General features: G+C 64.4%; 98 protein-coding genes and 1 tRNA gene (2 of these 99 only partly in view). 46 read left to right on the top strand and 53 right to left on the bottom strand.

Going from position 1 to position 115343, the window contains the following annotated elements:
• A protein-coding gene (locus A3AS_RS0131185) for a hypothetical protein (protein WP_026202549.1) crosses the window boundary here: on the bottom strand, positions 1 to 309 show its 5' portion. It extends 90 nt beyond the left edge of the window; 309 of the gene's 399 nt are visible here — the first part of the coding sequence; it begins with the start codon at positions 307 to 309; the stop codon falls past the left edge of the window.
• 294 nt (positions 310 to 603) lie between these two features.
• Complete coding sequence (locus tag A3AS_RS0131180) at positions 604 to 951, bottom strand: DUF3307 domain-containing protein (protein WP_049815038.1); 348 nt, start codon at positions 949 to 951, stop codon at positions 604 to 606.
• A gap of 404 nt (positions 952 to 1355) precedes the next feature.
• On the opposite strand from A3AS_RS0131180, the gene A3AS_RS0131175 reads away from it, so the two are divergent.
• The 4 genes from A3AS_RS0131175 to A3AS_RS0131160 all read left to right on the top strand — a co-directional run bounded on the left by A3AS_RS0131175 (position 1356) and on the right by A3AS_RS0131160 (position 5324).
• Positions 1356 to 2801 (top strand): TAXI family TRAP transporter solute-binding subunit, encoded by a 1446-nt coding sequence (locus A3AS_RS0131175; RefSeq protein ID WP_018321418.1) that lies wholly within the window; start codon positions 1356 to 1358, stop codon positions 2799 to 2801.
• A gap of 240 nt (positions 2802 to 3041) precedes the next feature.
• Complete coding sequence (locus A3AS_RS0131170; RefSeq protein WP_018321417.1) at positions 3042 to 3260, top strand: hypothetical protein; 219 nt, start codon at positions 3042 to 3044, stop codon at positions 3258 to 3260.
• A gap of 160 nt (positions 3261 to 3420) precedes the next feature.
• Entirely contained in the window at positions 3421 to 4527 is a 1107-nt protein-coding gene (locus A3AS_RS0131165) for a cyclic nucleotide-gated ion channel (RefSeq protein WP_018321416.1), read from the top strand.
• Between the two features lie 11 nt (positions 4528 to 4538).
• Entirely contained in the window at positions 4539 to 5324 is a 786-nt protein-coding gene (locus A3AS_RS0131160) for an enoyl-CoA hydratase/isomerase family protein (RefSeq protein ID WP_018321415.1), read from the top strand.
• A 207-nt stretch (positions 5325 to 5531) separates the two neighbouring features.
• Here A3AS_RS0131160 and A3AS_RS0131155 read toward each other — a convergent pair whose 3' ends face one another.
• A complete protein-coding gene (locus A3AS_RS0131155) occupies positions 5532 to 6176 on the bottom strand; it encodes a glutathione S-transferase family protein (protein WP_026202547.1) in 645 nt (214 codons plus the stop codon).
• Between the two features lie 87 nt (positions 6177 to 6263).
• Between A3AS_RS0131155 and A3AS_RS0131150 the strand changes: the two genes are divergently transcribed.
• Both A3AS_RS0131150 and A3AS_RS0131145 read left to right on the top strand, forming a co-directional pair.
• Positions 6264 to 7244, top strand: coding sequence for a YafY family protein (locus A3AS_RS0131150; protein ID WP_026202546.1), 981 nt, complete (start codon positions 6264 to 6266; stop codon positions 7242 to 7244).
• A 138-nt stretch (positions 7245 to 7382) separates the two neighbouring features.
• Entirely contained in the window at positions 7383 to 7631 is a 249-nt protein-coding gene (locus A3AS_RS0131145) for a hypothetical protein (protein WP_026202545.1), read from the top strand.
• Between the two features lie 55 nt (positions 7632 to 7686).
• Here A3AS_RS0131145 and A3AS_RS0131140 read toward each other — a convergent pair whose 3' ends face one another.
• The 3 genes from A3AS_RS0131140 to A3AS_RS0131130 form a co-directional block, all read right to left on the bottom strand.
• Positions 7687 to 8634: a fatty acid desaturase gene (locus tag A3AS_RS0131140; RefSeq protein ID WP_018321411.1), complete on the bottom strand. Its 948-nt coding sequence runs from the start codon at positions 8632 to 8634 to the stop codon at positions 7687 to 7689.
• A 16-nt stretch (positions 8635 to 8650) separates the two neighbouring features.
• The gene (locus A3AS_RS0131135) at positions 8651 to 9661 is read right to left on the bottom strand and encodes an alpha/beta fold hydrolase (protein ID WP_018321410.1); all 1011 of its coding nucleotides are present in this window, start codon (positions 9659 to 9661) and stop codon (positions 8651 to 8653) included.
• 156 nt (positions 9662 to 9817) lie between these two features.
• Positions 9818 to 10621 (bottom strand): hypothetical protein, encoded by an 804-nt coding sequence (locus tag A3AS_RS0131130; RefSeq protein WP_018321409.1) that lies wholly within the window; start codon positions 10619 to 10621, stop codon positions 9818 to 9820.
• 173 nt (positions 10622 to 10794) lie between these two features.
• On the opposite strand from A3AS_RS0131130, the gene A3AS_RS0131125 reads away from it, so the two are divergent.
• Together A3AS_RS0131125 and A3AS_RS0131120 are read left to right on the top strand one after the other, a co-directional pair.
• Positions 10795 to 11997, top strand: coding sequence for an MFS transporter (locus tag A3AS_RS0131125; RefSeq protein ID WP_018321408.1), 1203 nt, complete (start codon positions 10795 to 10797; stop codon positions 11995 to 11997).
• 427 nt (positions 11998 to 12424) lie between these two features.
• A complete protein-coding gene (locus A3AS_RS0131120) occupies positions 12425 to 13144 on the top strand; it encodes an AraC family transcriptional regulator (RefSeq protein ID WP_245283320.1) in 720 nt (239 codons plus the stop codon).
• A 37-nt stretch (positions 13145 to 13181) separates the two neighbouring features.
• On the opposite strand, the gene A3AS_RS0131115 is transcribed toward A3AS_RS0131120, so the two are convergent.
• Positions 13182 to 14792 (bottom strand): acyl-CoA synthetase, encoded by a 1611-nt coding sequence (locus A3AS_RS0131115; protein ID WP_018321406.1) that lies wholly within the window; start codon positions 14790 to 14792, stop codon positions 13182 to 13184.
• A gap of 116 nt (positions 14793 to 14908) precedes the next feature.
• Complete coding sequence (locus tag A3AS_RS0131110) at positions 14909 to 15676, bottom strand: FadR/GntR family transcriptional regulator (protein ID WP_049815037.1); 768 nt, start codon at positions 15674 to 15676, stop codon at positions 14909 to 14911.
• A 165-nt stretch (positions 15677 to 15841) separates the two neighbouring features.
• Here A3AS_RS0131110 and A3AS_RS0131105 point away from each other — a divergent pair, with 165 nt between their 5' ends.
• The 4 genes from A3AS_RS0131105 (at position 15842) to A3AS_RS0131090 (ending at position 22245) form a co-directional block, all read left to right on the top strand.
• A complete protein-coding gene (locus tag A3AS_RS0131105; RefSeq protein ID WP_018321404.1) occupies positions 15842 to 17047 on the top strand; it encodes an ABC transporter substrate-binding protein in 1206 nt (401 codons plus the stop codon).
• 247 nt (positions 17048 to 17294) lie between these two features.
• Positions 17295 to 18362 (top strand): HlyD family secretion protein, encoded by a 1068-nt coding sequence (locus tag A3AS_RS0131100; protein ID WP_026202543.1) that lies wholly within the window; start codon positions 17295 to 17297, stop codon positions 18360 to 18362.
• The gene (rbbA, locus tag A3AS_RS0131095; protein ID WP_026202542.1) at positions 18359 to 21130 is read left to right on the top strand and encodes a ribosome-associated ATPase/putative transporter RbbA; all 2772 of its coding nucleotides are present in this window, start codon (positions 18359 to 18361) and stop codon (positions 21128 to 21130) included. Before A3AS_RS0131100 ends, rbbA begins: the two co-directional genes overlap by 4 nt.
• 2 nt (positions 21131 to 21132) lie before the next feature.
• The gene (locus tag A3AS_RS0131090) at positions 21133 to 22245 is read left to right on the top strand and encodes an ABC transporter permease (protein WP_018321401.1); all 1113 of its coding nucleotides are present in this window, start codon (positions 21133 to 21135) and stop codon (positions 22243 to 22245) included.
• A 9-nt stretch (positions 22246 to 22254) separates the two neighbouring features.
• On the opposite strand, the gene A3AS_RS0131085 is transcribed toward A3AS_RS0131090, so the two are convergent.
• The 3 genes from A3AS_RS0131085 to A3AS_RS0131075 all read right to left on the bottom strand — a co-directional run bounded on the left by A3AS_RS0131085 (position 22255) and on the right by A3AS_RS0131075 (position 27351).
• Entirely contained in the window at positions 22255 to 22743 is a 489-nt protein-coding gene (locus A3AS_RS0131085) for a DUF2059 domain-containing protein (protein ID WP_018321400.1), read from the bottom strand.
• Positions 22744 to 22772: 29 nt separating this feature from the next.
• Positions 22773 to 23987, bottom strand: coding sequence for an OpgC domain-containing protein (locus A3AS_RS0131080; RefSeq protein WP_018321399.1), 1215 nt, complete (start codon positions 23985 to 23987; stop codon positions 22773 to 22775).
• Between the two features lie 307 nt (positions 23988 to 24294).
• Positions 24295 to 27351, bottom strand: a complete 3057-nt coding sequence (locus A3AS_RS0131075) for an AAA family ATPase (RefSeq protein WP_018321398.1) — start codon at positions 27349 to 27351, stop codon at positions 24295 to 24297.
• A 263-nt stretch (positions 27352 to 27614) separates the two neighbouring features.
• Between A3AS_RS0131075 and A3AS_RS0131070 the strand changes: the two genes are divergently transcribed.
• Positions 27615 to 28106 carry a hypothetical protein gene (locus tag A3AS_RS0131070; RefSeq protein ID WP_018321397.1) on the top strand — a complete coding sequence of 164 codons (492 nt, stop codon included), beginning with the start codon at positions 27615 to 27617 and terminating at the stop codon, positions 28104 to 28106.
• Positions 28107 to 28380: 274 nt separating this feature from the next.
• On the opposite strand, the gene A3AS_RS0131065 is transcribed toward A3AS_RS0131070, so the two are convergent.
• Together A3AS_RS0131065 and A3AS_RS49840 are read right to left on the bottom strand one after the other, a co-directional pair.
• On the bottom strand, positions 28381 to 29280 hold the full coding sequence (locus A3AS_RS0131065; protein ID WP_018321396.1) for an alpha/beta fold hydrolase: 900 nt from the start codon (positions 29278 to 29280) through the stop codon (positions 28381 to 28383).
• A 291-nt stretch (positions 29281 to 29571) separates the two neighbouring features.
• Complete coding sequence (locus tag A3AS_RS49840; protein WP_018321395.1) at positions 29572 to 32364, bottom strand: autotransporter outer membrane beta-barrel domain-containing protein; 2793 nt, start codon at positions 32362 to 32364, stop codon at positions 29572 to 29574.
• Between the two features lie 923 nt (positions 32365 to 33287).
• Between A3AS_RS49840 and A3AS_RS0131055 the strand changes: the two genes are divergently transcribed.
• Positions 33288 to 34238, top strand: a complete 951-nt coding sequence (locus tag A3AS_RS0131055; RefSeq protein WP_018321394.1) for an AraC family transcriptional regulator — start codon at positions 33288 to 33290, stop codon at positions 34236 to 34238.
• A gap of 130 nt (positions 34239 to 34368) precedes the next feature.
• Here A3AS_RS0131055 and A3AS_RS0131050 read toward each other — a convergent pair.
• Positions 34369 to 34445: transfer RNA gene (locus A3AS_RS0131050), tRNA-Met, on the bottom strand.
• A 367-nt stretch (positions 34446 to 34812) separates the two neighbouring features.
• On the opposite strand from A3AS_RS0131050, the gene A3AS_RS0131045 reads away from it, so the two are divergent.
• Positions 34813 to 36189 carry a coniferyl aldehyde dehydrogenase gene (locus A3AS_RS0131045; RefSeq protein ID WP_084674949.1) on the top strand — a complete coding sequence of 459 codons (1377 nt, stop codon included), beginning with the start codon at positions 34813 to 34815 and terminating at the stop codon, positions 36187 to 36189.
• 97 nt (positions 36190 to 36286) lie between these two features.
• Complete coding sequence (locus A3AS_RS0131040; RefSeq protein WP_018321392.1) at positions 36287 to 37873, top strand: GMC family oxidoreductase; 1587 nt, start codon at positions 36287 to 36289, stop codon at positions 37871 to 37873.
• 69 nt (positions 37874 to 37942) lie between these two features.
• Here the strand turns inward: A3AS_RS0131040 and A3AS_RS0131035 are convergent, their stop codons facing one another.
• The gene (locus A3AS_RS0131035; RefSeq protein WP_018321391.1) at positions 37943 to 38704 is read right to left on the bottom strand and encodes an SDR family oxidoreductase; all 762 of its coding nucleotides are present in this window, start codon (positions 38702 to 38704) and stop codon (positions 37943 to 37945) included.
• Between the two features lie 107 nt (positions 38705 to 38811).
• On the opposite strand from A3AS_RS0131035, the gene A3AS_RS0131030 reads away from it, so the two are divergent.
• Both A3AS_RS0131030 and A3AS_RS0131025 read left to right on the top strand, forming a co-directional pair.
• Entirely contained in the window at positions 38812 to 39324 is a 513-nt protein-coding gene (locus tag A3AS_RS0131030) for a CvpA family protein (protein WP_026202541.1), read from the top strand.
• 202 nt (positions 39325 to 39526) lie between these two features.
• Positions 39527 to 40309 carry an SDR family oxidoreductase gene (locus tag A3AS_RS0131025; protein ID WP_018321389.1) on the top strand — a complete coding sequence of 261 codons (783 nt, stop codon included), beginning with the start codon at positions 39527 to 39529 and terminating at the stop codon, positions 40307 to 40309.
• 150 nt (positions 40310 to 40459) lie between these two features.
• On the opposite strand, the gene A3AS_RS0131020 is transcribed toward A3AS_RS0131025, so the two are convergent.
• Entirely contained in the window at positions 40460 to 40936 is a 477-nt protein-coding gene (locus A3AS_RS0131020) for a DUF3775 domain-containing protein (RefSeq protein ID WP_026202540.1), read from the bottom strand.
• A 127-nt stretch (positions 40937 to 41063) separates the two neighbouring features.
• Here A3AS_RS0131020 and A3AS_RS0131015 point away from each other — a divergent pair, with 127 nt between their 5' ends.
• The 9 genes from A3AS_RS0131015 (at position 41064) to A3AS_RS0130975 (ending at position 50790) form a co-directional block, all read left to right on the top strand.
• On the top strand, positions 41064 to 41912 hold the full coding sequence (locus A3AS_RS0131015; RefSeq protein ID WP_018321388.1) for an MBL fold metallo-hydrolase: 849 nt from the start codon (positions 41064 to 41066) through the stop codon (positions 41910 to 41912).
• 241 nt (positions 41913 to 42153) lie between these two features.
• On the top strand, positions 42154 to 42996 hold the full coding sequence (locus tag A3AS_RS0131010; protein ID WP_018321387.1) for a fumarylacetoacetate hydrolase family protein: 843 nt from the start codon (positions 42154 to 42156) through the stop codon (positions 42994 to 42996).
• A gap of 185 nt (positions 42997 to 43181) precedes the next feature.
• Entirely contained in the window at positions 43182 to 43793 is a 612-nt protein-coding gene (locus A3AS_RS0131005) for a glutathione S-transferase family protein (protein WP_018321386.1), read from the top strand.
• 104 nt (positions 43794 to 43897) lie between these two features.
• On the top strand, positions 43898 to 44764 hold the full coding sequence (locus A3AS_RS0131000) for an MBL fold metallo-hydrolase (RefSeq protein ID WP_018321385.1): 867 nt from the start codon (positions 43898 to 43900) through the stop codon (positions 44762 to 44764).
• Positions 44765 to 44870: 106 nt separating this feature from the next.
• The gene (locus tag A3AS_RS0130995; RefSeq protein WP_026202539.1) at positions 44871 to 46025 is read left to right on the top strand and encodes an alpha/beta hydrolase; all 1155 of its coding nucleotides are present in this window, start codon (positions 44871 to 44873) and stop codon (positions 46023 to 46025) included.
• 62 nt (positions 46026 to 46087) lie between these two features.
• Positions 46088 to 47059, top strand: coding sequence for an iron exporter MbfA (mbfA, locus tag A3AS_RS0130990; protein WP_018321384.1), 972 nt, complete (start codon positions 46088 to 46090; stop codon positions 47057 to 47059).
• 119 nt (positions 47060 to 47178) lie between these two features.
• On the top strand, positions 47179 to 48651 hold the full coding sequence (locus tag A3AS_RS0130985) for an amidase (RefSeq protein WP_018321383.1): 1473 nt from the start codon (positions 47179 to 47181) through the stop codon (positions 48649 to 48651).
• Between the two features lie 189 nt (positions 48652 to 48840).
• Positions 48841 to 49194 (top strand): nuclear transport factor 2 family protein, encoded by a 354-nt coding sequence (locus A3AS_RS0130980; RefSeq protein ID WP_018321382.1) that lies wholly within the window; start codon positions 48841 to 48843, stop codon positions 49192 to 49194.
• Positions 49195 to 49539: 345 nt separating this feature from the next.
• On the top strand, positions 49540 to 50790 hold the full coding sequence (locus A3AS_RS0130975) for a hypothetical protein (protein WP_245283319.1): 1251 nt from the start codon (positions 49540 to 49542) through the stop codon (positions 50788 to 50790).
• A 34-nt stretch (positions 50791 to 50824) separates the two neighbouring features.
• Here A3AS_RS0130975 and A3AS_RS0130970 read toward each other — a convergent pair whose 3' ends face one another.
• Both A3AS_RS0130970 and A3AS_RS0130965 read right to left on the bottom strand, forming a co-directional pair.
• Positions 50825 to 51913 carry a Zn-dependent alcohol dehydrogenase gene (locus A3AS_RS0130970; protein WP_018321380.1) on the bottom strand — a complete coding sequence of 363 codons (1089 nt, stop codon included), beginning with the start codon at positions 51911 to 51913 and terminating at the stop codon, positions 50825 to 50827.
• Between the two features lie 45 nt (positions 51914 to 51958).
• On the bottom strand, positions 51959 to 53743 hold the full coding sequence (locus A3AS_RS0130965) for an acyl-CoA dehydrogenase family protein (protein WP_018321379.1): 1785 nt from the start codon (positions 53741 to 53743) through the stop codon (positions 51959 to 51961).
• Between A3AS_RS0130965 and A3AS_RS47775 the strand changes: the two genes are divergently transcribed.
• The 3 genes from A3AS_RS47775 (at position 53736) to A3AS_RS0130950 (ending at position 55623) form a co-directional block, all read left to right on the top strand.
• Positions 53736 to 53906 carry a hypothetical protein gene (locus tag A3AS_RS47775; RefSeq protein WP_157644434.1) on the top strand — a complete coding sequence of 57 codons (171 nt, stop codon included), beginning with the start codon at positions 53736 to 53738 and terminating at the stop codon, positions 53904 to 53906. The two genes, A3AS_RS0130965 and A3AS_RS47775, sit on opposite strands and share 8 nt — an antisense overlap.
• 69 nt (positions 53907 to 53975) lie before the next feature.
• Positions 53976 to 54677 (top strand): SDR family oxidoreductase, encoded by a 702-nt coding sequence (locus A3AS_RS0130955; RefSeq protein WP_018321377.1) that lies wholly within the window; start codon positions 53976 to 53978, stop codon positions 54675 to 54677.
• Between the two features lie 115 nt (positions 54678 to 54792).
• Positions 54793 to 55623, top strand: a complete 831-nt coding sequence (locus tag A3AS_RS0130950; RefSeq protein ID WP_018321376.1) for an enoyl-CoA hydratase — start codon at positions 54793 to 54795, stop codon at positions 55621 to 55623.
• Positions 55624 to 55860: 237 nt separating this feature from the next.
• Here the strand turns inward: A3AS_RS0130950 and A3AS_RS0130945 are convergent, their stop codons facing one another.
• Both A3AS_RS0130945 and A3AS_RS0130940 read right to left on the bottom strand, forming a co-directional pair.
• Positions 55861 to 56484, bottom strand: coding sequence for a GNAT family N-acetyltransferase (locus A3AS_RS0130945; RefSeq protein ID WP_018321375.1), 624 nt, complete (start codon positions 56482 to 56484; stop codon positions 55861 to 55863).
• Positions 56485 to 56551: 67 nt separating this feature from the next.
• Positions 56552 to 56755, bottom strand: a complete 204-nt coding sequence (locus A3AS_RS0130940) for a DUF1127 domain-containing protein (RefSeq protein WP_018321374.1) — start codon at positions 56753 to 56755, stop codon at positions 56552 to 56554.
• Positions 56756 to 56865: 110 nt separating this feature from the next.
• On the opposite strand from A3AS_RS0130940, the gene A3AS_RS0130935 reads away from it, so the two are divergent.
• Together A3AS_RS0130935 and A3AS_RS0130930 are read left to right on the top strand one after the other, a co-directional pair.
• Positions 56866 to 57765, top strand: coding sequence for a transcriptional regulator GcvA (locus A3AS_RS0130935; RefSeq protein ID WP_018321373.1), 900 nt, complete (start codon positions 56866 to 56868; stop codon positions 57763 to 57765).
• A gap of 142 nt (positions 57766 to 57907) precedes the next feature.
• The gene (locus A3AS_RS0130930) at positions 57908 to 59239 is read left to right on the top strand and encodes an MFS transporter (protein WP_018321372.1); all 1332 of its coding nucleotides are present in this window, start codon (positions 57908 to 57910) and stop codon (positions 59237 to 59239) included.
• 61 nt (positions 59240 to 59300) lie between these two features.
• On the opposite strand, the gene A3AS_RS0130925 is transcribed toward A3AS_RS0130930, so the two are convergent.
• From A3AS_RS0130925 to A3AS_RS0130915, 3 genes are read right to left on the bottom strand one after another with little or no spacing between them, the layout of a single operon-like run.
• Positions 59301 to 59714, bottom strand: a complete 414-nt coding sequence (locus A3AS_RS0130925) for a Rieske (2Fe-2S) protein (protein WP_018321371.1) — start codon at positions 59712 to 59714, stop codon at positions 59301 to 59303.
• Entirely contained in the window at positions 59714 to 60823 is a 1110-nt protein-coding gene (locus A3AS_RS0130920) for an amidohydrolase family protein (RefSeq protein ID WP_018321370.1), read from the bottom strand. The genes A3AS_RS0130925 and A3AS_RS0130920 overlap by 1 nt, the downstream gene beginning before the upstream one ends.
• Positions 60824 to 60848: 25 nt before the next feature.
• The gene (locus tag A3AS_RS0130915) at positions 60849 to 61907 is read right to left on the bottom strand and encodes an amidohydrolase family protein (RefSeq protein WP_018321369.1); all 1059 of its coding nucleotides are present in this window, start codon (positions 61905 to 61907) and stop codon (positions 60849 to 60851) included.
• A 145-nt stretch (positions 61908 to 62052) separates the two neighbouring features.
• On the opposite strand from A3AS_RS0130915, the gene A3AS_RS0130910 reads away from it, so the two are divergent.
• Positions 62053 to 62535 carry a CinA family protein gene (locus A3AS_RS0130910; protein WP_018321368.1) on the top strand — a complete coding sequence of 161 codons (483 nt, stop codon included), beginning with the start codon at positions 62053 to 62055 and terminating at the stop codon, positions 62533 to 62535.
• A gap of 161 nt (positions 62536 to 62696) precedes the next feature.
• On the opposite strand, the gene A3AS_RS0130905 is transcribed toward A3AS_RS0130910, so the two are convergent.
• From A3AS_RS0130905 to A3AS_RS0130845, 13 genes are all read right to left on the bottom strand, one after another.
• Positions 62697 to 62972: a DUF1488 family protein gene (locus A3AS_RS0130905; RefSeq protein WP_020508771.1), complete on the bottom strand. Its 276-nt coding sequence runs from the start codon at positions 62970 to 62972 to the stop codon at positions 62697 to 62699.
• A 133-nt stretch (positions 62973 to 63105) separates the two neighbouring features.
• Positions 63106 to 63720 carry a lipopolysaccharide assembly protein LapB gene (locus A3AS_RS0130900; RefSeq protein WP_018321366.1) on the bottom strand — a complete coding sequence of 205 codons (615 nt, stop codon included), beginning with the start codon at positions 63718 to 63720 and terminating at the stop codon, positions 63106 to 63108.
• 118 nt (positions 63721 to 63838) lie between these two features.
• Positions 63839 to 65308, bottom strand: a complete 1470-nt coding sequence (locus tag A3AS_RS0130895) for an AMP nucleosidase (protein ID WP_018321365.1) — start codon at positions 65306 to 65308, stop codon at positions 63839 to 63841.
• Positions 65309 to 65555: 247 nt separating this feature from the next.
• Entirely contained in the window at positions 65556 to 66890 is a 1335-nt protein-coding gene (locus tag A3AS_RS0130890; RefSeq protein WP_018321364.1) for an HlyD family type I secretion periplasmic adaptor subunit, read from the bottom strand.
• Positions 66887 to 68635, bottom strand: coding sequence for a type I secretion system permease/ATPase (locus A3AS_RS0130885; protein ID WP_018321363.1), 1749 nt, complete (start codon positions 68633 to 68635; stop codon positions 66887 to 66889). The genes A3AS_RS0130890 and A3AS_RS0130885 overlap by 4 nt, the downstream gene beginning before the upstream one ends.
• A 262-nt stretch (positions 68636 to 68897) precedes the next feature.
• Entirely contained in the window at positions 68898 to 69167 is a 270-nt protein-coding gene (locus tag A3AS_RS0130880) for a GlsB/YeaQ/YmgE family stress response membrane protein (RefSeq protein ID WP_018321362.1), read from the bottom strand.
• Between the two features lie 216 nt (positions 69168 to 69383).
• Entirely contained in the window at positions 69384 to 70361 is a 978-nt protein-coding gene (locus tag A3AS_RS0130875) for an ABC transporter ATP-binding protein (protein WP_018321361.1), read from the bottom strand.
• A complete protein-coding gene (locus A3AS_RS0130870) occupies positions 70358 to 71773 on the bottom strand; it encodes an Asp-tRNA(Asn)/Glu-tRNA(Gln) amidotransferase GatCAB subunit A (RefSeq protein ID WP_018321360.1) in 1416 nt (471 codons plus the stop codon). Before A3AS_RS0130870 ends, A3AS_RS0130875 begins: the two co-directional genes overlap by 4 nt.
• Positions 71770 to 71967: a hypothetical protein gene (locus A3AS_RS0130865; RefSeq protein WP_018321359.1), complete on the bottom strand. Its 198-nt coding sequence runs from the start codon at positions 71965 to 71967 to the stop codon at positions 71770 to 71772. Before A3AS_RS0130865 ends, A3AS_RS0130870 begins: the two co-directional genes overlap by 4 nt.
• Positions 71964 to 73025, bottom strand: a complete 1062-nt coding sequence (locus A3AS_RS0130860; protein WP_018321358.1) for an ABC transporter ATP-binding protein — start codon at positions 73023 to 73025, stop codon at positions 71964 to 71966. The genes A3AS_RS0130865 and A3AS_RS0130860 overlap by 4 nt, the downstream gene beginning before the upstream one ends.
• 3 nt (positions 73026 to 73028) lie before the next feature.
• Entirely contained in the window at positions 73029 to 73931 is a 903-nt protein-coding gene (locus A3AS_RS0130855; RefSeq protein WP_018321357.1) for an ABC transporter permease, read from the bottom strand.
• Between the two features lie 229 nt (positions 73932 to 74160).
• Positions 74161 to 75114 (bottom strand): ABC transporter permease, encoded by a 954-nt coding sequence (locus A3AS_RS0130850; protein WP_018321356.1) that lies wholly within the window; start codon positions 75112 to 75114, stop codon positions 74161 to 74163.
• Positions 75115 to 75361: 247 nt separating this feature from the next.
• Positions 75362 to 77020 carry an ABC transporter substrate-binding protein gene (locus tag A3AS_RS0130845; RefSeq protein ID WP_018321355.1) on the bottom strand — a complete coding sequence of 553 codons (1659 nt, stop codon included), beginning with the start codon at positions 77018 to 77020 and terminating at the stop codon, positions 75362 to 75364.
• 199 nt (positions 77021 to 77219) lie between these two features.
• Between A3AS_RS0130845 and A3AS_RS0130840 the strand changes: the two genes are divergently transcribed.
• The gene (locus tag A3AS_RS0130840; protein ID WP_026202538.1) at positions 77220 to 78815 is read left to right on the top strand and encodes an ABC transporter substrate-binding protein; all 1596 of its coding nucleotides are present in this window, start codon (positions 77220 to 77222) and stop codon (positions 78813 to 78815) included.
• Positions 78816 to 79129: 314 nt separating this feature from the next.
• Here A3AS_RS0130840 and A3AS_RS0130835 read toward each other — a convergent pair whose 3' ends face one another.
• A complete protein-coding gene (locus A3AS_RS0130835) occupies positions 79130 to 81361 on the bottom strand; it encodes a CHASE2 domain-containing protein (RefSeq protein ID WP_018321353.1) in 2232 nt (743 codons plus the stop codon).
• 77 nt (positions 81362 to 81438) lie between these two features.
• A complete protein-coding gene (locus A3AS_RS0130830) occupies positions 81439 to 86760 on the bottom strand; it encodes a VCBS domain-containing protein (RefSeq protein ID WP_018321352.1) in 5322 nt (1773 codons plus the stop codon).
• A gap of 621 nt (positions 86761 to 87381) precedes the next feature.
• On the opposite strand from A3AS_RS0130830, the gene A3AS_RS0130825 reads away from it, so the two are divergent.
• Positions 87382 to 88113 (top strand): transglutaminase-like cysteine peptidase, encoded by a 732-nt coding sequence (locus A3AS_RS0130825; protein WP_018321351.1) that lies wholly within the window; start codon positions 87382 to 87384, stop codon positions 88111 to 88113.
• 168 nt (positions 88114 to 88281) lie between these two features.
• Positions 88282 to 89394 carry a lysozyme inhibitor LprI family protein gene (locus A3AS_RS0130820; protein WP_018321350.1) on the top strand — a complete coding sequence of 371 codons (1113 nt, stop codon included), beginning with the start codon at positions 88282 to 88284 and terminating at the stop codon, positions 89392 to 89394.
• A 213-nt stretch (positions 89395 to 89607) separates the two neighbouring features.
• On the opposite strand, the gene A3AS_RS0130815 is transcribed toward A3AS_RS0130820, so the two are convergent.
• The 6 genes from A3AS_RS0130815 to A3AS_RS0130790 all read right to left on the bottom strand — a co-directional run bounded on the left by A3AS_RS0130815 (position 89608) and on the right by A3AS_RS0130790 (position 96422).
• A complete protein-coding gene (locus A3AS_RS0130815; RefSeq protein WP_018321349.1) occupies positions 89608 to 90807 on the bottom strand; it encodes an ABC transporter substrate-binding protein in 1200 nt (399 codons plus the stop codon).
• A 105-nt stretch (positions 90808 to 90912) separates the two neighbouring features.
• Positions 90913 to 92751 (bottom strand): long-chain fatty acid--CoA ligase, encoded by a 1839-nt coding sequence (locus tag A3AS_RS0130810; protein WP_018321348.1) that lies wholly within the window; start codon positions 92749 to 92751, stop codon positions 90913 to 90915.
• A 91-nt stretch (positions 92752 to 92842) separates the two neighbouring features.
• Entirely contained in the window at positions 92843 to 93631 is a 789-nt protein-coding gene (locus tag A3AS_RS0130805; protein ID WP_018321347.1) for an ABC transporter ATP-binding protein, read from the bottom strand.
• A gap of 3 nt (positions 93632 to 93634) precedes the next feature.
• Positions 93635 to 94393, bottom strand: a complete 759-nt coding sequence (locus A3AS_RS0130800; protein ID WP_018321346.1) for an ABC transporter ATP-binding protein — start codon at positions 94391 to 94393, stop codon at positions 93635 to 93637.
• Positions 94390 to 95541 (bottom strand): branched-chain amino acid ABC transporter permease, encoded by a 1152-nt coding sequence (locus A3AS_RS0130795; protein WP_018321345.1) that lies wholly within the window; start codon positions 95539 to 95541, stop codon positions 94390 to 94392. Before A3AS_RS0130795 ends, A3AS_RS0130800 begins: the two co-directional genes overlap by 4 nt.
• 5 nt (positions 95542 to 95546) lie before the next feature.
• A complete protein-coding gene (locus A3AS_RS0130790) occupies positions 95547 to 96422 on the bottom strand; it encodes a branched-chain amino acid ABC transporter permease (protein WP_018321344.1) in 876 nt (291 codons plus the stop codon).
• A 262-nt stretch (positions 96423 to 96684) separates the two neighbouring features.
• On the opposite strand from A3AS_RS0130790, the gene A3AS_RS0130785 reads away from it, so the two are divergent.
• From A3AS_RS0130785 to A3AS_RS0130755, 7 genes are all read left to right on the top strand, one after another.
• Positions 96685 to 97434 carry an ABC transporter ATP-binding protein gene (locus A3AS_RS0130785; protein ID WP_026202537.1) on the top strand — a complete coding sequence of 250 codons (750 nt, stop codon included), beginning with the start codon at positions 96685 to 96687 and terminating at the stop codon, positions 97432 to 97434.
• Positions 97431 to 98957: a hypothetical protein gene (locus tag A3AS_RS0130780; protein WP_018321342.1), complete on the top strand. Its 1527-nt coding sequence runs from the start codon at positions 97431 to 97433 to the stop codon at positions 98955 to 98957. The genes A3AS_RS0130785 and A3AS_RS0130780 overlap by 4 nt, the downstream gene beginning before the upstream one ends.
• An 83-nt stretch (positions 98958 to 99040) precedes the next feature.
• Entirely contained in the window at positions 99041 to 99295 is a 255-nt protein-coding gene (locus A3AS_RS0130775; RefSeq protein WP_018321341.1) for an AbrB/MazE/SpoVT family DNA-binding domain-containing protein, read from the top strand.
• A complete protein-coding gene (locus tag A3AS_RS0130770; RefSeq protein WP_018321340.1) occupies positions 99292 to 99696 on the top strand; it encodes a type II toxin-antitoxin system VapC family toxin in 405 nt (134 codons plus the stop codon). Before A3AS_RS0130775 ends, A3AS_RS0130770 begins: the two co-directional genes overlap by 4 nt.
• A gap of 59 nt (positions 99697 to 99755) precedes the next feature.
• Complete coding sequence (locus A3AS_RS0130765) at positions 99756 to 100568, top strand: MBL fold metallo-hydrolase (protein ID WP_026202536.1); 813 nt, start codon at positions 99756 to 99758, stop codon at positions 100566 to 100568.
• Positions 100569 to 100633: 65 nt separating this feature from the next.
• Complete coding sequence (locus A3AS_RS0130760; protein ID WP_026202535.1) at positions 100634 to 101155, top strand: hypothetical protein; 522 nt, start codon at positions 100634 to 100636, stop codon at positions 101153 to 101155.
• 274 nt (positions 101156 to 101429) lie between these two features.
• Complete coding sequence (locus A3AS_RS0130755) at positions 101430 to 102482, top strand: amidohydrolase (RefSeq protein ID WP_018321337.1); 1053 nt, start codon at positions 101430 to 101432, stop codon at positions 102480 to 102482.
• Positions 102483 to 102613: 131 nt separating this feature from the next.
• Here the strand turns inward: A3AS_RS0130755 and A3AS_RS0130750 are convergent, their stop codons facing one another.
• On the bottom strand, positions 102614 to 103069 hold the full coding sequence (locus tag A3AS_RS0130750) for a cupin domain-containing protein (protein WP_018321336.1): 456 nt from the start codon (positions 103067 to 103069) through the stop codon (positions 102614 to 102616).
• Between the two features lie 237 nt (positions 103070 to 103306).
• Here A3AS_RS0130750 and A3AS_RS0130745 point away from each other — a divergent pair, with 237 nt between their 5' ends.
• A complete protein-coding gene (locus tag A3AS_RS0130745; RefSeq protein WP_026202534.1) occupies positions 103307 to 103861 on the top strand; it encodes a hypothetical protein in 555 nt (184 codons plus the stop codon).
• Positions 103862 to 104036: 175 nt separating this feature from the next.
• Here A3AS_RS0130745 and A3AS_RS0130740 read toward each other — a convergent pair whose 3' ends face one another.
• The gene (locus A3AS_RS0130740) at positions 104037 to 105293 is read right to left on the bottom strand and encodes an aminopeptidase (RefSeq protein WP_018321335.1); all 1257 of its coding nucleotides are present in this window, start codon (positions 105291 to 105293) and stop codon (positions 104037 to 104039) included.
• A 112-nt stretch (positions 105294 to 105405) separates the two neighbouring features.
• A complete protein-coding gene (gene pcaB / locus A3AS_RS0130735) occupies positions 105406 to 106767 on the bottom strand; it encodes a 3-carboxy-cis,cis-muconate cycloisomerase (RefSeq protein WP_018321334.1) in 1362 nt (453 codons plus the stop codon).
• Between the two features lie 366 nt (positions 106768 to 107133).
• Between pcaB and A3AS_RS0130730 the strand changes: the two genes are divergently transcribed.
• Positions 107134 to 108705 carry a winged helix-turn-helix domain-containing protein gene (locus A3AS_RS0130730; protein WP_018321333.1) on the top strand — a complete coding sequence of 524 codons (1572 nt, stop codon included), beginning with the start codon at positions 107134 to 107136 and terminating at the stop codon, positions 108703 to 108705.
• Positions 108706 to 108754: 49 nt separating this feature from the next.
• On the opposite strand, the gene A3AS_RS0130725 is transcribed toward A3AS_RS0130730, so the two are convergent.
• The 4 genes from A3AS_RS0130725 to A3AS_RS0130710 form a co-directional block, all read right to left on the bottom strand.
• On the bottom strand, positions 108755 to 109465 hold the full coding sequence (locus tag A3AS_RS0130725; RefSeq protein WP_018321332.1) for a hypothetical protein: 711 nt from the start codon (positions 109463 to 109465) through the stop codon (positions 108755 to 108757).
• Between the two features lie 86 nt (positions 109466 to 109551).
• The gene (locus tag A3AS_RS0130720) at positions 109552 to 110268 is read right to left on the bottom strand and encodes a hypothetical protein (protein WP_018321331.1); all 717 of its coding nucleotides are present in this window, start codon (positions 110266 to 110268) and stop codon (positions 109552 to 109554) included.
• Positions 110269 to 110400: 132 nt separating this feature from the next.
• Positions 110401 to 110649 (bottom strand): hypothetical protein, encoded by a 249-nt coding sequence (locus A3AS_RS0130715; protein WP_018321330.1) that lies wholly within the window; start codon positions 110647 to 110649, stop codon positions 110401 to 110403.
• A 142-nt stretch (positions 110650 to 110791) separates the two neighbouring features.
• Positions 110792 to 111757, bottom strand: coding sequence for a nitronate monooxygenase family protein (locus tag A3AS_RS0130710; protein ID WP_026202533.1), 966 nt, complete (start codon positions 111755 to 111757; stop codon positions 110792 to 110794).
• 123 nt (positions 111758 to 111880) lie between these two features.
• Between A3AS_RS0130710 and A3AS_RS0130705 the strand changes: the two genes are divergently transcribed.
• Complete coding sequence (locus tag A3AS_RS0130705) at positions 111881 to 113443, top strand: AMP-binding protein (protein ID WP_018321328.1); 1563 nt, start codon at positions 111881 to 111883, stop codon at positions 113441 to 113443.
• 331 nt (positions 113444 to 113774) lie between these two features.
• On the opposite strand, the gene A3AS_RS0130695 is transcribed toward A3AS_RS0130705, so the two are convergent.
• Both A3AS_RS0130695 and A3AS_RS0130690 read right to left on the bottom strand, forming a co-directional pair.
• Entirely contained in the window at positions 113775 to 114554 is a 780-nt protein-coding gene (locus A3AS_RS0130695; RefSeq protein WP_018321326.1) for a thioesterase family protein, read from the bottom strand.
• 210 nt (positions 114555 to 114764) lie between these two features.
• A protein-coding gene (locus A3AS_RS0130690) for a nitronate monooxygenase family protein (protein ID WP_018321325.1) crosses the window boundary here: on the bottom strand, positions 114765 to 115343 show its 3' portion. It continues 390 nt past the right edge of the window; the window shows 579 of its 969 coding nt (coding positions 391-969); its start codon lies beyond the right edge, outside the window — the gene reads right to left on this strand; its stop codon occupies positions 114765 to 114767.

The following is a 115343-nucleotide window of genomic DNA, read 5'->3' as shown; positions in this document are numbered from 1 at the left end:
CTTGCGTCCGCCCGACAGCGACGGCGAGGATTTCGCCGTGCCTTCGCGCGACAGCGCATAGAGCGTCGAGCCGACGCGACCGCCGTTCTCGATCAGGTCGCGCTCGTTGCAGCTCGCTGCGATCGCGACCGCCAGCGAGTGCAGATGGCTGCGGCGATAGCAGAACAGCGCCAGCCTGGCGCGCGCGTCAGGGGAAACACTCTCAACCAGCCTCGGCAGGCCACTCTCGCTGGCGCGATACATCTCGCCAAGGAGCTCGTCGCGAACCGGGCAGAAATCGCTTTCAAAAGTATCGCGGCTTGAAAACATTGCAGTTCTCCCTCGTGTGCGGAAGATGCAGCGCAATTCTCTAATGAAAGGTTAACCACGCTGCCCGGTAGTCACCCGGGGTGCTTGCGCGCTCGCGGCGAATCGGAAGGTGGCGGTGGGACCGGGAATTACCGCGCTGGCTGGAGAACGGGCGGCAGCGGCGTCATGGCCGGGCTTGTCCCGGCCATCCACGAACGGCCAAGACGCAGGAAGAACGTGGATGCCCGGGACAAGCCCGGGCATGACGACCTTTAGTGCCGATGAAGGCTTGCCCACTCAGAGGGCCGTCAGCCCTCAGTTCGCCGCCATGAAGATGGACAGACCGAAGCCGGTGAGATGGTGCAGCGCCTGGTCGACGCCGATCAGGGTCCAGAACCAGGGATGTGCAAGGTCGACGCCGAAATTGGCCGAGACGAACCCCTTGGCGCGGTCGATGGTGATGTGGATCACGAAGTCGATGAAGGCGACGAACCAGAATTTCGGCGCGACGATCATTATCAACGGTAGCGCAACCGCAAGGTGAATCAGGCAATGCACCAGCAGCGGCAGGGCCCAGCCGTGCTTCTGGTCCTTGCCGTGCGCCATCCAGGCGGTCTGAAGAACGAAATCGGCGATGATGTGCTTGAAGGTGAGCAGCAGCATCCAGCCAATGAGCGCTTCGACCGGAACCGCCGATGACATGGATGGAAACGACAAAGCCGACGCCCTCATTGAGGTGACAAGAAAAATTGGAGCGTTCAGCGCAACTTCTTCTTGGACCGGTCAAATCGCCGGGACCTTCGATTTATGACATCTCCCGCGGCGGAATGCAGCCGGGGGGAACCGGAAAATCGCCAAGTGTGGCTAACTGGTGATAGGATGACCTTTCGCCGCGGCCACGTCGAGTAAGGTTACCCTCGGCTCGAAATTTGCTTTCCGGTCCCGGCGCGTTATCATTGTCCGTTCAGAATATCGTTCTTTTTTCAGATGTTTAGGAATTGCAGGGCGCCCGCCGCGATCACGTCCGCGAGCCGCCCATGACCCGGGAATAAGGCCAGAGTGCTGCCATGAGTACTGAAGGCCCCACCACATCCCCGATCGAGCCGCCGCCGCGGCGCCCGAAGGTGATCAAGACCAATCAGCAACAGGTCTTCCTCTACGTCGTGCTGACCCTGCTGCTGTCGCTCGCCACCGTCTGGGGCGGCCGTGCCATGCTGCACAATTCGGAGACGCTGACCTTTGCCGTCGGCGCTCCCAACAGCGACGAGGCGCTGTTCGCGGCCAAGCTTGCTGCCGTTCTGAAGACCAACGCCTCGCGCTTCCGGATCAAGATCGTCAACAACGCAGACAATGCCAAGGCGCTCGCGCAGTTCGACCGCAAGCAGGCCGATCTGGCCGTGCTGCGCACCGACGCCAAGGTGCCACTGCGGGCGCGCACGCTCGCGATCCTCGAGCACGATCTCGTGCTTCTGCTCGGTCCCGGCAACAAGAAGATCAAGTCGATCGCCGAGCTGAAGAAAAAGAAGGTCGCCGTTCTCGCCGAGAACGAATCCTCCCTCGCCTTCGTCCGCAGCATCCTCGATATCCCCGACGGTCCGGACGCGGCCAAGATCCAGATGGCGCCGCAGGGCACGACGCTCGACAAGCTGTTCGCGCCGTCAAACGGCTTTGGCGCGGTGATCGCCATCGTTCATGCCTCCAGGGCAGTGCGCGACAAGGCCTATGAGCAGGTCGCGAAGCGCGGCGGCTTCACGCTCAACGCGATCGACGAGGCCAAGGCGCTGGCGCGCAAGCTCCCGGGCATTTCCAGCGAGACGCTGACGGCGGGCACGCTGTCGACGTCGCCGCAAATTCCCGATGACGATCTCGACACGGTCGGGCTCGAATGGCTGCTGGTCGCGCAATCCAGGATGTCGCCATCCACGGCGGGCGAGCTGGCGCGCACCATCTACGAGAACAAGTCCGCGCTCGGGCTCGACAACGGCTTTGCCAGCAGGATCGAGCCGGCCTCCGTCGAGAAGGACGCCTTTGTGATGGCGCACCAGGGGGCGGCCGATTACATCAATGACGACACCAAGTCGTTCATGGATAAGTACAGCGACTTGATGTATCTGGGCGCCGCCGCGCTCAGCGTCATCGGCTCGATCTTCGCGGCGATCTACGCCAAGATCACCCGGATCGCGCCGGAGAAGGCCAGCGAGCTCTCCACCGCCATCCTCGACATCGGCGAGCGGATCGAGCACGCCCACTCTCTGGATCAGCTCGAATGTCTCCAGGACGAACTGGAGGGCATTTTACGCGGGGCGGTCATCGGGCTCAGAGACGGCACGATCAGCACCGACGGCCTCGACACCTTCAAGCTCGGCTACGAATTCGTCCGCGACGAGATCGGCATGCGTCGCGACTATCTGAAACGCCATGCCGGCGAAACCGAGAAGACGGTGCAGGACGGCGGCCCTGCCCAGCACGACGACAGCAATGTCGTGGTGGTGAAGACCGCCCAGACTGCCTGACGGCCGCCCGATTGGGCCGCCCATCAATCTCTTGTCCCGGACAAGCCGCAATGTCGAAGGCGTTGCGGCGCCGAGCCGGGACCCAGGAACCGCAGCTTGCGCTGCTGGATGGGCCCCGGCTCTGCAGCGCATCACTCGGTGCTGCGCTGCGGGGCACAAGAGGGAGATCGTGACGGCCGGCCGTCTGGAACCCAGCCCACCTGCAACCGTTGGTTCGCGACTACAACCGGAGACCGCAGCATGCGTGCACTCCTCATCATCCTCCTTCTGGGAATGCTGGCGGCGGCCGGCTACTTCGCCTATTCCGCAATGGCGGTCGAAGGTGAGCCGATCCCGACGGAAGGCTATGTGGCGCTGGCACTGGGCGCAGGGTTTTCCGTCATTGTCGGCGTCGGGTTGATGGTGCTGCTGTTCTTCAGCAGCCGCCGTGGCTACGACGAGCCGCCGCATTTCAGGTAAGGCATTCCGCCAACGATGGCGGCACGGACCGGCCGCCCGGCGCAGCAGCGCCGATCACGCCGCCTGCCTGTCGTTGACGGCCCCCGCCCAGGCGGGCACTTTGACGCCGGCGTCCCGCCGGGACCCGAAGACTTGTCTCAAGACCGAGCCGCCTGCCCGCATGTCCAAGCCGCTGATTTCCGCTCTGGCCCAGTTCGCGGCCGCCACGGCCGGCCGCAACATGACCAAGGCGGCCTATGTGGCTGTGACCGTCGGCGTGCTCAGCATGGTGTTGCTGTCGGACAAGCGCGCCCAGGAAGCGCATGGCTGGATCAACACCCTGCTCTGGACCTGCCTCGCCTATTTCGTGTTCGAATGGCTGGTGCGGCTGCGCCACATGACGCAGCAGGGGCGGCTCTCGCTGTACATGTCCTCCTCCGCCGGGCTGGTCGACGCGATCGGGGCGCTGGCGGTGCCGGTCGCGCTTCTCCTCGGTGCCGAGCCGAAGACGGCCTGGCTGCTCAGCGTGCTCTGGGTGTTGAAGGTGGTCCCCGGCATCCCCGGCCTTCGGCAGCTTCGCCGCGTGCTGGTGCTGGAATCGGGCCCGCTGCTCAGCGTGCTCGTGATCTTCCTGATGGTGGTCTTCCTCGCCTCCGTCGCCGAATATTTCCTGGAGCGGGACGTGCAGCCGCAGACTTTTGGCAGCGTCCCCGCTGCGCTGTGGTGGGCCGTCGTCACACTCACGACCACCGGCTACGGCGACGTCGTGCCGGTTACGCCGCTCGGCCGCATCGTGGCGGCCGCGGTGATGATCTCCGGCCTCGGCGTGTTCGGCCTCTGGACCGGTATTTTGGCGACCGGATTTGCCGCCGAGACGCGGCGCGACAATTTCCTCAAGACCTGGGAATCCGTCAGCAAGGTACCGTTCTTCGCGGCGCTCGGCCCCGCCGCGATTGCCGACGTCACCCACATGCTGCGGACCATGGAGCTGCCGGCGCGCACCATGATCATCCGCAAGGGCGCGCAGGGTGACTGCATGTATTTCATCGCCGCCGGCGAGGTCGAGGTCGAGCTGCCCGGCAAGAAGGTGCAGCTCGGCGAAGGCGCCTTCTTCGGCGAGATGGCGCTGCTCGGCAACAACATGCGCGGCGCCAACGTCTCGACCACGAAAGTGTCGCGGCTTCTGGTGCTCGACCTCGTCGACTTCCGCGTGCTGATGGCACGACATCCAGATCTCGCCGAGACCATTGACGCCGAGGCGAAACGGCGCGCACTCGAAAACAGATAAAAGGAGACAAGATGTCGGACATCACCGACGCAGCCACCGGCCCCGTGCTCGAACGCGACGGCGCCCGCGCCACCATCCGCCTCAATCGGCCGAAGCATCTCAACCGGCTCCAGGCCGAGGACCTCGACGAGCTCGTCAGACTGTTCAATCTGGTCGAAGCCGATCCAGCCATCCGTGTGCTGGTGCTGACCGGCACCGGACGCGCCTTCTCGGCAGGCTATGACCTCAATTCGGTCGCCGAGCGCGCCGTCAGCGCCAACGAGCAGCAGAGCGCGGGCTCTGCATTTGAGCTGGTCGTCAACCGGCTGGAGGATCTGGGCGTGCCGACGATCTGCCGGCTCAACGGCGGCGTCTATGGCGGCTCGACCGACCTCGCGCTCGCCTGCGATTTCCGCATCGGCGTCGACACCGCCGAGATGTTCATGCCGGCAGCGCGGCTCGGGCTGCATTATTACAGGAGCGGCATCAAACGCTACGTCACCCGGCTTGGCGTCGACAACGCGAAGAAGCTGTTCCTGACGGCGCAGAAGATCAGCGCGCCGGAGATGCTGCGCATCGGCTATCTCACCGCGATGGTACCGGTGGAATTCCTCGACGAGGAGGTCGACAAGCTCGCCGGAATCCTCGCCGGCAACGCGCCGCAGGCGATGCGCGGCATGAAGCGCGCGATCAACGAATTCGCCCGCGGCGAGCTCGATGACCGCGCCGCCGACCAGCGCCACCGCGACAGCATGCGCGGCGACGAGATCAAGGAAGGCATCAAGGCGTTCGCGGAGAAGCGAGCGCCGAGGTTTTGAGGGGATTGGTCGGGAGTACGAGCGCGCGGCAAGCGCAACTGTCGTCCCGGACAAGCGAAGCGCAGATCCGGGAGCCATAACCACAGGGAGTGGTTATGGAGCAAAGCTGATCACTCCGGGGTCTTCGCAAAATATCTCCCTGTGGTTATGGGTCCCGGGTTCGCGCTACGCGCGCCCCGGGACGACAGTGGAGATTGAGGCGCCTGCTCAGCCTCCAACCGCCTTCGCATGCAGCGCCGCCATCTCGTCGTCCGCCGCATTGATGCGCTGGAACGCAGGCCGCGCGGTCATGCGCTCGGCATAGCGGACGAAGACGTCCTTCTTCGGCACGATGCCGAACATCATGGTCCAGCTGAACGCCACGCCCCACAACACATCGGCAGCCGTCATCCGCTCGCCAAGCAAATAGGGCCCCTTCGACAGCTGCGCTTCGAGCGCACCTAACATGGTGTCGTAGTCGGCATAGGGCGACTGCGTGATCGGCGCCGGCTCGCGCTGCATGAACTTGTCGATCAGCGCCGGCTCGAAAGATGAGCCGTAATAGGCGATCCAGCGCAGATAAGGACCGCGCAGCGGATCGTTCAGCGCGGGCGTCAGACCGGCCTGCGGGAAGAGATCGGCGAGATGGATGGTGATTGCGACCTGCTCGGTCACCAGGGCATCGCCGTGGCGGATCGCCGGGACCTTGCCGAGCGGATTGATGGCGAGATAAGCGGGCTGACGCTGCTCGCCGGCCTTCATGTTGAGGACGTGCAGATCGTAGGGGGCACCCAGCTCCTCCAGCAGCACCCGCGTGCCGGTGGCACGGCTTTGCGGCGAGTAATACAGCGTGATGCGGTTCGGATCGGTCATGGCAGGTCTCCATCGGGCCAGCGGGCGGTGGCGCAGCTTGTAGCGGGCCATACCTGACATCCTGTGTCAGGTATGGTTTAAGCAATCATGCGCGCGAGCCGAATGTTGTCGATCCTCACCACCCTCCAGGCCAGGGGGCAAGTCACCGCGCCCGAACTCGCGGAGGCCTGCGAGGTCTCGGTCCGCACGATCTATCGCGACATCGACGCGCTCGCGGCATCAGGCGTTCCGGTTTACGCCGACCGTGGCGCGGAGGGCGGCTATCGGCTGCTCGACGGCTATCGCGTGCGGCTGAACGGCCTGTCGCAGAGCGAGGCCGAGACGCTGTTCCTGGCGGGCTTGCCGGGCCCGGCGGCGGCGCTCGGGCTGGATGCGGCAATGATCGCCGCGCAGAACAAGCTGATGGCGGCGCTGCCCGTCCATCTGCGCCGGGACGCCAGCCGGATGCAGGAACGCTTTCATCTGGACGCGCCGGGCTGGTTCGGCGAGGCCGAAGAGCCGAAGCATCTGCGCACGATTGCCGGCGCGGTGCTGCGCGGGACACTGATCAAGATCCGCTACCAGAGCTGGCGCGCGGAAAAGCAGCGTCGCCTCGCGCCGCTAGGTCTCGTGCTGAAGGGCGGGAGCTGGTATTTCGCCGGCCAGGTCGACGCCAGCGTGCGCACCTATCGCGTCGCGCGCGTGCTCGACTGCACGGCGCTCGACGACGGCTTCGATCGGCCAGCCGATTTCGATCTTGCCGCCTATTGGCAGGCCGCGACGCTGCGTCTCGAGGCGGAGATGCATCCCAATGTCGCGATCGTCCGGTTGTCGCCGTTCGGCGTCAAGCTGCTCGATGCGCTGAGCCAGCCCTACATCAAAGCGCGTACGGAGATTGAAGAGGCCAGCGATGCAGACGGCTGGCGCATTGCGCGCGTGCCTGTCGGCAAGACGTCCTGGCACGCCGCGGCCGAATTGTTGCGGCTCGGCCCCGAGGCCGAGGTGCTGGAGCCCGCCGACCTCCGCGACAAGATGGCGGAGCTGACGCAAGGGATGGCCGCGCGCTATCGCGCGGCGCGGAAAACATAATGCCGGCATATTTCGCCGCAGCCCACGAAACACTCCTGAAACACGATTCTCCTCCTCCCGGGTGAACGCATTCGCGTCTCGGCCCGACCGAGATGCAGGGACACAACAACGGCCTTAGCGCCACACTGGAGAATGAAGATGTTTCGTAAGCTTGCTCTCGGTCTGATCGCCGCCGGTTCGCTCGGCGTTGCCGCTCTCGCGCCCACCGCCGCCTCGGCTGGCGGTTTCCACCATCACCATTGGGGTCATGGCTGGGGTCCGGGCTGGGGCTTCGGCGGCGTCTACGTCAACACCGGCGTCAGCAACTGCTACCAGGAGCGCCTCGTTCAGACCCGTCACGGCATGCGCGTCCGCATCGTGAATGTCTGTGCCTACGGGATCTACTGATATCCCGCCTTGGACAAAGCTCCGGTCGCGCCGCGACCGGAGCTTTTGCGTTGAGTTAGCCGGCCTGCCGCTGCCGGCGAAACCAGGCCCAGGTCTCGCGCGCCGTCTGGATGTAGCCGCGGCCGCGATAAACGATCTCACCGTCGACGATCTCGTTCAGCTTCGGTAGCGCGTGAAACGGTATCGAGGGATAGGCGTGGTGCTCGACATGGTAGGGCATGTTCCACGCGAACCATTTGACCACCGCAGCGGTATAGGTGGTGCGGGTGTTCTGAAAAGCGCTGCGGGTGCGCTCGCAGCCGGTATGCTCGGCATAGAGATAGGGCCGCAGGAAGAACTGCCCGATGACGAGCGGGACGAGCCAGACCCAGAGCAGCAGCGCTGACGAGAACCACAGCGAGAGCGCGAGCAGCAGGACATAGACCGCGACATAGGCACGCGCCTCTCTCACGATGACGGGGCGTTTGTTTTCGGGGATCCAGGGCACGGTGACCTTTCCGGTGACCGCATGGCCAAGCATCAGCCGGAGACGACCGGCGACCTGGAGCAGGCCGCTATAGGCGAGCGCGAGCTGCGTGTCGGATGTCGGTTTCAAGCCGACGATCAGCTCGGGATCCTTGTCCGGATCCTGGGTGTAGCGGTGATGGTCCCAGTGAAACAGGCAGTAATATTCGTAAGGCAATCCGATGAGGAAGGCCGAGAGATAACCGACGACGAGGTTGAGGCTGCGGCTTTTGAACGCGGTCTTGTGCGCGGTCTCGTGCACCGCCATGAACAGGAAGGCGACGACATAGCCCTGCACCGCCATCAGCGGCAGCGCCCAGAGCACGCCCCACGTCGACGAGATCTTCCAGATCAGCGCGCCCACCAGCATGATCACGCCGTAATGGCCAAGGCTCTGCGCCGCGCCTCTGAGATTGGAGCGGACCGACAATTCGCGCAGCATGGCCGGCGTCAGCGGCTTCAGGCGGTGGCCGGACTCTGAAACGGTCGCGTCGGTCATGATCAAAATGCCTGCCTTACTTGCCGAGAAGCGCCGCGACCTCGGCCTTTAGAAAAGCCTGGTCGCGCGGATTGCCAACGGGATTGCCGGCGCGATGGCCATGCAGCGACGGGATCGGATGCAGCACGGCCGATTTCGCGTTGGCCAGCCGGCCGAGCTCATCCTCGTTGTCGCGGACGTCGAAATAGCGGTCGGTCGCGCCCGGCATCAGCAGCATGTGCGCCTTGATCGCCGCCAGTGCGCGATTGAGATCGCCGCCGAATGCCTCACAGCGGCTGATGTCGCCCCGCTGCCAGATGCCGACCTGCGCCAAGAGATCATTGGCGTCGCGCCGGGCGAACGTCGCGTCCCAGACGCGGACGAGATAATCTTCCAGCGAGGTGAAGCCGGCCTCGCGCCAGAGCTCGTCACGATAGAAGCCGTGCGACATCGCCCAGCCGGCATAGACCCGCCCCATGGCGCGATAGCCGGCGACGGGTTTCTCGGCGAAGCGGCCGTCACGGAAGGCGGGATCGGCGGTCAGCGCGGCTTTCACGCTCTCCAGGAAGACATGGTTATAGGGCGCGCAGCGGGCACTGCCGCAGACCACGGCTGCACGCTCGACCATATCAGGGTGCAGCGCCGCCCAGTGATAGGCCTGCATGCCGCCCATCGACCACCCATAGACGAGGGCCAGCTTTGAAATGCCGAAGCGCTCGGCGAGCAGCCGATGCTGGACCGCAATCGCATCGTGATAGGTCACCGCGGGGAACGGCGCTGCGCTATTCGACGGCGAGGACGACAGGCCGTTGCCCAGGAGGTTCGGGATGATGATGAAGTAGCGCGTGGGATCGAGCACGCCGTCGGGCCCGATCAGCCACTCGGTGTCAAAATGCTGCGCGCTGAACGAGGTCGGATAGAGGATGACGTTGTCCTTTGCAGCGCTCAGCGTGCCATAGGTCTTGTAGGCAAGCTTCAGCGAAGGAAAAACGGTCCCGGACTGGAGGACAACGTCGCCAGCCTCGAAGATCTCGTAGTGCGCCGTCATGAACCGAACTCCGTTTACGCGGCCGCACAGCGCCGCAGCTTCCACGATGCATCGATCATGCCGGGCTCGCAGCTGCGTCATGGCAGCAGATTTTATAACTGTACTTATAGTACAGTTATTTGAGGCCGGCAAGATAAATCAGATCCGCTCGCCGGCTCAGCCGATGGCCGCGATGTAGCGCTCCACCGACGCCGCGAAGGCGGCCTTGGCGCCGCCAGCGATGTTGCGGCCCCACCAGGCGCCATAGATGCGATCGAAGGCAAGCGGCTCGACAGCGGCCGCGATCCGCCGCACCGCGGCGGCGTTGAGCGGCATGTAGTTGGGGTAGGAATACATGAAGCTGACGAAGCGGCGGTCCATCGTCACCTGGGCGATGTCACCGGTGAGCAGCGCGCCCCTGCCCTCGGCACCGCGTTGCCAATGCAGCATGGTGGCGCCGGCGAAATGACCGCCGGTGCGTAGCAGCAGCACATCGTCTGAGATGCGGTGGCTCTCGCCGGTCCAGTGCACGATCGAGGGATGCGGCCGCGTGACGAAAGCGCGATCGTCGGCATGCAGATAGACCGGCACGCCGCCAAAGGTATCGCTCCAGTCGGCGACCGCGCCGTAGTAATGCGGATGCGAGATCGCGATCGCCTTCAGTCCGCCGAGCGCTGCGACGTATTCGATGGCCTCATCGGTTGCGAGCGGAATGCAATCCCACATCACGCAGCCGTCGCCCTGAGGCACCAGCAGCGCGCGCTGTCCGATGGCGAAGCTCGGCTCCAGGGCGATCCCGGTGAGGCCAAGATCGTCGCGTCCCACCAGTCGGTGCCCCCGCGCGAGCTCCTCGCGCGTGAGAAAGGTCTGCCCTTTCCAGTTCACGAACTGCCGCTCGTCCTCGCAGATCACGCAGGAGGCGGGCGGATTTCCGCCGTTCGGGAATTGCGCACCGCAGGTTTCGCAGGTCCAGAGAGGCATGACCAGAGCTCCGTGGGAAGATCGCAGGATGACATTGCGACCGCGCTTTCGGCAAGATCGATGAGCGCAAGGACAGACTGGAACCAACGCGGCGAGCGCCCGTTACGTTCAGATCCACGCCGGAAGGAGTGGTCAAGAGGATCGCGACACACGAAGAGCATGTTTGGGTATCGATGACATCGCGTCCTCCCTCCTCGTCCCGTATCTGGCCTCTGTTCGCGCTCAACTTCTTCATGGCCGACATGCAGTCGGGCATTGGGCCGTTCGTCGGGGTCTTCCTCCAGGAGCGCGGCTGGGCGACCGGGCTGATCGGCACCGCGATGACGATCGGCAATGTCGCGGGCATGCTGGTCACGACTCCGATCGGCGGCTTCATCGATTCCAGCCGCAACAAACGGCTATGGGTCGTCATTCCCGGCATCTGCGTCGTTCTCGCCTCCGCGATCATCCTGATCTCGCAGAACTTCTGGGCGGTGACGTTCTCGCAAGTGGCGCAATCGCTGGCGAGTGCCGCCATCGTACCGGCGGTAACGGGCATCACGCTCGGCATCGCCAAGCAGAAGGGATTCAACGCGCTGAACGGCCGCAACCAGGCGTTCAACCACGCCGGCAACATGGTCGGCGCGGCATTGTCTGGCTATCTCGGCTACAGGTTCGGCTATGTCGCCGTGTTCGTGCTGGCGGCCGTGTTCGGCGCCATCGCGATCGCCTGTGTGATGATGATCCCCGCCAAGGCGATCGACGACCGTGCCGCACGCGGCAGCAAGGAAGACGACTCCAAGGCTCCGCCGGATGCGATGACGATGCTGCTCAAGCACAAGCCGCTGCTCGTGTTGGCACTTGCGCTCGCCCTTTTCCATCTCGGCAATGCCGCCATCGTTCCGCTCTACGGACTTGCGGCGGTGGCCGAGGGACAGGCCAACGGCCCGAGCTTCGTCGCGACCACCGTGGTGATCGCGCAAGGCGTCATGGTCGTGACCTCGCTGATCGCGATGAAGGCCGCGAGCAAGCGTAATTACTGGCCGGTGATCCTGGTGTCCTTCATGTTCCTGCCGATCCGCGGCGTGCTGGCCTTCTTCGTCACGGGATGGTGGGGCGTCGTACCGATGCAGGTGCTCGACGGTATCGGCACCGGCCTGCAGACGGTTGCCGTTCCCGGCATGGTCGCGCGCGCGCTGAACGGCAGTGGTCGCATCAATCTCGGCCAGGGTGCCGTGATTACGGTGCAGGGCATCGGCGCCAGCCTCAGTCCGGCGCTCGGCGGCTGGATCGCGCAATGGATTGGCTACGGGCCAACCTTCCTGCTGCTCGGCTGCTTCGGCCTCGCCTCAATGGTGCTGTGGCTGGCATTCGGGGCGGCGGTGAAGAAATACTGAGGCTCACCGCCACCCGAACGCCACGGCGCAAAGTGCCTTTTGCACTCCACGCACATGGGGCCTGCGGCACCTGGTCGCGGTCTCTGCGCGCCATCGCGAGTGGCTTATCACGCAATCCGGCGCTTTTGCCGTTGCGGCACACCGGCCTGACGATACAACCTGCCGTAAACCGCCAACAAACCTGCCCTTCCGATCGATGATCCAGCCACAACTCTCATTCGATGGCGACCCGAATGGCCCGGCCTATGAAAGATGGCGCGAGCAGTTTTGCCGTCAGGTGGCTAACGTCGATTTCGTGCCGGTCGGCGATGGGCGTGTCCACCGGACCATAGCGCCGGCAATTCTTCCTCGTGTCAGGCTCTCAGCCTCTTTCGGCACGCCAATGTCTTTCGTGTCATTGGGCACGAACGACGAATTGATCATTACGATGTCGCCCAATTCGGCGCTGTCCGGGGCCATGGGAAGGCGCCCGCTGGACATCGCCGCGGGCGACGTCACCATCGGCGACCCCTCGATCAAGGGCGCATGCATCACCCAGATCGAGCACGGCAATTTCCAGACCGCACTGCTGCCCCGCAAGGCGCTGCTGCGCGCGTGCCCGAATGCCGAGGATTTGATTGCACGCTCAATCCCCGGCGCCAATCCGATCACATCGATGTTCCTGCGCTATTATGATCTCGCGCATGAGTATGCCGACAAGCTCGGCCCCGCCGAGCTGGACGCGGTCTCGCAGCACCTGTTCGATCTTTCGGTGCTGATGATCGGAGCGCGCGGCGATGTCGCCGAGCAGGCTCGCATGCGCGGCCTGGCGGCAGCGCGTCTCGAAACCCTCAAGTCCGACATCCTGGCGCAGCTCGACAGCCCTGCACTGTCGCTCACCCTGCTTTCAGCCGCGCACCGGGTCAGCCCGCGCACGATTCAGCTGCTGTTCGAGCAGTCAGGCATCACCTATAGCGGCTTCGTGCTGGAGCAGCGTTTGCTGCGCGCCGAACGCCTGCTGCGAAATCCCACCATGCGCATGCGCAAGATCATCGAGATCGCGCATCTCGCGGGCTTCCACGACGTATCCTACTTCCATCGCGCATTCCGCCGCCGCTTCGGGCAGACGCCCGACGACGTCAGGAAGCTGGCCGGCGGCGCCGGCTAGCGAACTCGATCACGACGCAGCCAATAGCCGACCGGCCTTACGCGCCAAAATTCTTCTGGATCGCCTTGTCGAGCGTCTCGCCGCCGACGAAGCGCTGGCGCAGCTCGCGCTTGAGCAGCTTGCCGCTCGGATTCTTCGGCAAGGCATCCACGAAGATGACGCGCTTGGGCACCTTGAAATGCGCCATCTGGCCGGCGCAGTGCTTGATGACGGTGTCCTCGTCTAGCTTTTCGCCGCTCTTGACCACGACGATGGCGGTGACCGCCTCGATCCAGCGCGGATCGGGCAGGCCGACCACGGCGACCTCGGAAACCGCCGGGATACGATACACCATCTCCTCGACCTCGCGGCTGGCGACATTCTCGCCGCCGGTCTTGATCATGTCCTTGACGCGGTCGACCACGGTGATGTGGCCTTCTTCATCGACGGTGGCGAGGTCGCCGGAGTGAAACCAGCCGCCGGCAAACGCTGCCGCAGTCTTCACGGGATCGTTGTAATAGCCGGACAACAGATGCGGCGAACGGTGCACGATCTCCCCGACCTCGCCGACCTCAACGTCTTCCATTGATGTGTTGACGACGCGCGTCTCGACATTGAGCACCGGCTTGCCTGCCGAGCCTGCCTTGCGCAGCTGGTCCTCCGGCCGCAGCACGGTCGCGAGCGGCGCGATCTCGGTCTGGCCGTAGAAGTTCCAGAATTTTACGGCGGGCAGGCGGCGCTGAAGCTCGAGCAAAACTTCCACAGGCATGATCGAGGCGCCGTAATAGCCCTTCTCCAGGGACGACAGGTCCGACTTGTCGAAATTCGGCGAGCGCAGCATCGCGATCCAGATCGTCGGCGGCGCGAAGAACGAGGTGATCTTGTGGGCCTGGATCAGGGCCAGGATGTTGTCGGCCGTCGGCTTGCCCGTGATGACGCCGGAGGCACCGAGATAGACTTGTGGCCCGAGGAACACGTCCAACTGGGCGCAGTGATACAGCGGCAGCGCGTGCAGGAACTTGTCGTCCACGCTCATGCCGCCGTCGATGATACAGCTGACATACTGCCACATCACGGCTTCGTGGGTCAGCATCGCACCCTTGGGCAGCGATTCGGTGCCTGAGGTGTAGACGATCTGCGCGAGATCGCGGCTATCGACCGAGGCATCCAGGAACGAGCCCTCGGAATGAAGCAGGTCGTCGAAGGTGGTGAGGCCCGCCGGCGCCGACGCGGGATCCTCGCCCGGCAGCCAGATCATTTTTTCGACCGCACAGTCTTTCGCGCTGGCGGCCTTCGCCGGCTCGACGAAATCGGGACCGGTCGCGAGCAACTTTGCGCCGGAGCTTTTCAGGATGAAATTGATCTCGTCCGGATTGAGCATGAAGTTGATCGGCACCAGAACCGCGCCAATCCGCGCCACTGCGAAGCGCAGCGCGGCGAAGGCGTGCGAATTGCGCGACAGCACCGCGAGGCGGTCGCCCTTCTTCACGCCGAGCCCGAGCAGACCGCGGCCGAGCCGGTTGCAGATCGCGTCCATCTCGGCAAAGGTCCAGCTCACATCCCCGCAGCTCACCGCGAGCTTGTTCGGATCGCGACCTGCCGAGCGGCGCAGGAGATCGCCGATGGAATGTTCGCGTGCCTTCGCGATGGTGGCTGCGGTCTCGCTCATGTGTCCCTCCGGGTGATGTCTTTGTTTGTTGGATTTCTTGTCTGAGGTCTTGCGTCTTCTCTTTTGCGCATGATCTTGCCGGAAAACCGCTTCACACTTTTCCGGATCATGCGGCGCTATCTTCGCCGGGCCGCCTGCGCGTGCTCCATGTACATGTGCTCGACCGAGCGATCGAGCGAAGCAATCTTCTCGAAGCCGCGGCGCCAGTCCTGCAAATGCCGGCGCGTCCAAAGCACGCCGGCCTCGCGGTCGCGGTCGCGGATCGCGTCGATGAGATGGCGGTGCGCCGCGACGAGACGCGGACCGCCTTCGGCGACACCGGTCACGATCATCTCGGTGGTCGGATAGAACAATTGCGCCGCGGGCTCGCGCGCGAGCTGGAGCACGCGGTTCTGCGAGGCTTTTGCGACCAGCACGTGGAATTCGGCATCGCATTCGGCCAGCATCGCGGGATCGCCGACCACGGCCTCGCTGCGCAGCAGATTGGCGTCGAGCTCGGCGAGGTTCTCGTCCGTCGCGCGCTCCACGGCGCCCTCGATGCTGGCGACCTCCAGCGTCATCGAGGCCTCATAGAGCTCGCGGAAGGTGACCTCATGCAGCACCAGCGCGCGGCTGAGACGGCTTGCGAGCTTGCTGTAGCGCGGCAGGCAGGCGTGCAGGCGGCGCGAGGAATCGCGCCGGATCAGCCCGCCCTCCTCCAGCACACGAATGCCTTCGCGAATGGTCGAGCGATTGACGCCGAACTGGCGGACCAGGTCGTGCTCGGTGCCGATGGGATCGCCGGGCTTGATTCGGCCATTGACGATCTCGCGTTCGATGGCGTCGGCGACCTTCTGATAGGCCGGCGCGACATCGATCGGTCGGAACAGCGGCGCGATGGGCAAACCGGCCTCCAATGGCGATTGTCGGACAAACTATAGGCGCTGACGTCAGGTGCGTCAAACTACATCATTCATAACATCCGCGGAGGAAATTGACTCCGCCGGAACCCGGCTCTAGCTTTGTCGGACAAAGGGACAGAATAGCCCCGCTCAAGAGGAAACGTATCCATGAGACCCATCGCAGCACTCGTGTCTGCGGCCGGCTTGCTGTCGGCTGCCCTGATCACCCCTGCCTCGGCCCAGCAGGCGCCGCTCAAGATCGGCGTGCTCTCCGACTTCTCCTCCGTCTATTCCGACATCGGCGGCATGGGGAATGTCGAGGCGACCAAAATGGCGATCGAGGATTTCGGCGGTCAGATGTTCGGCAAGCCGATCGACATGATCTCGGCCGACGTGCTCAACAAGCCCGACGTCGCCTCCACCATCGCCCGCAAATGGTGGGAGACCGAAGGCGTCGACATGATCATCGACCTGCCGACCTCGGCGACCGCACTCGCGGTGATGGAGTTGTCGAAGCAGTATGAGAGGATCATGATCGTGACGGATGCGGCCAGCTCCGACATCACGGGAAAATCCTGCTCGCCCTACACCGCGCACTGGACCTACGACACCTATGCCAACGCGCACACCGTCGGCAGCGCCATCGTCAAGAACGGCGGCGACACCTGGTTCTTCCTCACCGCCGACTACGTATTCGGCCATTCGGTCGAGCGCGACACCGGCGATGTCGTGAAGGCCGCGGGCGGCAAGGTGCTGGGCAGCGTCAAGCATCCGCTCAACACCGCCGATTTCTCCTCGTTCCTGCTCCAGGCCCAGGCTTCCAAGGCCAAGATCATCGGGCTCGCCAATGGCGGCGGCGACACCATCAACGCGATCAAGCAGGCCGGCGAGTTCGGCATCGTCGCCGGCGGACAGAACCTGGCCGCGATCGTGATGTTCATCTCCGACGTGCACAGCCTGGGCTTGAAGCTCGCGCAAGGCCTGATCATCACCGAGGCCTATTACTGGGATCTCAACGACAAGACCCGTGCCTTCGGCAAGCGCTTCCTCGAGCGCGTCAAGCGCATGCCGACGATGAACCAGGCGGCGACCTACAGCGCGACGCTGCATTACCTCAAGGCGGTGCAGGCCGCCGGCACCAGGGACACCAAGACGGTGATGGCGAAGATGCGCGAGCTGCCGGTGAAGGACGCCTTCACGGACAATGGCGTGCTGCGCGAGGACGGCCGCATGGTGCACAGCATGTATCTGTTCCAGGTGAAGAAGCCGGAGGAATCGAAGGGGCCGTGGGATTACTACAAGCTGCTCGCCGAGGTGCCCGCCGATCAGGCGTTTCGGCCCCTGAAGGATGGCGGTTGCCCGCTGGTGAAGTGAAGCGGCCTGGATCGCGGATGGTCATCTGTTCAGCAAGCCTCGCTCGTCCGCTTGGGCAATCTGTGCGGACGAGCGGCGACGATGGCGCGCCGCCCAAACATGAGGCACGGGTGCAGCGCGCCGCCGTCTGATCTGCATCAAGTTGCGATGCAAAATTCGCTGCAATGTTGGGCTCGCCCTTCCGCGCCTTCGGCGGCCGGGCGTTCGTGTCTCAACAGTGGGCGCCGCCTCACGGCGTTTTGAACAGATGAACTTTACCCCGGGTCGCGTCATCGCCGCGATCGCTGTGCTCGTTGCTGGCGGCGGCTATTACTATTGGCAGCACCGCGATACCAACACACTGCCGGCAGGCTTCGCCCGCGGCAACGGCCGCATCGAGGCGGTCGAGATCGACATCGCGACCAAGACGCCGGGCCGGATTCGCGAGATCGTGGTCAACGAAGGTGACTTCGTGCGCGCGGGCCAGGTTCTGGCGCGCATGGACACCGAGCAATTGCAGGCCCAGCGCCGCCAGGCCGACGCGCAGCTCAAGCGCGCGACGATCAATGTCGAGACCGCGAAGAGCCTGGTGAACCAGCGTGAAGCCGAACGCAGGGCCGCCGAGGCCGTGGTCGACCAGCGCATCGCTCAGCTCGACACCACGAGCCGCAAGCTCGATCGTTCCGAGCAACTGATCAGAACCAGTGCGGTATCGCAGCAGGTGCTGGACGACGACCGTTCCGCCAACGCCACGGCCAAGGCGGCGCTCGCCGCGTCCCACGCTCAGGTCGCCGCATCCGAGGCCGCGATCAGCTCCGCCCGTGCCATGGTGATCGATGCCGGCGCCTCGGTCGACGCCGCGAAGGCCGCGATCGAAAGCATCAATGCCGACCTCAACGACAGCGTGCTGAAGGCGCCGCGCGACGGCCGCGTGCAGTATCGCGTGTCGCAGCCCGGCGAAGTGCTCGCCGCCGGCGGCCGCGTCCTCAACATGGTCGATCTCGGCGACGTCTACATGACGTTCTTCCTGCCGACGGCCGATGCCGGGCGCGTCGCGATGGGCGCCGAGGTTCGCCTCGTGCTCGACGCCATCCCGCAATACGTGATCCCTGCCAAGGCCACCTTCGTCGCCGACGTCGCACAGTTCACGCCCAAGACCGTCGAGACCGAGGAGGAACGCCAGAAGCTGATGTTCCGCATCAAGGCGCATATCGCGCCGGAGCTGCTGCGCCAGCACATCGAGCATGTGAAGACCGGCCTGCCCGGCATGGCGTATGTGCAGCTCGATCCGGCCGCGCAATGGCCCGGCAATCTCAACATCAAGCTGACGAGATGAGCACGACGGCCGCAGCCGAGCTGCCTGCCGGGCGCGGCAGCGTGGTGCATCTGGAAGGCGTGGGCTTGAGCTACGGCAAGACTCGCGCGCTGGATGCGATCACGCTCGACCTGCCGTCCGGCTGCATGGTCGGACTGATCGGCCCCGACGGCGTCGGCAAATCGAGCCTGCTCTCGCTGATCGCCGGGGCCCGCGCGATCCAGCAGGGGCGCATCAACGTCCTCGGCGGCGATATGGCGAGTTCGCGCCATCGCCGCAACGTGTGCCCCGACATCGCCTACATGCCGCAGGGCCTCGGTAAGAATCTGTATCCGACGCTGTCGGTGTTCGAGAACATCGACTTCTTCGGCCGCCTGTTCGGACACGACAAGGCCGAGCGGCACCGGCGGATCGCCGGCCTGCTGCGCGACACCGGGCTCACGGCTTTCGCCGACCGGCCGGCGGCAAAACTCTCCGGCGGCATGAAGCAGAAGGTCGGCCTGTGCTGCGCCCTGATCCACGATCCCGAGCTCTTGATCCTGGACGAGCCGACCACCGGCGTCGATCCGCTGTCGCGCCGCCAGTTCTGGGAATTAATCAGCTCGATCCGCGACAGCCGGCCCGGCATGAGCGTGATCGTATCGACCGCCTACATGGAAGAGGCCGCGCAGTTCGATGTCCTGATCGCGATGAATGCCGGCCGCGTGCTGGCGACCGGAACGCCTGCCGAGCTTAAGCGGCAGACCGGAGCGGATACGCTCGATGACGCCTTCATTCGTCTTTTGCCTGAGGCGGATCGCAGCAACTACACCAATGTCGTCATCCCGCCGCGCGCCGAGGACCAGGACGAGATCGCGATCGAGGCCGACCACCTGACCCGACGGTTCAACGGCTTCGTCGCCGTCGACGACGTCAGCTTCCGCATCAGGAAGGGCGAGATCTTCGGCTTCCTCGGCTCGAACGGGTGCGGCAAGACCACGACCATGAAGATGCTCACCGGTCTCCTGCCCGTAAGCGAAGGCACCGCGCGGCTGTTCGGCAAGACCATCGATGCCGGCGACATGTCGGTGCGGCGGCGCATCGGCTACATGTCGCAGGGCTTCTCGCTCTATTCGGAGCTCACGGTCGCGCAAAATCTCGACCTGCATGCGCGGCTGTTCGAGCTGCCGGCGGACACCGTCGCCCCGCGCATCAAAGAGATGATCGGCCGGTTCGACCTCGCCGACGTCGCCGACGCCCTGCCCGATGCGTTGCCGCTCGGGCTGCGGCAGCGATTGTCGCTGGCGGTGGCCATGATCCATGCGCCCGACATCCTCATCCTCGACGAGCCGACCTCCGGCGTGGACCCGGTCGCCCGCGACCGCTTCTGGCAGATCCTCGCCGAGCTCTCCCGCAAGGACAACGTCACCATCTTCGTCTCGACCCATTTCATGAACGAGGCCGAGCGCTGCGACCGGGTCTCGCTGATGCATGCGGGCAAGGTGCTGACGTCGGACACCCCCGCCGCGATCGTGGCCGCGCGCGGCACCGCGACGCTGGAGCAGGCCTTCATCGCCTGCCTGGAGGAGGCGATCGCGGATACGGCGGAGCCGGCCGGCCAGCCTGCGATCGCATCGCCCCTACCGGCCGCGACAGCGGAACCGCCGCGCAAGCGCGGTGCGACGTTCACTCCGACGCGCATGCTCGCCTATTCCCGGCGCGAGGCACTCGAACTGCGGCGCGACCCGATCCGCGCCACGCTCGCAATCCTCGGCAGCGTGCTGTTGCTGTTCGTGCTGGGCTATGGCATCAGCATGGACGTCGAGAACCTGACCTTCGCCGTGCTCGACCGCGACGACAGCGCGATCAGCCGCGACTACAGCCTCCAGATCGCGGGCTCGCGCTATTTTACCGAAAAATCCCCTATCACCGATTACGCCGATCTCGACCGCCGCATGCGCGCCGGCGAGATCGGGCTCGCCATCGAGCTGCCGGCGGGCTTCGGCCGCGACGTCAGCCGCGGCCGCCATGTCGAGATCGGCGCCTGGGTCGACGGCGCCAATCCGACCAGGGCCGAAACGCTGCGCTCCTATGCCCAGGCGATCCACGCCACCTGGCTCGCGCAGAAGGGCCGCGAGCTCTATGGCGAGGCGGCAATCGCCGGCTCCTATCAGCTCCAGCTGCGCTATCGCTACAATCCCGATGTCATCAGCGTCGTCGCCATGGCGCCGGGCATTATTCCGCTGCTGCTGGTGATGATCCCGGCGGTGCTCGCGGCGCTCGCGGTCGTGCGCGAGAAGGAGCTCGGCTCGATCGTCAATTTCTACGTGACGCCGGTGACGCGGCTGGAATTCCTGCTCGGCACGCAGCTGCCCTATGTCGTGCTGGCGTTCGGAAACTTCCTCCTCCTGGTTGGCTTTGCCCTCGTCGTCTTCCGCGTGCCCTTCACTGGGAGCTTTCCGACCTACGCGCTCGCCGCGCTGCTTTACGTCACGGCGACGACCGGCATGGGGCTGGTGATCTCGGCCTTCATGAACAGCCAGATCGCGGCCCTGTTCGGCACGGTGCTGATCACGCTGATTCCGGCCATCCAGTATTCCGGGCTGATCGACCCGGTGTCGTCGCTGCAGGGGGCCGGCGCGCTGATTGGACGGCTCTATCCCGCCACCTATTTCGTCACGATCTCGCGCGGCACCTTCTCCAAGGGCCTGGCGTTCGACACCCTCCACAACGATCTCCTGGCGCTCGCAGTCATGGTGCCCGTCCTGGTGATCGCCGGCGCGATGCTGCTGAAGAAACAGGCCCGCTGACCATGCGCTTCGACAACGTATTCCAGCTCGGCATCAAGGAATTGCGCGGCCTGGTGCGTGACCCCACGCTGCTCGTGCTCATCGTCTATTCCTTCACGCTGGCGGTTTATGCCGGCGCAAAGGCGCTGCCGGAAACGTTGAACCGCGCCGCGATCGCGGTCGTCGACGAGGACCATTCGCCGATCTCGACCCGCATCGAGATGGCGTTCACCGCGCCCTATTTCTCCGCGCCGCGCCTGATCTCGCAATATGAGATGGACCGGAGGATGGACGCCGGCCTCGACACTTTCGCACTCGACATCCCGCCCGACTTCCAACGCGACCTGCTGGCGCGCAAATCGCCCACGATCCAGCTCAACGTCGATGCGACACGCATCTCGCAGGCGTTCAACGGCGGCGGCTATGTCGAGCAGATCGTCAGCGCGGAAGTCGCGGAGTTTTTGGCGCATACGCGCGATGCCCAGGCCGCGCCGATCGAGCTGGCGCTGCGGGCGCGGTTCAATCCGGAGCTGAAGAAATCCTGGTTCGGCGCCATCGACCACGTGATCACCTCGATCACGATGCTCTCGATCATCCTGACGGGTGCGGCGCTGATCCGCGAGCGCGAGCACGGCACCATCGAGCACCTCCTGGTGATGCCGGTCACGCCGCTGGAGATCATGGTGAGCAAGGTCTGGTCGATGGGGGCCGTGGTGCTGGTCGCCTCTGGGCTGTCGATCGCCTTCGTCGTCAAGGGATGGCTGGAGGTGACGATCGACGGCTCGCTGGCGCTGTTCCTCGTCGGCGCCGCGCTGCAGCTGTTTGCCACCACCAGCATGGGCATCTTCCTCGCCACCGTCGCCGGCTCGATGCCGCAGTTCGGGCTGCTGCTGATCATGATCCTGCTGCCGCTGCAGACCCTGTCGGGCAGCATGACGCCGCGGGAGAGCATGCCGCAATTCGTCCAGGACATCATGCTGGCCGCGCCCAACACGCATTTCGTGATGCTCGCCCAGGCGATCCTGTTCCGCGGCGCGGGCCTGGAGGCGGTGTGGCCGCAGCTGGTCGCGCTCGCCGTGATCGGCGGCATCTTCTTCCTGATCGCGCTGCGGCGGTTCCGCGCATTCCTGGCTTAGCGCGCGGCTCTACAGCTTGTGCCCCTTCTGGCGCAGCGCCTCGATCAGGCGCTGCTTCAGTTCGTCGGCGGCCTTCTGGCTGACGTCCTGGCCGATTTGCGCACTCGCCTGCGCCAGCGCATCCGACTTCTCCAAAAACTTCTTCCCGGCCGGCTGGGCATAGAACGCCTCGATCTGGCGCAGCTCGTCCACCGTGAAGCTCTGGGCATAGAACGCCGCGATCTGCTCGACCATGGACGCTACGAACGGAGCATAGATCTCTGAGCCGGGTGCCGTCACCGCATCGTAGTCGCGCTCGATCTCCGGCCTGTCCTGCGCAACCACGGGCCGAAGCTTGAGCAGGAGCTGCGGCAGCAATGCGCGGTACTGATCGGCGATCTTCAAGGTGACGACGAGCTTGCGTGCCGCGCTCATCGCCTCCGGCGACGGCGCCTGTGCCGATGCACCGCAGGCGAGAAACAGGAGAGTGCCGGCGATCGTCAACAAACGTTTGGACATTGGGCTCTCCCGGAAATGCGGACGATGCTTCAGCGGCTCGCGGGAGCCGCGCCGGCGGTCGCCGCCTGCGCGCTCTCGACCATCTCCGGCTCCTCGACCTCCGTCACCTTCACGAACAGGTTCGGCACGCGCTCGGCGCGGTTGAGCAGCCAGGCCGCGCCGACCATGATGACGATGCCGACGATGGAGACGGCGAACTGCTCCCAGACGCCCTTGGTGTATTGCGTCAGGATCCAGTGCGCCGAGAACGACAGGAACACACCGAGACAGAAGATCGGCAGCGAGTGCTGGCCGCAGAGGATCACGGGGCGCAGCCAGACCCCATGCAGCGCGCGCCATTTGCGCGAGAGGAAGTGGGTCACCCAGATTGCCAATGCCAGGAAATGCGTGAAGCGCAGCATGTCGAGGTCGGTCTTGTCGATCGGGTAGATCGCCTTGATCATCCATTTCGGGATCAGCGCCTCGAGCGCGGGGACGTGCCAGGTCATCACGATCAGCAGCGCGAACACCAGCCAGGCCGCGGCCAGACCCATCGCCGCCCTCGACCACACCCATCTGGCGACCTTGTCGATCTGGCCGACGCCGCACCAGGCCGCGAACACGAACATCAACTGCCAGCAGAACGGATTGAAGTACCAGGTCGTGCCGGGCGGGTAGGAGGCGATGTTCCAGTTGAACCAGCGCGCCAGCACGTAGAGCACGACCGAGGCGGCGAGCGTCAGGTTCGGCCGGCGCACCAGGCACCAGACGATGAAAGGTGAGGCGAGCACCAGCGTGATGTAGAGCGGCAGCACGTCGAGATTGACCGGCTTGTATTTCAGCACGATCGCCTGCCCGATCAGCTCGTCCGGATGCGCCAGGAAGTTGAACACGTTGAACTCATGCTGGTACATCGGATTGTCGAAGCGGCGCGCGGTGCGGGCGATCTGCGCGGTGAACAGCAGGAACAGCATGATGTGCGCGACATACAGCTCGGCCGCACGCCGCCACAGCCGCTTCATCGCGGCGAGAAACCAGCCCCCGGCGACGATCGGGCCGTAGATCCAGCCGACCAGATAGCCGGAGATGAAGACGAAGAATTCGGCCGCATCGCTGAAGCCGTAATTGCGCAGCGTCAGCCAGGCCACGACGTCGTGCGGGATGTGATCGAGGAAGATCATCCACAAGCCGATGCCGCGGAAGAGATCGAGCCTGAGGTCGCGCTCGACCGGCGCCAACAAAGCTGACTGGTCCCGTGTGATCATGGCCCCGCCTCATCCGGTAGGCGTCGCGCCATGGCGGCGCCGGCAAAATGCGATGCTAAAAAATCGAGATCAAAAGTCACCTGGCCCTGCGGCTAGTCACCAACGGTAGCCCACCTTGGCGTTGGTGCAAGGGGCTCGTCACTGCGGTGAGCGGGGCTGCCTCTCGCAGCCGTCTGGAGGCGGCGCCCGACCAATTATGTCGAAAACAACCCCATGCACAGTAGCTAACCCTTTGTGCTGCCTACGAGATTCGTTCGGCATTTTGGGCCGGCGGTTTGGTGAGGCGCAGATCTTGCCGGGCGCGGCGTCAGATCAGCTCGCTGCCCTGGGCGAGCACCTCGGTCAGCATCGCCTCGGCCTTGCGCTGGAGCGGCCCCGCGCCGCTTTCGGAGGCGATCGCGATGGCGGCACGCAGCGCGGTAAGGATGGCCGCCCTGCTCTCGGTACTCGAGGCGGGCGTCACAACGGCTTCGCCGAACAGGGCCTCGGCCTCGAGGCCCGAAAACCCCTGCTGGCGGGCGGTGTTGCGCGCCTCGCGCAGCATGTTCTGCGAGGCCCTGACATCGCCGAGGCGGCAGGTCGCGAGCGCAAGGTAGATCGAGCTGCGCAGCACCGCCGAGGTGTAGCCGACCGCCTTGGCCTCCTCGCGCGCCTCGGTCAGCATGCCGCGCGCCCGGTCGAACAGCCCCTGCTCCAGATAGGCCATGCCGAGGTGGCAGGCGAGCACCGGCACGAACAGGCGGATGCCGTGCTTCTGCGCCAGCACAAACCCGTCTTCGAGAATGGCGGCGGCCGTCGCCGGGTCGCCCCGGCCGAGCATCAGGCAGCCGCCGCTATAGGCGGCGGCGACGCGGTCGTAGGGACGTCCGGTCTCCTCCGCGATCGCAGCCGCCTGTTGCTGAAGCTGCTCGGCGGTGTCGAGCTCGCCCATGACGGTGTGGGTGATGCCGTTCATCATGCAGCAGAGGAGGAGCAAGGATCGTGGAGTCGTGCCGATCGGGGCACTCGATGCCGAGCCCACGAGACCGGCACGTGCCGCGGCCAGCATCTTCTCGGCGCTATGATAGCGGCCGCAGAGAAAATAGGCCTGCCCAAGACCATATTGTGCGAGATTACGCCAGCCGGGATTGCCTGAGCTTTCCGCCAGACGCACGACCTCTTCCCCGATCGCGACAGCTTCGACCGGCGTTCCGTAGAAGTTCTGCGCGCCTGCTCTCACGGTCATGGCCGCGATCTTGCGCCCGATGTCGTCGATTGCATCGGCGCGCCGTTCGGCTTCGCGTCCCAGATCCAGGGCTTCGGCGACGCGCCCCGATCCGGCAAAGGCCAAGCGCGCCTCCATCCGGAGATCGATGGCATCTGCTTCTCGCGCTTGCGTCACCGGGGTCTTGTCGAGAGACCCCATCGCGATCTCGAAATAGTCGACCGCGTCGGCATAGGCTGAGCGCACCAGACATTTTCGAGCGGCGCTTCTGCCATGGTGAAACGCCTTCTGCCAATCCTTCGCCCTCGTCGCGTGATAGCAGAGCGCGTCCGGCCCGTCGTTCGATGCCTCGTCGTCCTCGAGCGCTGCGAGGATGCTGGCATGGATGCTTTCGCGCACCTTTTCGACCATGGAATCGTAGGTCACCTGCCGGACCATCTCGTGCCGAAATTCGAGCGAGTCCTCCAACTCGCTATCGATCCTGACGAGCAGTTCGGCCCGGTCGAGCGCGGTGAGGCAATCCTGCAGCACGCCTTCCGGCAAGGCCGCGATCTTCCGAAGCAGGGCCTGGTTTGTCCGGGGACCAAACGCCGCGGCGATCTGCAGGAGCGACCGTTCCTGTCGTGACACGCGATCGAGCCGCGCCGCGATCACACCTTGAATGCTGGTGGGAATGCCGAGCTCTTCCACGGGACGCGCAAGAGACAGGTCGCCCCACTGACCGAGGAGCAAGCCGCTATCCTTCAGACTGCGGCAGACTTCCTCGATGAACAGCGGGACGTTGGCGGTGTGGGAGATGATCCGGTTCTTCAGGTCCGCGTTGGTGGTGGCGGGGCCGAGCATTTCCGCGAGCATGGCCAGGCCCGAATCGTCGTCTAGGGGCCGCATGGCCACGATCTCTGCGTGACAGCGCGCAATCCACACCGGCATCCCGTTGGGCCGCGTGGTCAGCAGCACGAGCAAATCGGGACATTGCAGCGCGGAGAGAGTGGCCACGACCGTATCGCTGGCCCGATCGATCCAATGCAGGTCTTCGATCAGAAGGATCGTGCGCTGACGACGGGCGATGCTCTCGACGATCGCGCAGCTCGCATCTGAGATCGCGCGCCCGCGCGCGTGCGGCTCCAGTTCGTCCCATTGCGGATCGGAGATCGGCAGGTCCAGGACCGCGTCGATGGCTCGCTGCTGCACGGCCGGCAAGGCCCCTCTGGGATCATCCGCCCTGACCTGATCCCTTGCGGCCAAGTCGAAGATCGACAGCAACAATCGCTTGAGGGCGCTGTACGGCGCGCCCTGGAGATTCGGGCTGCACTCGGCATCGATCAGCCGCCAGCCACTGGCGCGAAGATCCTGCGCGAACTCGTGCGCAAGCCGCGACTTTCCGATGCCGGCGTCACCCATGAGCAGAACGGTCTGGCGGCTGGCGCTGACCCTTTCGGCCGCACGCCACAGCAAGGCCCGCTCCGTCGTGCGGTCGACAAATCGGGAAACACTGCGCGCACGCCGGACCCGCCAGCTCGAAAGATCGCTCGCGCCCATGACCCGGTACACAGGCATCGGCTCGCCGAAACCGCGGAGCTTCTTGCGACCCAGGAATTCGAAGCGGACATGCCCGTCCGCCAGCTTCTGACAGGCCTCAGAGACGTAGACCTGGTTCGCCTCGGCCGCCGCTTCCAGCCGCGCGGCCAGATGCTGGGCGGCCCCGCCGATCTCATAAACCTTGGAAAATTCGCTGGCGACCATGTAGGCAACCACATGGCCCGAGTGGAGCCCGACCCGGACCTGAAGGCCGGGATCGCCCAGGCTGCCAACACGCCGGACGAGCTCGATGGCCGCGTGGCAGGCGAGCGGCGCGTGGTTGTCGTCGGCGATCGGGGCACCGAACACCGCGGCCAGCCCGTCCCCGAGCTCCTTGCTGACGATGCCGCCAAACTGGCGCACCGCGCCTCTCATCGCCGCGAGAGCCGGTTCAAGGCGCGACACCGCCGCCTCCGGCTCCAGCTCGGCAACAAGTCCAGTGGAATCGACGACGTCGGCGCGCAAAATGGTCACGAACCGCCGTTCGCTGTCGGGCTCAGCGCGCTCGCGGACCGCCGCTCCGCATTTGGAGCACCAGCTATCGCCCGGACCGACCGCCGACTGACACGCGAAGCAATGCATTCCAGCGCCTTCAAACGACTGCCTCAGCAGTCTTCGCTACCCGCGCCCGCGAGACCTTCAGCTTACATTACCAATAGAGGACTACATGGCAATTAGGCTTGCGGGATACGCGACCTTACCGGATGGTAGCTCGCTGGACGAAGTGCAGTCGTGGATGGTAGCGTACCTGCACACAACAAATTGTGCGATCGGCCGCCGCGTGACGCGAAGTTGCGGCCAGACGCTACGGTTTTTGACAAACAGACATATCGAGGAAAGAGGCGATGGCGGGACTGGTATATAGCGGCAAGGCATTTCGAGACTTGATGAACGCCAATTACTATCCCCTGGCGAACATGAAGAAGAGCGTCGCCAAGCTCAAGGCATCCGATGACATCGACCTGCCGACCCTGGAATACGGCCAGTACCATTTGATCTTGAACCCGCCGTCGATATGGCCGCAGGGCAGCGCCAAGTACTGGCACAAGGAGAAGGGCCGGGCTCGGGTCGACCTGAGCACCCAGCCGAACACGGTCCCGCTCTCCAAGGACGAGCCCGGCGTCATCCCGCTGACACGATGTGACCTGCTCGATGCCTGCGTGCGGAAATGCTTCAACTCGGAGCCGCCGATCCCGATGAAGACGAAGATCATCAGCCACGCGGCAAGCGATGCCTATGCCCATCGGCACGAGATCCGGTTGGAGTGGGAATACAAGAAGGGCTCGGACAAGCCGACGCTGCTGAATCTGACGATGGTCTGTCCGCACAGGTCTTGATCTGCAGACGCAACCGGCTTCGATCGTCGCCCGCGCACTTGAGGTGCGCGGGCGTTTTGTTTGCCAGGGCCGCGCGCGGGTCGCCGCCTCAAGGGGAGCGACCGTGCCGGTTTAAGAGGAGCGGCCGATGCCCGTTGGACTCTTGGAGGTCGAAGGCACCATCAAGGTCGGCCAGTTCTGGCCGGAGGGGCGGTCGCATGCCGACAGCACCAAGATCGTGGTGGGCATCGCGCCGGATGCGAGCGAGCCATCTTCGCAGGTTGCGGACGCGCAACTAGCTATCGCTCCCGAAGAACCGATTCAGCTCAAGGGCCGTCTGCTGCGGAATATCCTCCGGAAAGAAATGTCCTCCATCGAGCGGCTTTCCTTGCACGTCATCGGCCCAGGTCCGCCATAGCCCCAAGGGGCCGCCCTCGCTCGCATACCAGGAATTCAACGGGCCGCGGCGGCTCCAGAGGATCAGGACAGGGCAATCAATCCGGCGGCCGGAATTGCGATCCGCCAGATCGTGCTCATGATCGATCGTCGCCGCCGCGCGATATTCCTCGCAGATCGCGTGAACATGCGCCTCATCGCGCAACGCCTCGACATAGGACGTCCGGACGGCCTGACTGAAACTGTCTGCTCGCGACCCCCAGCCATGGAGCGCATTGTCGATGACGGCATCGGGGGCTGCGTACAATAGCCGCTCAGGGAGAGGTTCAGGCTGCGCGAGCAACGACCAGGGCCAATAGCCGACCGCCAGTTCTTTGTCGGCACGCTCCCAGGCATCGGCGATCGGAACGACGTCGAGGACGGCGAGCCGCTCCACGCGGTTGCCATGGTCGAGCGCGAGCCGGTAAGCGACACGGCCACCGCGATCATGGCCCGCAACCGAAAAGCGGTCGAAGCCAAGCCTTGCCATGACGGACACCATGTCCTTTGCCATCGCCCGTTTCGAATATGGCGCGTGGTCCGGGCTGGAGGGCGGACAAGCGCTGCGACCATATCCGCGAAGATCGGCGCAAACGACCGTGAAGTCTTGCGCGAGCAACGGCGCAACGTCTCGCCACATCAGATGCGTCTGGGGAAATCCGTGCAGCAGGAGAATCGCCGGTCCCGAACCGGCCCGACGGATGAAAATCCGCGCTTCCTCCGCCTGAACATCGGCGGCCTCGAAATCCTCGAACTTCATTGGACCAGCCCTTCCGAATGACAGACAGCCGGAAAGCAAGTGCCTGATGGGCCCGGCGACAAAGATGACGCGCGGATCGAGACCGTGTTCCTTCAATCATGCAGTGCTGTTGCGCGCGGCACGCACGCCAATGGAGCGGCGGCCCGTCATGTCCCTGTCCGAACCAGCACCAAAGAATCGCGGCTTCGCGCGGTCGTCCCCCAAACAAAAATGGCCCGCGTGATGCGGGCCCTTTTCATATTGGATCCGGTAAAATCCGCGGTGGCGCCCTTTGCTTCCTGAACGCTCGCATCACCAGGAGTACCGCAGCGCCACTGTGCCGGCGTAGAGGTCCGAGCGCTTGGCAAATTCACCATCGAACTTGGCAAGCAGTTTCCAGTTCTGGTTCAGATACCAATCCGCACCAATCGAGGCGAGGCCGGAGTCGTGCGGGATCGGCGCGCCGAACACCGTGAAATTCGAGAGCGGCAACGCCTGAAACGCCGCATTGAGCGAAGGCGTGTCGACGAAATCGTGTGCCCAGGCCAGCCGCGCGCGCACGATCAGCGGCGTGCCACCGAGCAATGTCGGATGATCAAAACGGGCCCCGAGCTCGGTGCGAACATCGGCGGCTTGTTTGGCTGTATAGGTCAGGCCGAAGCCCAGATTATTCACGTCGGTCTCGCTGTAGGCGCCGGAGCGAAATGCCTGCGCCTGCGCCGCCGCATAGGGCGTGATCCCGAAGTTGGGCGTCACGGCAAGACGGTAACCTCCTTCGATGCGTGCGCCGATGCTCTGGCCGGTGAAGGTCGCACGCAGATTGCCGCCGAGCGCGGTTCGGTCGGTCGTGAACCAGTGATTGGCAAAGGCGATCGACTCGGCGATGTAGGCCGGGCCGATCACGGTCCTTGCATAAGCGCCGATTTGCGCGGACTCGCTGCGGCCGCTGCCGAGACTGTTCGACAATCCCCAATTGGTGCCGCCGCCGGCCGCGGCCAGGCCGATCACCGTCGAGGGCGAGAGGCGATAATCGATACCGCCGGCGAAACCGTAGGTGCTGAGGCGGGTGTCGGTCGAGCCGATCACGGGATCGCCGCTGGTCTTGCCGCTGCCGCCGAACGCCGCATTCCACAGGCTCCAGCGCTGCTCGAAGCTTGCAGGTGGCGGCGCCTTGAACATCGATGCGTAGGCCTGCGCCAATTCCGGCGGCAGATTGGCCTGCTCCTCCGGCGCAAAGCCGGTGACACCACCGCCCGTGACGGCGCCGAAATGGCCGTCGACAAAGGGATTGAGCATCAAATTGAGAAACTGGTCCATGAAGCGGAAGGAGGCGCGCTGCGCCCCTGTCGCCGCTTCGCCATCAAGGACCGTGAACGCGGCGCGCGCCTGCGCGGCGGAAAGACCCACAAGGGCGTTGAAGAGCGGCCCGCTGAAGCCATTGGCGTTGCCAGCGGCGTTCAGCGCGGACGCGACGTTGAACTGGTTGACCGTCTGCGTCACCGTCGTGAAGTCCACAGTGCCGCCTGCGCCGTTGCCGGTAATGTTCAGGTAGACGTGCGTCGCATCGTACGACAGCGATTCCTGCAGGAAGGCTGACGTCGATGACGCGGAGAGCGAGGCAAACGTGCCGCTGATGGCGCTGGCCGTGATGATGGCGTGCTGGCCGAGCGGACTGCCCGAACCGCCGGAGATCGTCGCCGACACGGTTGCGCCGGACACCGTCGCAACGCCGGTTGCGGTGATGGAATCGTTGGCTGCGCCACTGAGGCGGATGGTGTAGGCCGAACCTGGCGCCAGGAACGTCGGACCGTTGACGTTCAGCGTTGCGCCAACCGTCGAGCCGGGCAGCGCCGGCATCAGCGAACCAGCCTGCAATTGGATTCCGCCGGTGATGGTGCCGCCCGGACTGATGGCATTGGAGCCACCGGTCAGCTGGATCGCAAATTGCCTGACGGTTCCGCCGCCATCGAGACCGCCGCCGATCGTGCCGCTGTTGCTGATTGTGAGGCCGGAGCCAATGACGCCGGCACCGCCGGCACCTTTATTGGGACCGAATGAGGCACCGCCATCGCCGCCGGAAATCTGGCCGGAATTGACAAGCCTCGCTCCGGACGCCGCGAATTGCACCCCGGCCCCGCCTTGCCCCCCGGCTATCAACCCAATGCTTGCACCTCCCGCGCCGCCGGCGACAGATCCTGCGTTGTTGAGAAACGAGTTGGCTCCGCCAAACAGAACACCTGTACCGCCGGCGCCACCCATGGCCGCGTCGCCTACGTTCGACGTGATGGATTGGAGCAAACCACTTATCGTATGCGCGGCACTGCCGCCGGTTCCGCCGCCACCACCGCTTCCGGCCTGCACTGCGCCGAGATTGGTGAAGCTGACACCCGAACCGATAAACACTGCACCGGCACCGCCGATGCCTCCTTTGCCACCGTTCCCGCCGGTTGAGACAACCGTGGCGAATTCGCCCGATGCAGTGGCGTTGGCGGCACCGCCGTGACCTCCAGCGCCGCCGTTGCCGCCGGTTGACGTTGCTGCGTTGATCACGGTCACGTTCGAGCCCGTGACTTCAAGCCCTGCACCGCCGTTGCCTCCGGTGCCGCCGGTCCCACCAATCGCCGTCGCGCTTGCAGCACCGTCGACCGCGTTGCCAGTTGCTTTTGCGATACCCTGGCCGCCAGCCCCGCCCGCACCACCCGCGCCGCCGATGCTGTTGGCATTGAAGGTAAACGACCCGACTTGCAAATTTCCGACGCCGCCATTGCTGCCGTTGCCGCCGTTGCCTCCAGTTCCGGTCGCATTCGCAGTTGCTCCCGAACCGGTCGCCGTAACATCAGCGTTGCCCTCGCCCCCTATTCCGCCCGCGCCTCCAGCGCCGCCGACGCTGCTGGTGCTGAACGATCCGCCTTGCAGGTTGCCCACACCGCCGTCGCCGCCGTTTCCGCCACCGCCGCCGCCGACGATGATAGTCACAACATCGCCGGCACCGTTGGACGTCGTGAAGGCCTCCGTGGCGGCGCCTGCACCGCCTGCACCACCTGAACCGCCTGTGCCGAGGCCGAAGCCACCGCCCCCGCCACCGCCGCCGCCGGCTCCGCCCAAGGTGGTCGTACCAGACCCCGCTCCGACGCTGACGCCAGCCGCATCGCCACCGGCCCCGCCGTACCCGCCACCGCGCCGTTAAAGCCGCCGCCACCGCCGCCACCAAGGACCCCCGGGGCTCCATCTGGAGAGCCGGCCGTGCCCCCCGCACCGCCGCCGCCTACCGATGCTCCGCCCCGGTTACCGCCATTGCCGCCACCACCCGCACCTCCGCCTCCCCCGCTGCCCCATAGGCCGAGGAAGCCAGTAGCGGTGTTCGTCGTCCCATCAGCTCCAGCCGCACCAGAATCACCGATGCCCCCCGCGCCGCCTGCAACCGGCCCGGACGCACCGCCGGTACCGCCGTCGGCGCGTGCCGCCGTCGTGAGGCCGCTTGCCAGAATCAAGCCGAGGGCCGCGCTGGTCAGCAATGCGTTTCGCCTGCGATCGAACAACGTGCTGAACTTCATGACCCCTCCAAGGGAAACGCTTTGGCGTCCCATTCCCTGCTGTCAGCGCGGCGCGCTGCGCTGCCGACAAACCCGTAACCAGCGGCGCGCTCGGCGTTGAATCGAGCGCTCGGGACAATCTGGCATGGTTGGCGCGGGAGGGCTGTCGTCGAGGCGCAACAACGCTTTCCGCGCGCTTGATCTAAGGCGCGACGGGCTTTGCAAATTGCGAGTCGGCGAGGAACGGGCGGCGCCGTTTCAACAGCATTGCAACGCATGAGACGAGGTTGTCCACGCTTGTGCACGCGCGTCGCATGAGGAGTCGGGCGTTCGGCGCGATGGCTGGTCGTTGATCTATTGCGAACTCGCTCTTTTCTTTTTGCGAACACTTCCCCGCGCCAGCGCCGAAAAAAGCAGCATAACACCGTCGCTATGCACGTTGCCGTACTTAAGCCGAATGGTTACGGTTGCCGAAACTTCCCGGTGCCAATCGCCATGCATGTCGATGACATTGACCCAAAGCCGACGCGGTTTACGACGGACGAGCTTCCCGAACGTGACAGGCTGACCCGCTGGCGGGAGGAGTTCGGCAGGACCATCGTCAGTGTCGATATTGCGCCGTTGGCGCCGGAGGTCCCGTTCCGCGCCGAGGCCATGTTGCAGCGATTGCCGGGCGTGCGAATGGCGCTGTGCGACGGCACAGCGGCGGCGCTCGAGCGGACGCGCGCGCAGGCGGCGGCCAGTGACGACTCCGTCGGAATGATCGTCAATCTCGGTGCGTCGGCACTGGCGTTTCAGCGTGGTACCGAGGTGACGCTGAACCTCGGCGACGCGGTGCTCGTACGTCCGGACGAGCCCGGCCGACTGTGCGGAACAACTCACCTCGCGCTGCTCTTTCCGCGAACGCCGCTCGCCGAGCGCCTGCATGATGTCAGCAGCGTGTTCATGAAGCCGGTGTCCGGCCGCCAGCAGGCGCTGCAGCTGTTTCTGCGCTACCTCCGGATGATCCAGGCCGATATGGAGCCGACCGAGCCTGCCTTGCAGCAGGTGATCGTCAATCACATCCACGACCTTGCCGCGCTCGCCATTGGCGCGAACCGCGGCACGCTCGAGCAAGGCAAGTGCGCCGTTGCCGCGGCGCGACTTGCATCGGCCATCGAGCATATCGGCAAGCACTTCGCCGATCCCGCGCTTTCGGTCGCAAGCGTCGCGCGCCAACTTTCGCCGCGCTACCTGCAGGAATTGCTCGAGCAGTCCGGCGCATCATTCGTCGCGCGCGTCAACGAGCTGCGGTTGAAGCGCGCCTTCGCGCTGCTCACACGGTTTCCGAACCGGCCCATCGCCGAGATCGCCGCGCAAGTCGGATTCTCCAGCGTATCGCATTTCAACCGCCTGTTCCGGCTGCGGTTCGGCGACAGTCCGAGCGGAGTGCGCAGCCGGGACTAAAGCGCGATGAGCCTGGAATGAATCGTCATTGCGCTGACGGCCCGAGACAGTTCGACGATCCGTCGCCCAAAACAAAAATGGCCCGCTTAACGCGGGCCATTTTCGTATCGGATCCGGTAAAATCCGAATTTGGTTGCGGGGATAGGATTTGAACCTATGACCTTCAGGTTATGAGCCTGACGAGCTACCGGGCTGCTCCACCCCGCGTTAAACACTTGCTTTGCCTTCAGTTGGATCCCGGGGACGGTCGGTTAAGGCCTGCGCTGTTCGCGTGGCTTTTCTCGTCCGTCCCAAAGGCTTCCTTGGAAGGCAACCCGGGGCAAAGCCCGTCGGGTGCGGGGCGTATGTATCAAGGCGAGCTGCCTTTGGAAAGGGCTGCGGGAACGTTTTTTTCGACTTTATGACAGGGGAAGCGACCGATTTTGGCTGCGTTCCCTGTGCTCTTGCCAGAAGTTCCACAAAGGGCCAGCTTGCGGCAACAAGATTAAGGCTGAAACGCCGGTGAGGGAGGATCGCCGTGGACAAATCCCTGACGAGCGCCCCGGTCGGAGCGCTGGAGGAGGCCTTCCACAACATGGTCGTGCCGTCGCGGGACCAGCCGCCGGCCGGCCTTGCCGAGCGGCTTGACCGGCTGGCGCGGCTGCGCGCCGTGATCGCCGACAATGAGGAGCGCTTCCGGCAGGCGATCTCGGCCGATTTCGGCCACCGCTCGGCGGTCGAGACCACCATCGCCGAGACGATGCTGCTGTTCTCCGAGATCCGGCACGCCACAAAGTACCTCAAGAGCTGGATGGCGCCGCAGCGCGTCGCGACCGCGCTGCAATTCCTGCCCGCGCGCAACCGGCTGATGCCGCAGCCGCTCGGCGTCGTCGGCATCATCGCGCCCTGGAATTATCCGCTCCAGCTCACGCTCGCGCCCGCGATCGGCGCGCTAGCCGCCGGCAACCGCGTCCTGATCAAGCCGAGCGAGCTCACGCCGCACTTCGCAGGCCTGCTGAAGGAGACGGTCGCCGCGCGATTCGATGCGACCGAGCTGCTCGTCACCGGCATCGAGGGCGAGATCGCAGAGGCGTTTGCGCGCCTGCCGTTCGATCACCTCGTGTTCACCGGCTCGACCCGGGTCGGGCGGCTGGTCGCGGAGGCCGCGGGGCGTAACCTGACGCCGGTTACCCTCGAGCTCGGCGGCAAGTCGCCTGCGATCATCGACGCCTCGGCCGACCTCGATGAAGCGGCCGAGCGCATCGCCTACGGCAAGTTGCTCAATGCCGGGCAGACCTGCATCGCGCCGGACTATGTGCTGGTGCCGGAGCGCTCGTTGCAGGCCTTCGCCGAGAACGTGCGCGCCCAGATGCGGCGGATGTTCGGCACCGATCCCTCAAACAAGGACTACACCTCGATCATCTCGGACCGGCATTATGCCCGGCTCGAAGGCCTCGTCGCGGACGCGGCGCAGCGCGGCGCCAAAATCCTGCAGCCGGCGAAGGCGGACGATCCAAACTGGAAGGCGCATCGCAAATTCCCGCCGACGCTGATCGTCGGGGCGACCGACGCGATGGCGGCGATGCAGGAGGAGATTTTTGGGCCGGTGCTCCCGATTCTCGGCTATCGCGATCCCACTGACGCCATCGCCTTCATCAACCATCGCGATCGGCCGCTGGCGCTGTACTGGTTCGGCAAGGACGGCACCGCGCGCGACGAGGTGCTGGCCCGCACCATCTCCGGCGGCGTCACCATCAACGACTGCCTGTTTCACTTCACGCAAATCAACCAGCCGATGGGCGGCGTCGGCGCATCCGGCACCGGCGCCTATCACGGCGAATGGGGCTTTCGCACGTTCAGCAAGTTGAAGCCGGTATTCTATCGCTCCAAGTTCAACCGCCTCGCCGATCTCTATCCGCCCTATGGCGGCAAGATCGCGCGGTTGGAGAAGTTGATGCGGTTCATGTCGTAGGGGGCAGTCGTTCCGGGGCGCGAAGCGAACCCGGAACCTCGAGATTCCGGGTTCGATGCTCCGCATCGCCCCGGAATGACAATGACGGGGGAAACAAGTGACCGATACATTCGATTTCGTCGTCGTGGGCGCGGGCTCCGGCGGCTGCACAATTGCGGGGCGGCTGTCGGAGGATGCGGCGACGTCCGTGGCGTTGCTCGATGCGGGCGGGACGAACGACAATTGGCGCATCACCACACCGTTTGGGATTGCTCTGCCCTACAAAACGGCCAACTGGGCTTTCGATACCGTGCCGCAGAAGGGACTGAACGGCCGCATCGGCTATCAGCCGCGCGGCAAGGGCCTCGGCGGCTCCTCGGCGATCAACGCCATGGTCTACATTCGCGGCCACAAATGGGACTACGACCACTGGGCTTCGCTCGGCAATGCCGGCTGGTCGTATGCGGACGTGCTGCCCTATTTCAAGCGCTCGGAGAACAATTCCGATTTCGACGGCGAGTATCACGGCAAGGGCGGCCCACTGCATGTCAACCGGCTCCGCTCGAACAATCCGATCCATGATGTCTTCCATCAGGCCGCACGCGAGGCGCAGTTCCGCATTCGCGAGGACTTCAATGGTGAGGATCACGAAGGGCTCGGCAGCTATCAGGTGACGCAGCACAATGGCGAACGCTGGAGCGCGGCGCGCGCCTATGTGCATCCCCACATCGGCAAGCGCACAAATCTGCGCGTCGAGACGGGGGCACACGCCACGAAAATCCTGTTCGAAGGAGGGCGTGCAGTCGGCATCGAATATGTGCAGGGCAAGCAGACCAAGCAGCTGCGTGCGCGCCGCGAGGTGATCCTTGCCGGCGGCGCCTTCCAGTCACCACAATTGCTGATGCTGTCGGGCATCGGCGATGGCGATGCGCTTCGAACGCACGGCATTGGCGTGCTCCATCATCTGCCCGGCGTCGGGCGCAATCTGCAGGACCACCCGGATTTCGTGTTCGTCTACGCCTCCGACTATCCGCACTTCGTTCATGCCTCGCTCGGCCGGTTGCCGTCCCTGCTCCGTGCCATCCAGCGCTATCGCCGTGAACGGCGCGGCCTGATGACCACCAATTTCGCCGAGTGCGGCGGCTTTTTGAAAACCCGGCCTGACCTCGATGTACCGGACATCCAACTTCACTTCGTCATCGCGATGCTCGACGACCACGGCCGCAAGAAGCACAAGGAGGCGGGCTTCTCGTGCCATGTCTGCCTGCTGCGGCCGAAGAGCCGCGGCAGCGTGTCGCTGAAGAGCGCCGATCCGCTCGCAGCGCCCATGATCGATCCGAATTTTTTGGGCGAAGCGGAGGATCTCGAGACGATGGTCGCGGGCTTCAAGACCACGCGGCGGCTGATGGAGACGCCGGCGCTGCGCGCGCTGCAGAAGAAGGACATGTTCACGTCCGAGGTGAGAACCGACGACGACATCCGCAACATTTTGCGCAATCGCGTCGATACCGTCTATCACCCCGTCGGCACTTGCAAGATGGGGACGGATGCGATGGCCGTGGTCGATCCGGCACTGAAGGTGCACGGCGTCGAGGCCTTGCGCGTTGTCGACGCCTCGATCATGCCGACGCTGATCGGCGGCAACACCAACGCGCCGACCATCATGATCGGGGAGAAGGCGGCGGATATGATCCGGGCGGGTTAGTCGGCCGCTGCGGTTATGTATCCCGGATCTGCGCGCTTGAGGCGCGCTTGTCCGGGACGCCAGTGAGACTTAGTTCAACAGGAAACCACCGTCGACGGTAATCACACTCCCCGTCATGTACCGCGACGCCTGTGACGCCAGCAGCAGAATCGCGCCGTCGAGATCGGACTCGGCGCCGACACGGCGCTGCGGGATGCGCTTGGCCAGGCGCTCGCCTGCGGGGGTCGACCAGAAGGCGTGGTTCATCTCGGTGTCGATATAGCCGGGCGCGAGCGCGTTGATGCGGATGTTCTGGCCGGCGAGCTCCAGCGCCATCGCCTTGGTGGCCTGGATGATGCCGGCCTTGGAGATCGCGTAAGGCGACACCGCCTTCAGGACGCCGGTGCCGAGCACGGAGGCGATGTTGACGATGTTGCCTGACTGCTTGCGCGCGATCATGCGCCGCGCGACTTCCGTCGCGAGGAAATAGGCGCCCTTGAGATTTGCACCGATCACTGCGTCCCAATCCGCTTCGGTCTGCTCGGTGGCGAGCTTCTCGATGGCGATGCCGGCATTGTTGATCAGCACCGTGACGGGACCGAGCGCAGCCTCTGCCGCATCGACGGCCCGCGCGATCGAGGCGGTGTCGGTGACGTCGAGCGCGACCGCGGCGGCGCGGCCGCCCTTGCCGCGGATTTCCTCCTCCAGGCTCTTCAGCTTGTCGGCCTGACGCGCCGCGAGCGCGATGGCCGCCCCGTGAGCGGCGAGCACCCGGGCAAATTGCCGCCCCAGCCCCTGGCTCGCGCCCGTGACGAGGATGGTTTCTTTACTGACGTCGAATAGGCCTGACATTGGCGTAACCCTCGAGCTTTTGGAGCCATCAATACAGACGATTTTAGCGATCTGAAACCGGAATGATCGGTCCGGCGTTCATTCGTTCCATTGAGGTAGGTTTGCTCATGAACAATTTCGATCTCGCCGTCTATGCCGCGCTCGCCATCGCGGCCGGCTTCGGCTTCAGGACCGGCCTGCTCCGCAGCGCCATGACCATCCTCGCCTATCTCCTCGCTGCGCCGATCGCGGTCGCGCTGATGCCGCTGATCGCGCCGCAAATCGCCGGCAATCCGAATGCGCCTCTGCTGCAGAACTGGATCTGGCTGTTCGGCATCTTCGTGGTGGTCGGCATGCTGTTCGGCTATATCGGCCGCCTGGTGCTGAACGACACCATCCGCGACGCCGGTATCGGCGACCGGCTCGGCGGCGCCGCGCTCGGCGCCATCAGGGTCGGTCTCGTCGCCACCACGCTGGTCCTGGTGTTCGACCAGATCGTGCCGGCCAACAAACAGCCGCCGTTTCTCGCCGGCTCGCATCTGCGGCCGCTGTTCTCGACGGCGGGTCAGATGGGCTTCAAATCGCTGCCCCCGGAAGCGAGCTCCGCGATCGACCGCCTCAAGCAGGAGCGGCGCATCTGACGCGCGAGAAGATCGCGCCTTTGTTGTTTGGGTATGATCTTTTCGGAAAATCGATACGCACTTTTCCGGATCATGCCTGCGCATTTGCATCGCCGCGCGGACGCGCCATGCATTTTGATGCGAGCCCATGCCTTATCAGCGGCACCGATGTTGGCTAGAATAGCGCCATCCAAAACCTGCCTGACATTACGGGAGTGAAACAGTGGATCTTGGGATCAAAGGTCGCCGCGCCATCGTCTGCGCATCCAGCAAGGGTCTCGGGCGCGCCTGCGCCATCTCGCTGGCTGATGCCGGCGTTGACGTCACGCTGACCGCGCGCGGCGCGGAAGCTTTGAAGAAAACGGCGGACGAGATCCGAAAAGCCTATCCTGATGTGAAGGTCACCGAGATCGTCGGCGACATCACGACGCCGGCTGGGCGCGAAGCCGTGCTGAAGGCCTGCCCCGAGCCCGACATCCTGATCAACAATGCCGGCGGCCCACCGCCCGGTGATTTCCGCAACTGGACCCGCGACGACTGGATCAAGGCGATCGACGCCAACATGCTGACGCCGATCGAGCTGATCAAGGCGACCGTGGACGGCATGATGGCGCGCAAGTTCGGCCGCATCGTCAACATCACCTCGGCCGCGGTGAAGGCGCCGATCGACATCCTCGGCCTCTCCAACGGCGCGCGCGCCGGCCTCACCGGCTTCATCGCCGGCCTGTCGCGCAAGACCGTGATCAACAACGTCACCATCAACGGCCTGCTGCCCGGCCCGTTCGAGACGGATCGCCTGACCGGCACCGCAAAGGCCGAGGCCGACAAGCGCGGCGTCTCGGCCGAGCAGATCCTGACCGAGCGCGCCAAGCTCAACCCCGCCGGCCGCTTCGGCCAGCCCGACGAATTCGGCTATGCCTGCGCCTTCCTGTGCGGCGCCAAGGCCGGCTTCATTACGGGGCAGAACATCCTCCTGGATGGCGGCGCGTTTCCGGGGACGTTGTAACCCATCATCGCATCCGCAACGGCGCATTCCACGAAAGATCGTCATGCCCGGGCTTGTCCCGGGCATCCACGTTCTTTGTTCGGCAAAGTAAGACGTGGATGGCCGGGTCAAGCCCGGCCATGACGATGTGGAGGCGTCAGAGCCCGATCATCACCGCTGCTTCGTCGGCTCGTCTTCGTCCTGCTGGCTCGGACCAGACGAGTCGGCCGTCGTGCGCTCGTCGGTCCAGTCGATGCCGAATTCGTCGAGACCATCGGCGAGCAGATCGCCCAGCATCGGCTCGCCAAGCAGATAATGCACGGTTTCGCGGCGCGGGCTGCGATATTCGGTGCGCGCCTCCACCGCGCGGGCGCGCAAATCGTCCCACTCGTCGATCGTGCCGTCACCGCGACCGAGCCATGTCAGCGCGACGAGATCGAGCTGCTCGTCCTCGTTCAGGGCGATCATGAAGCTTCCGAGTTCTTGGACGACAGGATCGGAGCCGTCATCCTCGAGAACATCGAGCGCGTCGTCATCGCTCGCGTTCGAGCCGGAATCCGGATCGGAATCGCCTTCCTTGACGTCGAATTCACGCGCCTTCTCGATGATGAAGGCGACCTTCTCCGCGGAAATCGCAAGCTCTGGCATGGCTTCCTCTTCGGCTTTTTCCTGGGGTTCCCGCGATAACGCCGCACCGCGTCAGATGATCCATTGCGCTTGATGGCGGAAACGGCGCATCTTTCGGCATCAAGGCAAGAACATGGGAAGGCGCCGGATGCAGTGGAAGGTCGGCCAAGTCAAAATCACCAAGATTGTGGAGCTGGAGACGGTCGGCTCGACCCGCTTCATCTTGCCGCTCGCGAGCAACGCAGAGGTTCAGAAGCTTCCCTGGCTGATCCCGCATTTTGCCACCGAAGAGGGCCGGCTGAAAATGTCGATCCATTCGCTGGTGGTGGAGACGCCTTCGCGCCGCATCGTTGTCGATACGGGCCTCGGCAACGACAAGCAGGGCCGCAATGTTCCGACCTGGAACAACCGCACCACGCCGTTCCTGGCGACGATGATGGCGGCGGGCTTTGCTCCCGACAGCATCGACACGGTGCTATGCACGCATCTTCATGTCGATCATGTCGGATGGAATACGCGCCTGGTCGACGGCCGATGGGTGCCGACATTTGCCAAGGCACGCTACGTCTTCGGCAAGACCGAATACGAGCATTGGCTGGAACATTCGACCGAGCCGGACAAGCGGGCCGTGTTCGAGGATTCCGTGAAGCCGATCGTCGATGCCGGCCGGGCCGATCTGATCCCGAGCGATCACCAGCTGTGCGAGGAGATCAGCATGATCCCGACCCCCGGCCACAGTCCCGGCCATATGAGCATTCTCATCCGATCGGATGGCGAACAGGGTCTGCTCACGGGTGACGTCGCCCATCACCCTTGCCAGATGGCACATCTCGACTGGTCCTCGACCGCCGATTCCGACCAGAGCCAATCCGCAAAGACACGGCGCGAATTGTTCGGCCGCTTTGCCGACACGCCGACGCTGGTGATCGGCGGGCACTTTTCGGCCGGGCATATCAGGCGGGATGGAGAGGCATTCAGGTTTTTGGCGCTAGCCTAAGTCTCGTGCCCCGGATGCTGCGCAGCACGAAGTGATGCGCTGCTAAGCCCGGGCCCATGTATCTGGGTCCCGGCTCTGCGTCGCGTCATTTCATGCCGCGCCGCGTCCGGGACACAAGAGCGCCGTCCGCCCATCGAATCCAGAGGGCTGCAATGCGCTCCGCTCTGGGCGGTTGAATTTCCCGCCGCCCTGTTCCATGAAGCTGTTTAACCGATCGGTCCATTCCTAGGGAGAAACGAGAATGAAGCTTGTTCGTTATGGCGAAAAGGGTGCGGAAAAGCCCGGCCTGATCGACAAATCCGGCCAGTTGCGCGACTTGTCGGCGCATCTGAAGGACCTCACCGGCGAGGCCTATTCGCCCGAGAGCCTGAAGAAGCTGGCAGGCCTCGACCCCGCCTCGCTCCCGGCGGTCTCCGGCAAGCCGCGGTTCGGCGCGCCCGTCACCGGCATCTCGAAATTCGTCGCGATCGGCCTCAACTACTCCGACCATGCCAAGGAGACCGGCGCCGATATCCCGAGCGAGCCGATCATCTTCATGAAGGCAAACACATCGCTGTCCGGCCCGAACGATGCGGTCGAAAAGCCGCGCGGCTCGACCAAGCTCGACTGGGAGGTCGAGATCGCCGCGATCATCGGCACCCGTGCGAAATATGTCTCGGAAGCCGACGCGCTGAACCACGTCGCCGGCTACTGCGTCTGCAACGACGTCTCCGAGCGCGCCTTCCAGATCGAGCGCCTCGGACAGTGGACCAAGGGCAAGTCGCACGACACGTTCGGCCCGCTCGGTCCGTGGCTCGCAACCAAGGACGAGATCAAGGACGTTCAGAACCTGTCGATGTGGCTGGATGTCAACGGCCAGCGCCGCCAGACCGGCTCGACCAAGACCATGATCTTCTCCATGGCCAAGTGCATCTCCTATGTCTCGCAGTTCATGACGCTGCTGCCCGGCGACGTCATCACGACCGGCACCCCGCCCGGCGTCGGCCTCGGCATGAAGCCGCCGACCTTCCTCAATGTCGGCGACGTCGTCAGCCTCGGCATCGAGGGTCTCGGCGAGCAGAGGCAGGAGATTATCGCGGCGTAAGCCGCCGCCCTCATCCTGAGGAGCGCGCAACGCGCGCGTCTCGAAGGATGCGCCACAAGCACGGTTGCCCGGCGTTCGCGCGCCGGGCAACGAGAGAGCGTCCCTCGTTGTCCACCTTCGAGACGCGCGCCAAGAGGCGCGCTCCTCAGGGTGAGGACTGTGTGCCTGGATAGAGGTTATTTCCAATGAAGCTCACCTTCTCCCCCGCCTCGCCCTTCGCCCGCAAGGTGCGCATCGCTGCGATCGAGCTCGGGCTGATCGACAAGATCGAGCTCGTGCCCGCAAGCGTCGCACCGGGCACGGCCAATGAGGACTATTCGAAGATCACGCCGCTGAAGAAGCTGCCGGTGCTGATCACCAATGATGGCGACGTCATCCTGGATTCCTACGTCATCGTCGAATATCTCAACGAGATAGCCGGCGGCAGCCTGATCCCGGATTATGGCCCGCGGCGCTGGAAGGCCAAGACCAATCACTCGCTGATCAACGGCATGCTCGATTCCATGCTGCTGTGCCGCTACGAGAAGATGGTGCGGCCGCAGGGCATGCAATGGCAGGCGTGGTCGGACGACCATTGGAACCGCGCCTGGACCGGCATGGCGCGCTTCGAGAACATGCCCGAAGTCCTCAATGGTCCCTTCGACATCTCGCAGATCGGCCTCGTTTGCGTGCTCGGCTATGCCGATTTCCGCTTCGCCGATTGCGGCTGGCGCAAGGCCTATCCGAAGCTCGACGCCTTCCACCAGAAGATGCTGGAGCGGCCCTCCGTGAAGATCTCGGTGCCGCCGGCCAGCTAAAGCGCGATGATCGTCATCGCGCTTTAGCTTGATTGTCTGGGCATGATCCTGTCGGAAAACCGCTGCACACTTTTCCGGAATCATGCTGTACAACCGGAGTTCTCATGAGCCTGAAGTTCTCGGTCGGCGATCTCACCATCCATCGCGTCATCGAGCAGGAAACCTCGTTCGTCCCGGCGCTGGAGATGCTGCCGGGATTGACGGCGGAGATGCTGGCCGAGAACCGGGCATGGATGCGCGAGAACAAGGCGCTGGATGACCAGGACGTGCTGCTGCTGTGCTTTCAGTCCTATGTGGTGAAGACGCCCCATCACACCATCCTGGTCGACAGCTGCATCGGCAACGACAAGCCGCGGCCTCGGCCGAAATGGAACATGAAGACCGACGACACCTATCTGCGCGGGCTGGGCGCCGCCGGATTTGCGGTCGAGGACATCGACTTCGTGATGTGCACGCATCTGCACGTCGATCACGTCGGCTGGAACACGCGGCTGGAGAACGGCCGCTGGGTGCCGACCTTCCCCAAGGCACGCTACGTCTTCGCCAGGCAGGAATACGACCACTGGTTCGCGGAGAATGCGAAGACGGAGATTCCGCCCTTCGCCGACAGCGTGCTGCCGGTGGTCGAGGCTAACAGGCACGAGCTCGTCGGCAACGATCATGAGATCGGCGATCACGTCCGCATCCTGCCGACGCCGGGCCATACGCCGGGTCATATCGCCATCACGATGGGCCGCGGCAAGGACGATGCCGTGTTCTCCGGCGATCTCATGCACTCGCCGCTGCAGACGCTTTATCCGGAGCTGTCGATCAAGTTCGACGTCGATCCGGTCGCGGCAGCGAAAACGCGCCGCAGCTTCCTGGAACGCTATTGCGACACCGACACGCTGTGCTGCACCGCGCATTTCCCCTCGCCCTCGGTGGGGAAGATCCGGCGCAAGGGCAGTGCATTCGTGTGCGCGGCTGTATAGCGAGATGCCGTAGGGTGGGCAAAGGCGCGCGCTGTGCCAACCACTCTTTATGGTGGGCACGCTCCGCTTTGCCCACCCTACGATTCCACCCGAGTGGAGAGACACGATGACTGCACTCCCCGACATCCTCCTGCCCGCCGGAATCCGCTCGCGTTATGTCGACGGCATCAACGGCTTGCGCATGCATGTGCTGGAGGCCGGATTCGAGACCAAGGGACGGCCATGCGTCCTCTTGCTGCACGGTTTTCCCGAGCTCGCCTTCTCCTGGCGCAAGGTGATGCCGACGCTGGCTGCGGCCGGCTATCACGTGATCGCGCCGGACCAGCGCGGCTATGGCCGCACCACGGGATGGCGCGCGGAATACGACGGCGATCTCGCGCCCTTCTCGCTCTTCAACCTGGTGCGCGATGCGCTCGCTCTGGTGTCGGCGTTCGGTTACAAGCAGGTCGATGTGGTCGGGCACGATTTCGGCAGCCCGGTCGCATCCTGGTGCGCGCTGATAAGGCCTGATGTGTTTCGTTCGGTGACGATGATGAGCGCGCCGTTCGGCGGGCCGCCGCCCCTGCCCTTCAATACGGTCGACACACCGGCAAAGCCGCCCGCCGAAGACCCCGTGCATCGCGAGCTCGCCGCGCTGCCGCGGCCGCGCAAGCACTATCAATGGTACTATTCGACGCGCGAGGCGAACGCCGACATGCACCGGGCGCCGCAAGGCATCCATGATTTCCTGCGCGCCTATTATCATCACAAGAGCGCGGACTGGACCGACAACAAGCCGTATCCGCTGTCATCGTGGTCGGCGAACGAGCTGGCAAAGCTGCCGACCTACTATGTGATGGACCTGAACCAGACCATGGCCGAGACGGTGGCGAAGGAAATGCCCTCACCCGCCGCGATCGCCGCCAACCAATGGCTGCCGGACAGCGACCTCGCCTATTACAGCGCCGAATATGGCCGCACCGGATTCCAGGGCGGGCTGCAATGGTATCGCTACGGCACGTCGGGCATGCTCAACAGCGAGATGCAGCTGTTTGCAGGACGCAGCATCGACGTGCCCTCATGCTTCATCTCGGGCAAGCAGGATTGGGGCACTTATCAGCGTCCGGGCGTGTTCGAGGCGATGCAGGGGCGCGGCTGCACAAGGATGCTCGGCTGCCATCTCGTCGACGGCGCCGGCCATTGGGTGCAGCAGGAGCAGCCCGCCGCGGTGAGCCGGCTGCTGCTGGACTTCCTGGCCAAGGCCCGGCAAGGCCTGATTTGACCCGGGAACCCAGGCCCCTTATATAGTTTAGAATAATTCTAAACTGCTGATACAGGGCCACCGTGAAGAATTTTGCCGATCTGACCGAGCGCGAGGTGCTCGCGGTCGCGATCTCCTCCGAGGAGGAGGACAGCCGCATCTACATGACCTTCGCCGAGGACCTCCGCGAGCGTTACCCGGACACGGCAAAAATCTTCGAGGAGATGGCCGAGGAAGAGCGCGGCCACCGGCACATGTTGCTGGAATTATACGAGCAGCGCTTCGGCAAGCATCTGCCGCCGATCCGGCGCGAGGACGTCAAGGGATTCCTGCGTCGCCGCCCGGTCTGGCTGACCAAGAACCTGTCGCTCGACGCCATCCGCAGGGAAGTCGAGACCATGGAGATGCAGGCGGAGCGCTTCTACGTGAAGGCCGCCGAACAGGCCCAGGACGTCGGCGTGCGCCGCCTGCTCGGCGATCTCGCCGAAGCCGAGAAAGGTCACGAGGAGACCGCCGCAAAGCTGACGGGCGAGATCCTGAATTCCGACGTCCGCGCCGAGGAGGATCGCACCAACCGCCGCATGTTCGTGCTGCAATATGTGCAGCCGGGCCTCGCCGGATTGATGGACGGCTCGGTCTCGACGCTGGCGCCGCTGTTCGCGGCGGCCTTCGCCACCCACCAGAACTGGCAAACGTTTCTTGTGGGCCTCGCCGCATCGATCGGCGCCGGCATCAGCATGGGCTTTGCCGAGGCGCTGTCCGACGACGGATCGCTCACGGGGCGCGGCTCGCCCTGGCTGCGCGGCATCACCTGCGGCGCGATGACGACGCTCGGCGGGCTCGGCCATACCGCGCCCTATCTGGTGCCGGATCATTGGGCCAATGCGTTCTGGATCGCAACCGCGGTCGCCTGCGTCGTCGTGTTCTTCGAATTGTGGGCGATCGCCTTCATTCGCTCGCGCTATATGGACACGCCGTTCCTCCAGGCCGTGTTCCAGATCGTGCTCGGCGGCGCGATCGTGCTCGCGGTCGGCGTGTTGATCGGGGCGGCGTAAGCCCCAACCCTCGCTGTCATGCCCCCGGCTTAACCGGGCATCAATCGCGATCAAACGGCGGTTGCAGCATTCGGGCAAACTGCGCATCATCCTCCGACAACAAGAGCAGGAGAAGCGCCGTGGCCAGATCGGAATGGAGTTTCAAGAGCGCGGTCGAGCTGTCGGCCGCATTGACCGCAAAGAAGGTCTCCGCGGTCGAGCTTACACAGGATGCCATCGACCGCATCGAGCGTCACGACGGCAAGGTCAATGCGATCTGCGTGCGGGATTTTGATCGCGCCCGCAGTGCGGCACGCGAGGCGGATGTGGCGCTGGCGCGCGGCGAGAAAAAACCGCTGCTCGGAATTCCGGTGACGGTGAAAGAATCCTTCAACATCGCGGGCCTGCCCACAACTTGGGGCTGGACGCCGCAAAAGGATTTCAAGCCAACGGAGGACGCGCTGTCGATCTCCCGGGTGAAGAACGCCGGCGGCGTCATTCTCGGCAAGACCAATGTTCCCGTGGGCCTGGGGGACTGGCAGAGCTACAACGACATCTACGGCACGACGAACAATCCATACGATCTCGGCCGCACGCCCGGCGGCTCATCAGGCGGCTCGTCGGCAGCGCTTGCGGCCGGCTACGGACCGCTCTCGCTCGGATCCGACATCGGCGGCTCGCTGCGCGTGCCGGCATTCCATTGCGGCGTCTATGCGCACAAGCCGACATACAATCTCTGTCCCACGCGCGGCCATACGCCGCCGCCATTTCCTGCGGTCCCGATGGAACGCGATATGGCGGTGATCGGCCCGATGGCCCGGAGTGCAGCCGATCTGACGCTGCTGCTGGACGTGATGGCCGGTCCCGATCCGGTCGACCTCGGCATCGGATACAAGCTGGCGCTGCCGGACGCACGCCACGACAGGCTGAAGGATTTCCGCCTGCTCGTGATCGACAGCCATCCGTTGCTGCCTGCGAATGCCGACATTCGCGGCGCGATCGAGACGCTGGCCGGGCGATTGACGGCCGCCGGCGCGACCGTCGCGCGCGAAAGCCCGCTGTTTCCGGACTTCCGGGAGGCCTCGCGTCTCTACATGCGTATGCTGATGAGCTTCCTGGGCGCGTTCTTCCCTCCCGACGTTCTCGCCGGCGCGCGGGCCGGCGCGGCGCAACTCTCGCCGGACGACAAGAGCCTTGCGGCCGAGCGGCTGCGCGGCATGACCTCGAGCCATCAGGCCTGGGTGTTCGACGAAGGCGCGCGCGCCGGTCTGCGCGCGCAGTGGCGGCAATTGTTCAGGTCATTCGATGCGGTGATCTGTCCGATCATGCCGACCCCCGCCTATCCGCATGATCATTCGCCGGAGCAGGAGAAGCGCCGGATCAATATCGACGGCAAGGACCATGTCTATCCGGACCAGCTTGCCTGGCCCGGCATCGCCACGCTGACGGGCTTGCCGGCCACGGCCGTTCCGCTCGGCCTGTCGAAGGATGGTCTGCCGGTCGGCGTCCAGATCATCGGCCCCTTCCTCGAAGACCGCACGCCGCTCAGGCTCGCTGAACTGATTGAGTGTGAGTTCGGCGGGTTCCAGCCGCCGCCATTATTCAATGACTAGTTCTTTCCGTCATTGCGAGCGAAGCGAAGCAATTCAGGATTTTTCGAGGCGACAGTCCGGATTGCTCCGTCGCCCGCGCAAAATTGCTTCGCAAATTTTGTCGCGGGCTCCTCGCGATGACGGAGGACGACAACGTCGCGATTTTGGGCTCGCGCGTCGGGCGCCCCGGATTGACGGAAAGGAAGCACCATGAGCCAGGACCTCGACCAACTGACCGCCCTCAACCGTGACTATGTTGCCTCCGTGCAGAACTGCGACGTCAAGCGTTTCGACGAAATCCTGGCGGCGGAGTTTTATTGCTCCAATCCCGACAAGACGCTGGTCGATCGTGCCGCCTTCCTGGAGCAGACAGCGCGGCCGATCACGATCCGGAACTTGAAAGAGCGCGACGTCATCATCCGCATCATGGGTGACTTTGCAATCATCCACGCCGCGACGAGCTACACCACGGCGGATGGCCAGCAGGCGACGGGGCGCTACACCGATTGCTGGGCGAAGCAAAATGGCAAGTGGCTCGCGGTGTCGGCACACGTGTCGCGATGAGGGGCCACGCTGCCGTTCTCCCTCGGGCCGCGGGATTCGACGACTGCCATAAAGCAATCGCTAACCAAACAATCTTTTCCCGAGCAATGGGCAAACCGCTCATCTGAGATTTATCCAGCTGGCAATCGTTCGCCCGTCAAAATTGCAGGCGACGAGAGGTCCCCTTGGGGCATCGATCTCGAGCATGTCGGGAGGACACGCTGCGAATCCGGCGAGAGTGATTGCGTGACAAACGATACAATTGAGGTAGGTGCGCTTCGCGACCCCTATCATCGCGTCAATCCAGACGAGACGCTGCCCGAAAGATGGCGGATTCCGATCGCCATAGCGATCGGGTGCGGGCTCGTGGGCCTTGTGCTCCGTTACCTCGCGCGGGAACACGCGACCGCTGACGCCGCCGAGTACATCACCTGGTATAGCTTTGCGCGAGATCACGGCATTGGCGGGCTGGCCGAGGCTTTCACCAACTACACGCCGTTTTACAGCTACCTGCTGCTGATCGCCACGCAGTTCGATTGGCTAGGCCAGCCGCTTTCTCTCGTGAAGATGATCTCGGCCATATTCGAGTTCGGCTGCGCGATCGTCGTGGCCCAGATGGTCTGGCGCGTGACAAGCGTGCCATTGCGCGCGTCCCTGGCCTTCTGCGCGGTGTGGCTTGCGCCGACAGTGCTCTTCAATGGCGCAATGTGGGGACAGGCCGATTCGATCTGGACCTTCTTCGCGCTGATTTCCGTGGCGATGTTCATGCGGGACCGAAACGGCGTTGTGCCGTTCGCAGTGGCCTGCTCGGTGAAAGCCCAAGGCGTCTTCCTGGGGCCGTTCGTGCTGGGAATGATCCTGCGCCGCAGGATCCACCTGGCATGGCTTGCCGCTATTCCGGCAGCCTATGCGATCCTCGCCATTCCGGTTCTCATCGCCGGCAGGTCCCTGGTCTCCGTATTCGGGATCTATCTCGGCCAAGCCAACACATTTCATCACCTGACCATGAATGCAGCGAATATCTGGGTGTTCGCGGGAGGAACGCCGTACACGGTCGGCGTCGCCGCCGGCCTCGTGCTCGCGGCGGCGAGCGGGCTTGCCCTATCGATCTTCATCGCACAGTCCAGGCGGACGGGGCCGGAGTTCATTCTGCTCGTCGCGTGCGTATCGCTCATCCTCATGCCGTATTTGCTTCCGAAGATGCACGAGCGCTATTTCTACGGGTTCGAGCTTGCGGCGATCGCCCTGGCCTGCCTCAATCTGCGCTATCTGCCGTTCGCGGTGATTGCCCAAGTCGATGGCGTGCTATCCTACCTCGCATTCGAGAGCGAGATCGTCATGGGCCTGTTGCCGGCGGCGCTCTGCAACACCCTTCTCGTGTTCTACCTCGTGCTCGATCTCCGCCACGGCGAACGTGGATTTCGCCTTCCGAGGTTTGCCTGGCTTGGCTTCACCGCGTCGACTGCGGGATTGTTCTCCTATCTGCTGTTCGCGGGTCCCGGCTTGAACGTATCCCTCGCGTATATGCTCGTCGCGGGTCTCGCCACGGCCATGACGCTGCTGCTCGTCAAGGAGACACGTTGCGCCTCGGCCGATGGGCCGGCCGCGTCGCGTTGACTTCAATTTTCGGGCGACGACGACGTCCGTCGTGCTAGCTGTCGAACACGATCACGCTGCGCAGCGTCTTGCCGGCTTTCATGTTGGCAAAACCCTCGTTGATCTCGGACAGCTTCAATTTCGCCGAGATCCAGTCCTCCAGATGCAGCCGTCCGCGCAGGTAGAAGTCAACCAGGCGCGGCATGTCGACGCGAAAATGGTTCGACCCCATCGAGGAGCCCTGGATCCGGCGCTCGCGCAGGAAATCAAAACCGTGCAGTTCGATCTTCTGGCCGAACGGGATCATGCCGACGATAGTGGCGGTGCCGCCGGAAGCGAGCATGCCGAACGCCTGCTCCGCGGTCTCCTTGCGGCCGAGCACCTCGAAGGAATGATGCACGCCGCCATTGGTGAGATCGCGCACCTGCTTCACGACGTCGCCGTCGGCGGGATTGATGATATCGGTCGCACCCAGCTTGGTCGCCAGCTGGAGCTTGGCCGGATTGGTGTCGATGGCGATGATGCGGCCGGCGCCGGCGATCTGCGCGCCGTTGATCGCGGCCATGCCGACGCCGCCGCAACCGATCACCGCCACGGTCTCGCCGGCCGTCACCTTCGCGGTATTCACCACCGCGCCATAACCGGTGATGACGCCGCAGCCGATCAGCGCGGCGAGATCGAGCGGCATTTCTTTACGGATTTTGACGATCGCGTTCTCGTGCACCAGCATCTGTTCGGCAAAGGACGAGAGATTGAGGAACTGGTGCAGCTTCTCAGTCTTGGACCACTGCATCCGGTTTGAGGCCCCCGGCAGCAACTTCACGGTGGTGTCGGTGCAGAGGACGGTGCGGCCCGTGGTGCAGTTGTCGCAGGTGCCGCAGAACACCGACAGGCAAGTGACGACGTGGTCACCCGGCTTGACGTAAGTGACATCGGAGCCGACCTGCTCGACGACGCCAGCGGACTCGTGGCCGAGCACCGCGGGCAGCGGATGCGGATAGAGCCCTTCCATGAAATGCAGGTCGGAGTGACAGAGCCCGGCGACCGTGGTGCGGATCAAGACCTCGCGCGGGCCCGGCTTCGGCAGGCTGACGTCCTCGATGACGAGCGGCTGGTTGACTTCATAGAGGACGGCGGCCTTCATCGAGCTCTCCCTGTCGCGTTTCTTGGTTTGATCGTGGCGTGCAGCCTACGCTGCCAGAACCAGTTCGCCAACCTCGCTCATGCCGGCTGAGCTGTCGCCGAGCAGCAGCGCAGCGATCCTGGCTCGCGTCGCATTTTCCGTCAGCCGGAACGGATCGCTTGGCGCCACCCGATGATCGATCACCAGCCGCGACAACAGCAACCGGCGCGCATCGCCGCGCATCTCGTGGATACGATGTGCCTCCCAGGCGAGCGCGACCGCGCTGGCGACATGATAGAGCAGGCTCGTTGCACGACGCGCATCCGCTTCGTTCTCGGATTTCCCCGCGACCTCTCGCGCAAAACCCACCGCACGATCGACGAGGCCACGTAGATTGTCGCGCCAGGCCTGCGGCACGGATGCACTGTCATCGAGCCGCGCATGCAGATCGGCCACCAGCGCGGATTCCGCGCCATGGCGACCGACTGCGCGCCGGAGCGCATCAATCGCGACGATGTTGCCGGTGCCTTCCCAGACCGAGCCGAGATGCGCATCGCGCAGCAGACGCGGCGTCGCGAATTCCTCGATATAGCCGATGCCGCCGCGCATCTCGAGCGCATCGCCGCAGACCTTGCGCGCATCGCGCGTGGCGCGGAACTTCAGCGTCGGGGTGAGTATCCGCAATAGCGCCGCCGCATCCTGGCTGCCGGCCTCGGCGCGGTCGAGCGCGTCCGCAGTGAGGAAGCTCATCGACAGCGCCTGCTCGACCGGCAGCATGATCTTCAGCATCTGCCGTCGGCCGAGCGGCAGGTCGATGATGCGATTTCCGAACACGACCCGATTTGTCGCAACCGTCATCGCGTCGTGATAGGCGCGGCGCATCAGCGCGGTGGATTTGACGCCATTGGAGAGCCGCGACGAATTCACCATCTCGGCCATCTGCACGAAGCCGCGGTCGAGCTTGCCGACCGCATAGGCGATCGCGCCTTCCAGCTTGATCTCTCCCGAGGCCATCGAGCGTGTGCCGAGCTTGTCCTTCAGACGCACGATCCGGTAGTGGTTCTGCGAGCCGTCGTCGAGGAAGCGCGGCATCAGGAACAGGCCGACGCCGCGCGTGCCGGGGCCGGCGCCTTCGGGCCGTGCCAGCAGCATCACCACCTTGGCGTCCGCATTCGAGCAGAACCATTTCTCGCCAGTGAGGCGCCAATGGTCGCCCTCCTGCACCGCGCGCGTGGTCAGCGTGCCGACGTCGGAGCCGCCCTCCTTCTCGGTCATGAACTGGCCGCCTTGCGTTAGCTTGCTCATGTCGGTCTGGGTCAGGCCGTCCAGATATTTCGCCTTCAGCGCCTCGCTGCCGAAATTCGCCAGCAGCTTTGCGCAGCCGTCGGTGACGTTGATCGGGCAGCCCATGCCGAACTCGGTCTGATTGAACAGGAAGGTGAAGGCGTGTTTGGCCACCACGGGATATTTGTCCGGCCAGCCCATGATGCCCTTGCGGATCGAGAGCGCATGGATGCCGAACTCGCCGAACGCCGCGTTCTCCAATTCGCGATAGGCCGGGTGATATTCGATCCACTGCACGTCGCGGCCGAACTTGTCGCGCTGGTGCAGCACCGGTGTATGACGGTCGGCGAGCCGCGCGCAGTCGTCGAGCCGGCCGCCGGCGAGTTCGCCGAGACGATCGAGATGCGGCTCGATATGGCGGAACAGATTTTCCGGGAGATGGATGCGGAGCAGGTCGGTCAGCGCGGGATCGGCGCGGTAGAAGTTCATCCCCGTGGTGTCGGGCGCCAGCAGTCCGGATGATGCGGCCACGACATTCTTCGGCTGCGCTGGGGCCGGCTTGGGCATGATCGTCCTCTTGGTTTCCGTCGTGCGGACATTTTGCGCTGATTTGGCGCTTGCCGCTTGGGATGATGTCGATCATGCTCCAGCGGCGGATGCGGATAAAGCCGCAAATCGTCAGGGCGGCATGATCGCCGCGAGGGAGCAAACTCGCCCTGCGGAATTGTGAACGTCCCGGCTGGTTGTCCGCGCGGACCATGCATAGATCAACGGCTTCCCGTCTGCGAGAGATCACGCCATGGAACATCCGAAATACAAGATCGCCCTCATCGTCGGTGCCGGCGAAGGCCTGAGCGCTTCGCTGGCGCGCTTGCTGGCTGCGCAAGGCATTCGCGTCGCGCTGGCGGCGCGCAAGATCGAGAAGCTGGGCGCGCTCTGTAGCGAGACCGGCGCGAAGGCCTATGCCTGCAACGCGACCGAGCCCGATGAGGTCGAGCGGTTGTTTGGCCTGGTCGAGCGCGAGATCGGCACGCCCGACCTCGTGGTCTACAATGCCAGCGGCCGCACCCGCGGGCCGTTCGTCGACCTCGTACCTGCCGACGTCGCCAACGCGATCGCGGTCAGCGCCTATGGCGGTTTTCTGGTTGCGCAACAGGCTGCAAAACGCATGCTGCCGAACAAGCACGGCGCGATCCTGTTCACCGGCGCCTCCGCCAGCGTCAAGGGCTATGCGCAGTCGGCCTCGTTCGCGATGGGCAAGTTTGCGCTACGCGGCCTCGCGCAGAGCCTCGCGCGCGAATTGTCGCCGCAAGGCATTCATGTCGCGCATTTCGTGATCGACGGCGGCATCCGTAGCGCGGCGCGGACGGAAGCCGAAGACAAGCCGGATTCGATGCTCGATCCCGACGCGATCGCGCAGAGCTATTGGAACGTGTTGCAGCAGCCGCGCAGCGCCTGGAGCTGGGAGCTCGAGCTGCGGCCCTGGGTGGAGAAGTTCTGAGGCGAGATGCCGTAGGGTGGGCAAAGGCGCGACGCGCCGTGCCCACCATCTCGGACGCGAAAAGCAATGGTGGGCACGCTTCGCTTTGCCCACCCTACGAGAGCGGGGAGGAATAATGAGCAGCGAAACCACCATCGACACCGGCACCAACGAGCTCCTCTGCGTCATCCGCGACCGCGTCGCTGTCATCACGCTGAACCGGCCGGACGCGCGCAATTCGCTGTCGGATACGCTGACACCGGCGCTGCGCACGATGATCCGCAGCTGCGGCGAGAACCCCGGCGTCGGCGCGCTGCTGATCACCGGCGCGGGCGAAGCGTTCTGCGCCGGCGGCAACGTCAAGGGCATGGGCGCCCATCGCGACAAGGCAAAACTCGAGATGCCGCTGGAAGATCGCATCGCCGATCTGCAGGAACGGCAACGGCTGCTCACCGGCGCGCTGGTATCGGTGCGCAAGCCGACCATCGCCGCCCTGCCCGGGCCCGCCGTCGGCGCCGGACTCGCCATCGCCATGGCCTGTGATATCCGCATCGCCGCGCAATCGGCCTTCGTCGCCACCGGCTACGCCCGCATCGCGCTAAGCGGTGACTACGGCATCGCCTGGCTGCTCACCCGCCTCGTCGGCACCGCACGGGCGCGCGAGCTGATGTTCACCGGCGACCGTGTCGATGCCGCGCGCGCCGAGGCCATCGGCCTCGTCAACCGCGTCGTGCCCGATGACAAATTGCAAGCCGAGGCCTTCGCGCTGGCCAAATCGCTCGCCGAAGGCCCGCGCCTCGCGCTGCGCTACATGAAGGATAATCTCGACGAAGCCGTGCTGTTCGACTTCGAAACCGCGCGCGACCACGAAGCCGAACGGCTGATCCGCTTGACCACGACCGCCGATCACAAGGAGGCGGTGCAGGCGTTCATCGAGAAGCGGAAAGCGGTGTTCACGGGAAAGTAGCAGCGTTCGAAGATCTATGACCGTCACCCTGAGGTGGCCGCTTCTTCAGCGGCCCTCGAAGGGCGACGGCCCGACTGTTGCTGCGCGAAGTCCGACACCGGGGATGCAGAGGGGCCGCTCATCCTTCGAGGCTCCCCGCGCGTCGCGTTGCGCCGCGCGTCTCGCACCTCAGGATGACGGATCTGCAAGCAAAAAAACGCCCGGCTCTGGCTATGCCAGGCCGGGCTTGCAGTGTTGTCAAACCGAGGCTGAGGGGCTTTCGGCCTGACGGGAAAGGGCAGCGAGGCGCCAGCTCGCGCAGGGAATATCCTTTGCCGCGACACTGATCTCCTTGTCGAAGCGCACCAGCTTCCAATCATCAGGGTGGTTGACGAAGGCGAAACCGGATTTGCGGGCGAGCGAGACCATGGCCTCGTTGGAGCGTAGCGTGTCGCCAAAGATGTGCTCGGCGCCAAGCGCGGCCGCGCGGCATTCGAGATTCTTCAAAAGCGCTGTGGCGATGCCGTGGCCCTGCCAGCGATCATGAACCGACAGGCCGAATTCGAGCGTCGCGGTTTCGGCCTGCAGCGCATAGCGCGCCTCGGCGACGATGGTCTCGAAGCCGTCGACCATCATGGTCGCGACCACGGTGAAACGTTCGCGCTCGCCGATCTGAAGGAAGTCGTGCAGCAGTCCGTTCGGCAGCTCGCTGATCGCGCCGAAGAAACGGTTGTAGCGGGAGCGGGTCGAGAGCGAGCGGAAATAGTGCTGAAGCTCGTCGGTATCGCGCGGCTCGACGAAGCGGACATTGAGCGCCTCGCCCTGCCGGGTGCGCAGCGTGTCCGAATATTGCTTCAAATCTTCCAGGCGAAGAGCGGTCATGACACATGCTCGGGACAAAAGGGACCGCCGGCGCCCCACAGTCAGGCGGCGCCGGCCTGGCGGCCAATCAGGCCCGCCAGAAGGGTTTGTCGGCCTCGTAGGCGATGTCACTCCAGGACAACCCGACGTCCTGAAGGTCGCGCGCGGTCCATTGGGTGAGTTCGCGCCTGTTACGGTAGCGCTCGTGCCAGACGTGGAGGGTCTCGCCGATCTGCTGGACCAGGCCGGGCGCATGATGATTTGTCATCGAATTGTCAGTCAAAGTAGACATTTTCAGCTCCTGGAGCTAAGTTGAGCGCTAATATCTGCTTCCTGGTGCAGTGCGACAAACGACAATTTGTACCTTTTCGCATGAATTAACGTCATGTATCCTGCTGCCAAATGACTGCCAGATTGCCGTCCCTGAACGGATTGCGGGCGTTTGAGGCCGCCGCGCGCCATCTCAGCTTCACGCTGGCGGCGGCCGAGTTGAACGTGACGCAGACCGCGATCAGCCATCAGATCCGAAGGCTCGAGGAGGAGCTCGGCATCCGCCTGTTCATCCGGCAGAACCGTGCGCTGGCCCTGACCCCGGAGGCGCGCGATTACCTGCCCGGCGTTCGCGCCGCCTTCAACGACCTCCGGCTTGCGACCGACCGGTTGCTGCGCAAGGACGACGACAAGGTGCTGACGGTCTCGACGCTGGCCTCGCTCGCCGCAAAATGGCTGTTGCCGCGGCTGACGGATTTCCAGGAGCAGCATCCCGGCATCGACGTTCGTATCACCACCTCGACCAGCTTCGTCGACTTCCAACGCGACAATGTCGATGCCGCGATCCGCTACGGCCGCGGCCAATGGCCGGGCCTGCGCGCCGACTGGCTGATGGCGGATGAGCTGTTTCCGGTGTGCAGTCCGTCGCTATTGCGTGGCGACAAGCCACTGCGCCGGCCCGAAGACTTGGGAAACCATCCGCTGCTGCACACCTCAAGCGCCAACAGCGACGATTGGCGGCTTTGGCTGACCGCGGCAGGCCTGCCGGCCGACATCGCGCGGCACCCCGGTATCACCTTCGACATGATCTTCATGACCATCCAGGCCGCGATCGACGGCATTGGCGTCGCGATGGGACGGACCTCCTACGTCCAGGACGACATCGCCAAGGGCCGCCTCGTGGTGCCCTTCAAGATCGCGCTGCCGGCCGACGCCGGCTTCTACCTGGTCGCGCCCGAGGGGCGCCGCGAAGCACCGAAGCTGACCGCATTCCGCCAATGGCTGATTGCTGCAACGCAAAATAAGGCCTGAAAAATCAGCAGCTTCCTCCGCAAAACGGATTGACTCGCCCAGCCTCGCGCGGGAAGAGGCGTGGCAGATTGTCGCAGTCTCTGTCGCCTTGCCGTGGGATGATTTCCCGGTCCGGCCAGACCTTTCCAAGGGGAGCAACGCCATGGCTGGACCAGCCGCATCGACCAATCCACCCGCGATCAAATCGCGCATCGGCGCCATCCTGCGCGCCACGTCAGGCAATTTTCTCGAGCAGTTCGACTTCTTCCTGTTCGGCTTCTATGCCGCCGCGATCGGCAAGGCGTTCTTCCCCTCCTCTGATGAGACCGCATCGCTGCTCAACACCTTCGGCGTGTTCTGGCTCGGCGCGTTGATGCGGCCGGTCGGCGCGATCGTGCTCGGCGCTTACATCGACCGCATCGGCCGCCGCCAGGGCCTGATCGTCACGCTCGCCATCATGGCCTTCGGCACCGTCGTCATCGCATTCTGCCCGAGCTATGCGACCATCGGCATCGCCGCGCCCATCATCGTGCTGGTCGGACGTCTGCTGCAGGGCTTCTCCGCCGGCGTCGAGCTCGGCGGCGTGTCGGTCTATCTCTCGGAGATCTCCACCCCGGGCAATCGAGGTTTCTACACCTCCTTCCAGTCGTCGAGCCAGCAGGTCGCGATCTTCGTCGCCTCGATCCTCGGCTACATCCTTTCGGAGGTGATGCCGGCCGACACCGTCGCCGCCTGGGGCTGGCGCATTCCCTTCTTCGTGGGCTGCCTGATCATCCCCCTGATCTTTGTCCTGCGGCGGACGCTGGAGGAGACGCCTGCCTTCCTCGCCATGAAAAAGCATCCGACGGCCAGCGAGGTGTTCGCCTCCGCGCTCGCCAACTGGCGCATCGTCATCCTCGGCATGATGATCGCGATCCTGACCACGACGACATTTTACTTCGTCACCGTCTACACGCCGACCTTCGGCAAGACCGTGCTGAAGCTGTCGACGCAGGACGCATTGCTGGTCACGTTGCTCGTCGCCGTGACCAACTTCTTCTGGAACCCGGTCGGCGGCGCGCTGTCCGACCGGATCGGCCGCAAGCCGGTGCTGATCGCGATCGCCTGCATGTCGCTCGTCACCGCCTACCCGGCGCTGCACTGGCTGGTGACGGCGCCGAGCTTCGGCAAGCTGCTCGCGGTCGAGATGATGTTCTCGTTCTATTTCGGCGTCTACAGCGGCACCATGCTGGGCGCGCTGGTCGAGATCGTGCCGGCGCATGTGCGCACCACCTGCTTCTCGCTCGCCTTCGCGCTCGCCGCCGCCCTGTTCGGCACCTTCACGCCGTTCGCCTCGACCTTGCTGATCGAGCATACCGGCGACAAGGCCTCGCCGGGCTTCTGGCTGATGCTCGCTGCACTGCTCGGCATCATCGCGGCCTCGACCGTGTACCGCGGCGGCGGCAAGGCGGTGCCGACATATGATGCGGTGGCCGAGCCTGTGGCGGGGCGTTGATGGTCGCTTCGATCATCGCCGCCTCTTACCCTCCCCCTCCAGGGGAGGGTAAAGAGATGGGCTACAGCTCCACCACCACGTAATCGCTCTCGACTTTCACCGGGATCGTCTCGGCCACATATGGCCCCTTCACCACGCTCGCGCCCGGCTCGACATGCGCCGGATAGGCCTTCACGCGGAAGCGGCGGGGATCGCAATAGGACTGACCGGTGCGGATGTCGAACTCCCAGCCGTGCCAGGGGCAGCGGATGATCTCGCCGAGCCTGGTGTATTCGATTTCGCCGGGCTCCTTCGACTGCGCAAGACCGATCAGCGGGCCCTCGCACAGCGCCGCGCCCTGATGCGGGCAACGGTTCATCAGGCCGAAATATTCACCCTTGATGTTGAAGACCGCAATCGGCCGCCCGTCGATCTCCAGAAATTTTCGCGTCCCCGGCGGCAGTTCATCGACCGGCGCGATCACATGCCGCGCCATCAACCGATCCCGTACAGCGCGCGCGCATTGCCGAGATAGAACGCCTCGCGATTGGCCTCGCTGACGCCTGGAGGCAAGACGCGGGAGGGCTCGTCATAGTCCCAATGCGGATAGTCAGTGGCGAACAACAGGCGATCCCAGCCGATCCAGTTGATGACGTCGAACAGATCCTCGCGGCTTTCAGGATCCTCCATCGGCTGCGTGGTCCACCACACCTGCTCGCGAATATATTCCGACGGCGGCCGCTTCACATGCGGCACCTCGCTGCGCAGGCGCTGCCAGGTCTTGTCGAGCCGCCAGGCCAGCGACGGCGCCCAGCCGAAGCCAGCCTCGATCATCACCATCTTCAGTTTCGGGAAGCGCTCGAACACGCCTTCCAAAACAAGACTGGCCAGCGCCGATTGCTGGCATTGCGAGTGCCCCACCATCTCCTCGATGTAATAGGACGGCCAGCCGGACGGCGTAATCGGATTGCCGCCGAAGCCGAAGGCGTGGACGCCGACGGGAAGGCCGGCTTCCTCCGCGGCCTGGTAGATCGGCCAGTAACGGCGCTGGCCGAGCGGCTCGACATTGCGGCTGAGCAGCAGCACCTGCACGAAGTTCTTGTCGCCGGCGCGCTCGCGGATTTCGGCGGCGGCCGACAGCCCGTCCTCATTGCCGACGACGATCGAGGCTTTGAGCCGCTTGTCCTTGCTGGTCCATTTGTCGATCTGCCAGTCGTTGATCGCCGAACACAAAGCGGCCGAGAGTTCGTGATTGCGGATGCCCTGCCCGGTATTGAGTGGATTGAGCACGCCCAGCTGCACGTTGTTGGGATCGAGCAGCTGCTTCTGCATGAAGGACAGCGAGGAGCCCTGCGGGCCGCCTTCGGGCGGATAGGCATCGCGGCGCGAGGCGTTGGGCTGGGCCTTCGGATAGGGCGGGCCTTCCATCATGCCCTGATAGGCATGGACGCCGTAGACTTCGAGATGATGCTGCCAACGTTTGGCGAGATAGGGATAAAGCTCGGTGCGGGTGGCGCGTGCTGGATGGATGTCGCAGTCCGCGATCGCGGTTTTGACGGTCAGTGGGGAAGCGGCTTCTTGGCTCTCGCGGAATTGGATATTCATCGCCTTGCCTCCTTTGGCAGCGGGCTCATTTCAGGCGGGGATAGGTCGCATGTGGATTTTCGATCATGATCTTGCGCACGAGATCGGGGGTGAGACCTTCGGGCAGCGCGTCCTGGCCGTCGAACTGCCAGTGCGGATAGTCCGTGGAGAATAGGACCAATTCGTCGGACTGCATATGATCAAACAGGCGAATTAATGTCGCCTCGTCTGGCGGCGCATCAAATGGCTGTAAGGAGAAACGGATGTTGCTGCGCACAATATCCAGCGGCGCGCGGTCGACCCAAGGCGTCTCCATCCGCACCCCGCGCCAGAACTTGTGCAGGCGCCAGAGATAGGGAGAGATCCAGGAGACGCCAGATTCCAGCATCACCATTTTCAGGCACGGATATTTGGCGAACACGCCCTCGACGATCAGACTGGTGAGCTGGGTCTGGAACGCCTGGGCCTGCCCCACATAATCCTCGATGTGGTAGGAACCCCATCCCACGGCGGTCGGCGGATTGTGATAGGCGGAACCCGCGTGAATGCCGACGGGTAGTTCCAGCCGTTCCGCGGCTTGATAGATCGGCCACAGCGCGCGCTTGCCGAGCGGCGTGTCGCCCATCACAAGCATCAGCACCTGGACGAAGCGCTTGTCCTGCGCGCAGCGCTCGATTTCGGCTACGGCCTTCTCGACGCTTTGCGTCGGGATCACGATCGAGCCGCGCAGCCTCTTGTCGCGATCGAGCCACTCGTGCGCCAACCAGTCGTTCAGCGCACGGCAGAAGGCGGCCTGCAAATCTTCCGAAAACACCATCTGCACGCCGTAGAGCGGATTGCAGATGGCATGCTCGAGCTTAAAAGCATCGAGCACATGGCGCTGCATGTCCTCCAGGCTTTCGCCGGGTTTTCCGCTTTCGGGGCGCCAGTCTGGCCGCGCCGTAATCGGTGAACTCTGAGGATAGGATTGCGAGATAAGGTCGACCATGCCGCGCGTCGTCACCTGATCGCGCCAATAGTCGTTCAGGTACGGCAGCAGGCTGGTCAGATGCGGCACGGCCGGATGCACGTCGCAATCCACCCCGCCGGCGATCAGGGACGCCATGACGTCTCCCTTCTCACGTTCCCTCGCATGTCTCTTCTTGTACCCGCCATTCAAGCAGGCCTGCCCGTCGCCCGCAACTCAGCCAAGCGTCCTGTCATATGCTAGGAAGGCTGAGCTCGGTTGCGAAGGAATGAGGGGTTGCGGAATGAAAGAGCTCGTCGGCATTGCGGAACAGGTCGCAGCCAAACTGATCGCGCGCAAACAGACCATTGCTGTCGCGGAATCTTCGACCGGCGGCTTAATCGCGGCCAGCCTGCTCGCGGTGCCCGGCGCGTCCGCCTATTTCCTCGGCGGCGCGGTCGTCTACACCCGCGATGCCCGGCGCGTGCTGATGGATATTTCGGACGAAGGCATGAAGGGCTTTCGCTCCTCGTCGGAGCCCTATGCGCAACTGCTGGCGGAGCAGATGCGAACGCGCTTTGGCAGCGACTGGGGCCTGTCCGAGACCGGCGCAGCCGGCCCCACCGGCAACCGCTACGGCGACGCCGCCGGACATAGCTGCATGGCGGTGAGCGGACCTGTGGCGGAGGTCATGACGCTGGAGACCGGCAACAACGACCGGCTCGGCAACATGCAAATGTTCGCGGCGACGGCGCTGAAACTGTTGTTGAGGAAATTGGAGCAGTGAGCTGCTTCTCGAATGAGTAAGAATAGTCTCGCCGCAAATACCGCTGTCATGCCCCGCGGAAGCGGGGCATCCAGTACGCCGCGGCCCATCGATTTAATCACAACTGTCTCGGAGTACTGGATCGCCCGCCTGCGCGGGCGATGACACCGGAGTATGTGGCATCACCGCCCCAAATGCCTCATGAAGATCCGCACCACATATCCCTGGAATCGCGGTGCTTCGTCGTAGAGATCTGACGCGATCCGCTCGATGGTCTCGCGCAACGACAAGAACTGCGCCTGCCGCGCGCTGCTTTCGGTGCCCTGCATGCCCGCGAGCTCGTCCATCGCGGCGTCGCTGATCTGGCACTGCACGACCTCGTCGCCGCTCAGCATGGTAAAGCGAAAGGCCAGCCGTTCGAGGTCATGGCCGATGATCTTGTCGCGCGTCAGCGGCATCCAATTGTCCCGTTCGCGCCCCCGAACGGGACAATGCTGAAAATCTGACGCCTTGTCACTATCCTCGCCGAAGGACGTGGCGGTCATCCGACGCCCATCAGCAGCGGCTCGACGAACCAGCTGCTCTCCAGCTTCAGTAGACGAGCGCCGTGCCGGTCGGCCTGTCGAGCGCCGCGGCCAGCGACCGATACTCCTCGCAACCGGTCCCGCAGATGGAGGCAATCCGGCTCAAATGATAGAGCGCCTGCTCGCGATTGCCCCGCTCGAGCTGCCACAGCCCGTAATATTGCCACGTCAGCACGTGGTTCGGATCGGCCTTCAATGCGCGCTCATACCAGACCTGCGATTGCTCGTAGTCGCCGAGCTTGCGATAGGAATAGCCGATGAGGTTGGCGACGTTCGGATGGTCGTCATGGCCGAGCGACTTCAATTGCGCGATCGCGGCCGCGTAGTCGTTGCGCTCGTAGATCGTGTCATAGGCCACGCGGTAGCCGGCCGCGAATGCGGGATCGCCGATGCTGGACTGATTGTTCGGCTTCTTGCCTTTCTGGGTTGCCTTGGCGCCCGGGCGCTTCGGATAGGTCGGCTGCAACCTCTGATCCGAATAAGCACCGGCGTACGGATCCGTGGAACTGGCGCCGCCCCCGCCTCCGCCACCGCCGCCTCCGCCCGCGGCAAATGCCGGCGAGCACAATAGGGCTGCCGCGAACGTACCCAACACGACGCGCCTGATCATCGCTGCGCTCATGTCTGCCTCCTGTGTTTCAAGCGGCCCCGGACCAATTGATAACTCTGCCTCGGCGGCAATATTCCGGGACGCTGCGCTCACGGAGGCGTCAGCATGCGTACGACAGTTCCAATGTCCTTTACTGGAAGGCCACCTCGGCAAAGCTGCGCAGCTTTCGCGAATGCAGCCGCTCCGATTCCTGCTGCTTGAGCCGCTCCAGCGCCTTCAGGCCGATCTCGAGATGCTGGCCGACGCGGCGGCGGTAGAATTCGCTGGCCATGCCCGCGAGCTTGATCTCGCCGTGCAGCGGCTTGTCGGAGACGCAAAGCAGCGTGCCGTAGGGAACGCGGAAGCGATAGCCGTTGGCGGCGATCGCGGCCGATTCCATATCGAGCGCGACCGCGCGCGACTGCGACATGCGTCGGATCACCTCGGGCCCGGAGATCTCCCAATTGCGGTTGTCGACGCTTGCCACCGTCCCCGTGCGCATCAGGCGCTTGAGCTCGAAACCTTCGAGGCCGGTAACGTCCTCAACCGCCTCTTCCAGCGCGACCTGCATCTCGGCCAACGCGGGGATCGGGACCCACAATGGCAGCTCGCGATCGAGCACATGGTCCTCGCGCACATAGCCGTGCGCGAGCACGTAATCGCCGAGCCGCTGCGTGTTGCGCAGGCCCGCGCAATGGCCGAGCATCAGCCAGGCATGCGGGCGCAGCACCGCGACATGGTCGGTGACGTTGCGTGCGTTGGACGGACCAGTGCCGATGTTGATCAGCGTGATGCCGCGGTAGTCCGGCATGACCAAGTGGAAGGCCGGCATCTGCGGCATGCGCGCGGGCGCAACGCCACCGGTTGCGCCGCCGCTGCGCGCGATGACATTTCCCGGCGCGACAAAGGCTTCAAGGCCGGCCTCACTCGACTGGAGCCGCTGCTGACAGAGCTGCGCGAAGGCGTCGACATAGAACTGGTAGTTGGTGAAAATGACAAAATTCTGGAAATGTTCGGGGTCGGTGCCGGTGTAGTGATAGAGCCGGCGCAGCGAGTAATCGACGCGGGCAGCACGGAACAGCGACAGCGGCTCGGGCGCGCCGGGCCGTAGCTCGAAGGTGCCGTCGGCAATCGAATCGTCCATGGTGGCGAGATCGGGCACGTCGAAGGCGTCGCGCAGCGATCGCGCGACAGGGGAATTCTCGCTCGTGGTGATCGCAGCTTCGATGTTGATGTCGCGGCGATAGGCGAAGTGGATCGGGATCGGCTCGGCGGACTCGCCGATCTCGACGGGCACGCCGTGATTCTGGATCAGGAGGCCGATCTGCTCGATAAGGTACCTCCGGAACAAATCCGGCCGCGTCACGCTGGTTTCATGCACGCCGGGCCCGGCGACGAAGCCGTAGGCGAGACGCGAATCCAGCCGCGCATGCGTCGCGGTGGTGAGGCGGACGAAGGGATAATAGGCGCGCACCCGCGTCGTGATCGCTTCGCCGCCGACATAGGCCTCGAACCGGTCGCGCAGGAACTTGGTGTTGCGCTCATAGATCTCTTCGAGCCGCGCGACGGCGAGGGAGGCGTCGGAGAAGGATTCGGTGGCGATGGAGGATGGGGATTGCATTGTTCGACCGCCGGGTTGCTGGGGCTTTGAGTCGAACTATAGCAAAGAAGGCGGTGCCGTAGGGTGGGCAAAGCGACTTGTCCGCCGTAGCTCGAAGAGCGAAGGCGGAAGCGTGCCCACCAACTTGTTCGTGGGAAAGATGGTGGGCACGGCGCGTTGCGCCTTTGCCCACCCTACGAGACCGCGTGTGCCGCACGAGATCCCGGATGCGCGCTAAGCGCGCTCCGGGATGACGCGCTTTCGCGCGTCACTTCTCCCGGAACGCCCGCATCAGCTGGTCGTGCAGCGGCTTCATCAGATAGGACAGCATGGTGCGGTCGCCGGTCTGGACGAAGGCTTCCACCGGCATGCCCGGGATCATCTTGACCTCGCCGAGACGGGCGATCTCCTCGGCCGGCATCGAGACGCGGATGGTGTAGTAGCTCTGGCCGGTGCGCTGGTCGGTGGTGACGTCGGGCGAGACACGGCTGACGAGGCCGTTGAGCTCCGGCGTGGTGCGTTGATTGAAGGCGGAGAGGCGCAGCAGCGTCTTCTGGCCGATCTGGAGCTTGTCGATGTCGACCGGATTGACCTTGGCCTCGACCTGGAGATCGTCGGCTTGCGGCACGATCAGCATGAGCGCGTCGCCGGCGGTGATGACGCCGCCGACCGTGTGCACCGTGGATTGCAGCACCATGCCGTCCTGCGGCGCGCGGATGTCGATGCGGCGAAGCTGGTCTTCGGCGGCGACCTTGCGCTCGATCAGCTCGCCGATCTTGTCGTTGGTCTCGCGCAGATCCTTGGAGACCTCGCTCACAACGTCCTTGTCGACCTGGATGATCTGCAGCTCGGTCTCGGTGATCTTGCCCTTGGCCTGGGCGCGCGAAGCGATGTATTGCGCGCGTTCGCCGTTGAGACGGGCCGAGTCGCGTTCGAGCTGGGTCAGGCGCGATATCTGCACCAGACGCTTGTCGTAGAGCTCGCGCACGCCGGTGAGCTCGTTCTGCACCAGCGCGATCTCCTGATCCTTGGCCTTCTCCTGGGCGCTGAGGCCCGCGATCTCCTCGTTGAGCTGCGTGATCCGCTCGCGAAGCTGGGCCTTCTGTCCGGTGCGGCCATTGACACGGACGTCGAACAGCTTGGTTTCGGCGGAGAGCAGCAGCTTGACGTCGGGATCGCTGGCCCGCTCGAGCAGGGATGGCGGAAATTCGATCCTGTCGACCCCGCGCTGCTCCGCCTGCAAGCGCGCGGCACGTGCCTGCGCGGCGTCGAGATTCTTGGTGACGATGGCAAGGTTGGCCTTGGTGACGGTGTCGTCGAGCCGCACCACGATGTCGCCGGCCTTGACCAGGTCGCCGTCGCGGGCGCGCACCTCGCCGACCACGCCGCCGGTCGGATGCTGCACCTTCTTGACGTTGGATTCGACCACGATCTGGCCCGGCGCGATCAGCGCACCCGAGATCAGCACGGTCGAGGCCCAGCCGCCGAGACCGACGACAAGGACCAGCACGATCACGAAGCCGAGGATCAGGTGAAACTTGATGGATTCGCGTACGGTCTTGTTCGCGGCCGGCTTCGGGCCGCCGATGGCCATCGTGCTCATGGCTTGGCAACTCCGCCTTCGCTGACGATCTTGATCGGGGCCGGCGGCGTCACACGCGGCTGCAGAACCTGGGCGAGCACCTGCTCCTTGGGTCCGAACGCCTGCATGCGGCCGTCGCGCAGTACCAGGACCTGGTCGACCGCCTCGACGCCGATCGGGCGGTGCGCGACCACGACGACGATGGCGCCGCGCTCGCGGGCGGCGCGGACGGCGCGGGTCAACGCCTCGTCGCCTTCGGTGTCGAGGTTGGAGTTGGGCTCGTCGAGCACGATCAGGAAGGGGTTGCCATAGAGTGCGCGCGCCAGCGCCACGCGCTGCGCCTGGCCGGCGGAAAGCGCCGTGCCCTGCTCGCCGACTTGCGTGTTGTAGCCCTCGCGCATCTTGATGATCATCTCGTGCACGCCGGCCTCTTTCGCCGCCGCGATGATGCCCTCGGATGTCGCCTCGGGATCGAACCGGCTGATGTTCTGGGCGATGGTGCCGCCGAACAATTCGACGTCCTGCGGCAGATAGCCGATGTGCCGGCCGAGCATGTCGGACGACCATTGATCGAGCGCCGCGCCGTCGAGCCGCACCTTGCCGCGCACCGGCTGCCAGACCCCGACCAGCGCGCGGATCAGCGACGACTTGCCGGAGCCGCTCGGACCGATCACGCCGAGGCCGTTGCCCGCGGCGAGCGCGAAGGTGATGTCCTGCACGATGAGGCGCTGGTCGCCGGGCGGCACCATGGCGACGCCTTCGACCGAGAGCCGGCTCGTGGGCGCCTGCAGCTGGGTCGGCATCGTCTGTGCCGGCATCTGCTCCAGCAGGCGCGTGAGGCGGTGCCAGCTCTGGCGCGCCGCGACGAAGGATTTCCAGTGCGCAATGGCGAGATCGACCGGCGCGAGCGCGCGGGCGGACAGGATCGAGCCGGCGATGATGATGCCGGCGGTCGCCTCCTGGTGGATGACGAGATAGGCGCCGACCGCCAGCACGGCCGATTGCAGCATCATGCGCAGCACCTTTGCGACCGCGCCGAGACCACCGGCGACGTCGCTCGCGCGCTGATTGCCGGCGAGGTATTTTTCGTTGGCCTCGCTCCAGCGCTGGTTCATCCGGCCGGCCATGCCCATCGCCACCATGACTTCGGCGTTGCGGCGGCTGGCCTGGGCGAGATCGTTGCGCTGGGCGGCAAGCCCCATCGCCTCGCGCGCCGGCTGGCGGGACATGAACTCGGTGACCAGCGTCAGCCCGACCAGGATGATGGCGCCGGCCAGGGCGGTGACGCCGATCATGACGTGGAAGGCGAAGCAGATGGCGAGATAGAGCGGCAGCCAGGGCAGGTCGAAGAACGCGCTCGGGCCCATGCCGCCGAGGAAGGAGCGGACGTTGTCGAGATCGCGCAGCGGCTGGAGGCCTTCGTTGCGGCTGCCGACCAGCAGCGGCAGGCGCACGATGGTGTCGAACACGCGCTTGTTGAGGGCTTCATCGAGCGCGGTGCCGATCCGCCCCAGGATCCGGTTGCGGATCATGTCGAGCACACCCTGCGCCATGTAGAGGAAGCTGGCGAGGATGATCAGGCCGACCAGGGTCGGGACGCTGCGGCTCGGCAGCACCCGGTCGTACACCTCCAGCATGAAGATCGACCCGGTCAAATAGAGCAGGTTGATCATGCAGCTCATCAAGCCGACGCCGACGAACGCCGTGCGACAAGCGCGCAAGGCGTCACCGAGTTCTGAACGGCGGACGCCAGGACCGGCTGCCATCAGTCTGATCTCTTTCAGGTGGGGGCCAAGGCCCCTGATTTCACGGGCAATTCAGGATACTCGCCCCGGATTAACATCATGTTCGCGCTGCGTCCAACGCAGCCGGGTTCATCCAAAATCCTGATAGCCCACATCTACCCCTGATGGCCCCGCACGCAAGTCCGGTAATTCACAGTCTTTGCGGCTTTTTGGTGCAGTGGCCGCCGCCGCCTCCCCGGTCCTGGAGAGGCGGCTAGTTCCGATCGATCGAACCGGGCGGTTGCTAGAACCGGCCGCCGCCCCGCACCAGCCGCACCACCAGCAGCAGGATGACCGCGCCGATGGCGGAATAGACGATCTCCGAGACCAGGCCTGTGCCGAGGCGAATGCCGAGCTTCGGAAACAGGAAGCTCGCCACCAGCGCGCCGGCGATGCCGACCACGATGTCGCCGATGATCCCGAACCCCGTTCCGCGCACCACCTTGCCGGCGAGCCAGCCGGCCACCAGGCCGACGAACAGGATGACGAGCAGGCCTTCGTTGGAAATGTACATAAGTCTGGTCCCTCTCCATGAACGGCCGCATGGAACGGGAACCGGGATGAATGGGGTGTGAATGCTACCCGCTTCACCCGCTCCGGCAAAAAGTCGGAAACAACCCCATGCAAAGTAGAACGGCTCTTGCCTGCGGTCCCCGGTGAACTGTGACAACCAGGTGTTGCCGTGGAGGAATTTCAAAGGAAGGAGCGCTGCTGCAGCGCCGTTCGAATATTATGACAGCGCCGCCGCCTGCTCCGCCAGCACACATCGCGCCGCCCGGCCCGGCCCGACCGGCACGTTGGCAGGCAATTGCTCCAGGCAACGGGGCTGCGCCACGGCGCAGCGCGGAGCGAAGGAGCAGTTGTGGGGTTTCTCGGCCAGCGAGGGCGGCGTGCCGGGGATGGTTTCGAGCCGGGCGCCACGCTTGGCGCCGTGAATCGTCGAGGCGAGCAGGCCCTTGGCATAGGGATGCACCGGGCTGCGGACGATGTCGCGAAGCGTGCCCTGCTCCACGATCTGGCCGGCATACATCACCGCGACACGGTCGCAGATCTCGATGGCGACGCCGATATCGTGGGTGACGAAGATGACGGACATGCCGAACTCGCGCTGCAGTTCGCGCAGCAACAGCAGTATCTGGATCTGCACGGTGGCATCGAGCGCGGTGGTCGGCTCGTCCGCGAGCAGGATTTTTGGCCGGCAGGCGAGCGCCAGCGCGATCATGGCACGCTGACGCATGCCGCCGGACATCTCGTGCGGATAGGCGTCGAGCCGGCGTTTTGCGGAGGGAATGCGCACGACCTCGAGCATTTCGAGCGCGCGGGCCCTGCCCTCAGCGTAGCTTTTGCCCTCGTGGCGCACGACGCTTTCGGCGATCTGCGCACCGATGGTGTAGACCGGATCCAGCGCCAATGCCGGCTCCTGGAAGATCATCGACACGGTCTGGCCGCGGAAGGACGACAGCTCCTCGTCGTTCATGGCGAGCACGTCGCGGCCCATGACGTTGACGGCGCCGGAAATCTGCGTGCGCTTCTTCGGCAACAGCCGCATCAGCGCACGCAGTGTCACGCTCTTGCCCGAACCGGACTCGCCGAGCAGGCCCAATACCTCACTGTTACCCAGCGAGAGACTGAGATCGTTCACGGCATAAACCGTACGCTCCCCGGTGAAACGGATGTTGAGGCCTGAAATCTCGACGAGCTTTGTCATGACGGCAGTTTCGGCAATCGATCGTGATAGTCGGTGACGCGCTGGAAGGCGGCGCCGATGGTGAGCAAGGTCGCTTCGTCGAAGGAGCGGCCGATCAGCTGCATGCCGACCGGCAGGCCGCTCTTCGTGAAGCCTGAGGGCACGGTAAGCGACGGCAGGCCGAGGAAGTTGACCGGGCGGGTGAACAGCGTCAGCCGCTGCACCATGGCCGGTGCGTTCGGCCCGCCGCCGACATCGCTCTCTTCGATCGTCGGCGCCGGCACTGGCGACGCCGGTGCGATCACCGCATCGACGCCTGCAGTGGCCGCATGGTGCGCAGCGAGCGCGGGGCCGCGCCAGCGCATTGCCTCGAGATAGGTGATGGCGGGAACCGCGAGACCGTTCTGCAGCCGCATCAAGACCTGCGGGCCATAATCCTGCGGACGCTCGATCATCCAGCGCTTGTGGAATGCCGCAGCTTCGGCGGCGAGCACGAGCTGGCTCGCCGAGGACAATTGGCGCTGGTCCGGCAGCTCAACCGTGACGATGTCGGCGCCCTCGCGCTTGAGCACGGCGATGGTCTCGTCGAGCACGCGCGCGACCTCGCTGTCGAGATCGTCGACATAGAACGAGCTGGGCACGCCGATCTTCAGGCCCTTCAGCGAGCCCTTGGTCGCGCCGACATAGTCCGACAGCGGCTCGTGGCTGCAGGTGGAGTCCGCAGGGTCCGCGCCGGCCATCAGCGCCAGCAGCAGCGCACAATCCTCGGCGGTGCGGGCAAGCGGGCCGACGGTGTCGAGCGACTGCGATAGCGGCATCGCGCCGGCCCGGCTGACGCGGCCGACCGTGGTCTTCAATCCCGTGACGCCGCAGAAATGCGCGGGCATGCGGATCGAGCCGCCGGTGTCGGAGCCGAGCGCCGCATAGGTCAGCCGCGCGGCCACCGCCGAGCCGGAGCCCGACGACGAGCCGCCGGTGATGTGCGCGACGTTCCAGGGATTGCGCACCGGACCGTAATGGGCGTTATGCCCGGTCGGGCCATAGGCGAATTCGGCCAGATGCAGCGTGCCGAGGCGGACCTGGCCGGCGTCCTTCAACCGCTGCAACGCCGTGGAGGTCACGGTCGGCACGAAATCGCGGCGGATCAGCGAGCCGCAGGTCGCGACGTGGCCGGCATCGTAATACATGTCCTTGTGCGCGAGCGGCACGCCATGCAGGGGACCACGGACATTGCCCTTGGCGAGCTCGGAATCGGCGGCCTCCGCCGCTTTCAATGCAGCCTCGGCCTCGATCGACATGAAGGCGTTGAGATGCGGCTGCCACTGCGCGACGCGCTGCAGCAGCGCGCGCGTCACCTCTTGCGAGGACAGCTGCTTCATCGCGATCGCGCGCGCGACCTCGGTGAGCGTCATCAATGCAGGCTCAGCGCTCATTTCGACACCTTCTGCGTCTGCGCAATCGGATAGAGCGCGGGCTCGAGGTCGAACGGCAGCGTGCCGGCAATGGCTGCGAAGCCTTCGAAGGCAGGCCCGATGGAATTGGAGATACGCGTCGCGATCTCGTCGTCCACGGGGACGCCGGCGATTTGCGCGATGGGTTTGATCTCTTTCGGTGTCGGTCTCGTCATGCGGTCTTCTCCCTGGGCGCGCGGCTATGGCCTGAACCCGGAATCGCCATGTAGCACGCGGCCTCGTGGCCCATATTATCGAGCGCGGTGAGCTTTGGTGTCGCATTTGCGCAGAGCGGCTCCGCAAACGGGCAACGGGTGTGGAAGCGGCAGCCCGGGGGCGGGTCGATCGGATTGGGCGGATCGCCGGTGATCGGCGGCTGCTCGGTGCGCCGGTCGGGGTCGGACGACGGCATCGCCGCAAGGAGCGCGCGCGTGTAGGGATGTGCAGGACTGTCCCAGACCTGGTCGACCGGGCCGAGCTCGACGACTTCGCCGAGATACATCACCAGCACGCGGTCACTGATATAGCGCACGACGTTGAGGTCGTGGCTGATGAAGAGATAGGTGAGGCCGAACTCGCGCTTGAGGTCGGCGAGCAGGTTGAGCACCTGCGCCTCGACGGATTTGTCGAGCGCGGAGACCGCTTCGTCCAAAATCACAAGTCGCGGCGACAGCGCCAGCGCGCGTGCGATATTCACGCGCTGGCGCTGGCCGCCGGAGATCTCGTGCGGATAGCGGTTGGCGAAGTTCTCCGGGCGCAAGCCCACCTTGCCGAGCAGCTCGCGCGCCAATGCGCGTGCCGCGCCATCGGCCATGCCGTGCACCTTCGGGCCGAAGGCGATCGATTCCTCGATCGTCAGGCGCGGGTTGAGAGAAGCGTAGGAGTCCTGGAACACCATCTGCATGCCGCGGCGCAATTCACGCAGCGACAGCGACTGACCGACGGTCATGCCGTCATAGATGATGTCGCCGGTGTCGCGCGGCATCAGATGCATCAGCAGGCGCGCGGTGGTGGACTTGCCGCAGCCGGATTCACCGACGATGCCGACGGTCTCGCCCTTGGCAACGGCGAAGGAGACGTTGTCAACGGCGCGCACGGTGCGTTTGGCGGCGAACAGGCCGCCACGTACAGGGAAGTGCTTGGTCAGCCCGTTGACCTGCAGCAGCGGCTGCGCGACGCCGCCGCGGTCTTCGACCGGCTCCAACATTTCGACGGATGTGTTGGTTTCGCTCATGGCCTAGTTCCTGATGTCCATGGCGCTGCGCAGGCCGTCCGAGAGCAGGTTGAAGCAGATCGAGACCGCGAAGATCATCGCGCCCGGCAATGCGGCGACCCAGGGATTGACGTAGATCGCGGTGCGTAATGTGTTGAGCATCAGGCCCCATTCCGGCTCCGGCGGTTTTGTGCCGAGACCGAGGAAGGAGAGACCGGCGGCGAGGATCATCGAGACCGAGATCAGGCTCGTCGCATAGACGAAGATCGCGCCGAGCACGTTGCCGAGGATGTGCACGCGCATGATGGTGATGGGTCCGGCGCCCGAGGCACGCGCGGCCTCGACGAAGTCCATGTTGCGCACGCCTGTGGTGACGCTTTCGGCGACGCGGGTGATTTGCGGCACGAACACGACCGTCAACGACACGATGGAATTGAGGATGCCGGCCCCCAGCGCGCCGGAGATCGCGATCGCCAGCAGCACCGAAGGAAAGGCGTAGAACACGTCGATCGTGCGCATGATCGCGGTGTTGAGCCTGCCGCCGACATAGCCGGCGACGAGGCCCAGCGAGGTGCCGATGCAGAAGGCGAGGATCACGGGCAGGATCCCGATGACCAGAGACAGCCGCCCGCCATAGATCAGCCGCGCCAGCATGTCGCGGCCGAGCTCGTCGGTGCCGAGCGGGTAGCCAACGGTGCCGATGTGGCGCAGGCGGCGGATCATGGAGCCCTTGTAGGGATCTTCCAGACCCAGCCAGGGCGCGAGGATCGCGGACAGGAAGATCAACAGCAGCACCAGCGCGCAGGCCATGCTGACCTTGTCGCGGCGGATGCGGCGGCCGACGGTCGCCCAATAACCCCGCGCCTTGGTCGCGGGCGCGGCCTGCAGCGCGGCATCGGCGGTGGCGGACAACGGAAGCTCGCTCATTGGCTGGCTCCCAGTCGTTGGTACGATCGATGCGAGCCAAGGAGGTGGTGCACCTCTCCCGATTGCGGGAGAGGTCGGCGCTCCGGGCGATGCGAAGCATCGTCCCGCGCGCCGGGTGAGGGTTCTCTCCTCTTGGGGGTCCTCGATTGCGGAGACACCCCCACCCCGCCCCTCCCCCGCAAGCGGGACAGGGGGAGCACCTTTTGCGTGGCGACAGCTGAACTCATTATCAGCCCCGCTTGATGCGCGGATCGATCGCGGCCTGCGCGATGTCGACCATGAGATTGAGGAAGACGAAGAACAGCGCCAGGATCAGGATCGTGCCCTGCAGCAGCGGCAGATCGCGCTGGAAGATCGCCGAGTTGAGCAGGAAGCCCGAGCCCGGCCAGGAGAACACGGTCTCGATCAGAATCGAGCCGCCGAGCATGTAACCCAATTGCAGCCCCATTACCGCGAGCGCGGTGGGCGCGGCGTTCTTGATGACGTGGCGGAACACGCCGCGCTCATGCAGCCCCTTGGCGCGCAAGGCCTCGACGAAATCCTGGCTCAGGATGTCGCCGGTCAGCGCCCGCACCGTGCGGGTGACGATACCCATGGGAATCACCGATGTCGTGATCGCCGGCAGCACGAGGTATTGCAGGTGTGCCCAGTCCCAGGCCCAGGTGGCGGAGCCGCCGGGCCCGGCGCCGACCGCGGGCAGCCAGTTCAGCTGCACCGAGAAGATGATGACCATCACCATGCCGAGCCAGTAGTGCGGCACGGAGACGCCCGCAATGGCAAAGGACGTCGCGACCTTGTCGATCCAGGTCTCGCGGAAGTAGCCGGCGATCAGGCCGAGCAGGATGCCCATGGTGAAGCCGATGATGGCGGCGGCAATCGCCAGCGTGACGGTATTGCTGACGGCGCGCATGACTTCGGCGAGCACCGGGCGCCCCGTCGCGATGGAATTGCCGAGATCGCCGTGCAGCGCGCGCATCAGCCACAAGCCGAACTGCACCGGCAGCGGCCGATCAAAACCATAGGCGGCACGGAGCTGCGCCGCGAGCTCCTGCGAGGCATCGGCCGGCAGCACCGCGACCAGCGGATCACCCGGCGTGATGTGCACGAGCAGAAAACACACCAGCGCGACGCTGATGACGATCGGAACGACGTAGACGATGCGTCTGGCGATATAGGCGAGCACGTTTGGTTCTTTCTTCCTTCTCCCCTTGTGGAAGAAGGTGGCATAGGCCGCCTCCGGCGGCCGTTTTTAAGTCGACGCCGAAGCGAAGCTTCGGCTCCGGCGCCGGATGAGGGGTTCTACCCGCGGATACAGCGTTATCGGATGAGGGAAAGGGCCACTCGCGGAGAGAGACCCCTCACCCGGCTTCGCTGTCGCGAAGCCACCCTTTCCCACCAGGGGAGAGGGTGCACTGTTCGTGTGGTGCGAACTACTTCATCGACACCAGCGAGAAGTCGATGAACCAGCTCTTCGGCTGCACGACGCCGGTCACCTTCGGGCTCATCGCGCGGGGGCCGACGTCGTGGGCGACGTACAGGAAGGCGGCATCGTCGACGGAGGCCGCGTGCAGCTCGGCGAGCGCGGCGTCACGCGCGGCGGGATCGAAGGTCTGGCGCGCCTTCTTCACCAGCTCGTCGAACTTGGGATTGTTGATGAAACCCCAATTGTTCGAGACCGGCGGCGCCATGCCCGATTGCAGGAAGCGCACCAGCGCGAAGAACGGATCCATCGCCGCATAGGTCACGTTGGTCGCGTGCGAACCGTTGGCCGACGGATCCTTGGCGCCGCGGCGCCAGTTGGTGAACAGCGTGTTCCATTCGATGACGTCGAGCTGCACATCGAAGTAGCATTCGGCAAGGGCCTGCTGGAGATACTCGTTCATCGGCAAGGGCTGCATCTGGCCCGAACCCGAGGCGGAGGTCTGCGTCTTCACCGTCAGCTTCTTGTTGGGGCCGAAGCCGGCCTCCTGCATCAGCTTTTGCGCAGCCGCCTTGTCATACTTGATCTCGAAGCTCGGCTTGCCGCGCCAGGGATGGCCGGGCTCGAAGGTGCCGGTCGCCGGCACCATCAGGCCGGCGAGCAGGCCGTCCTTGAGGCCTTCGCGATCGACGCAAAGGTTGGCGGCCTTGCGCACGCGGATGTCGTTCCAGGGCGACCCCTCGACGCGGGAGAACTGCCACGGCCAGACATGCGGCTGCTCGTTGGCGTAGAGCTTGAAGCCGCGCTGCTTCAGTTCGGGCAGAGCGTCCGGAGCCGGCGCCTCGACCCAGTCGACCTGCCCGGAGAGCAGCGCCGCGGTGCGTGCGTTGGCCTCCGGCATCGGCAACAGCACCATCTTGTCGACCTTGGGCACGCGCGCCTTGTCCCAATAGCTCGCGTTCTTCACGAGCTCGAGCCGCTCGCGCGGCGTGAAGCTCGCCATTTTCCACGGGCCGGTGCCTGCGGCGTCCTTGGCGAAGGCCGTCCACGCCGCCTGCGATTTGGCCTTGGCGTCGGCGCCTTCGGCCTTGTCGTAGAAATGCTGCCACTTCGCCGGGCTCGCCATGAACAAATTGGTGAGGTTGATCGGCAGGAAGCTGTCGGGCTCCTTGGTGGTGAGCTCGACCGTCATGTCGTCGATCTTCTTCGCAGAAGCCAGCGTGGGCATGCGCGAGGCCGTGACGCCGACCTGGCTGGCGTCGAACTGCGGCGCGTCCTGCTTCAACACCTTCTCGACGTTCCACACCACGGCATCCGCATTGAACGGGGAGCCATCATGGAAGGTCACGCCGGGGCGCAGCTTGAACACCCACTTGGTCTTGTCGGCATCGTCGACCTTCCACTCGGTGGCAAGGCCGGGAATCACCACGCTCGCCTTCTCGGCGGAGGACAGGTCCCAGCCGGTCAGCGCGTCGTACATGGTGAGGCCGGTGAAGCGGTTGCCTTCGAAACCCTGATCCGGCTGGCCAAGTGTGCGCGGAATATCGGCAGCGGTCATGCCGATGCGCAGCACGGTTTCGGCACTGGCCTCGCGCGGCCATGCGGCCGCCGTCGTTAGAGCGAGCACCGCGATCAATGCCGCGCGCGTGTTCTTCTTCTTAGTAAGCATCGCCTCAATCCTTTTCCGGCTTCGATGACTATTTTTGATGCAATCGTATGCAATGGCTATGCCAAAGAGAAACTTATTCTGCGATTTGGCCCTGCGACGACAAGTCCTTGTAGCCCGCAGGCGGGTGCACGCGCCGCGCTGCCTATTCTGGCATCAAGATTGCAAGTTCGGTCCCGAAATCCCCCGGGAGCTTTGGGCCATGCGTGTTCGTCTATCGATTTGTCTCGCCGTGCTTGCGCTGGCGTTGTCCGCAATCTCGGCGCGCGCCGAAACGGTGGTGCGCTACGGCATCTCGATGGCCGACATTCCGCTCACCACGGGTCAGCCCGATCGCGGCGCCGGCGCCTATCAGTTCACGGCCTACACGATCTACGATCCCTTGGTCGCCTGGGAGATGGATGTCGCCGACCGGCCTGGCAAGCTGGTGCCGGGGCTCGCCACCGAGTGGAAGGTGGATGATGCCGACAGGACCAAATGGCGCTTCACGCTTCGCAAGGGCGTCAAGTTTCACGACGGCAGCGAGTTCAACGCCGACGCCGTGATCTGGAATCTGGACAAGGTGCTCAACGACAAGGCGCCGCAATTCGACAAACGGCAGAGCGCGCAGGTGAAGACCCGCCTTCCCTCCGTTGCAAGCTACGCCAAGGTCGACGATTTCACCGTGGAGATCACCACCAAGACGGTCGATTCCTTCTTCCCCTATCAGATGCTGTGGTTTCTGGTGTCGAGCCCTGCACAGTATGACAAGCTCGGCAAGGATTGGGACAAGTTCGCCAGCCAGCCCTCCGGCACCGGCCCGTTCAAGCTGACCAAGCTGGTGCCGCGCGAGCTCGCAGAACTCAGCAAGAACCCGGACTATTGGAATAAGAAGCGCATCCCGAAGGCCGACAAGATCGTGCTGGTGCCGATGCCGGAAGCACTGACCCGCACCAACGCGCTGCTTGCGGGACAGGTCGATCTGATCGAGACGCCGGCGCCGGATGCCGTGCCGCAACTGAAAGCGGCCGGCATGAAGCTCGTCGACAACGTCACGCCGCATGTCTGGAATTATCATCTCAGCGTGCTGCCGGGCTCGCCCTGGACCGACATCCGCCTGCGCAAGGCGCTGAACCTCGCGATCGACCGTGACGCCGTGGTCGGGCTGATGAATGGCCTTGCCAAGCCTGCCAAGGGCCAGGTCGACCCGTCGAGCCCGTGGTTCGGCAAGCCGGGCTTCGAGCTGAAATATGATCTGGCTGCAGCAAAGAAGCTGGTCGAGGAGGCCGGCTACTCCCAGGCCAAGCCACTGAAGGCCACCTTCATCATCGCGCAAGGAGGCACCGGCCAGATGCTGTCGCTGCCGATGAACGAATTCCTGCAGCAGAGTTTTAAAGAGATCGGCATCGACATCGACTTCAAGGTCGTCGAGCTCGAAACGCTCTACACGCACTGGCGCAAGGGCGCGGCCGACGAGATCAACGCCGGCATCACCGCCAACAACATTGCCTACGTCACGTCAGACCCGCTTTACGCTATCGTCCGCTTCTTCCATTCGGGCCAGATCGCGCCTGTCGGCGTCAACTGGGGCGGCTACAAGAATCCGAAGGTGGATGCTCTGATCGACGAGGCCAAGCAGACGTTCGACAGCGCCAAGCAGGACGAGCTGCTGGCGCAGGCGCACGCGCTGATCGTGGACGACGCCGCGCTGGTCTGGGTCGTGCACGATACCAACCCGCACGCGCTGTCGCCGAAGATCAAGCAGTTCGTGCAGGCCCAGCACTGGTTTCAGGATCTGACGACCATCGGGATGGAGTGAGGGGAACACAGGTGTCGCAGGGTGGGCAAAGCGTAGCGTGCCCACCATTTCTCAATTTGCCAGCAAGATCCTGGGCACGGCGCTGCGCGCCTTTGCCCACCCTACGAGAGTTTTTGCTTCGGGCACACCGCCGCGTCCAACACGGCTGTCGTCCCGGGCAAGCGCAGCGCAGACCCGGGCCCCATAACCACAGAAAGTAGTTTGTCGACGACTCGGAGTTGCCGGTTCGCGCCGTAACCGCTCCCCGTGGCTATGGGTCCCTGCGTTCGCAGGGACGACACCATCGTTGAGGCCCCAGCGGAGCCCCGCACCCACTACTTCGTCAGCAGCGCATAGGCCCCGGTCCAGCCTTCCGGCGGCGGGTTGAGCTGGAAATCCTTGATCCTCGCCTCGTAGAGCCTGAACAGCTTCTCCAGCGTATCGGCGTCTTCGCTGTGACGGCCGCGTTCGATCGCATCGAGTGCGCCCTGCCAGTCGCGGCCGCGGTAGCAGCCGAGCATCTCGATGGTGATGTTGCGCAGGCGCTGGAAGGCGCCGGAATGCATGACGTCCTCGCGCCCGGCGATGGCGTAGATCACCTCCGGTTCGGTCTTGCCCTTGACCATGATGAAGTCGAGCTCGAGGATCGCGAACCTGTCCTTGGCGGCGAGCGCGGTGCGAGAGCCGACGATGATGGGAAAGCCGTATTCCTTGGTTTGCCCTTCGAGACGCGATGCCAGGTTCACGCTGTCGCCGAGCACCGAGTAGTTCTTCTTCAGGTCGGAGCCCATGTTGCCGACCACGCCGATGCCGGTGTTGAGGCCGATACCGACATTGAGCGGGATATAGACGCGGCCGCCCTCGGCGGCTTCCTGCTCGCGCTCCTTGTTGACCGTGTCGATCTGCTCCAGCATCTGGATCGCGGCCTCGCAGGCGTTGATCTGGTGCTCGGCATCGTCGAGTGGCGCGTTCCAGAACGCCATGATGGCGTCGCCCATATATTTGTCGATGTAGCCCTTCCGCTCGATGATGACGTCGGTCAGCGGCGTCAGGAAGCGGTTCATCAGCTCGATGAGCCCTTGTGGATCGTGCTTGTAGCTCTCCGAGATCGTCGTGAAGCCGCGCACATCGGAGAACATGATCGTCATCTCGCGCTCCTCGCCGCCGAGCACGAGCTTCTCCGGCGATTGCACGAGTTGCTCGACCAGCACCGGCGACATGTATTGCGCAAATTGCCCGCGAATCTGCACGCGCTGCCGCTGTTCGCGCACGAAGCTCGCAAAGATCAGCGTCAGGTAGACCGCGGTGGTCGACAGCAACGGGTAGGTGAAGTCGATGAGATAGCGGTACTGTGCGTAGAAGAACCAGGATACGCCGACCAGGATCGCGGCGAAGGCCCCACCCGCAAGCACCAGGCGCACCGGTCCGAGATTCGGCGTGAATATGATCACCAGCAGGCCGATGATGAGCGCGGCGAGCAGCTCGACGCCGAGTGCGTAATTTGGCTGCGAGATCGCCGCGCCGCTCAGCACGCTCTCCAGCACCTGGGCGTGGATCTCCACGCCCGGCATGGTCGAGGATACCGGCGTGGTCTTGATGTCGTTGAGCCCGGCCGCGGAGGTCCCGACTAGTACCAGCTTGCCGGCGAATTTGCTCGGCGACGCGCTGTTGTCGAGCACGTCGGCCGCGGAGACGTAGATCGAGGGATCCCGGCGGGCGTAGTGCACCCAGAACTGGCCGTTCTTGTCAGTGGGGATCTCGACGCCCTTGAGGCGCACGGCCCGCACGCCGGTCTTGTCGGTCCTGACCAGCAGCGTCGGCGTGCCCGTGACGACCCGCAGGATCTCGAGGCTGAGCGAGGGCATGATGTTGCCCTGGGCGCGCATGATCATCGGCACGCGGCGGATGAACCCGTCCCGCTCTTTCCTGATCGAAAACAGGCCGCGGCCGGCAGCAACCCTCTCGATGATCGGCACGTTGCGCAGCAAGCCTGGAAATTCGAACAGGAAGCGTTCGGCGCTCTCCTCGCCCACGGTCGCCACCCCCGTGAGCGGAAGTGATTTATCAAGCTCGGTCAAAACCTCGGGAAGCCCGGTCTCGCCCAGCACCACGCGCGAGCGCTTGATCGCATCGGAGAGTATCTGGTCGTTGCTCGGCAGCTCGCGCAGCTTGGCGCGGGTGGCATCGTCCAGATAGCGCATGTGGCTCGCGACCAGGTCCGGGTTGAGCCGGTCGGGTTCCGAGAACACGACGTCGAAGCCGATCGCCACCGCGCCGTTGTTGGTGAGGTTCTGAATCAGGTCGGCGATGCGCGTGCGCGGCCACGGCCATTGTCCGAGCCTGGCGAGGCTCTTGTCGTCGATGTCGACGATGGTAACCGGCCGCGCCGTCTTATGGCGAGGATCGATCAGCTGGAACATGTCGAAGGTGCGCAGCCGCAATTCCTGGATCGGCGGCGGGTCCCACAGCCGCGCGCCGGCGAACACGACCAGCAGCGCAAGGCACATCAGCCGCGCAAAGCCGAACTTTCGCGCAAACCACCGTCGCAGGATCTTGAGACGTTTCATGCTGGTGGAATATCACGCTTTGACGACGAGCGGCAGCTCCGACCTGGTGTGCCAACGATCGGCTTCGCCCAGGGGTGTCAGGAATGCACTATGAAGTCGCTCGCCTGAAGACTGACACCCTTGACGAGGATGGTGTTCGCCGCATCGAGCGTGATCAGGGTATCCGTTCCAGACGCAGCCACGTGCTGAGCCATCCAGTCGGACACGCTGGCGGTGGTCACGACGGCCGACAGGTCGATGTGGTCCTGATTGTGCGTGAAATCCAGAATGATGTCGCGATTCGAATTGGCCGCGAACACGAATTGATCCTGATAGCCCGTCCCGAACAACACATCCTTGCTATCTGTGCTGGCGAGGGTCACCGGGCCTTGTTCGGCCAGATTGAAGATCAGGTTGACCGTATCGCTCGCACCGTGGCTGTCGGTGACGGTGATCGCCAGCTTATCCGTCGCAGGCCCACCCGGGCTCGGCTCGGCGTATGTCAGATACTGAAGGGCCGAATTGACGCTCGCCAAGGTATCGGACGTCGATGCTGGCTCCACATATGTGCCCGAATCCGCCGCCGCAGTGAGTGTGAAGGTTTCATCGGGAGCAGCGTCGGCGTCGGCGACGGTGATGCCATGGACGAACACCATGTCGCCTTCCTGCGTGACGTAAATCTGGTCGACGTCGATCACCGGAGCGTCGCTCTCGTCCGCGCCGGTCACGTCCACGGTGAGCGTGGCCGTGCCGGTTGCACCGTGCACATCCGTGGTCTGGACCGTGAAAATATCCGCGTAGGAGCCGTCCGCCAGCGCGTTGATCGCGGCGGCGTTCGGAACGTAGCTGTAGCTGCCATCGGGATTGACGGTCAGCGTCCCGTAAAGTCCGCCAGCTGTCGTCGCCGCGTGGTGATCCGCGTTGATGACGGCATAGGTCAGCGTCGCCGTCTCGCCGGTATCGACATCGTTGCCCGCCAACGTCCCGGTCAGATCGCAGAAGGTGTCGTCGGCCGTCGTATCCTCGAGCGGTCCGATGTGGAGATCGGCCAGCGTCGGTGCGTCGTTGCTGCCGGCGATGTTGACGGTAACGACTGCGCTCGTGCCAGCGCCCTCGGCGTCCGACGGAACGATCGTGTATTGCAGCGACAGCGTCTGGCCGGCGGCGAGGAAATCGAACGCCTGCCCGTGCGAATTGAAGGTCCAGGTGAACTGCGTATGAGTCGCGGTGCCGTCGAGGATATCACCCGAGGGGACAGTGAGATCCGCGAGGAGGTCGGCATTCGACAACCCGCCGACGCTGCCCGTTTGCAGCACGCCGTCGAATGTAACCTGTACCTCGCTGACCGCCACCGTGACGTGATCGGTCGCATCGACGTCGGAGACCACCAGCACGCCATGCGCGAGCTGGCCGGCATTGGTTTCCACCAAATCGGCAACGGCGCCGCCCGGCCCGGAGGTGCTGCTTGCCCAGTCCGCATCGCCCGCGATGGCGAGGCTCTTGGCGGGGTTGACCGCATTGGAGGCCGTGGTCCCACCGCCGTCGGCGAGCTGGTAATACGCGGCCAGATTGGCCTCGTTGCCGGTGAGCGCGGTGAAGTCGATCGACTGGATCTGAGCTTGCGTCAGCGCGGTGGTCCAGACGCTGACATCGGCGATCGAGCCGGTGAAGCCCTGCGCCCCGAAGCCGGGGGCGTACCTGTCGCTTGCGGCCCCGATCATCATGTAGGACGGATCCTGGCCGCTGCCGACCGCGTTCACGCCTCCACTGTGGGAGTAGACGGCGTTCCCATCGACAAAAAGCGTGAAGGTACCCTGATCGCGCGTCAAGGCGAGGTTATGCCATTGCCCTGCAGTGAGCGCGAAGCCGGTATCCAGGATATCGACGCCTCCCTCGAGAATTTCGATCTCCAGATTGCCGCTGACGACGGTACCGATAAGACCGAAGCCGGCTGTCGAGGTATTGCCGTTGTAGAACAGGACCTGGCCGTCGGGCGCAGCGGCTCCGTTCCAGTTTACCCAGCCATCAAGCGTAACTCCATCGGACGCGGCCGTCGGCACCTCGCCGACCGCGATGGTCTGGCCGTCGAAGTTCATGTAGTCCGACGTGACATAGGACACCGCCGGCGCATCATTGGTGCCGGTGATCGTGACGGTAACGTCCTGGCTGATCTTGCCGCCATGCTGGTCGTCGAGCGTAACGGTGTAGACTTGGGTGATGGTCTGCCCTTCCGCCAGCGACTGCAGCACGGGATCGCTGTTGTCGAGCGTGAAGTGCCAGCCCAACGTCGCACCGTCGTCGTTGTCGCTGCCGGATTCGGACACCGCATCGATCGTGAAGGTGCCGATATGCGAGCTGGCTCCGAAGCCCGGCAGGTCCGAGCTGACGGACGAAGATTTGAACGACCATGCCGCCGTGTGGGTGTCGGTCAGGTCCAGATCCTGGATCGCCAGCGTGCCGTCCGCCGTGAGCGAGGCGCACTCATCCTCGGTCACCGCGCCCGTCGCCGCGGCGGCATCGCTCGTGATGGTCGGTGCATCATTGACGCCCGTGATCGTGACGGTGACGTCTTGGCTGACGATACCGCCATGATGATCGTCGAACGTAACGGTATAGACCTGCGTGATGGTCTGGCCCTGCGCCAGCGACTGCAGCATTGCATTGCTGTTGTCGAGGCTGAAATGCCAACCCAGCGTCGCGCCATTGCTCGTGTCGGTATTGTACTCGAGCACCGACTGATCGATCGTGAACGTGCCGATGTGCGTGCTGTCGGCATCGAAGCCCGGCAGAGCCGAGCTGATGGACGACGACTTGAACACCGCCTGCGCCGCATGGGTGTCGATCAGATCGAGGTCTTGAATCGCCAGCGTGCCGTCGATCGACAGCGTCAGGCCCGCGTCCTCGACGACATGACCTGTCGCCGCCGCGGCACCGCTGGTCACGGTCGGCGCGTCGTTCTTGCCGGTGATGACGACCGTGACGTCCCGCGTGACGATCCCACCGTGATGGTCGTCGATCCTGACGGTATAGACCTGCGTGATGGTCTGCCCTTCCGCCAGCGACTGCAGCACCGGGTCGTTGTCGTCGAGCGTGAAGGTCCAGCCCACTGACCCGCGGGAGCTGGCGCCCGGGCTTTCATTCACTGAGCCGAGGCTGAACGTGCCGATATGCGAGGTGCCGTCGCTGAAGCCCGGCAGATGCACGCTCGAAATCGTCGACTTCAGCGAAAAACTCGCGGTGTGGGTGTCCGTGAGATCAGGGTCGTTGAATGTGATGGTGCCGTTGGCGGCGAGCGTGGCCGCCGTATCCTCGGTCACCGCACCGGTCGGCGTGGTCAGATCTTCGACGATCGTCGGCACGTCGTTGGTGCCCTCGACATTGACGTCCGCGCCGTCGATGGACACGGTAACCGGCGTGCTGACGACACCGCCGTGCCCGTCATCGACTTGCACCACGTAGTTGAGGGTCAGCTTCTCGCCTTTGGCGAGGAAATCGAACAGATGGTCGGGAACGCTGTAGGTCCAGGTGGCCGAACCGTTATTGCTGTTTCCCGCGCCCTGTACCACGGTCAGCGGCACCTCGACGGCGGCGATCGCCGCGAGCTGCTGCGGCGTCAGCGTCGACGTGATGTCGTGGCCTTGCGCATCGAGATATTTGAACGGCTGGGTCGACGAGAGCGCCGCGCTCACGATCGGGCGGTCGGTCAGATCGACGTCGGTGAAGGTGACGGTGCCCGTGATGGTATCCAGAGTCTCGTTGCCGGTCCCGACCTTCTCGATGACGGTTCCGCCCAACGTCGCGACGGTGGGCTTGTCGTTCGTTCCCGTGACCGTGATGGTGATCGGGATGAATCTGGACTCGGGATTGACTGCGAAATTAGTGTCGACGCGGACCATATAGGTCAGCGTCAGCATTTCGCCGGCCGCGAGGAAGTCGAAGACCTTGTCCGGGATCGTGTACGTCCAGACCGCCGAGCCGTTGTTATTGTTGCCGGCGTCGGGGGCGACGTTGATCTGGATCTGGGTCGCCGCAATGTCCTGCTTCTGGAGCGCAGAGAGCGAGCCGGTGACGTCGTGCTGGCCGGCGTCCTTGTAGACGTAGTTCGGCGCTTCGGCGAGGCTGATGCTCACCGTCGGCCGGTCGCCGAGGTTTTGATCGACGAATCTGATCAGGCCGGAAATCGTATCGGAATGCGTGTCGCCGGTCGCGTCAGCACGCTCGGTCAGCGCGAACGCCGTCTTCACATTGCCGCCGGCGTCGAAGCTTTGCACAATCGGCTGGCCGGGGATACGCACGATGGGCGGCGTAGACGTGCTGGGCGCCTCCGATCCCTGCGGATTGAGATTGACGAATGTCGCGGTCGCGACGGCGCCGCCCCCCGACTTGAACACCACGTCCAGGCTCATCGGCGTGAGCGTGTCGGTGAAGTTCGTGGTCAGCTTGGTGTTGGTGTTGTTGTCGGTGAACTTCAGCGTGAACACGTCCGTGATCAGCTTCTGAACATCCGGCGACATCAGCGCATTGGAGATCGAGACGTTGCCGCCGCTGATCTGGATCATCTGGCCGGCCTGGTTGACCGTCGCGATCGGCAGCAGCGTGACCTTGTCGAACAGGATGTAGGAGCCCGTCGTGCCGTTCGGTTCGACCAGCACCTGGAAGCTCGCCTGCGGCTGCGGATCGCCGCCACCGGCGGGAACGACGAAGTTGATCTGGGTCAGCACGGCGGTGCCGCGGATGCCCATGGTGGCAACCGGCGTGTCGATCTTCATGTCACCGTGCTTGGCGGTCTCGCCGGCGACGAAGGTGATGGTGCCGGCGACGAGGCTCAGCAGCGAGGAGTTGCTCGACCCGTTGGGGTCGTAGACCATCTCGTTCAGCACCATCCGCGCATTCGAGGACAGGCCGAACACGGTGCCGTCGATGAAGGTGATGCCGAGCGTGGAATCCGCGCCGGTCGAGACCACGTCACCCTTCTCGACGTTGTCGCCGTTGTTCAGGATGACCGAGACGCCGTTGCGGATCGCGGTCGCGCTGCCCACGAGCTTGGTGACATGGCCGATGACCTGGGCTGCGGCCGCGCCTCCGGGGGCGGCCTGAGCAACCTGGACATGGCCCGTAAGCGCGTTGACGATTTCGCCAGTGAGATGGGCGCCGTCGGGCGAGGCGAGCGCGGCACGCTTGTCGCCCCTGAAATAATCGTGAACGACGAATTCGTGCCCCTCGTGGGACAGCACGAGATCGAGACCGGCACGCTTGAATTCGCCGTTGAAGATCAGGTTGGGGTCGGGAACAACGAACGCGCCCTCAGGCACGTAACCGTGCGCCTTCGCCGTAAAGGAATCGACATGGGCACCGCCGGGGGAGCGGGAACCCTGGCCATCCAAAGCAATCGCGGCGTCAAATTGGCCAGCGTAGTTCAACCGGGCACCGTAAAAAGGGTTAAAATTTAAGTAAGTATCGACCGCCTAAGCTTGCATAGCATTAGCAAGTCCTTAGCGATACCATCTATTGCTTGTGTGATTTCGCATCACTTGGCCCCAGGAAACCCCACGTCTTGGCGTCGCTCCAGAGAAGCGAAAGTAACCTTTTAAATATTCGGAAGTCGAATTCGGCCTGTTTCCACGCATTTCCAATCATCCAAAGTAACCTGCCGTATAGTCAAAGAGCAGATACTTGCGTCATCTTACCGTCGCGAGGTCCCGCAGCATCCTGCGGCAAATACGCACTTAAATCTGTGACCTAACTAACAGAACCCCATGAAATAGGGGGTCGTTAGCCATAGGACCCAGATTCGGCACTTCCACAACCTATGTCTGCAATTGGCTCGATTTCGCGGCGAACTGACACCTCCTAGCCGGCGAATCGTAAAATTTTACGCAATTTGGACGGGCCTGTTTCAGCCTGTTCCCCGGTTTTGGAACCCCAGCCGGGCGCGTTAAGCAGAACAAAACGGCCCGTCTCGCACTATCTCCGCGAAAGCAACAAAGCCCGGCGCGTTCAGGTCGAGGGGGACTTGGACCGAAGCCGGAAAGGGATGTCAGATGGAGACCGCTGCTCGCTCGCGCGCCTGGCGCGCAATCCTTGTCCTGTGCGGATTGGTCCTGTGTGGGTCGGCCGCCGAGCTTCGCGCCGGCACGCTGCTGTCGCCGGGCGCAGGCCTACTCGTGCGCAAATCCGCCGAGCCGTTCGGCGTGTTCGCCTTCGCCATCTCCGCCGGCAGCCTGCAACAGAAATGGCTCCTGCTGAAGGACAAGCTCGACGGCGACATGGTGCAGCTCGCGCTATGCGACGGTGACCGCGACAATTGCGCTTCGCCGGCGGCCCTGAAGCTGCTCGCCATCGTCGACCAGGCCCGCGCCCGCGACGGCCGCGCCCGGCTCGGCGAGACCAACCGCGCCATCAACCTTGCCATCCGGGCCGCCAATGACGGCATCGACGACGTCTGGAGCTCGCCGCTTGCGACCTTCTCGCGCGGCGCCGGCGACTGCGAGGACTATGCCATCGCCAAGCTCGCCGCGTTGCGGCTGGCGGGCGTGGCCGCCGAGGATCTCCGCATCGTCGTGGTGCGCGACGTCAGGGCCGGCGAGGAGCATGCGGTTGTCGCCGCGCGCCTCGATGGCCGCTGGCTGATGCTCGACAACCGCCGCATGGCGATGGTCGAGGACGACGCTGCGCGGAGCTACCAGCCGCTGTTCGCGCTCCATCGGTCGGCCGTGATGAAATATGTCGACGAACCGATGCAGGTCTCGATGATGGCCGTCGAGGCGCGCTGAGCCATCTTGTAGTCCGGATGGAGCGCAGCGAAATCCGGGGCGCGGTCGCTTATCGCTCGAATCCCGGATTACGCTTCAGCCGGGCTACGAACCTCGGTTCACCAAAAACCCATTCCACGACGCGATCCGGACGGCTAGCATGGCCACGGCTTTGCGGGGGCGACGGGAATGCGGTTCATCGTGCTGACTGTGATTGCGTTGCTGGCGCTCGCCTCACCCGCGTCAGCGCAGTCCGACCGCTCCATCGCCGATCGGCTGCCGCTGTTCGCCAAGAACAACTGCCAGCAGATTCGCGACCCCGGCAATCAATTGTTCTGCGGTGATGCCGCGCTTGCCGCCGCCGCCGAGAAGCTGAACACCGCGATCGAGGCGCGGCTCGCCCGGCTGCCCGATCGCCTTCCCGCGATCGAGGAGAATGCGATCTGGATCCGCCAGCGCAATCTCGGCTGCGGCATCGTCGGCCAGACCGCGATCCGCCCCGACGATTTCGAGCGGGTAAAGGCGTGCCTGCTCAAGGTGACAGAGGAGCGCGCCGCGATCCTGCGCGATCCGGATTTCGACTGCCTCGCTGCCAACACCGCGGCGGGCGCGGTGATCTGTGCGGACCCGTCGCTGGCACTCGCCGAAACGGAGCTCAATGGCCAGGTGCTCGGCCTGATCGGCAAGCTGGACCCGACCGCGGCGCGCTTTGCCTTCGCCGAATATGGCAGGTGGACACGAGAGCGCGATCGCAAATGCAATCTGGTCGGCAAGGAGAACGTGCCGCTCCAGGAGCTCGAATCCGCAGAGGATTGTCTCTCCGACCATCTAAAGCACAAGGCCGACGAGATCCGCACGGCAAAGGGCGACCCCAGAAAGGTGTTCGGCCGGCAGGTCGCGGCCCGCATCCCCGACACCGACGCGGTCGACTTCTGCGCGGCGCGGATCCATGCGGCCAATTCGTGCGGCCACTTCCTCCGCATCAACCGCGTCTACGCGCTCGACAGCCAGGTGACCGAACAGGAGGCGCAGGTCACCGGCGAAATCGAGATGGCGGTGCTGGCGCCCTTCACCATGTGCAGCAAGGTCGCATCCAGCTGCACCGGCACCTGCTGGGACGCTAGGACGGGCCTCCCGCAGCCGAGCGCCGCCAACAAGGAGCGTTCGGCAGAAGCCTTCAACGTGACGCGCCGCCTGAGGATCCAGCGCACTTTTGCGTTCGTCAAAGCCGCCGACGGCTGGCGCTGCAGGGAAGACGAGTTGGCGCCGGTAAATTCGGGCACGGCGAGCGGGGGATCTTGAGTTTCGCTCAGCTTGGCGAGCTTCTTCCTTCTCCTCTTGCGGGAGAAAACGCCGAAGCCAAGCTTCGGCTCTGGCGCCGGATGAGGTGTTTTTCCGCTCGCTAGGCTATTCGTGAGGATAGAGACCCCTCACCCGGCTCGCCGCTTTGCGGCGATCCACCCTCTCCCGCAAGGGGAGAGGGTGCACCGTTCGTGTCGCGAGAGCCGCCCTTCATCAAAACATCAGATTGTCCTTCACCAGCACCCAACGGCCGTTCTTCACCTGCTGCACCTGGGTGACGGTGGTGGCGAGATGGTTGGTCTTCGAGAACACGGTCGGCGGCGAATTGAAGATATCCTGGAACTTGTCGCCGGACTCCAGCGCGTCGAGCATCTTCTGGCCAGTGAGATCCTTGCCAGCCTTGTTGGCATAATGCGCGAACGTCATCACCGCATTGTAGCCGATGATCGCCTGCGTGTTGGCGTCGGCGTTGAACATCTTCTTGTAATTGACGAGCCAGTCCTTCACCTTTCCCTTCGCGGTGTCTTCGTAGGGGATTTCGAAGTTCGAAGCGGCATACAAGCCTTCCACCACTTCCTTGCCGAGCGCCGGCACTTCGAGCACGTTGACGGGCGTGGCACCGAGGAAGGTTACCTCCCAGCCGAGCTTCCTGGCCTCGGTCATGGTGCCGATAGGCTCACGGAGGACCGCGCCGAGCACGACGAGGTCGCAGCCGTCGGACTTCATCTTGGCGACCTGCGCCGAGAAGTCGGAGGCGCCGCGCTTGTAGCTCGTGATCGAGGCCGGCTGCACCTTCATGGCGGCGAGCTGCTGGTTGAAGCCATCGAGCACGTTTTTTCCGTACTCGTCGTCCTGATGCATGATGCACGGCTTCTTGAAATTCTTTGCCTCAATCATGTATTTGAGCGCTGCGCGCGTGCTCTCGACGTAGGGCAGGAGGTTGTTGAACTTCAGCCGCTCCTGCGGCTTGGCCGCATCGAACTTGAAGGTGAACTCGGCCGCCGTCAGCGGGAAGAGCTGAAGCACGCCGGCGTCGAGCAGGATATCCTGCGCAGCGAGCACGGTCGGCGATCCCATTGGTCCCACCATCGCGAAAATCTTGTCGCGCTCGATCAGCTTTTGCGAAGCCAGCACAGCTTTCTTCGGATCGTAGCCGCTATCCTCGACGACAAGCTTGATCTTGCGACCCTGGACACCGCCGGCCGCGTTGATCTCCTCGACCGCCATCTTCATGCCGTTGGAGACCGGCACGCCCCAGCCCTTGATCGGGCCCGACAGGTCCTGATGCGTGCCGATGACGATCTCGGATGCCGAGATGCCTTCATTGGTGACCTTGGTTTGAGCGGCGGCCGGCAGACAAGTCAGCGCAAGGGCGCTCACCGCCAGGCCCAGCGCCTTCAGCGATTTCGACATTGCAGTCCTCCTTCGGTGGCCCGTGTTGAGCGAAGGATCGGGCCTCTCAAGCCTTCGCCGTTTTCTCAAATCCATCTCTCTTGAGCATGATCCTCCGGATCTTGCTCAAGCAACCGCGCGCTGGCGATACATCGCCTCGATCTCGGCGGCGTAGCGCTTGTTCACGAAGCCGCGCTTCAGCTTCATGGTCGGCGTCAGCTCCTCGTCCTCCGGTGTGAGCTGGCGTTCGATCAGGTAGAACTTCTTGATGGTCTCGACGCGGGCAAAATTGCCGTTGACCTGCTCGATCTCGCGCCCGATCAGGTCCTGAATCTCGGTCGCCCGGCACAGGCTCGCGTAATTGGTGAAGGGAATGTCGTGGTCCTGGGCGAACTTCTCGACGTTCTCCTGGTCGATCATCACGAGGCAGGTCAGATACGGCCGCTTGTCGCCGATCACGACCGCATCGGAGATGTAGGGCGAGAATTTGAGTTGGTTCTCGATCTCGGACGGCGTGATGTTCTTGCCGCCGGAGGTGATGATGATGTCCTTCATCCGGTCGGTGATGCGGACAAAGCCTTCATTGTCGATCGTGCCGACGTCGCCGGTGTGCAGCCAGCCGCGCTGATCGATGGTCTCGGCGGTCTTCTCTGGCTGGTTCAGGTAACCCATGAACAGGAAGTCGCCCTTGATCAGGATCTCACCCTCGGGCGACAGCGTGACCTCGCCCCAGGGCACGGCGGTGCCGACCGAACCGAGCTTGATCCGCTCCGCCGGCATCATGGTGGCGACACCGCAATTCTCGGTCTGGCCGTAGAGCTCGTGCATGTCGATGCCGAGCGCGAGATACCAGCGGATCAGCTCCGGCGCGATCGGCGCTGCGCCGGTGAAGGCGACGCGGCAGCGATCGAGCCCGATCATGCGGCGGATATTGCGGAATGCGAGCCGGTAGGCGATCCGGCTTGCGAGGCGCAACGACAGCGGCGGCGGCTTGCCTTCGATCCGGTAATCGACCATGCGGTAGCCGATGCCGATGGCGCGGCGATAGACCCATTGCTGCAGTGGGGTCGCATCCTTCAGCGCGATGGTGATGGCGGAATAGAATTTTTCCCAGATGCGGGGAACCGCGAGGAAGACGGTCGGCTGCACCTCGCGCAAATTGTCCGGCACGGTTTCCGGGCTCTCGGCGAAATTCATCACCGAGCCGAGTGCGACCGAGATGTAGTAGCCGCCGATGCGCTCGGCGACGTGGCACAGCGGCAGGAAGATCAGCCTGTCCTCGTCCTCCTGCGCCGGAATGAAGTCATTGGCGTGACGCATCTGGTGCGTAACGCTGCGGTTGGCGTGCATCGCGCCCTTGGGCGGACCGGTGGTGCCGGACGTATAGACCAGGATCGCGAGATCGCCGGCGCCGCGGCTGCCGATCATCTCCTGCCACAGCGCCTCGCGGCCGACCATGTGATTGCGGCCGAGCGCGCGAAACTCGTCGAGCGACATCACCATGTCGTCGGAGAAGCCGCTGAGGCCCTCCATATCGAACACGATGATCTTCTGCAGGCTCGCGCAGCGCGAGCGGCAGGCGAGGATCTTGTCGAGCTGCTCCTCGTCCTCGGCGAAGATCACTTTGGTCCGGGAATCGTTGATGAGATATTCGACCTGGGACGACGCGTCGGTCGGGTAGATGCCCGAAGCGACGCCGCCGGCGCACAGGATACCCATGTCGGCATGGACCCATTCCGGCACGGCGTTGGCGATGATGGAGGCGACGTCGCCGGGCATGAAGCCGGTCGCATGAAGCGCGTAGGCAATCTCTTTCGATATCGCCAGCCATTCGCGCCAGCTTGTCGGCTGCCAGATGCCGAATTTCTTCTCGCGGATGGCCGGCCGATCGCCCCGCGTCTCCGCAGCGCGCAAGAAGCTCTTCGCGATCGTATCAGCGACCGTCAGCACCGCCGGTCGGGCCATGCACGTCTCCTCCTTGTCGCCTGCCTCCGCTGCCTGCCTTGCCGGCGGTCTTGATTGCGGATGGCAAGCTCATCTTACTGCCAGCTCTTCCTCACCGCCACGTCTTCTTCTTTTTCCAGCGCCGCTCGCCTCGCGCACCCGCTTCCTTGGCGCCAAGGTAGAACTCCTGGATGTCCTGGGAATGCATCAAGCGGTCGCAGGTGTCGTTCATCACGATACGGCCGATCTCCAGCACATAGCCGTAATGCGCCGTCTCCAGCGCCACCTTGGCATTCTGCTCGACCAGCAGGATCGACATGCCCTGCTCCTCATTGACGCGGCGGATGATGGTGAAGATCTCCTTCACCAGCAGCGGCGATAGGCCGAGCGAGGGCTCGTCGAGCAGCAGCAGCGTCGGCCGGTTCATCAAGGCGCGGCCGATCGCCAGCATCTGCTGCTCGCCGCCCGAGAGCTGACCGGCCGGCTGGTTGATGCGCTCCTTCAGCCGCGGAAAGTAACCATAGACGCGATCGAGATCCTCCGCGACGCCGGCGCGGTCCTTGCGCGGATAGGCCCCCATCATCAGGTTCTCGCGCACGGACAGGAACGGAAACACCTCGCGTCCCTCCGGCACATGGCTGAGGCCGAGCCGCACGATCCGGTCGGCCTCCATGCGCTGGATCGGCTTGCCCAGGAATTCGATCGAGCCCTTCTGCGGGTCGAGAATGCCCGAGATGGTCTTCAGTACCGTGGTCTTGCCGGCGCCGTTGGCCCCCAGCAGGGTGACGATGCGGCCGCGCGGCACTTCCAGCGAGATGCCGCGGATCGCCATGATCGGCCCGTAATAGCTCTCGATGTTGGAGAGTTTTAAGATGATCTCGGGCGTGACAGCGGCAACCATGCGTCAAGCTCCCAGATACGCAGCGACGACGTCGGGATGCTGCTGGACTTCGGCGGGCGACCCCATCGCCAGCACCCTTCCGTAATTCAATGCGATGACGCGATCGGAGACGCGGTTGACCAGCGACATGTCGTGCTCGACCATCAATACGGTGACGCCGAGCTCGCTCTTCATGTCGCGGATCCAGAACGACATGTCGTCGGTTTCCTCGACATTGAGGCCGGACGATGGCTCGTCGAGCAGGATGAGCTTCGGCTCCGAGCACAGCGCGCGCGCCAGCTCGATCACCTTGCGCACGCCGTAAGGCAGGCCGGAGATCAGCTTGTCGCGATAGGGTTCGAGATCGAGGAATTCGATGACCTGCTCGACCCTGCGGCGATGGACTTTCTCGTTGGCGCGCACGCTCGGCAGGAACAAAAGCTCCTGCCAGAGCTGCGTGGTCGAATGCCGATGGCGGCCGACCAGCAGGTTGGACAGCACGGTCGCATTCTCGAACAGCTCGATGTTCTGGAAGGTGCGGGCGATGCCGAGCTTGGCGATATCGTAGGGCGGCTCTTCGGTGATATCCTGATCCTCGAAGAAGATGCGGCCCGAGGTCGGCCGGTAGATCCGCGAGATCAGGTTGAAGATCGAGCTTTTGCCCGCACCGTTCGGCCCGATGATCGAGAGGATCTCGCCCTTCTCGACCGCGAAGGACACCGCATCGACGGCCTTGAGTCCCCCGAAATGCAGCGACAGATTTTCGGCGCGGAAATAGCTCATCGGTTCCGCTCCGACTTCACGTAGATCTTCTGCCGCTTGAAGGTGGCGCGCTTGTAGAGCGGGAACAGCTGGAAGAAGAGTTTTATCTTCAGCCAGCGGCCGTAGAGACCGAGCGGCTCGAACAACACGAACAGCACGATGATGATGCCGTAGATCGCGCCCTTCAGGCCGTTGAGCGAGGCAAAGGCCGCGACCTTCGACTGGATGTTGCCGGCGGTGGCCGGGCCGGCGCCGAACGTCGCCGCAATGCCCGCGATCAGGCCGGGCATGTCGTCCTTGAGATAGGTCAGGAACGGATCGATCATCACGATGAAGATCGCGCCGAGCACCGCGCCGTGCAGGCTGAAGGTGCCGCCGATCAAGATTACGATGATGAACTCGATCGAGAGCTGGAGCGTGAACATCTCCGGCGAGATGAAGGAAAGCTTGTGGGCAAACAGCACGCCGGCAAAGCCCGTGATTGCCGCCGAGATCGCAAAGGACTTCACCTTATAGAGCGCGACATTGACGCCCATGCTGCGCGCCGCCGTCTCGCTGTCGCGGATCGCGACGAAGGCGCGTCCCGTCGGCGAACGCAGCAAATTGAGCGTGCCGACGATGGTCAGCACCAGCACCGAGAGGCAGAGGAAATAGAAGGTGGGGCTGTCGCGCGGGACGGTGACGCCGAGCAGCGACAACGTCTTCACCCGCATACCCTCGTTGCCGTGGGTGACGCTTTCCCAGCGCGCCAGGATCTCCTCGACGATCAGGGCAAAGGAGATGGTGGCGATGACGAGATAGATGCCGGTCAGGCGCAGCGCGGGAAAGCCGACCATCGCGCCGATGATGCCGGTCAAACCTCCGGCGGCGAGGAAGTAAACCGGGAACGGCACGTTGTACTTCTGCAAGTATGCCGCCGTGTAGGCCCCGATGGCGAGGAATGCAGCGTGGCCGAGCGAGGCCTGGCCGGTAAAGCCGGTCAGGATCAGCAGCGCGACGCCGACGATCGCATAGATGCAGACGAAGACGAGCTGGCTCATCAAATAGCTGGAGAGCACATAGGGCGCGATCAGCAGCAGTACGAGCAGGATGCCGTACGAGACCAGATAGCCCGAATGCGGGAACAGCTTGATGTCATCCTCATAGTCGGTCTTGAACAGGAAGCGCATGGCGTTCAGACCTTCTTGCGGACGTGGTGGCCGAACAGGCCTTCGGGCTTCAAGAGCAGCACCGCGAGCAGCACGAGGTACGGCGCGACATCCTTCCAGCCTTCGGGCAGGTAGAAGCCGGCCATGCTCTCGATCACGCCGATCAGGACGCCGCCGACCACGGCGCCCGGGATCGAGCCGAAGCCGCCGAGGACCGCAGCGGGAAATGCCTTGAGGCCAAGCACGAGGCCGACATTGGAATGGATGAAGGTGATCGGCGCCAGCAGCACGCCGGCGCAGGTCGCCACCGCCGCGCTGATCGCCCAGACGATCGACACCACGCGCTTGACCGGAATGCCCATGTAGTAGGCCGCGAGCATGTTCTCGGAACTGGCGCGCATCGCAGTGCCGAGCGTGGTCTTGTTGAAGAACAGATAGAGCAGCGTGCACAGGATCATCGTCGCCGCGATCACCGACAGCTTGTCGTAGGCGAGCACCAGCGAGCCGATACGGAGCACGCCCTGGCTGAACGGGGTCTCGATCTTCAGATCATCGGTGCCCCAGATCATGCCGGCGACCGAGCGCAGGAAATAGCCGAGGCCGATGGTGGCCATGATGATGGAGAATTGCGGATAGCCGAGGATCGGCCGCACCACGACGCGCTCCGCCAGCATGCCGAACAGCGCCATCGCGGCCACCGCACCGGCAAAGCCGATCCAGTAGTTCAGGCCCATCATGCCGATGAAGGTGAAGGCGAAGAAGCCGCCGAGCATCATCAGATCGCCCTGGGCGAAATTGACGACCTCGGTGGCCTTGTAGACGAGCACGAAGCCGAGCGCGATCAGGCCGTAGACGCAGCCGAGCGCAACACCGCTGACCAGCTGCTGAACGAAATCCAGCATTGACGCGCGTCCTCCCGATGCAGCCGGCGGCTCTTCCCGACCGCCTTGCCGCATCTTGTGTCCAGTCGCTACGCAGTCGTCTCGCTGCGTTAGCGCCATTTGTCCGGAACCAATTCAGCCTGAACCGCTCCTTACTGTCAACAAACGGTGACTTGCCATTAGTCGAAACCGGATGGCGGAATTTGTGGGCCGTAGATTCACGGTGCCGAAACATCTTGGGATCATGGTCGCGAGCGATGCAAAACCGGATAGTGTGGGCGTCATGAAGCGGGACAAGTCGGCGCTGGAAGTCCTGGGGTTAACGAAGCGTTTTGACCGTCTGGCGGTCGACAGCCTCGATCTCACCATCCACGCCGGCGAATTCTATGCGCTGGTCGGCCCCAACGGCGCCGGCAAGACCACCACTTTGCGCATGGTCGCGGGCCTGCTGCGGCCCGATGCCGGCGCGGTCTCGATCTTCGGCATCGATGCGCTCGAAAATCCCGTCGCCGCCAAGCAGGTGATGGCGTGGGTCTCCGACGAGCCGATGATCTACGACAAGCTGACCCCGCTCGAATATCTCGAATTCGTCGCCGGCCTCTGGGGCATCGCGCCGTCGGTCTCGGAGCCGGTCGCGCAGGACCTGCTCGGCTCGCTCGGCCTGGAGCCACATCGGCACGAGCGCTGCGAGGGCTTTTCCAAAGGCATGCGCCAGAAGGTCGCGCTCGCTGGCGCGCTGGTGCACGATCCCCGCCTCATCATTCTCGACGAACCGCTGACGGGGCTCGATGCCGTCTCCGCCCGCCACGTGAAGGGCCTGCTCAGCGAACGTGTCCGCGCCGGCTGCACCGTCATCATGACCACGCATATTCTCGAAGTCGCCGAGCGCATGGCCGACCGCATCGGCGTGATCGCCTCGGGCCGCCTGGTGGCCGAGGGCACGCTGACCGAGCTGCGCCAGCAGAACGGCCATGCCGATACCAGCCTGGAGGATCTCTTCATCGCGCTGGTGACGCTTCCGGAAGCCGCATGAGCTCGGCCACCGCGCTCTCCTGGTTCGCACGCCACGAGCTCCGGCTCGCCTGGCGCGAATGGTTCGCCATGATGACCGGCGGACGGCGCAAGCGGGCGCGCGCCGCCGTCATCGGCCTCGTCTGCTTCGCCGCGCTGCTGCACCTGCCGGCCTGGGCGGTGATCGGCCGTTTCGCCGATCTGCAGCTGCCGCTCGACAAATCCTCGCTGATCGTGATCTCGGCGACGATCTTTCTCGCCTGGACCTTGATGCTGTCGCAGGCGATCGAATCGGTGACGCGGGTGTTCTACGCCCGCGCCGATCTCGACCTGATCATGTCCTCGCCGGCGACGCTCGCCAACCTGTTCTCGGTCCGCATCGCCGCGATCGCGCTGACCGTCACCGCGATCGCGCTGCTGTTCTCGACGCCCTTCATCGACGTGCTCGTGATCGGCGGCGGCGCGCGCTGGCTCAGCGCATTCGGGGTGGTCGTCGTCATGGGCCTGTCGGCCGCGGCGGTCGCGATCGCCGTCACCATCCTGCTGTTTCGCCTGATCGGCCCGGCGCGCACGCGCCTGATCGCCCAGATCCTCGCCGCGATCATCGGCGCCGGCTTCGTCATCGCGCTCCAGATCGCGGCGATCATGTCCTACGGCACGCTGTCGCGCTTCACCATCCTGACCTCAGGCAGCGTGGCCGCCCATGCCCCCGATGTCGAGAGCATCTGGTGGTGGCCGGCGCGGGCGGCGATGGGCGACAGCGAAGCGCTGCTGCCGCTCCTGGCGCTCGCTTTGGTGCTGCTCGGAAGCGTCATGGCGATCTTCTCGCATCGCTTTGCCGACACGGCGATCGATGCCGCCGCTTACGGCACCTCCGGCAACAGGCGCGCGAAGGAGCGCCCGTTCCGCGCCGGGTCGCGGCAGCAGGCGCTGCGGCGCAAGGAGTTCTCGCTGCTCTGGCGCGATCCCTGGCTGATCTCGCAGACCCTGATGCAGCTGCTCTATCTGGTGCCGCCGGCGCTGCTGCTCTGGCGCAATTTTGCCGACAGCTCCGCGGCGCTGACGCTGATCACGCCAGTCGTCGTGATGGCGGCCGGACAGCTTGCCGGCGGACTGGCCTGGCTGACCATCTCGGGCGAGGACGCCCCCGACCTGGTCGCGACCGCGCCGCTGACGCCATCCGCCGTCATCCGCGCCAAGATCGAGGTGGTGCTGATCGCGATCGCCGTCATCTTCTGCCCGCTGATTGCCGCACTGGCCTTCGCCGCACCGATCCAGGCAGCAGTGAGTGCCGGCGCGATCATCCTCAGCGCGGCCTCCGCGACCGCGATCCAGCTCTGGTTCCGGGTGCAGGCCCGGCGCAGCCAATTCCGCCGCCGCCAGACCTCGTCGCGGCTCGCGACCTTCGCGGAGGCGTTCTCCTCGATTGGCTGGGCCGCAACCGCGGCATTGCTGCTTGCACTCCCCATCGCCGGCCTCATTAGTGGCCTGATCACCGCCAGCCTCGTTGCGATCACCTGGAAGTTCAGCCCAAGGCGGGACTGAAGGCGTGAGAGGCGCCTTGCCTGCTTCACTTGAAAGTAAGGCTAAATTACCTTACCTATCGGCTATCAAGAATTGAGGATCCCATGGGTACGCTTACTGTCACGGCAAAGGGGCAGGTTACGCTGCGGAAGGATCTCCTGGAGCACCTCGGTGTGCATCCCGGCGACAAGATCTCGATAGAGAAGCTTCCGGGAGGGCGGGTTGAGGTGAAGGCAGCTCGGCCCGTCGGAAAGATTTCGGACGCCTTCGGTTTCCTGAGAGGAAAAACGAACGGTCGATCATTGTCGATCGAGGAGATGAACGAAGTCATTGCTGACGGCTGGACCGGCAAGCGATGAAGATAACGCCCGACACCAACGTGTTGGTGCGCGTTCTGGTCGGGGATGACGCCGAACAGAGCAAGGTGGCCGAAGCCCTTCTCAAGAAGGCAGACCTCATAGCCATCTCGATTCCCGCACTGTGCGAGCTGGCCTGGGTTCTCTCTCGAGGCTACAAAACTTCGGCTGAGAATATCTCGGCTTCGATCCGGCATTTGATCAATGCCTCCAATGCGGTCGTCGATCGGCCGGCAGCCGAGGCTGGATTGTCGTTCCTCGATGCCGGGGGCGATTTCGCCGATGGCGTCATCGCCCATGAAGGCAATTGGCTTGGAGCCGACACTTTCGTGTCCTTCGACAGGAAGGCCGTGAAACTGATCGAGGCAAGCGGCGGATTGGCGCGGCTGGCCGGCACCACATGACGCGAGGATGATTCGTCGATACACTCAGCAGATCGTCGATGAGCGGCGGACGGTTCTGCATGTTTCGACCATTGCTGACGGCTCTTGCGTTTCTCAGTTGGCTGGCCGCCCCTGCCCTCGCCCAGCAGCCACAGCGCAGCGAATGCCTGGCGATGGCCAACGCGGCCCCGCGTATCCTGCCGGTGGCGTTCCGGCCGGCGGCCGGCACAGGCGGGGTCGAGATCACCTATGCCGGCCATTCCACCTATTTCATCGACACGCCCGGCGGCCTGCGCATCGCGACCGATTATAGCGGCGCCTATCAGGTCGGACGACTGCCCGACGTCGTGACTATGAACCGGGCCCACAGCACGCACTACTCGCTGTTTCCCGATAAGCGCATTCCTCACGTGCTGCATGGTTGGGGCGACGACGGCAAGCCGGCGATCGTATCGGAGCGCATCAGTGACGCCTTCATCCGCAATGTCACGACCGACATCCGCCGCTATTTCGGCGATGATGCCGGCGCCGACATGATCCGCGACGGCAATTCGATCTTCATCTTCGAGGTCGCGGGGCTCTGTATCGGCCATCTCGGCCACCTCCATCACAAGCTCGACGACAGCCATTTCGCCCAGATCGGACGGCTCGATATCGTGATGGTGCCGATCGACGGCACTTACACCATGTCGCTCGAAGGGATTTCTGACATCACCAGGCGCCTGCGCGCCTCCGTCGTGCTGCCGATGCATCGCTTCGCCACCCCGCTCGACGATTTCATGCGCCGGATCGGCCAGCAGTTCGAGATCGACCGGCGCTCCGAGCGGTCGTTCCGGATGTCGCGGGATGCGCTGCCGTCGAAGCCGACGGTGATCATCCTCGACGGGGTCTGACGCGCAATTTTCTCCAAGCCGGCGGTCGGCCGGTCGTGCTGATCTGTCTGAAACAGGAGATTGACATGACCGACTTTGCCAGACTCTTGCACGCGGATGGACCGAACCCCGAGCACGCGGCGGCGCTGCAGCTCTATGGCCGCTTCGTCGGGGATTGGGTTGCCGAGATCACCGCCCATGGGCCCGGCGCAGCGAAACACACGGCAGCCGGCGAGATCCATTTTGGCTGGGTGCTGGAGGGCCGCGCCGTCCAGGACGTCTGGATCATCCCGCGCCCCGCAGGCAGCCCCGACTTTCCGATCGCGGGCAATTGGTACGGCACGACGCTGCGCGTCTACGATCCGACCATCGCTGCGTGGCGGATTTCCTGGTTCGATCCCGGACGCAGCGTCTTCCGCCAGCAGATCGGCCGGCCGCGCGGCGCCGACATCGTGCAGGAAGGCACAACGGAGGCCGGCGAGCTGACGCGCTGGAGCTTTACGGAAATCACCGACGATTCCTTCCACTGGCTCGGCGAGGCCAAGCCGGCCGATGCAAGTGATTGGCGGCTAATGGTCGATGTGAAGGCGAAGCGGCGCAGGGCTTAGGCCGATTGGATTTTGATTGAAACGATCCGGCGGCAAACTCGCTGCAACCTCTCCCGCTTGCGGGGGAGGTCGGCGCGTAGCGCGGGTGGGGGCTTTCTCCGCATCTGGAATGTCCCATTGCGGAAGCACCCCCACCCCAGCCCTCCCCCGCAAGCGGGAGAGGGAGCGCACCTGCTCCACCGCAGCTGTGGTGCTCTGAGCAATACGCGCTGCTGTGCGTGCGCGTGAGATGCTAGGCTCCCGGCACAAAAAATACAGAGGGAGCGAACACGCGATGGCTGCAAGCAGTGTGCCCGCGAATACGAGCGGGCTGTTCGTCGAGCCGCGCGAGGACTGGCTCGCGCTGCATCAAGAGGAGATCATTGATCCCTTGCGGCCGATCGTCGATCCCCATCACCATCTCTGGAATCGCGGGCACCGCTATCTGATCGAGGAGATGGCGGCCGACATCGCCTCCGGCCACAACGTCATTGCCACGGTCTATGTCGATTGCCGCTCGATGTATCGCGCGCACGGGCCGGAGGCGTTCCGGCCCGTCGGCGAAGTCGAATTCGCCAACGGCGTCGCCGCGATGAGCGCGAGCGGCGCTTACGGCAAGGCGGCGATCTGTGCCGGCATCGTCAGCCACGCCAATCTGCTGCTCGGCGACGCCGCAAGGCCGGTGCTGGAAGCCGAGATCGCCGCCGGCAATGGCCGCTTCCGCGGCATCCGGCATTCCTCGGCCTGGGACGAGGATCCTGTCGTCGCCGGCATGTATGCGAACCGGCCGAAGGGCCTGTTGCAGGATCCAGCTTTCCGCAAAGGCTTTGCCTGCCTGGCACCACTCAACCTCAGCTTCGATGCCTGGCTGTTCCATCCACAGATCGGCGAGCTGACCGAATTGGCGCGCGCCTTCCCCGACACCAGGATCGTGCTCGACCATTGCGGCGGCCCGGCCGGCGTCGGCCGCTTTGCGGGGCGGCGCGAAGAGGTGTTTGAGCAATGGCGCGCCTCGATCCGCGAGATCGCGACATGTGAGAACGTGGTGGTGAAGCTCGGCGGCCTCGCTATGTGCCTGCTCGGCTACGACTTCCACTTGCGCGACAGGCCGCCGTCATCCGAGGAGCTTGCCGCGGCCTGGCGACCTTACGTCGAAACCTGCATCGAGGCGTTCGGACCCAACCGCGCGATGTTCGAGAGCAACTTCCCGCCGGACAAGGGCCAGTGCAGCTATCAGGTGATCTTCAACGCCTTCAAACGCATCGCCGTACCCCTGAGCGAGGCCGAGAAGACCGCGCTGTTCTCGCAGACCGCCATCGACGTTTATCGGCTCGAGCTGCCGTCATGACGAGAAAAGGGGCCGGGATGTTGATCCCGACCCCTCTTCCGTCGTGGCCGCTGGGAAGCGTTCTTGAATTGAGACTATTGTTTGAGCATGATCTTTTCGGAAAACCGCTGCACACTTTTCCGGATCATGCTCTAGCCGGCGCCCATCAGCGAGGCCGGACGGCGCTCGCCGGTGGAGGTAAAGATCTTCTTCAGCTTGTTGACGACGCGGATCAGGAAACCGATCATCACGGGATTGGTCTTGCGGCAGAAGGCGATCTTCTTGACGTGGCCTTCGACATGCCATTTGGCATGCGCGCCGTCGCGGAAGAAGATCACGTCGCCGGGGCCGTAGCGCTTGGGCGGCATGCCGTCGCTTTCGAGCACGATCGATCCTTCCATGATCATGATCGTCTCGTCGATATCGTAGTACCAGTTGAAGCGGCCCTCGGTGCACTGCCAGATAATGGTCGAGGCGGTGCCGTCGGCGCTGGTGGACAGGATATGCGAGCGCGACACGGGATTGCCCTCGATGATCCAGGATGGCTCGATCGGCCGGAGCTCGAGATCCACGTTACAACTACCGATTTCAATCAATGAGCGCGACATCTTCTTCCCCAGGGGATATAATTAAGTATGGCCGGGTCTCGGCCCGCATTGTTTCGAAAGATGTCAGGAACGCTAGTCATCCGTTTTTAATTCTTTCTTACGCAGGCCTCGAAAATCAGCCGCAAGTTGCAGGCGCGAAACGGTTAACGTCGCGATTTCCCTGCAAATTCGCGCACATGAACCGATCCTTTTTGGGGTGCGACAAAGTGCGCGGAAGCATAAAACGGAGCCACGCCGATGCCCCTCACGCCCGAGGTTCTGACAGCCAATCGTGAGGCCGTCGCCTGGCTGTTCAGCCTCGATGTCTCCTTCGCGCCCGACGAGGAGCCCTGGTTCACCATCGACGGCATCGAAAGCCCCCGGCAGGTCGGCAGTGACGGCTCCGGCGGCGCCTTCGTGCTGCTGCCGTCGCAGAACGTGCTCTACGTCTCATCGGAAGGCCGCGCGGGAATTATCGCCGATACGTTCGAGGCGTTCGTCCAGCTCGTCGTCGCCCGCCCCTATTGGCTCGACATCCTCAAGTTTTCCGGCGGCGGCGACCTCGCGGAGATGCGGCGTGCGGCGGAGGCGCTGGAGGCGACACTCGACGACGAGGACGAGATCAACGAGGCTCGCGAGGAAATCCGCATGAACCTCGCCCTGGGCGAGGCGGACGATCCCGTCGGCGCGCTCTACGAGGCGATCGCCGCTTCCGACGCCATCGTGCGGGCCACGGACGGCAGCCCGTTCACGACATTGTTCAACCGCTTCAGCATCGACAACAATCCGATGCTGCGCAACACGGCGGCGTGAGGCGGTTCGGCAGAGGCCTGAGCGCGCGCCGCGTCCTTCGAGACGACCACTTCGCGGTCTCCTCAGGATGAGGCTGATCGACTTCGGTGCCCGCTGGAGCGACGGCCGCGCACTCCGTCCTCATCCTGAGGAGCCCGCCAGCGGCGGGCGTCTCGAAGGATGGCCGCAAGACGCGCTACTTCGCCCACTCGCCCTTGCGGAATACCGGTACCTTGCTGCCATCGGGCAAGATGCCGTCGATATCGATCTCGGCCGAGCCGATCATCCAGTCGATATGGATCAGGCTCTGGTTGCCGCCTTGCGCGGCGATCTGCTGCGGGGTGAGCTGCGCGCCGTTGACGAAGCATTTCGAATAGCACTGGCCGAGCGCGATGTGGGACGCTGCGTTCTCGTCGAACAGCGTGTTGTAGAACAACAGCCCGCTCTGCGAGATCGGCGAGGAATGCGGCACCAACGCCACTTCGCCGAGGCGGCGGGCGCCCTCGTCGGTGTCGAGCACCTTGTTCAGCACCTCCGCGCCGCGCGAGGCTTTTGCATCGACGATCTTGCCGTCCTCGAAGCGCACCGCGATGTTGTCGATCAGCGTGCCCTGATAGGACAGCGGCTTCGAGCTCACGACATGGCCGTAGACGCGGCGGCAATGCGGCGTGGTGAAGACCTCTTCGGTCGGGATGTTGGCGTTGCAGCTGATGCCGTTCTTGGAGAGCGAGGCGCCGCCCTCCCATTCATGGCCGTCGGCAAGGCCAATGGTGAGGTCGACCCCCGGTCCGTTGTACTGGAGCGCACGGAAGCGCTGGCCGTTGAGCCAGTTGGTACGCTCGCGCAGCACCGCATTGTGGCTCGCCCAATTGCCCATCGCATCCTCGCGATCGACGCGCGAGGCCGCGAAGATCGCATCCGCGAGCTTGCCGATCGCAACGTCATCGGGATCATCAGGGAATACCTGCCTGGCCCAGGACGGGCTTGGGTAGGCGATGATGTTCCAGTTGGTGTCGAAATTGACGATCTTTTCCAGGGCGGGCTGATAGGCCATCGAGTTCGCCTTGCTGGCGCGCGCCACCTTGGAAGGATCCTCGCCCGACAGCAGCATCGGATTGTCGCCGACGATGGCGAGCCGCGCGGTGTTGTCGGAGAACGCCTTGGCCATGCCCTCGTAGAGCCAGCCGGCGGCACGATCGAAACTGCTGTCGTGACCGTGGCGGTAGCGCGCCAGCGTCATCTCCTCGTCCGACAGGATCGGTGTCACGATGCCGGCACCGGCCTTGTAGGCATGCACGGCGATCCGCCGCACCAGCGGCAGCGCGATCGCGGGCGCCGTCAGAAGCAGATCCTGTCCCGGCCGCAAGCCCAGGCCCACCTTCACCGCCACCTCGGCCAGCCGGTCGAGCTTCACGGGATCGATGGAAGTGGCGGAATTGCGGTGATCAGTCATGCGGGGCCCTCTGCCGAAGTCTGTCGTTCAATCTAAGTCTAGCATCGCGGGACGCAAGTGCGCGAGCACCTTGCGACATGGAGAAGATACGCAGTTTCACGCATTTTGGTTTTCAACGCGTTGCCGATTTCAGCACCCGGTCAACCATGGCGGGCGCGAGCCCGAGGTAATTTTTCGGTGAGGTGAGCGCCTCGATTGTGGCGCGATCGATGCGGCTCGATATCCGGGAGTCCACGGACAGCGCGTCGGCCAGGCTCATGCCCTTCTCGTTGGCCTGACGGCAGGCGTCATAGACCACGTCATGGGCCTCTTGCCGGCCGAGCTGCGGCGCGAGCCCCATCATGACCGCTTCGGCCACGATCAGGCCGCGGCTGATCGCGAGATTGTCGTTCATCTTCGCCTCGTCGACGATGAGACCTGCGAGTGCAAACTTCGCCTGGTGCAGCGCGCCGGCGGTCAGCACGAAGCTTTCGGGAATCGCCATCCATTCGGCGTGCCAGGGGCCCGTGGCGCGCTCGAAATCCTGTACCATGGCGTCGAGCATCAGGCCGGCGTGCTGGCGCACCGCCTTGGACGCCGCCAGCATCAGCTCCGACGAGATCGGGTTGCGCTTCTGCGGCATGGTCGAGGAGGCGCCGCGTCCCTTGACGAAAGGCTCATAGACCTCGGCGAACTCGGTCGAGGCCATGATCATGATGTCGAGCGCGATCTTGCCGAGCGAGCCGGTGACGAGCGCGAGGAAGTTCACGGCCTCCGCAAAGCCGTCGCGCGCGACGTGCCAGGTTGAGGCGGGAACGCCGAGCTTCAGCTCCGCACACAGCGCCTCCTGGACCTCAAAGCCCTTGTCGCCGAGCGAGGCCAGCGTGCCGGCGGCGCCGGCGAACTGGCCGACCAGCACGCGCGGCTTCAATTGCGCCAGCCGCTCGGCGTGGCGGTCGAACATGGCGAGCCAGATCGCGGTCTTGTAGCCGAAGGTCACCGGCAGCGCCTGCTGGAGATGGGTGCGGCCCGCCATCGGCGTGTCCCGATAACGCTTCGAGAGGTCGGCGAGGATACGGCGAAGTTCGGCGATGTCGCGCTCGACGATCCCGAGCGCGGCGCGCAGCTGCAGCACCACGGCGGTGTCCATGATGTCCTGCGTGGTCGCGCCCCAATGCACGTAGCGGCCGGCCTCGCCGCACTGCTTCACCATCTGATGCACCAGTGGGAGGATCGGATAGCCGACGATGTCGGTCTCCTGCCTGAGCAGATCGAAATCGAGCGCGGCGACGTCCGTCCGCGCCGCGATCTGCTCGGCCGCCTCCCGCGGGATCACGCCGCAATTCGCCTCGGCCTTTGCTAGCGCCACCTCGACCTCGGCATAGCGCGCCACCAGCGCGACGTCGGAGAACACCTCCCGCATCTCGGGCGTACCGAAGGCGTCGCGGAACAGCATGGAATCGAGCACGGTGGTGGAGGCAGGAAAAGCAGGCATCGGCGTTTCTTCGTGGTTGGTGTTTGTGTGGGCGACAACTTACGCAGGGCACACGGTCCGGCAAAGGACATTCGCGGCTCGTCGCACATTCGTCCCGCACGACGACATAAGGCGCACTCGCACGATCGCCCCTCATCCCTCAGGTGCCGGAGCGAAGCGGAGGCCTCGAAGGATGACGGGTCGATTGCGGAGGGAGATATCCGGTCAACACGTCACCCCCAGCGATCTGCCCCCAATCGCACGGCATGGCTGCCATCACGCGATCGCGATGAACCAAACGTCCCCTTCGGCAGACTCACAGTTTTCGACCCAAATTTTCATTTTGTCGTTTGCTGTCCCAATTCGTAATGAGGCCTGAGTTTCGACGTGCAGTTTCTGTTCCGGGATCACCTTCTCGATACCGACCGGCGCGAGCTGAGCCGCGAGCAGGTTCCCATTGCCGTGGAGCCACAGGTTTTCGATCTCGTTGTCCACCTGATGCAGAACCGCGACCGGGTGGTCAGCAAGGACGAGCTGATCGACAAGATCTGGCACGGGCGCAGCGTCTCCGAATCCACCTTGACCAGCCGGATCAACGCGGCGCGCAAGGCCGTCGGCGACAGTGGCGCGAACCAGGCCCTGATCCGCACCATCGCCCGCAAGGGCTTTCGCTTCGTCGGCGATGTCGAGGCCAAAGGTAGCACGATGGGTGGCGCGATCGCGCCGGAGCCTGGCTACGCCGCACGGGTGCAGCGCGCCGCACTCGCGCTTCCCGAGCGGCCCGCGATCGCCGTGCTGCCCTTCACCAATATGAGCGGCGCGGCCGAGCAGGATTATTTCTCCGACGGCATCAGCGAGGACATCATCACCGCGCTGTCGAAGCTGCGCTGGTTCTTCGTCATCGCGCGCAACTCCTCCTTCGTCTACAAGGGCCGCGCCGTGCACATCCGCGAGGTCGCGCAGGAGCTCGGGGTTCGCTACGTGGTCGAAGGCAGCGTGCGGCGGAGCGGCGAACGGGTGCGCATCTCGGCTCAACTCAACGACGTCTCGACCGGCAGCCATCTCTGGGCCGAGCGCTACGACCGCGAGCTCGCCGACATCTTCGCGGTGCAGGACGAGATCACCGAGGCGATCGTCGCCGCGATCGAGCCGCAGCTCTACGCCGCCGAAAGTTTTCGCGCCGAGCAGAAGCCGCCGGGCAGCCTGGATGCCTGGGACCTCGTGATGCGCGCGCTGTCGCATCACTGGCGCAGCACGCGCGAGGACAATGCCGCTGCGCAGGGGCTGCTCGAAAAGGCCGTCGCGATCGATCCCGCCTATGGCAAGGCGCTGGGCCTGCTCGCGACCAGCCATATCTTCGGCGCGCATATGGGCTGGGCCGACATGGCCGCGACAGTGCCGATCGCCGAACGCGCGGCGCTCGCGGCGGTGGAGGCCGATCGCGAGGATGCCTGGGCCCATCACGGCCTTGCCTACACCTACCTGTTCCGCCGCCGCTTCGACGACGCGCTCGCGGAGTTCGAGCTGGCGCTGACGCTCAACCCGAACTTCGCGATGGCGCATGCCTTTTACGGTGTGACGCTGTGCTACGCCGGACGATGGCAAGAGGGCGATGCCGCCGCACGTCGCGCACTGCGGCTGAGCCCGCGCGATCCGCTCGCAGCGATCTATTGCGGGGTTGCGGCCTATGCCCGGTTCGTCGGCCGCGACTATGACGGAGCCATGCAGATGGCGCGGGAATCGATGCGACAGCGCGGCGATTTCGTCGGCGCGCACCGTGTCTTGACGGCGGCGGCCGGAATGTCAGGAAATCCGGCGCTCGCAGCGTCCGCCCTGGAAGGCCTGCGCCGCGCCCAGCCCGAGGTCTCGCTCGGCTGGATCACGCGCGAGCTGCCGATGCTGCGGGATGAGGATCGTGCGCATTATCTCGAAGGATTGCGGCGCGCCGGAATGACGTGACGATGCGCGCGGACATTCTCCCATCGCAAGCCGCCTCGCGGGCTCGGCGCTAGTCGTCGTCGGGCCCGAACAACCTGATCTGCGGGAACCCGCCGCGCGGCCGGCTGGCGTAATCACGCACATCGGAATCTTCGCGGATGTTGCGCGCGACGTCGTCCCAATCAGTGCGGTCGCGCAAGCCGCGCTGCTCGCGGGAATCGTAGTGGCGGCGCTCGGTCCAGCGCTCGCGGCGCTCCATCCGGCGCCGCTCGGACGCAGCGCGCTTCGCGTCGGAGTCCCTCGCCTTGGCATAGGCGTTCTCGGGTGAAGAGGCCGGCTCGGTCGAGGCCTGCTGCTCAGCCGGCTTTGCGGCTTGCGGAGGCGATGCGATTGCTGACCTCGACTGTTCCTTGGACTGTTCCTTGGGCGGCTCAACCGCGGCCGCTTGCGAAGGCGGCGGCGCCGGCGGTCCGGCATTCGCCTGAGTGGTCTGCGTGTCGGGCTTTACAGCTTCCGGCTTCGCTTCGGCTTGCGCCGGCGCGGCAATCATTGCGCCGAAGGCTTGCGAGCCGGTGAGATAATTGACGCGTTCCGACGGCGCGCTCGTCTGTGCCGGCGCGCCCGCGGACTCCGCGCGCTGCGCCATCTTGCTGGTGTCCGGGCCCTGTTTGGACGCGACCGGATTCATGATGTTGCCGGCAACGATGCCGCCGCCCAGACCAATGGCAATGGCCGCGACAATGGTTCCGGCACCGACGAAATAAGCTGTCGTGGCGCGCATTAACCCACTCCCTGTTTGGAGCGAGCAACGCCGTGGGATTACCGGATGTTCCTGATGGCGAGCGGTTCCTGGGAAGGAACGCCGCGTCAGATCTGCTGCGCGACTTTTTCGAGCCCGATGAGGCGGGCGAGCTTGCGCACTTCTTCCTTCTGATCGTCACGCAGCTGGAACAGCAGCGGCATTGCGGCCGACTTCAGTTGCTGGACCTCGTCGCAGTTCGGATCGATCTGCGCGCTGGGTGGCGCGTTGGGATTGGAGAGCTTGTTGGCCGAGATCTTGCGGACAACGTTGCGCAACGCAGTCTCGACCGAGGGCCAGTAATATTCCTGCGACGAGGACAGCTTCAGGCGATCCCTGATGCCGGAAATCTGTGCGTCGGACAGCAGGGTGTAATGTTTCTGCGGCTGCGGCTTGGCGACAACCTTCGGCTTGGCCGGAACTTCGACGGCAGGAACTTCAGCCGCCGCGGGCGCTTCGGACAGGCTCGACGCCTTGGGCATCGGGAAATCGGATGGCGTGGCGGCGGCAAAGGCCTGGCGCAGCGGCTCGGCCAGCACGGGTGCCCGCGAAAGCCTGTCGGCCGGCACCTGGACCGGCTCGATCGCGGCCGAAGCCAGGGCCAGGGTCGGAACCAGACGGTCGGCCTTTGCGGCGCGGTTGGTGGCGAGCGGCTTGGCCGGGGGCGTCTGCGCAATCATCTCTTCGCTGACGCTGGGCACGCTGTCCCGACCAAGAATGGCGGTGGTGGCGGCGCCCAGGACGAGGAAACAGGTCAGCACAACGATGGTGATGGCTTTGGACAAACGTCTCTCCGCGCCCAACTTCAAGTCCACGTGATCACTGCCCGACAACTGGGCGATAATTAAGGCTTAACCGTGCCATCGCGGCGGCAATCGCGCGGACTGCGGCGACATCGCCCGGAAAATTCAAGGAAATCAGGCAGCTGCCGAAAGGTCGTAGGCGTCCTGGATATCGGCGACGATCTCCGAGGCCTCCCATACCGCGCGCGGCTCGACCGATTGCAGCGTCACCGTCCAGTTGCCGCCCCGACGGGTGCGGGGGACGCCGACGATGTCGAAACGGACGTTGCGGCACAGCGGGTGTCGCGCCAGGGCATGAGCGACGCGGACGCGGATTTCGTCCAGCGAAGCCGCTGTCTTGCTGTTGAGAAAATCGAAGTCCATCGCCTGTCCCTCTCGGCCCTGATTGGCGGCCGTGAGGGGATTCTTGGCCGGCGATGGTTAATCTGCCGTTAAATAAGGGGGGCGGAGGAGCCCGGGATTAACCGTGACCCACACCGTCGTGGCCGGGCTCGACGGGCTGCGCCTACGGCCCGCCCGCCGCACGATATTCGGCGAGCGTCCGCGCAACCAGCTCATCGACCGCCGGCACGTCCGTCACCCCCGAGGTCGAGTGCCCGCCGCTCCAGATGTCGCGCCAGCGCTTTGGCCGGCTCTCGCGCGCGGCAACGTCGATATCCTCAGCGATGTCGATCGCCCCGCGTGCCGGGAGATCGTCGGGATCGAGGCCGGCGGCCACGATCGACGGCCTCAGCATGCTGGTCTGCAGACCCGTGAACGCAGTGGTGAGCAAAATGTCGTCGGCGCAGCTCTCGATCAGCATCCGCTTGTAGCGATCGTCCGCCATGCTCTCGCGCGTCGCGATGAATTTCGTGCCCATATAGGCGAGATCGCAGCCGAGCACTTCGGTCGCGTGCAGCGCATGGCCATCGCTGATGCCGCCGGCGAGCACGACGATGCCGTCGTAGAATGCGCGCACCGCGCGGACGAAGGCAAACGGGTTGAGCCAGCCGGTCTGCCCGCCCGCGCCCGCCGTGAGCAGCACGAGCCCATCGGCACCTGCCTCCGCCGCCCGTTCGGCGTGGCGGATGGAGGCGACGTCCGCCAGCACCAGCGCACCGGCGTCATGCAGCGGCTTCAGCACGGGCGCTGGCGAGCCGACCGAGGTGATGACGATCTCCGGCCTGTGCCGCAGCAGCACGGCGAGATCCTGCGCCAGCCTTGCATTGGAGCGGTGCACGATCAGGTTCGGGCAGAGCGGCGCGACCTTGCGGCCGGTTTGGTCTTCGTGCTGCCGCAGCCGCATCGCGATCGCGGAGAGCCATTCATCGAGCTGCTCCGTGCTGCGGCAATTCGCGGTGGGGAAGCTGCCGATCACGCCGTTGCGGCAGGCCGCGACCATGAGCTCGACGCCCGACACCAGGAACATCGGCGCTGCGATCAGCGGCAGAGCGAGACGATCGCCGAAGCGTTGCAGTCGATCTGATGGCACGCAAATCTCCTCGTCACGCTTGCCTCCCGTGCGGGCTTTGTCGTTTCCTCCCGCAGTCTCTGTGCTAGCGTCATCGGCAACATTGGCACGCCAGAAGCCGGTGACAAAGCAACGAGGAAACATATGTCAGATCCGCTCCACGCATCGTCCCCGACTTGTGCGCAGACGCTACGGGCGCTGTCGCGCTATCCCGGCCGCACTGCTTTCGCATGGCCCGAGGGATCGCTGAGCTTTCAGGGCACTATCGACCTGATCGGACGCATCCAGGGCGTGTTCATGCGGCTTGGCCTGCAACCCGGTGCGCGCGTCGCTTTCCTCACCGCGAACCGCGCTGACACCTGGTGCGCCGGCGTCGCCGCGCAATTGTCGCGGCTCTGCATCACCTGGCTGCATCCGCTGGGATCGCTGGAGGACCAGCTGTTCCAGCTCGAGGACTCCGAGGCCGAGATGCTGGTGGTCGATGCGGCCGCCTTCCGCGACCGCGGCGGCGAGCTTTCCGCAAGGGCGACCCGGCTGAAGGCGATCTTCACGACGGGACCAGCCGGCTACGGTGTCAATCTGCTGGCGGCCATCGAGAGCGCGGGACACGCCAGCGCGCAGTGCCTCGCCGGCCTCGACGATCTCTCCACGCTGAACTACACCGGCGGCACCACCGGCAAATCCAAGGGCGCGCTGCGCTATCACCGCGAGAATGCCGGAGCAGCCGCCGCGATCCTCGCCGATTTCGAGATCCCCGACGCCGCCCGCTACCTTACGGTCGCCCCGATCAGCCATGTCGCCGGCACGAAAGTGCTGCCGACCCTGATGCGTGGAGGCACCGTGCACATGCTGAAGGGATTCGATCCCGAGGCCGTGCTGACCACGATCGCGCGCGAGCGCATCAACTTCACGCTGTTCGTGCCGACCATGATTTACGTGCTGCTCGACCATCCTGCGCTTGATAAGACCGACCTGTCCTCGCTTGAGCTCGTGCTCTACGGGGCGTCGGCGATGTCGCCGAGCCGGCTGGTCGAGGGCATCGAGCGCATCGGACCGGTGTTCTCGCAGCTTTACGGGCAGACCGAATGCTATCCGGTCTCGGTGCTGCGCAAGGCGGATCACGATCTCAACGCACCCGAGCTATTCCTGTCCTGCGGCTTCCCGATCGCGGCCTGCGAGGTCAGGATCCTCGATGACGACGACCAGGAGGTGAAGACCGGCGAGGCCGGCGAGATCTGCGTGCGCGCCCCGCATGTGATGGCGGAATACTGGAAGCGGCCCGACATCACCGCCGAGACGCTGAAGAACGGCTGGGTCCACACCGGCGACATCGCGCGCAAGGACGAACGCGGCTACATGTTCATCCTCGACCGCAAGAAGGACATGATCGTGTCCGGCGGCTTCAACATCTTTCCGCGCGAGGTCGAGGATGTGCTGTCGCAGCACGCCGACGTCGCCATGGTCGCGGTCGTCGGCGTCCCTGACGAGAAATGGGGCGAGGCCGTCACCGCCATCGTCGTGCCGCGCGAGGGCGCAAGGCCCGATCCGGACGAGTTGATCAACCTCGTGAAAACGCGAAAAGGCTCGGCGCATGCGCCCAAGCAGATTCAGTTCGTCAAGCAGCTGCCGATGACCGGCGTCGGCAAGGTCGACAAGAAGGTGCTGCGCGCCGGGTTTTGGAGCGGGCGGGACCGGATGGTGGGGTAAAACCCCGGGATTTTACGGTATCGTTGTGGCTCCGGCACCACAACGCGCGACGGAGTGCACGCCGGCGAGCCCCGCGCGATTGCCGGCGAATCAGGGAATCACCTAGACCGCTGATGGGGCTGGGAAGCGGAGTAAGACATGCGAGTCGCTTCCCTGGAAAGTGCAGTCGCCGCGGTCACGTTGATCACGGCTATCATCGTGGTGCTGTGGGAGATCAAGATCTTCTACGGAATGTGAACTGGCAGGATGCTCTGGTCGACACGACCAAACATCCCTTCCGCGGCGGCGGAAGCCTGCCGTTCATTCGGAAGGAGCCATCGCGGCCCCGCCGTCACGCTTGCCGCTTCTCGATCACCAGGCTCTGCACCGCGCGGCCGAAATAGCCTTGCCGGTCCGCCAGCCGCGACATCGCGAGCCCCGCGCCGTCGGGGCCGATCCAGGAGTCGCCGTCGAGCAGAATCCAATCACCTATGGGCTGGCGCGAAAAGTTCACGGTGAGATCGGCGTTGATGTAGGTCCAGGCGCGGAAGTCGAGCGTCGAGGCGGTGCCGTTGGAGAAATCGGCGGCGACCACGGCACGCATGGCCTGTGAGATTGCTTCGCCGGCAATCAGCGGATGGTCGACGCGAAACCAGATCGCGCCGGCGCCGGCCTGGCCGAAGCGGCCGCGCGCGGCGCGCATCGAGACCGAACGCACGAACGGGCTGGTGGCGGCGTGGCCATCCTCGGCCAGCGAGTCCTCCGGCATGGGCAGCGTCACCGGCAGCGCCTTGACGTCGTCGGGCAACGACAGCGCCTGGCGCCTGATCTTGAGCACGGTGGCGCCGACGACCTGCACACCGTCGGCGAGCAGCTTGATTTCGCAGAGCTGAATCTTGCGGCCCTCACGCAAGACCTCAGTCTCAATCGTCAGCGGCGCCACCGGCACCGGGCGCATGAGATCGATGGTGACGCGCGCGATATCCATCGGAGCAGGCGTCGGAATGCGCTCGGCCGCCCATGTCACCAGCGACGCCGGTGCCGAGCCGTGCTGCATGCGCCGGTCCCAGGGACCGGCGGCATCCGGGCTGGTGACGACGCTGTTGCCGTCGACGCGGTAGATGGGGGGCATCGCTCAAATCTCTGTTGGCTTGGACAATCGGAATTCAGCAAAAAGTGTCGTCCCTGCGAAAGCAGGGACCCATAACCCCAGGAAGAAGTTTTGACGCGAGACTTACTACGAGTCTTCGCCAAACTTCTCCCTGTGGTGATGGGTCCCGGATCTGCGCTTCGCTTGTCCGGGACGACGGATGAGGGATTCGCGCGCCACGATAACTGCCGCCTACAACGGCGGATCGATCGCCTCGTCGTATTCCTTCTTGAAGCGCGCGATCAATTCGGCGGCGGGCAGGATGGCCTCGACGCTGCCGATGCCCTGGCCCGAGCCCCAGATTTCCTTCCAGGCCTTCGGCTTGGCGCGCTCGCCGGAAGCGTCGGTCCCGAAATTCATCTTGGAGGGATCGGAGGTCGGCAGGTTTTCCGGATCCATGCCGGCGGCGAGGATCGAGGGTTTCAGATAATTGCCGTGCACGCCGGTGAAGAGGTTGGAATAGACGATGTCGTCGGCGGTCGATCCCGCGATCATCTCCTTGTACTTCTCCACCGCGTTGGCTTCCTTGGTCGCGATGAAGGCCGAACCGATATAGGCGAAGTCGGCCCCCAAGATGCGCGCGGCGCGGATCGCCTTGCCGTTGCCGATCGCCCCCGACAGCGCGATCGGGCCATCGAACCATTTTCGTGTCTCGGCGACGAAAGCCAGCGGCGAAATGGTGCCGGCATGGCCGCCGGCGCCGGCCGCGACCAGGATCAGGCCATCGGCGCCCTTCTCGATCGCCTTGTGGGCGAATTTCTGGTTGATCAC

This window comes from Bradyrhizobium sp. WSM2793, from assembly GCF_000379585.1.
Classification (GTDB): Bacteria; Pseudomonadota; Alphaproteobacteria; order Rhizobiales; family Xanthobacteraceae; genus Bradyrhizobium.
This window is presented reverse-complemented; position numbering and strand designations above follow the sequence as displayed.

What these genes read in the sequence shown, in the direction of transcription:
- A3AS_RS0130925 (WP_018321371.1), bottom strand. Translation starts at nt 59,714, where the DNA reads ATGGCGCGGCATGTGATCGCGCCGGTCGATGAACTGCCGCCGGGGACG.
- A3AS_RS0130915 (WP_018321369.1), bottom strand. Translation starts at nt 61,907, where the DNA reads ATGGCGTCCCTGATCGCCGGCGGGGTGGATTGCGACGTGCATCCGGCC.
- A3AS_RS0130900 (WP_018321366.1), bottom strand. Translation starts at nt 63,720, where the DNA reads ATGAGCGCAGCGATGATCAGGCGCGTCGTGTTGGGTACGTTCGCGGCA.
- A3AS_RS0130880 (WP_018321362.1), bottom strand. Translation starts at nt 69,167, where the DNA reads ATGTACATTTCCAACGAAGGCCTGCTCGTCATCCTGTTCGTCGGCCTG.
- A3AS_RS0131160 (WP_018321415.1), top strand. Translation starts at nt 4,539, where the DNA reads ATGTCGGACATCACCGACGCAGCCACCGGCCCCGTGCTCGAACGCGAC.
- A3AS_RS0130755 (WP_018321337.1), top strand. Translation starts at nt 101,430, where the DNA reads ATGGCTGCAAGCAGTGTGCCCGCGAATACGAGCGGGCTGTTCGTCGAG.
- A3AS_RS0131070 (WP_018321397.1), top strand. Translation starts at nt 27,615, where the DNA reads ATGGCGGGACTGGTATATAGCGGCAAGGCATTTCGAGACTTGATGAAC.
- A3AS_RS0130945 (WP_018321375.1), bottom strand. Translation starts at nt 56,484, where the DNA reads ATGACCGCTCTTCGCCTGGAAGATTTGAAGCAATATTCGGACACGCTG.
- A3AS_RS0130750 (WP_018321336.1), bottom strand. Translation starts at nt 103,069, where the DNA reads ATGTCGCGCTCATTGATTGAAATCGGTAGTTGTAACGTGGATCTCGAG.
- A3AS_RS0131105 (WP_018321404.1), top strand. Translation starts at nt 15,842, where the DNA reads ATGAGACCCATCGCAGCACTCGTGTCTGCGGCCGGCTTGCTGTCGGCT.
- A3AS_RS0130770 (WP_018321340.1), top strand. Translation starts at nt 99,292, where the DNA reads ATGAAGATAACGCCCGACACCAACGTGTTGGTGCGCGTTCTGGTCGGG.
- A3AS_RS0131150 (WP_026202546.1), top strand. Translation starts at nt 6,264, where the DNA reads ATGCGCGCGAGCCGAATGTTGTCGATCCTCACCACCCTCCAGGCCAGG.
- A3AS_RS0131135 (WP_018321410.1), bottom strand. Translation starts at nt 9,661, where the DNA reads ATGACGGCGCACTACGAGATCTTCGAGGCTGGCGACGTTGTCCTCCAG.
- A3AS_RS0130705 (WP_018321328.1), top strand. Translation starts at nt 111,881, where the DNA reads ATGTCAGATCCGCTCCACGCATCGTCCCCGACTTGTGCGCAGACGCTA.
- A3AS_RS0131115 (WP_018321406.1), bottom strand. Translation starts at nt 14,792, where the DNA reads ATGAGCGAGACCGCAGCCACCATCGCGAAGGCACGCGAACATTCCATC.
- A3AS_RS0130885 (WP_018321363.1), bottom strand. Translation starts at nt 68,635, where the DNA reads ATGGCAGCCGGTCCTGGCGTCCGCCGTTCAGAACTCGGTGACGCCTTG.
- A3AS_RS0130845 (WP_018321355.1), bottom strand. Translation starts at nt 77,020, where the DNA reads ATGCTTACTAAGAAGAAGAACACGCGCGCGGCATTGATCGCGGTGCTC.
- A3AS_RS0131165 (WP_018321416.1), top strand. Translation starts at nt 3,421, where the DNA reads ATGTCCAAGCCGCTGATTTCCGCTCTGGCCCAGTTCGCGGCCGCCACG.
- A3AS_RS0131170 (WP_018321417.1), top strand. Translation starts at nt 3,042, where the DNA reads ATGCGTGCACTCCTCATCATCCTCCTTCTGGGAATGCTGGCGGCGGCC.
- A3AS_RS0130930 (WP_018321372.1), top strand. Translation starts at nt 57,908, where the DNA reads ATGGCTGGACCAGCCGCATCGACCAATCCACCCGCGATCAAATCGCGC.
- A3AS_RS0130825 (WP_018321351.1), top strand. Translation starts at nt 87,382, where the DNA reads ATGGAGACCGCTGCTCGCTCGCGCGCCTGGCGCGCAATCCTTGTCCTG.
- A3AS_RS0131080 (WP_018321399.1), bottom strand. Translation starts at nt 23,987, where the DNA reads ATGATCACACGGGACCAGTCAGCTTTGTTGGCGCCGGTCGAGCGCGAC.
- A3AS_RS0130875 (WP_018321361.1), bottom strand. Translation starts at nt 70,361, where the DNA reads ATGACAAAGCTCGTCGAGATTTCAGGCCTCAACATCCGTTTCACCGGG.
- pcaB (WP_018321334.1), bottom strand. Translation starts at nt 106,767, where the DNA reads ATGCCTGCTTTTCCTGCCTCCACCACCGTGCTCGATTCCATGCTGTTC.
- A3AS_RS0130790 (WP_018321344.1), bottom strand. Translation starts at nt 96,422, where the DNA reads ATGCTGGATTTCGTTCAGCAGCTGGTCAGCGGTGTTGCGCTCGGCTGC.
- A3AS_RS0131100 (WP_026202543.1), top strand. Translation starts at nt 17,295, where the DNA reads ATGAACTTTACCCCGGGTCGCGTCATCGCCGCGATCGCTGTGCTCGTT.
- A3AS_RS0131065 (WP_018321396.1), bottom strand. Translation starts at nt 29,280, where the DNA reads ATGAAGTTCGAGGATTTCGAGGCCGCCGATGTTCAGGCGGAGGAAGCG.
- A3AS_RS0131055 (WP_018321394.1), top strand. Translation starts at nt 33,288, where the DNA reads ATGCATGTCGATGACATTGACCCAAAGCCGACGCGGTTTACGACGGAC.
- A3AS_RS0131090 (WP_018321401.1), top strand. Translation starts at nt 21,133, where the DNA reads ATGCGCTTCGACAACGTATTCCAGCTCGGCATCAAGGAATTGCGCGGC.
- A3AS_RS0130780 (WP_018321342.1), top strand. Translation starts at nt 97,431, where the DNA reads ATGAGCTCGGCCACCGCGCTCTCCTGGTTCGCACGCCACGAGCTCCGG.
- A3AS_RS0131010 (WP_018321387.1), top strand. Translation starts at nt 42,154, where the DNA reads ATGAAGCTTGTTCGTTATGGCGAAAAGGGTGCGGAAAAGCCCGGCCTG.
- A3AS_RS0131175 (WP_018321418.1), top strand. Translation starts at nt 1,356, where the DNA reads ATGAGTACTGAAGGCCCCACCACATCCCCGATCGAGCCGCCGCCGCGG.
- A3AS_RS0130840 (WP_026202538.1), top strand. Translation starts at nt 77,220, where the DNA reads ATGCGTGTTCGTCTATCGATTTGTCTCGCCGTGCTTGCGCTGGCGTTG.
- A3AS_RS0131045 (WP_084674949.1), top strand. Translation starts at nt 34,813, where the DNA reads ATGGTCGTGCCGTCGCGGGACCAGCCGCCGGCCGGCCTTGCCGAGCGG.
- A3AS_RS0130740 (WP_018321335.1), bottom strand. Translation starts at nt 105,293, where the DNA reads ATGACTGATCACCGCAATTCCGCCACTTCCATCGATCCCGTGAAGCTC.
- A3AS_RS0130890 (WP_018321364.1), bottom strand. Translation starts at nt 66,890, where the DNA reads ATGAGCACGATGGCCATCGGCGGCCCGAAGCCGGCCGCGAACAAGACC.
- A3AS_RS0130895 (WP_018321365.1), bottom strand. Translation starts at nt 65,308, where the DNA reads ATGCAATCCCCATCCTCCATCGCCACCGAATCCTTCTCCGACGCCTCC.
- A3AS_RS0130765 (WP_026202536.1), top strand. Translation starts at nt 99,756, where the DNA reads ATGTTTCGACCATTGCTGACGGCTCTTGCGTTTCTCAGTTGGCTGGCC.
- A3AS_RS0130995 (WP_026202539.1), top strand. Translation starts at nt 44,871, where the DNA reads ATGACTGCACTCCCCGACATCCTCCTGCCCGCCGGAATCCGCTCGCGT.
- A3AS_RS0130955 (WP_018321377.1), top strand. Translation starts at nt 53,976, where the DNA reads ATGGAACATCCGAAATACAAGATCGCCCTCATCGTCGGTGCCGGCGAA.
- A3AS_RS0130970 (WP_018321380.1), bottom strand. Translation starts at nt 51,913, where the DNA reads ATGAAGGCCGCCGTCCTCTATGAAGTCAACCAGCCGCTCGTCATCGAG.
- A3AS_RS0130835 (WP_018321353.1), bottom strand. Translation starts at nt 81,361, where the DNA reads ATGAAACGTCTCAAGATCCTGCGACGGTGGTTTGCGCGAAAGTTCGGC.
- A3AS_RS0131075 (WP_018321398.1), bottom strand. Translation starts at nt 27,351, where the DNA reads ATGCATTGCTTCGCGTGTCAGTCGGCGGTCGGTCCGGGCGATAGCTGG.
- A3AS_RS0131120 (WP_245283320.1), top strand. Translation starts at nt 12,425, where the DNA reads ATGTCGCCCAATTCGGCGCTGTCCGGGGCCATGGGAAGGCGCCCGCTG.
- A3AS_RS0130920 (WP_018321370.1), bottom strand. Translation starts at nt 60,823, where the DNA reads ATGAATATCCAATTCCGCGAGAGCCAAGAAGCCGCTTCCCCACTGACC.
- A3AS_RS0130805 (WP_018321347.1), bottom strand. Translation starts at nt 93,631, where the DNA reads ATGGTTGCCGCTGTCACGCCCGAGATCATCTTAAAACTCTCCAACATC.
- A3AS_RS0131015 (WP_018321388.1), top strand. Translation starts at nt 41,064, where the DNA reads ATGCAGTGGAAGGTCGGCCAAGTCAAAATCACCAAGATTGTGGAGCTG.
- A3AS_RS0130905 (WP_020508771.1), bottom strand. Translation starts at nt 62,972, where the DNA reads ATGCCGCTGACGCGCGACAAGATCATCGGCCATGACCTCGAACGGCTG.
- A3AS_RS0131085 (WP_018321400.1), bottom strand. Translation starts at nt 22,743, where the DNA reads ATGTCCAAACGTTTGTTGACGATCGCCGGCACTCTCCTGTTTCTCGCC.
- A3AS_RS0130725 (WP_018321332.1), bottom strand. Translation starts at nt 109,465, where the DNA reads ATGCGCGCCACGACAGCTTATTTCGTCGGTGCCGGAACCATTGTCGCG.
- A3AS_RS0131000 (WP_018321385.1), top strand. Translation starts at nt 43,898, where the DNA reads ATGAGCCTGAAGTTCTCGGTCGGCGATCTCACCATCCATCGCGTCATC.
- A3AS_RS0130785 (WP_026202537.1), top strand. Translation starts at nt 96,685, where the DNA reads ATGAAGCGGGACAAGTCGGCGCTGGAAGTCCTGGGGTTAACGAAGCGT.
- A3AS_RS0131030 (WP_026202541.1), top strand. Translation starts at nt 38,812, where the DNA reads ATGAACAATTTCGATCTCGCCGTCTATGCCGCGCTCGCCATCGCGGCC.
- A3AS_RS0131020 (WP_026202540.1), bottom strand. Translation starts at nt 40,936, where the DNA reads ATGCCAGAGCTTGCGATTTCCGCGGAGAAGGTCGCCTTCATCATCGAG.
- A3AS_RS0131005 (WP_018321386.1), top strand. Translation starts at nt 43,182, where the DNA reads ATGAAGCTCACCTTCTCCCCCGCCTCGCCCTTCGCCCGCAAGGTGCGC.
- A3AS_RS0130760 (WP_026202535.1), top strand. Translation starts at nt 100,634, where the DNA reads ATGACCGACTTTGCCAGACTCTTGCACGCGGATGGACCGAACCCCGAG.
- A3AS_RS0130935 (WP_018321373.1), top strand. Translation starts at nt 56,866, where the DNA reads ATGACTGCCAGATTGCCGTCCCTGAACGGATTGCGGGCGTTTGAGGCC.
- A3AS_RS0130775 (WP_018321341.1), top strand. Translation starts at nt 99,041, where the DNA reads ATGGGTACGCTTACTGTCACGGCAAAGGGGCAGGTTACGCTGCGGAAG.
- A3AS_RS0130715 (WP_018321330.1), bottom strand. Translation starts at nt 110,649, where the DNA reads ATGGACTTCGATTTTCTCAACAGCAAGACAGCGGCTTCGCTGGACGAA.
- A3AS_RS0130795 (WP_018321345.1), bottom strand. Translation starts at nt 95,541, where the DNA reads ATGCGCTTCCTGTTCAAGACCGACTATGAGGATGACATCAAGCTGTTC.
- A3AS_RS0130865 (WP_018321359.1), bottom strand. Translation starts at nt 71,967, where the DNA reads ATGACGAGACCGACACCGAAAGAGATCAAACCCATCGCGCAAATCGCC.
- A3AS_RS0130950 (WP_018321376.1), top strand. Translation starts at nt 54,793, where the DNA reads ATGAGCAGCGAAACCACCATCGACACCGGCACCAACGAGCTCCTCTGC.
- A3AS_RS0130910 (WP_018321368.1), top strand. Translation starts at nt 62,053, where the DNA reads ATGAAAGAGCTCGTCGGCATTGCGGAACAGGTCGCAGCCAAACTGATC.
- A3AS_RS0130800 (WP_018321346.1), bottom strand. Translation starts at nt 94,393, where the DNA reads ATGAGCTATTTCCGCGCCGAAAATCTGTCGCTGCATTTCGGGGGACTC.
- A3AS_RS0131125 (WP_018321408.1), top strand. Translation starts at nt 10,795, where the DNA reads ATGACATCGCGTCCTCCCTCCTCGTCCCGTATCTGGCCTCTGTTCGCG.
- A3AS_RS0131145 (WP_026202545.1), top strand. Translation starts at nt 7,383, where the DNA reads ATGTTTCGTAAGCTTGCTCTCGGTCTGATCGCCGCCGGTTCGCTCGGC.
- A3AS_RS0130860 (WP_018321358.1), bottom strand. Translation starts at nt 73,025, where the DNA reads ATGAGCGAAACCAACACATCCGTCGAAATGTTGGAGCCGGTCGAAGAC.
- A3AS_RS0130980 (WP_018321382.1), top strand. Translation starts at nt 48,841, where the DNA reads ATGAGCCAGGACCTCGACCAACTGACCGCCCTCAACCGTGACTATGTT.
- rbbA (WP_026202542.1), top strand. Translation starts at nt 18,359, where the DNA reads ATGAGCACGACGGCCGCAGCCGAGCTGCCTGCCGGGCGCGGCAGCGTG.
- A3AS_RS0130855 (WP_018321357.1), bottom strand. Translation starts at nt 73,931, where the DNA reads ATGAGCGAGCTTCCGTTGTCCGCCACCGCCGATGCCGCGCTGCAGGCC.
- A3AS_RS0130965 (WP_018321379.1), bottom strand. Translation starts at nt 53,743, where the DNA reads ATGCCCAAGCCGGCCCCAGCGCAGCCGAAGAATGTCGTGGCCGCATCA.
- A3AS_RS0130815 (WP_018321349.1), bottom strand. Translation starts at nt 90,807, where the DNA reads ATGTCGAAATCGCTGAAGGCGCTGGGCCTGGCGGTGAGCGCCCTTGCG.
- A3AS_RS0130810 (WP_018321348.1), bottom strand. Translation starts at nt 92,751, where the DNA reads ATGGCCCGACCGGCGGTGCTGACGGTCGCTGATACGATCGCGAAGAGC.
- A3AS_RS0130745 (WP_026202534.1), top strand. Translation starts at nt 103,307, where the DNA reads ATGCCCCTCACGCCCGAGGTTCTGACAGCCAATCGTGAGGCCGTCGCC.
- A3AS_RS0131130 (WP_018321409.1), bottom strand. Translation starts at nt 10,621, where the DNA reads ATGCCTCTCTGGACCTGCGAAACCTGCGGTGCGCAATTCCCGAACGGC.
- A3AS_RS0131140 (WP_018321411.1), bottom strand. Translation starts at nt 8,634, where the DNA reads ATGACCGACGCGACCGTTTCAGAGTCCGGCCACCGCCTGAAGCCGCTG.
- A3AS_RS0130820 (WP_018321350.1), top strand. Translation starts at nt 88,282, where the DNA reads ATGCGGTTCATCGTGCTGACTGTGATTGCGTTGCTGGCGCTCGCCTCA.
- A3AS_RS0131035 (WP_018321391.1), bottom strand. Translation starts at nt 38,704, where the DNA reads ATGTCAGGCCTATTCGACGTCAGTAAAGAAACCATCCTCGTCACGGGC.
- A3AS_RS0131155 (WP_026202547.1), bottom strand. Translation starts at nt 6,176, where the DNA reads ATGACCGATCCGAACCGCATCACGCTGTATTACTCGCCGCAAAGCCGT.
- A3AS_RS0131180 (WP_049815038.1), bottom strand. Translation starts at nt 951, where the DNA reads ATGCTGCTGCTCACCTTCAAGCACATCATCGCCGATTTCGTTCTTCAG.
- A3AS_RS0130870 (WP_018321360.1), bottom strand. Translation starts at nt 71,773, where the DNA reads ATGAGCGCTGAGCCTGCATTGATGACGCTCACCGAGGTCGCGCGCGCG.
- A3AS_RS0130695 (WP_018321326.1), bottom strand. Translation starts at nt 114,554, where the DNA reads ATGCCCCCCATCTACCGCGTCGACGGCAACAGCGTCGTCACCAGCCCG.
- A3AS_RS0130940 (WP_018321374.1), bottom strand. Translation starts at nt 56,755, where the DNA reads ATGTCTACTTTGACTGACAATTCGATGACAAATCATCATGCGCCCGGC.